The sequence below is a fragment of the Streptococcus mitis SK564 genome (assembly GCF_000148525.1).
In the GTDB taxonomy this organism is placed as follows: domain Bacteria; phylum Bacillota; class Bacilli; order Lactobacillales; family Streptococcaceae; genus Streptococcus; species Streptococcus mitis_H.
Genome location: NZ_AEDU01000008.1, coordinates 57,672 through 173,014, shown reverse-complemented (window position 1 = coordinate 173,014; position 115,343 = coordinate 57,672). Strand labels below are relative to the sequence as shown.

The following is a 115,343-nucleotide window of genomic DNA, read 5'->3' as shown; positions in this document are numbered from 1 at the left end:
CATCAAGGAACAAGATGTCATCTTTATCGATGCTGGAACAACAACTGCTTTTTTGATTCATGAATTGGTCAATAAGAATGTTACAGTCGTGACCAACTCGATTCACCATGCCGCTCAGTTGGTTGAAAAGCAGATTCCAACTGTCATGGTTGGAGGAAGTGTCAAGATGGCGACAGATGCTAGCATCGGGGGCGTTGCTCTTAACCAGATTAACCAATTGCACTTTGACCGTGCCTTTATCGGGATGAATGGTGTGGACGATGGCTATTATACGACTCCTGATATGGAGGAGGGAGCTGTTAAGCGAGCTATTTTAGAGAATGCCAAACAGACCTATGTTTTGGTGGATTCGTCTAAAATTGGACAAACTTGCTTTGCCAAGGTAGCACCACTCAAACGAGCTATTGTTATTACAAGTCAAGGGCATGAGCTCTTGCAGGCTATTAAGGAGAAAACGGAGGTAATAGAAGTATGATTTATACAGTCACACTCAATCCATCCATTGACTATATCGTGCGCTTGGACCAAGTTCAAGTCGGTAGTGTCAATCGTATGGACAGTGATGATAAGTTTGCTGGTGGGAAAGGAATCAATGTCAGTCGTGTCTTGAAACGCTTGGATATTCCAAATACAGCGACTGGATTTATCGGTGGCTTTACTGGTAAATTTATTACAGATACTTTGGCAGAGGAAGAAATCGAGACACGTTTTGTCCAAGTGGCAGAAGATACTCGTATCAATGTTAAGATTAAAGCGGACCAAGAAACAGAAATCAACGGAACGGGTCCAACTGTTGAACCGGCTCAGTTAGAAGAATTGAAAGCTATTTTGTCTAGTTTAACTGCAGATGATACAGTTGTCTTTGCGGGTTCAAGTGCTAAAAATCTAGGCAATGTCATCTATAAGGATTTGATTGCCTTGACACGCAAGACTGGTGCGCAAGTTGTTTGTGACTTTGAAGGACAGACCTTGATTGATAGTTTGGACTATCAGCCACTTTTGGTCAAACCAAACAATCATGAACTTGGAGCGATTTTTGGGGTTAAACTCGAAAGTTTAGATGAAATTGAGAAATACGCTCGTGAGTTACTGGCTAAAGGCGCTCAAAACGTCATTATCTCTATGGCTGGCGACGGTGCCCTTCTTGTCACATCTGAGGGAGCTTACTTTGCTAAACCAATCAAGGGAACTGTGAAAAATTCAGTTGGAGCTGGTGATTCTATGGTAGCTGGATTCACAGGTGAATTTGTCAAATCCAAAGACGCGGTAGAAGCCTTCAAATGGGGAGTGGCTTGTGGAACGGCAACCACCTTCTCAGATGACTTGGCAACAGCGGACTTTATTAAAGAAACATATGAAAAAGTTGAGGTAGAAAAAGATGAAAATTCAAGACCTATTGAGAAAAGATGTCATGTTGCTGGATTTGCAGGCGACTGAAAAAACAGCTGTCATTGAAGAAATGATTAAAAGCCTAACAGAACATGGTTATGTGACAGATTTTGAAACCTTTAAAGAAGGAATTTTGGCGCGTGAAGCTCTGACTTCTACAGGTTTGGGTGACGGAATCGCTATGCCTCACAGCAAAAACGCTGCTGTAAAAGAAGCGACAGTTCTCTTTGCCAAGTCAAATAAGGGTGTTGATTATGAGAGCTTGGATGGACAAGCAACTGACCTCTTCTTCATGATTGCGGCTCCAGAAGGTGCCAATGACACTCACTTGGCAGCCTTGGCAGAATTGTCTCAATACTTGATGAAAGACGGTTTTGCTGACAAACTTCGTCAAGTAACATCAGCTGACCAAGTCATTGAACTTTTTGACAAAGCTTCCGAAAAAACTGAAGAGCCTGTTCAAGCACCTGCTAATGACTCTGGTGACTTTATCGTGGCTGTTACAGCTTGTACGACAGGTATTGCCCACACTTACATGGCCCAAGAAGCTCTTCAAAAAGTGGCTTCTGAAATGGGTGTTGGAATTAAGGTCGAAACCAACGGTGCTAGCGGTGTTGGTAACCAATTGACAGCAGAAGATATCCGTAAAGCTAAAGCTGTTATCATCGCAGCAGACAAGGCAGTTGAAATGGATCGTTTCGATGGCAAACCATTGATCAATCGTCCAGTTGCTGACGGGATCCGTAAAACAGAAGAGTTGATTAACTTGGCTCTTTCAGGAGAAGCGGAAGTCTACCGTGCCGCTAATGGTGCAAAAGCTGCAACAGCAAGCAACGAAAAACAAAGCCTTGGTGGTGCCTTCTACAAACACTTGATGAGTGGTGTATCTCAAATGTTGCCATTCGTTATCGGTGGTGGTATCATGATTGCCCTTGCCTTCTTGATTGACGGTGCTTTGGGTGTTCCAAATGAAAATCTTGGCAATCTTGGTTCTTACCATGAGTTAGCCTCTATGTTCATGAAAATTGGTGGTGCAGCCTTTGGTTTGATGCTTCCAGTTTTTGCAGGTTATGTTGCCTACTCTATCGCTGAAAAACCAGGTTTGGTAGCAGGTTTCGTGGCTGGTGCTATTGCCAAAGAAGGGTTTGCCTTTGGTAAGATCCCTTATGCAGCAGGTGGTGAAGCAACTTCAACTCTTGCAGGTGTCTCATCTGGTTTCCTAGGTGCCCTTGTGGGTGGATTTATCGCAGGTGCTTTAGTTCTTGCTATCAAGAAATATGTCAAAGTTCCACGTTCACTTGAAGGTACTAAATCAATCCTTCTCTTGCCACTTCTTGGAACAATCTTGACTGGATTTGTCATGCTAGCTGTTAACATCCCAATGGCAGCAATCAACACTGCTATGAATGACTTCCTAGGCGGTCTTGGAGGAGGTTCAGCTGTCCTTCTTGGTATCGTCCTTGGTGGAATGATGGCTGTTGACATGGGTGGACCAGTTAACAAAGCGGCTTATGTCTTTGGTACAGGTACGCTTGCAGCTACTGTTTCTTCAGGTGGTTCTGTAGCCATGGCAGCAGTTATGGCTGGAGGAATGGTGCCACCACTTGCTATCTTTGTCGCAACTCTTCTTTTCAAAGATAAATTTACTAAGGAAGAACGCAACTCTGGTTTAACAAACATCATCATGGGCTTGTCATTTATCACTGAGGGAGCAATTCCATTTGGTGCCGCTGACCCAGCTCGTGCGATCCCAAGTTTCATCCTTGGTTCAGCAGTAGCAGGTGGCCTCGTTGGTCTTACTGGTATCAAACTCATGGCGCCACACGGAGGAATCTTCGTAATTGCCCTTACTTCAAATGCTCTCCTTTACCTCGTTTCTGTCTTAGTAGGAGCAATCGTAAGTGGTGTGGTCTATGGTTACCTACGCAAACCACAAGCATAAAACTTAGATAGAAAATGAAAAGATTGGACCGTTTGGTGCAGTCTTTTTCTCTTTCCGAAATGCCTGTGAAATATGGTATAATAGAAGAATGGCAAACAAGAATACAAGTAAAACAAGACGGAGACCGTCTAAAGCAGAACTCGAAAGAAAAGAAGCGATTCAACGAATGTTGATTTCCTTGGGAATCGCGCTTTTATTGATTTTCGCAGCCTTTAAATTAGGGGCTGCAGGTATCACTCTTTACAATTTAATTCGCTTGCTGGTGGGTAGCCTAGCCTATCTGGCAATATTTGGCATCCTGCTCTATCTCTTCTTTTTCAAGTGGATACGAAAACAGGAAGGACTCCTATCTGGATTTTTCACCATATTTACAGGTTTGCTCTTGATTTTTGAGGCCTACTTAGTTTGGAAATATGGCTTGGACAAGTCTGTTCTAAAGGGAACCATGGCTCAGGTTGTGACGGATTTGACTGGTTTTCGAACGACCAGTTTTGCTGGAGGGGGCTTGATTGGGGTCGCTCTTTATATGCCAACCGCCTTTCTTTTTTCAAATATCGGTACTTACTTTATTGGTTCTATCTTGATTTTAGCAGGCGCTCTCCTAATCAGTCCTTGGTCTGTTTATGATATTGCTGAATTCTTCAGTAGAGGATTTGCCAAATGGAGAGAAGGGCATGAGCATCGAAAAGAGGAACGCTTTGTCAAACAAGAAGAAAAAGCTCGCCAAAAGGCTGAGGAAGAGGCTAGATTAGAACAAGAAAAGACTGAAAAAGCCTTACTCGATTTGCCTCCTGTTGATATGGAAACGGGTGAAATTCTGACTGATGATGTTGTGATTGACGTTCCACCTATTCCAGAAGAAGAGTGTGTGGAACCAGAAATCATCCTACCTCAAACTGAACTGGAATTCCCTGAACAGGAAGACGGTTCTGATGATGAAGATGTTCAGGTCGATTTTTCAGCCAAGGAGGCTCTTGAATACAAACTTCCAAGCTTACAACTCTTTGCCCCTGATAAACCCAAAGACCAGTCTAAAGAGAAGAAAATCGTTCGTGAAAATATCAAAATCCTTGAAGAAACCTTTGCTAGTTTTGGTACCAAGGTAACGGTTGAACGGGCCGAAATTGGGCCATCAGTGACCAAGTATGAAGTCAAGCCAGCAGTAGGTGTAAGGGTCAACCGCATTTCCAATCTAGCAGATGACCTCGCTCTAGCCTTGGCAGCCAAGGATGTTCGAATTGAAGCACCAATTCCTGGGAAATCCTTAGTTGGAATCGAAGTACCCAACTCTGAGATTGCGACTGTATCCTTCCGAGAACTATGGGAACAATCTCAAACAAAAGCAGAAAATCTCTTGGAAATTCCTCTAGGAAAGGCGGTTAATGGCACTGCAAGAGCTTTTGACCTTTCCAAAATGCCCCACTTGCTCGTCGCAGGTTCAACGGGTTCAGGGAAGTCAGTAGCCGTTAACGGCATTATCGCTAGCATCCTCATGAAGGCGAGACCAGACCAGGTCAAGTTTATGATGGTGGACCCTAAGATGGTTGAGTTGTCTGTTTACAATGACATTCCTCATCTCTTGATTCCAGTTGTGACCAATCCACGCAAAGCCAGCAAGGCTCTGCAAAAGGTTGTGGATGAGATGGAAAATCGTTATGAACTCTTTGCCAAGGTGGGAGTTCGTAATATTGCAGGCTTTAATGCCAAGGTAGAAGAGTTTAATGCTCAGTCTGAGTACAAGCAGATTCCACTCCCCCTCATTGTCGTGATTGTGGATGAGTTGGCTGATCTCATGATGGTGGCCAGCAAGGAAGTGGAAGATGCCATCATCCGTCTTGGACAGAAGGCGCGTGCTGCAGGTATCCACATGATTCTTGCAACTCAGCGTCCATCCGTTGATGTCATTTCTGGTCTGATCAAGGCCAATGTCCCATCTCGAGTGGCTTTTGCGGTATCATCAGGTACAGACTCGCGCACCATCTTGGATGAAAATGGAGCTGAAAAACTGCTTGGTCGAGGCGACATGCTCTTTAAACCAATCGATGAAAATCATCCAGTTCGTCTCCAAGGTTCCTTTATCTCGGATGATGATGTTGAACGCATCGTAAACTTCATCAAGGATCAGGCTGATGCGGACTACGATGAGAGTTTTGATCCAGGTGAGGTTTCTGAAAATGAAGGAGAATTTTCAGATGGTGAATCTGGTGGTGATCCGCTCTTTGAAGAAGCCAAGGCTTTGGTAATCGAAACTCAGAAAGCCAGCGCATCTATGATTCAGCGTCGTTTGTCAGTTGGATTTAACCGTGCGACACGTCTCATGGAAGAGCTTGAGATGGCAGGTGTCATTGGTCCAGCTGAAGGTACCAAACCAAGAAAAGTTTTACAACAATAAATTTCTCTCTTATACGGAAATGTGAACCTGACGTGATTTGAAGAGATTTTTGAAGCGGATTATCTATGATGTATAATTAATTGAATCTAAAATAGTATGAAACGACTTTTAAAGTATGAAATTGATTTGAATTCCCTAATAAATTTGTTCACATTTTATTCAAATACTATATCAAGCTGAAACAGGTTTAGAATTTCTTTTAGGTATATGAAGACTCCCCTTATAGTTTCTAGTGAATATTTGTTTTTCACTAGAAACTATAAGGGGAGCTTTTGTACTCATGTATGAGATAGATTTCTCTTTTTTGTTTTATTAAAACTCAATGAAAATCAAAGAGCAAACTAGGAAGCTAGCCGCAGGCTGTACTTGAGTACGGTAAGGTGACGCTGACGTGGTTTGAATTTGATTTTCGAAGAGTATAAAACTGCATAGCTTACTTTTCAGCAGGAATCAGCTATTGTACTCGCTAGATGTTAGCTGACATCAATTCACTACTGTTTAAAATTTTGAGAGTTTTGCAGTTGTTGAGTTCAGTTTCTGTTTATTCACCAAAGAAAAATGGAGGGGCGAACCGTTTCAGATCTTCAAAGCAATGTTGGGCTGCCTCTACATCTTCACAGATGACAAGGCAGACATCATCACCACAGAGGGTAGCGATAGCATCAGGGAAACTCAAAGCATCAATGATAGAACCAAATGATTGAGCCAGTCCAGGAAGGGTTTTTAGTAGGACTTGGTGTTGAACTGGGCGCATCAAGACAAGGGCATCTTCCATGTAGAGTTCGAGGCGTTTTTCCCATTTTGAGATAGAGCCTGTATTTAGCACATAGTAAGAGTTATCTTCTTCTCGTACTTTTGAGAGGTTCATACTTTTAATATCTCTCGAAAGTGTCGCTTGTGTAACTTGAATATCATTATCGGCAAGAAGAGATTGTAACTCAGCTTGTGTGTGAATCTTATTTTTCGTTACAAGAGCTCGTATGAGTTGGTGTCGGTGTTCAGATTTATTCATAATAATTTAACTCCTTTTTTAGTGAGGTAGGATAAGTGTAGACTGTTCAAGATCAACAGTCAACTGGTAAGCGGTATTGTCACGTATGGTGATTTCAAAGTCAGTCGTATAGAGGACTAAACGAAGAGTATCTCCTTCTTTTAACTTGTAAATAGTTGGTTGCAGTTCAAATTGTACATCCATCCATTCATCTGCCTTAATATCCTCTACTAACAGTAAATCATTTCTATTCTGTAAATTGAGGTAACCTTTTGTCACGACTCGTTGTGCCTCTGGTCTAAATGGTAATTCACAGAGATTTTCCAACATGTGGTAGCGTCCATTATCAATGGTTCTAGCACTTAAAACAGCTGGATAAGGTTGTAGGTATTTCTTTTGTCCAAGTTCCAGTAGTTGAGCAGATAAGAGCCCCTTGTTTGTGCTGGATTTGATACGAAGATTGAGCTGAGCGCGACCGTTCAAGTGAAGGTCTTTGGTCACAGGAAGGTCAATAGTAATCTGATTGACTTTCCCTTGATAGAGTTCTGTATTGAAGGTTTGGTATGTCTTACCATAACGCTCAAAATCCTTATCTGGGTACTGGTTTTGAATAACTTGCTCTTCTTGACCAAGTGAGAAGGTTTCAAAGTTTTCTTGCCCACCGAAGTTATTAAGTGATAACCAAGTCTGAGGGGCTGTATTGTCCTGCCAGATAACAGTAGGAAGTTTGAAATCTGTATCTTGTCCCAGTAATTTCTTTGTCAACAAAGCATTCATGGACTCACGGAAGTCAATGGACTGCCAGTTGTTCATGTAAACATGGGCACCATTATGGAAAAAGAGATGCTTATTTATATGAGTAGGTAGAGCATGGAACATCTGGTAAACATGAAGTGGTTTGACATTCCAATCCTGAGAACCATGAGTAAAAACAACCTCAGCCTTTACTTTATGGGCATTGAGCAGATAATTGCGGTCATGCCAAAACTGATTGTAGTCGCCGGTCTTGCGATCCAGTTGTTCTTTTACCTTTTCTAAGTCAGCTTGGTGAGCTTCATTGCCACGGATATAGTCGCCAGCCAAGAGATTACGAGAATAGGTTAACTCAGCAAGGGAGTCAAAGTCCTCACCTGGATAGCCACCTGGGCTAGTTACCAGACCGTTTTCACGGTAGTAGTTGTACCATGAAGAAATGCCAGCCTCAGCAATGATAACCTCTAAACCATCGACTCCTGTAGTCGCAAGGCCGTTTGACATGGTACCTAGATAGGAAAGTCCTGTTGTAGCTACTTTTCCGTTTGACCAGTCAGCCTTGACTTGACGCTGGCGCGTGTGGTCAGTAAAGGCACGACAATGACCATTAAGCCAATCGATAACATTTTTATAAGCCTCGATTTGTTGGTAGTCCCCGTTAGTCATGAAACCTGTCGAGTCTTTGGTACCAACACCTGACACATAGAGATTAGCAAATCCTCGTGGAAGGAAGTAGTCGTTGAGATTATAGCTTGCGTTGATGTGCGTTAGCTTTTCCTCAGCTTCTGACACAAGCTCTGCTTGACCTTGAGCTTGGACGAGATTTAGTTGAGGTTCCTCTAGCTCAATCTTGTGAGCAGGCTTCACTTCAAGCTCGCCCTCCATCTTGTAGAGAGCCTTGTCGCTGGCTTTATCATTTGTTCCCTGATGATAAGGACTCGCTGTCATGATAGCAGGGATTTGCCCGTCATAACGAGGACGAATAATGCTGACCTTGACTAAGTTTGGTAGACCTTTTTGGTCAGTATCGACACGAGACTCAACGTAAACGACTTCTCGAATGACATCATGGCTAGAAAAAGTAGCCAAACTCTTGCCGTTAAAGTAGTGATAGTCATTATCCTCAGGAATAAGACCGTCACTGACAAGTTGGTCGATAAGAGTGTTCCCCTTTTTGGTGCGAGTATTGAGTAACTGATAGAGATTTTCAATCAAGTCACCATATACAATAGGAAATCCAGTCTCTTTACGAAAATCTTCACTATCTTCGAAGTCAACCAAATAAGAAAAGCCTAAAAGTTGAAAAGCAACAGTATAAAAAATATCTGCTGTCAGTTCATCTTCTGATTGAAAAAATGTTAGCAGGTCTGTTTTTTTATCAGCTGCTAGGATGGAAAGTGGATAGTTGGTGTCTTGATAAGTGAAAAAGAAACGACTTAGAAAAGACTCCAAGATCTTTTTATTTGTTGAATCAGATGGAAAATCAAATCCATACTTTTTTAATTCATATAAAATAGTATCTCTTGGAAGTGATAAATAGCTGAATTGATTAAAGCGCATAAAACCTCCTTGTAAAATAATAATTAAGGTTATTATATCAAAAAAATAGGAGAAAGGGAATTATTAAGTGAGAAAGAAATTAATTAAAGAATAATGAATATTATTTATATGAAAAACAGGTACAACTCTATAGTCTAAAACAAGTTATAATAATAAATAGATTAACTTGATGTGTCTTTCTATTTTAAAAGATATATTCACTTCTTGGGATAAAAAAGTAAAAAAATTACCGGATCATTTGATTCTTTAAATGTATTTTTGCTTTTTTCATTCAAAAAATTTTACTTTAAGGATAAAATAGAGATAGGAGTCATTGCTTTTGTATTTCTCTTTTTGAAAATGGTATAATATAGTGAGAAGGATAGAGGAGAAGTGTAAATTGATCGCACAACTAGATACAAAAACAGTCTATAGTTTTATGGAGAGCGTCATTTCGATCGAAAAGTATGTGAGAGTAGCTAAAGAATACGGCTACACTCATCTGGCTATGATGGATATTGATAATCTTTATGGTGCTTTTGACTTTCTAGAGGTTACAAAAAAATATGGCATTCATCCTTTATTAGGGCTTGAAATGAATGTGCTTGTGGATGCTCAGGAAGTGAATCTGCGCTTTTTAGCTCTATCTAGTGTGGGCTATCAGCAGTTGATGAAGCTTTCAACAGCCAAGATGCAGGGGGAGAAAAGTTGGTCAGTTTTATCTCAGTATCTGGAGGATATTGCGGTAATTGTGCCTTATTTTGATGGACTGGAGTTGTTAAATCTAGGCTGTGATTACTATATAGGGGTTTATCCAGAAACACTGGCCAGCGAATTTCATCATCCAATCTTGCCCCTTTATCGGGTCAATGCTTTTGAAAGCAGGGATAGAGAAGTTCTACAAGTATTAACAGCGATTAAAGAAAATCTATCACTCAGAGAAGTTCCTTTGCGTTCGAGACAAGATGTTTTTATATCAGCAAGTTCTTTAGAGAAATTATTCCAAGAACGTTTTCCGCAAGCCTTGGACAATTTAGAAAAGCTGATTTCAGGCATTTCTTATGATTTGGACACTAGTCTGAAACTGCCTCGTTTTAATCCGGCTAGACCAGCAGTAGAAGAGTTGAGAGAACGCGCTGAGCTTGGGCTTGCTCAGAAGGGGTTGACTAGTAAAGAATATCAAGACCGTCTAGACCAAGAATTGGCTGTTATTCATGATATGGGCTTTGATGATTATTTCTTGGTTGTCTGGGATTTGCTGCGTTTTGGACGTTCGAATGGCTATTATATGGGAATGGGGCGAGGTTCCGCAGTTGGTAGCTTGGTTTCCTATGCCTTGGACATCACAGGGATTGACCCAGTAGAGAAAAATCTGATTTTTGAACGTTTCCTCAATCGTGAACGCTATACCATGCCCGATATTGATATCGATATTCCTGATATTTATCGTCCAGATTTTATCAGGTATGTTGGCAATAAATATGGCAGTAAACATGCTGCTCAAATTGTTACTTTTTCAACCTTTGGAGCCAAGCAAGCTCTACGAGATGTATTGAAACGCTTTGGGGTGCCCGAGTATGAATTATCTGCAATTACCAAGAAAATCAGTTTTCGTGACAATCTCAAGTCGGCTTATGAGGGTAACCTCCAGTTTCGTCAGCAAATTAATAGTAAGTTAGAATACCAAAAAGCCTTTGAGATTGCTTGCAAGATAGAGGGCTATCCAAGACAAACCTCTGTCCATGCAGCTGGTGTTGTAATCAGTGACCAAGATTTGACCAACTACATCCCTCTGAAGCATGGTGATGAAATTCCACTGACTCAGTATGATGCTCATGGAGTCGAAGCAAGTGGACTTTTGAAGATGGACTTTCTGGGACTGCGAAATTTGACCTTTGTCCAGAAGATGCAAGAATTGCTTGCTAAAACAGAAGGTATTCACCTTAAAGTCGAAGAAATAGATTTGGAAGACAAAGAAACGTTGGCTTTATTTGCTTCTGGTAATACAAAAGGTATCTTTCAATTTGAGCAACCTGGTGCCATTCGCTTGCTCAAACGTGTTCAACCAGTCTGTTTTGAAGATGTCGTAGCGACTACTTCCCTAAATAGGCCAGGTGCTAGTGACTACATCAATAATTTTGTGGCAAGAAAACATGGGCAGGAAGAAGTGACTGTTCTGGATCCAGTACTGGAGGATATTTTGGCTCCAACTTATGGCATTATGCTCTATCAGGAGCAGGTTATGCAGGTTGCCCAGCGATTTGCTGGATTTAGTCTTGGGAAAGCCGATATTTTGCGCCGAGCTATGGGGAAAAAGGATGCCTCTGCTATGCATGAGATGAGGGCTTCCTTTATTCAAGGTTCATTAGAAGCTGGTCATACTGTGGAAAAAGCAGAGCAGGTCTTTGATGTCATGGAGAAGTTTGCAGGTTATGGTTTTAACAGGTCACACGCCTATGCCTACTCAGCCTTGGCCTTCCAGTTGGCCTATTTCAAAACGCATTATCCAGCCATTTTTTATCAGGTCATGTTGAATTCCGCCAACAGTGATTACTTAACAGATGCCTTAGAAGCAGGCTTTGAAGTAGCGCCTCTGTCCATCAACACCATTCCCTATCACGATAAAATTGCCAACAAGTCCATCTATCTAGGATTGAAATCGATTAAGGGAGTCAGTAATGATTTAGCTCTCTGGATTATTGAAAATAGACCCTATTCTAACATTGAAGATTTTATAGCTAAATTACCTGAGAATTTTCTGAAACTTCCTCTGCTAGAACCTTTGGTAAAAGTTGGTCTTTTCGATTCATTTGAAAAAAATCGTCAAAAAGTATTCAATAATTTAGTTAATCTATTTGAATTTGTAAAAGAGTTAGGAAGTTTGTTTGGAGATACTATTTATAGTTGGCAGGAATCGGAAGATTGGACGGAACAAGAAAAATTCTATATGGAACAAGAGCTTTTAGGGATAGGTGTCAGCAAACATCCCCTACAAGCTATTGCGAGTAAGGCTATTTATTCGATTACACCAATCGGAAATTTATCAGAAAATAGCTACGCTATTATTTTGGTTGAAGTTCAGAAAATAAAAGTAATTCGTACCAAAAAGGGTGAAAATATGGCTTTCTTACAGGTGGATGATAGTAAGAAAAAATTGGATGTCACTCTCTTTTCAGACTTATATCGTCAGGTTGGGCAGGAAATAAAAGAGGGAGCCTTCTACTATATAAAAGGAAAAATCCAGTCACGTGATGGCCGTCTGCAAATGATTGCACAAGAAATAAGAGAAGCAGTTGCTGAACGCTTTTGGATACAGGTAAAAAATCATGAATCGGATCAAGAAATTTCACGTATTTTAGAACAATTTAAAGGTCCAATCCCAGTCATCGTCAGGTATGAAGAGGAACAGAAAACAATCGTTTCCCCTCATCATTTTGTAGCTAAATCCAATGAATTAGAAGCGAAGTTGAATGAAATCGTTATGAAAACGATTTATCGCTAAAAATACGGAAAATAGAAGAATTTTAAAATCAAATGTGGTATAATCAATAAGAATGTTAAAAGAAAAAGGAGCATAACCAATATGAAACGTATTGCTGTTTTGACTAGTGGTGGAGACGCCCCTGGTATGAACGCTGCTATCCGCGCAGTTGTTCGTCAAGCAATTTCAGAAGGAATGGAAGTGTTTGGTATCTATGACGGATATGCTGGTATGGTTGCCGGTGAAATTCATCCCCTAGATGCAGCTTCAGTAGGAGACATCATTTCTCGTGGTGGTACTTTCCTTCACTCAGCTCGTTACCCAGAGTTCGCTCAACTTGAAGGGCAACTTAAAGGGATTGAGCAATTGAAAAAACACGGAATTGAAGGTGTAGTTGTTATCGGTGGTGACGGATCTTACCACGGCGCTATGCGTTTGACTGAACATGGCTTCCCAGCTATCGGTCTTCCAGGTACAATCGATAACGATATCGTTGGTACTGACTTTACAATCGGTTTTGACACAGCGGTTACAACTGCTATGGATGCTATCGATAAGATTCGTGATACATCATCAAGTCACCGTCGTACTTTTGTTATTGAAGTTATGGGACGTAACGCTGGTGATATCGCTCTTTGGGCTGGTATTGCAACTGGTGCTGATGAAATCATCATTCCTGAAGAAGGATTCAAGATTGAAGATATCGTAGAAAGCATTAAATGTGGTTATGAGTGTGGTAAAAAACACAATATCATCGTCTTGGCAGAAGGTGTGATGTCAGCAGCTGAATTTGGTAAAAAACTAAAAGAAGCTGGGGATACAAGCGACCTTCGTGTGACAGAACTTGGACATATTCAACGTGGTGGTTCTCCAACTGCGCGTGACCGTGTATTGGCGTCACGTATGGGTGCGCATGCTGTTAAACTTCTTAAAGAAGGTATCGGTGGTGTTGCGGTTGGTATCCGTAACGAAAAAATGGTTGAAAACCCAATTCTTGGTACTGCAGAAGAAGGAGCATTGTTTAGCCTTACTGCAGAAGGTAAGATTGTAGTTAACAACCCACACAAAGCCGACATTGAGCTATCTAGCTTGAATAAGAGCTTGTCATAATTTACAATTTAGTTAATAAGACCAAAAAGGTCATATATATAAAGGAGTCACAAAAATCATGAACAAACGTGTAAAAATCGTTGCAACTTTGGGTCCTGCGGTAGAAATCCGTGGTGGTAAAAAATTCGGTGAGGACGGATACTGGGGTGAAAAACTTGATGTTGAAGCTTCAGCTAAAAACATTGCTAAATTGATTGAAGCTGGTGCTAACACATTCCGTTTCAACTTCTCACACGGTGACCATCAAGAACAAGGTGAGCGTATGGCAACTGTTAAACTTGCTGAAAAACTTGCAGGTAAAAAAGTTGGTTTCCTTCTTGATACAAAAGGACCAGAAATCCGTACAGAATTGTTCGAAGGTGAAGCTAAAGAGTATTCATATAAAACTGGTGAGAAAATCCGTGTTGCAACTAAACAAGGAATCAAATCAACTCGTGAAGTGATTGCATTGAACGTTGCTGGTGCTCTTGATATCTATGATGATGTTGAAGTTGGTCGTCAAGTTTTGGTTGACGATGGTAAACTTGGTCTTCGTGTGGTTGCTAAAGATGATGCAACTCGTGAATTTGAAGTTGAAGTTGAAAACGATGGTATCATCGCTAAACAAAAAGGTGTGAACATTCCTAACACTAAAATTCCTTTCCCAGCTCTTGCTGAACGCGATAACGACGATATCCGTTTCGGTCTTGAACAAGGTATCAACTTCATCGCGATTTCATTCGTACGTACTGCAAAAGATGTGAACGAAGTTCGTGCAATCTGTGAAGAAACTGGAAACGGACATGTTCAATTGTTCGCTAAAATCGAAAACCAACAAGGTATCGATAACTTGGATGAAATCATCGAAGCTGCTGATGGTATCATGATCGCTCGTGGTGACATGGGTATCGAAGTACCATTCGAAATGGTTCCAGTTTACCAAAAAATGATCATCACTAAAGTCAATGCTGCAGGTAAAGTTGTTATCACTGCAACAAACATGCTTGAAACAATGACTGAAAAACCACGTGCAACTCGTTCAGAAGTATCAGACGTATTTAACGCTGTTATTGACGGAACTGACGCAACAATGCTTTCAGGTGAGTCTGCAAATGGTAAATACCCACTTGAGTCAGTAACTACAATGGCTACAATCGATAAGAACGCTCAAACTCTTCTTAACGAATACGGACGTTTGAACTCAGATTCATTCGAACGTAACTCTAAGACAGAAGTAATGGCTTCAGCTGTTAAAGATGCTACTAACTCAATGGACATTAAATTGGTTGTAACTCTTACTAAGACAGGTCACACTGCACGTTTGATCTCTAAATACCGTCCAAATGCTGACATCTTGGCATTGACATTCGACGAATTGACAGAACGTGGATTGATGTTGAACTGGGGTGTTATCCCAATGTTGACAGATGCTCCATCTTCAACTGACGATATGTTCGAAATTGCTGAACGTAAAGCAGTTGAAGCAGGTCTAGTAGAATCTGGTGACGATATCGTTATTGTTGCTGGTGTACCAGTTGGAGAAGCTGTTCGTACAAACACAATGCGTATCCGTACAGTACGTTAATTAATAGAAAAATAGCCTATCGTATCAAGCTGTCTAGCCTGTATGATGGGCTTTTTTGTATATGGGAAAAGTTTTCTACTTTTGATTTAATGTAACTGTAGCTAGAGAGTAAATCGTTGCTTGTTCCATACTTTTTGTGATGTGAGTATAAATCCGATTGGTAGTCTTTTTATCTTCATGCCCAAGCCATGATATGATAACTTTTAAAGGGATGTTGTTTTTTGAACGAAAATTTCATAAAATGTTTAGTTCTTATAGTGGATTGCAGCTAGAATAGTACGCCGTGGCTACTAAAACATTTCTAGAAATTAATTTGTTCATATCTTATTTCAATCTACTATAATACAGAAAAAAACAACTCCTTGATGATTCAAGGAGTTGTCTATAGTTAAATTAGTTTTTAGAAGCTTCTTGGAATTCTGGATTTTTCCATGCTTCGTCAATGATAGCTTGCAATTCTTTAGCAGATGCTTGCATTTTTTGAGTTTCTGCGTCGTTCAATGGGATATTTACTGGACGAACGATACCATGTGCACCAACAACAGCTGGTTGACCGATAAAGACGTTCTCAACTCCGTATTGACCTTCTTGGAATACTGAAAGTGGAAGTACTGCATTTTCGTCGTCAAGGATTGCTTTAGTGATACGAGCAAGGGCTACTGCGATACCGTAGTATGTTGCACCTTTTTTGTTGATGATTGTGTAGGCTGCATCACGAACACCTTCGAACAATTCAATCAATTCAGCTTCTTGAACATTTTGAGTGTCTTTAAGGAATTCTTCAAGGTTTACACCAGCGATGTTTGCGTGTGACCAAACAGCGAATTCAGAATCACCGTGTTCACCCATGATGTAAGCGTGAACTGAACGAGCATCTACATCCAATTTTTCAGCAAGTGCTTGACGGAAACGAGCTGAGTCAAGCGAAGTACCTGAACCGATAACGCGTTCTTTAGGGAAACCAGAGAATTTCCAAGTTGAGTAAGTCAAAACGTCAACTGGGTTAGCAGCAACAAGGAAGATACCTTTGAAACCGGATTCAACAACTTGAGTTACGATTGATTTGTTGATAGCAAGGTTTTTACCTACAAGGTCAAGACGAGTTTCACCTGGTTTTTGAGGCGCACCTGCAGTGATCACAACAAGGTCAGCGTCTGCACAGTCAGAGTATTGAGCTGCATAGATTTTTTTAGGTGAAGTGAAGGCAAGGGCGTGACTAAGGTCAAGCGCGTCACCAACAGCTTTTTCATGCAATTGTGGAATTTCGATAATTCCAAGCTCTTGTGCAATTCCTTGGTTAACAAGTGCAAAAGCGTAAGATGAACCTACAGCACCATCTCCGACAAGGATAACTTTTTTGTGTTGTTTAGTTGAAGTCATTGTTCTAAACATCTCCTTAATTTTATTCAGGGATTTCCCCAGTTATTTTAATTCTATCACTTTTAAAAAGCTTTGTCACGAATATGCCTTGGAGTTCTTGATGTAAACGTTTTAGCTAATTTGGATACCTGAAATATGGCGGACATTATGGTATAATATTATTAATTACTAATAGTGAAATGAGGCATTTATTAATGCAGGATAGAAATTTAGTGAATGTCAATCTGACAAAGGAGATGAAGACGAGCTTTATCGATTACGCCATGAGTGTTATCGTAGCGCGGGCTCTTCCTGATGTTCGAGATGGCTTGAAACCTGTTCACCGTCGGATTCTCTATGGAATGAATGAATTGGGTGTGACTCCAGACAAACCCCATAAAAAATCTGCTCGTATTACAGGGGACGTCATGGGTAAATACCACCCACACGGGGATTCCTCTATCTATGAAGCAATGGTCCGCATGGCTCAATGGTGGAGTTACCGTTACATGCTTGTAGATGGGCATGGAAACTTTGGTTCCATGGATGGAGATGGTGCTGCCGCCCAGCGTTATACTGAGGCACGCATGAGCAAGATTGCTCTGGAGATGCTTCGTGATATTAACAAAAATACGGTTGATTTCGTTGATAACTATGATGCTAATGAACGCGAACCCTTGGTCTTGCCAGCTCGTTTTCCAAATCTTTTAGTTAATGGAGCAACTGGTATTGCTGTTGGGATGGCTACCAACATTCCTCCTCATAACTTGGGTGAAACCATTGATGCAGTGAAGTTGGTCATGGACAATCCTGAAGTGACTACCAAGGACTTGATGGAAGTCTTGCCTGGTCCAGATTTTCCAACAGGTGCCCTTGTCATGGGGAAATCAGGCATTCATAAGGCTTATGAAACAGGTAAAGGTTCTATTGTCCTTCGTTCTCGTACTGAAATTGAAGAAACTAAGACTGGCCGTGAGCGCATCGTTGTAACGGAATTTCCATACATGGTCAATAAAACCAAGGTACATGAGCATATTGTTCGTTTGGTTCAGGAAAAACGTATTGAGGGCATCACAGCAGTTCGTGATGAATCAAACCGTGAAGGTGTTCGATTTGTTATCGAAGTTAAGCGCGATGCCTCAGCCAATGTTATCCTCAATAACCTCTTCAAGATGACCCAGATGCAAACCAACTTTGGTTTCAATATGCTTGCTATCCAAAATGGTGTACCGAAGATTTTGTCCCTTCGTCAGATTTTGGATGCTTATATCGAACACCAAAAAGAAGTGGTTGTTCGTCGGACACGTTTTGATAAGGAAAAAGCGGAAGCGCGTGCGCATATCTTAGAAGGTCTCTTGATTGCGCTAGACCATATCGACGAAGTGATTCGTATCATCCGTGCTAGTGAAACAGATGCAGAAGCACAAGCTGAGTTGATGAGTAAGTTTAAGCTTTCTGAACGTCAAAGTCAGGCTATTTTAGATATGCGTCTTCGTCGTTTGACAGGTTTGGAACGCGATAAGATTCAGTCAGAGTATGATGACCTCTTGGCTCTGATTGCGGATTTAGCAGATATTCTTGCTAAACCAGAACGTGTTTCTCAAATCATCAAAGAAGAATTGGATGAAGTTAAGCGTAAGTTTGGCGACCAACGTCGTACAGAGTTGATGGTCGGTGAAGTATTGAGTCTTGAAGATGAGGATTTGATTGAAGAATCGGATGTTTTAATTACGCTTTCTAATAAGGGATACATCAAACGTTTGGACCAAGCTGAATTTACTGCTCAAAAACGTGGTGGCCGCGGTGTTCAAGGGACAGGCGTTAAGGATGACGATTTTGTTCGTGAGTTAGTGTCAACTAGCACCCATGATCACCTGCTCTTCTTTACAAATAAAGGACGTGTCTATCGCCTGAAAGGTTATGAAATTCCTGAGTATGGTCGGACGGCCAAAGGTCTACCAGTAGTTAATCTCTTGAAATTGGATGAAGGTGAAAGTATTCAGACGATTATCAATGTTGAGTCTGAACGCAGTGATGATGCTTACCTCTTCTTCACAACCCGTCATGGTATTGTGAAGAGAACCAGCGTCAAGGAATTTGCTAACATTCGTCAAAATGGTCTCAAAGCACTGAATCTAAAGGATGAAGATGAGCTAATTAATGTCTTGTTGACGGAAGAAGATACGGATATTATTATTGGTACCAAGTTTGGTTATGCAGTTCGCTTTAATCAATCAGCCGTTCGCGGCATGAGTCGTATCGCCACAGGTGTGAAAGGTGTGAATCTCCGTGAGGGAGACACAGTGGTTGGTGCTAGTGTGATTACAGATCAAGACGAGGTTCTTATCATCACAGAAAAAGGATATGGTAAGCGTACAGTCGCGACTGAATATCCAACAAAAGGTCGTGGTGGTAAAGGGATGAAGACGGCTAATGTGGCTGAAAAAAATGGTCCTCTATCAGGTCTCTTGACTGTGAAAGGTGATGAAGACTTGATGATTATCACTGATACAGGTGTCATGATTCGAACCAATGTTGCCAATATTTCACAAACAGGACGCTCAACTATGGGAGTTAAAGTAATGCGTCTGGATCAAGATGCTAAAATTGTGACCTTTACAACGGTTGCAGCGGCAGAAAAAGAAGAAGTTGGGACAGAAAACAAAACAGAAGGTGAAGCATAATGTCTCAAAAAAATAATAAAAAGAAAAACAAACGAAAAAATCTACTGACAAATATCCTAGCAGGATTTCTGATACTACTATCAATTGCTTTGATTTTTAATGCTAAAATTCGTGATATTTTCATAGTTTGGAATACCAATAAGTACCAAGTTAGTCAGGTATCAAAAGAAAAAATAGAAGAAAATCAGGATACAGAAGGAAATTTTGATTTTGATTCTGTCAATGCGATCTCTTCTGAAGCGGTTCTAGCTTCTCAATGGGATGCTCAAAAATTACCAGTTATCGGCGGAATTGCAGTTCCTGAATTAGAAATGAATCTGCCAATTTTTAAAGGGCTTGATAATGTCAATCTCTTCTATGGTGCTGGTACCATGAAACGCGATCAAGTGATGGGGAAAGGAAATTATAGTCTAGCTAGTCATCATATTTTTGGTGTCAATAATGCTAATAAAATGTTATTTTCTCCTTTGGATAACGCTAAAAATGGTATGAAGATTTATCTAACCGATAAAAATAAAGTTTATACTTATGAAATACGTGAAGTCAAACGTGTTACACCGGATCGTGTTGATGAAGTTGATGATAGAGATGGGGTAAATGAGATTACATTAGTAACCTGTGAAGACCTTGCTGCTACAGAACGTATTATTGTAAAAGGCGATTTGAAAGAAACAAAAGAATATTCACAAACATCTGATGAAATCCTAACAGCTTTCAATCAACCATATAAACAATTTTATTAATACAAATCAGTGAAATCCTGGATTTCACTGATTTTTTAAGATTTTCATAAAAATAAACTTTTATGAAATACAGAAAACGCTTCCTTGATTTTAAAGTTTGTGATATAATTATCAGGTAAAAAATTTTTAGGAGTTTATTATGGTTTCTTCAGAATTTATCTCAAAGATTGAATTTGCTTGCAAGAAGAAAGAAAGTCTTTATAGTCAAAGCAAATTTAAGTATGCGATTCGTTCTATGTTCGCAGGTGCATTCTTAACTTTCAGTACAGCTGCAGGTGCAGTTGGGGCTGACTTGATTAATAAAATTGCACCAGGTAGTGGACGCTTCCTCTTCCCCTTTGTCTTTGCTTGGGGTTTGGCCTACATTGTTTTCTTGAATGCCGAGTTGGTAACATCAAACATGATGTTCTTGACTGCTGGTAGTTTCTTGAAAAAAATCTCTTGGAGAAAAACAGCTGAGATTTTACTTTACTGTACCTTGTTCAACCTTATCGGGGCCTTGATAGCAGGTTGGGGCTTTGCCCACTCAGCAGCTTATGCAAATCTGACTCACGATAGTTTCATCTCTGGGGTTGTAGAGATGAAGTTAGGCCGTTCAAATGAATTAATCTTGCTTGAGGCGATTTTGGCAAATATTTTCGTAAATATTGCGATTCTTTCATTTGTTTTGGTCAAAGATGGTGGTGCCAAACTTTGGCTTGTGTTATCAGCAATTTACATGTTTGTATTCTTAACAAACGAGCACATTGCGGCGAACTTTGCTTCTTTCGCTATTGTGAAATTCAGTGTTGCTGCTGACTCAATTGCCAACTTCGGTGTTGGAAATATGCTTCGCCACTGGGGTGTAACCTTCATTGGAAACTTGATTGGCGGTGGTCTCTTGATGGGGCTTCCATATGCCTTCCTCAATAAAAACGAAGATACTTATGTAGATTAAGAAACTGAGCACGATTGAATCGTGCCTTTTTCGTTTTTAAAATAAGGTAATAGTTAGTTCTTATATCAAAATATAGAAAACTAATATTGGTAAACTATACCTTAAGGTGCTACAATATCCTTAATCAAACTATTTGGAGGTCGTTTTATGACTCGTGATTTTAAATTTGAAACTTTGCAACTACATGCTGGTCAAGTTGTGGATCCAGCTACCAAGTCTCGTGCAGTGCCGATTTATCAAACAACATCCTTCGTTTTTGATGATACGCAGGAAGGTGCGGATCTTTTTGCCTTGAGAAAACCAGGCAACATCTATACTCGTATTACCAACCCTACAACGGCTGCTTTTGAAGAAAGAATTGCTGCCCTTGAAGGTGGTGTTGGAGCTCTTGCAACAGCATCAGGTATGGCTGCAGTGACTTATACAATTTTGGCTCTTGCCCATGCTGGTGACCATGTTGTAGCAGCATCAACTATTTACGGTGGAACCTTCAATCTCTTGAAAGAAACCCTTCCTCGTTATGGTATTACAACAACCTTTGTGGATGTGGATAATTTGGAAGAAGTAGAAGCAGCTATCAATGACAATACCAAGCTTGTTCTGATTGAAACCTTGGGGAATCCCTTGATTAACATTCCTGACTTGGAAAAATTGGCTGAGATTGCGCATAAACATCAGATTCCACTCGTTTCGGATAATACCTTTGCCACGCCTTACTTGATTAATGTCTTTTCTCACGGTGTAGATATTTCTATTCACTCTGCGACTAAATTTATCGGGGGTCATGGTACAACTATTGGTGGAGTGATTGTCGATAGCGGGCGTTTTGACTGGGCGGCTTCAGGAAAATTCCCTCAATTTGTTGAGGAAGACCCAAGCTACCACAATTTGAGCTATACTCGTGATGTGGGTGCAGCAGCCTTTATTATCGCTGTCCGTGTCCAATTGCTTCGTGATACAGGTGCAGCCTTGTCACCATTTAATGCCTTTCTCTTGCTCCAAGGACTTGAAACCCTCTCACTTCGTGTGGAACGTCATGTACAAAATGCAGAGAAAATTGTTGATTTCCTTGTCAACCATCCTAAGGTAGAAAAGGTCAACTATCCAAAATTGGCTGATAGTCCTTATCATGCCTTGGCTGAGAAATACTTGCCTAAAGGTGTGGGTTCAATCTTTACCTTCCATGTCAAAGGTGGGGAGGCAGAAGCACGCAAGGTCATTGATCATTTAGAAATCTTCTCTGACCTTGCAAATGTGGCAGATGCTAAATCGCTTGTTGTCCATCCAGCTACAACCACTCACGGTCAATTGTCAGAAAAAGACCTTGAAGCAGCAGGTGTCACACCAAACCAAATTCGTTTGTCAATCGGACTTGAAAATGTAGATGATTTAATCGAAGACTTGCGCTTGGCCTTGGAAAAAATTTAAAGAAAAAGAAGATAAACAGTGGGTTTCGACTCGCTGTTTTTGATTTTCCTTCAGGCATGATATAATGGTTAAAGAAGTCTAGAAAGAGGAAAGTTATGAACGAAATCAAATGCCCCAACTGTGGGGAAGTCTTTACAGTAAATGAGAGCCAGTATGCTGAACTTTTATCCCAAGTGAGAACGGCAGAGTTTGATAAGGAACTACACAATAGGATGAGGCAGGAACTGGCCTTGGTTGAGCAAAAGGCTATGAATGAGCAACAGTCTAAACTAGCTCAAAAAGACCAAGAAATCGCGCAATTGCAGAGTCAAATCCAAAACTTTGATACAGAGAAGGAATTGGCCAAGAAGGAGGTTGAACAGACAAGCCATCAGGCTCTCTTGGCTAAGGACAAGGAAGTACAGGCCTTGGAAAACCAATTGGCCACCTTGCGTTTGGAACATGAAAATCAACTGCAAAAGACCCTTTCTGACCTTGAAAAAGAACGAGATCAGGTCAAAAATCAACTCCTCTTGCAAGAAAAAGAAAATGAATTATCTTTAGCTTCTGTTAAGCAAAACTATGAAGCCCAACTTAAAGCAGCCAGTGAACAAGTCGAATTTTACAAGAACTTTAAGGCTCAACAATCTACAAAAGCTATCGGTGAAAGTCTGGAACAGTATGCAGAGAGTGAGTTTAACAAGGTCCGTAGTTTTGCCTTTCCAAATGCCTACTTTGAAAAGGATAACAAGGTTTCTGCGCGTGGTTCTAAGGGGGACTTTATTTTCCGTGAGAGTGATGAAAATGGAGTGGAAATCATTTCCATCATGTTTGAGATGAAAAATGAAGCAGATGGAACAGAGAAGAAGCACAAGAATGCAGATTTTTACAAGGAATTGGACAAGGACCGCCGGGAGAAGAACTGTGAGTATGCCGTTTTGGTGACCATGCTTGAAGCTGATAACGACTACTTTAATACAGGGATTGTAGACGTCAGCCACGAGTATGAAAAGATGTATGTGGCCCGTCCTCAGTTCTTTATTCAGTTGATTGGGCTTTTGCGAAATGCGGCTCTTAATTCCCTTAAATACAAGCAGGAGTTGGCCTTGGTTCGCGAGCAAAATATTGACATCACTCATTTTGAGGAAGATTTGGATGCCTTTAAACTAGCCTTTGCCAAGAACTACAACTCAGCTTCGACCAACTTTGGAAAAGCTATTGATGAAATCGACAAGGCCATCAAACGCATGGAAGAGGTCAAGAAGTTCCTAACCACATCTGAAAACCAACTTCGCCTTGCAAACAACAAATTGGAAGATGTTTCAGTAAAAAAACTAACTCGAAAAAATCCAACCATGAAAGCGAAGTTTGAAGCATTGAAGGGGGAGTGAGAAAACAAGATATGAACGGTATTATCAACTTAAAAAAAGAAGCAGGGATGACCTCGCATGATGCGGTTTTTAAACTGCGTAAGATTTTGGGCACTAAGAAGATTGGTCATGGTGGGACCTTGGATCCGGATGTGGTGGGTGTTTTGCCCATTGCGGTTGGTAAGGCGACACGCATGGTCGAGTTTATGCAGGACGAGGGTAAGGTCTATGAGGGGGAAATCACTCTGGGCTATTCCACGACGACTGAGGATGCCAGTGGGGAAGTGGTCGCAGAGACACCCGTTCTGTCGCCCTTGGATGAAAAGCTTGTGGATGAAGCGATTACGAATCTGACTGGGCCTATTACTCAGATTCCACCTATGTACTCAGCGGTTAAGGTCAATGGTCGTAAGCTCTATGAGTATGCGCGTGCTGGTCAGGAAGTGGAGCGTCCAGAACGTCAGGTGACCATTTATCAATTTGAGCGGACAAGTCCGATTTCTTATGATGGCCAACTTGCACGCTTTACTTTTCGTGTGAAATGTAGCAAGGGAACCTATATTCGTACCTTATCGGTTGACTTGGGAGAAAAATTGGGTTATGCAGCCCATATGTCTCAGTTAACTCGTACTAGTGCAGCAGGTTTACAACTAGAAGACGCTCTTACCTTGGAAGAAATTGCTGAAAAAGTGGAGGCTGGTCAACTGGACTTTCTCCATCCTCTAGAGATTGGGACAGGGGACCTTGTCAAAGTTTTCCTAACTCAAGAAGAGGCTACAGAAGTACGCTTTGGTCGTTTTATCGAACTAGAACAGTCGGATAAGGAATTAGCTGCCTTTGAGGGAGAAAAATTACTAGCCATTCTTGAAAAACGGAACAATCTCTACAAGCCAAGGAAGGTTTTTAGCTAGTCTAACTGGAGTGTGGGGTTGGAATTGTTTCCCCTAGACTATTCAAACCAGACTATAAATTTTGCAAAAAATGTGATAGAATAGACGACGGATAAAAAAACGGAGGATAGCATGCAAAATAGACCAATCATTATCGGAGTGACAGGTGGTTCTGGTGGTGGTAAGACCAGTGTTTCAAGAGCCATTTTATCTCATTTTCCTGATGAAAAGATTTCCATGATTGAGCATGATTCATATTACAAGGATCAGTCTCACTTGACCTTTGAAGAGCGTGTCAAAACCAACTATGATCATCCTTTCGCCTTTGATACAGACTTGATGATTGAGCAGATTAAGGAATTGTTGGCAGGGCGTCCGGTGGACATCCCGACTTACGACTATACAGAGCATACACGGAGTAGCAAGACCTATCGTCAAGAACCTCAAGATGTCTTTATCGTTGAAGGGATTTTGGTCTTGGAGGACAAGCGTCTGCGTGATTTGATGGATATCAAGATTTTTGTGGATACGGATGACGATGTGCGCATTATTCGTCGTATCAAGCGCGATATGGAAGAGCGTGGCCGTAGTCTTGATAGCGTTATTGACCAGTATTTAGGTGTGGTTAAACCTATGTACCATCAGTTTATCGAACCAACAAAGCGTTATGCTGATATCGTCATTCCTGAGGGAGTCAGCAATACAGTGGCTATCGATCTTTTGACAACCAAGATTGCTAAGATTTTGGAAGAAGCTCGAAACAGTAAATAAACAGATGTGGAGGCCTTGCCTCCTTTTTCTATTTTTCCCTCATATTGGTACATAAATGGAGATTTTTAGGCATATTTTTGGTATAATAATACCCATGGAAAAGCAAGAAAATGAATAGTAGGTGGAGATGGAAAAGTATTTATCGGTAACAACTTTGACCAAGTATCTGAAAATGAAATTCGATAAAGACCCATACTTGGAACGGGTCTATTTAACTGGTCAAGTTTCCAACTTTCGTAAACGACCTACTCACCAATATTTCTCCCTAAAAGATGACCACGCAGTTATTCAAGCGACCATCTGGTCAGGGATTTATCAGAAATTAGGTTTCGACCTAGAAGAAGGAATGAAAATCAATGTGATTGGGCGTGTGCAGGTCTATGAACCAAGCGGTAGCTACTCCATCATCATTGAAAAGGCAGAGCCTGATGGAGTTGGTGCGCTTGCGATTCAGTTTGAACAACTCAAGAAAAAATTGACAGAAGAAGGCCTGTTTCAAGAACGCTTTAAGCAAGCTCTGCCCCAATTTTCTAAGAGAATTGGTGTAGTAACCAGCCGCAGTGGAGCCGTTATTCGAGATATTATCACGACTGTCAGCAGACGATTTCCAGGTGTAGACATTCTTCTCTATCCGACCAAGGTTCAAGGTGAAGGTTCTGCTGAGGAAATTGCTTGTAATATTGCGCGTGCTAATCAACGGGACGATTTGGACTTGCTGATTATTGGTCGTGGTGGCGGTTCCATCGAGGATCTCTGGGCCTTTAACGAAGAAATTGTGGTACGAGCTATTTTTGAATCTCGTTTGCCAATTATTTCTAGTGTGGGGCATGAAACGGATGTGACCTTGGCAGATTTTGTTGCAGATCGACGAGCTGCAACGCCAACAGCAGCTGCTGAACTGGCAACACCTGTGACCAAGTTGGATTTATTAGCTCATTTGCAAAATCAGAAAAAACGGATGGCAACAGCAGTCCGAAATGTCCTATCGAAGAAACAAGAAGCTTTGAAAAAATGCAGTCAGTCTGTTATTTTTAGACAACCAGAGCGCTTGTATGATGGTTATTTGCAACGCTTGGATCAACTGCAACTGCGCTTAAAACAAAGTTTGCGAACACGGATTTCTGATAACAAACAAGTCGTCCAAGAAAGGACGCATCAACTGGTCCAATTATCACCTGTTACCAAAATCCAACGCTATCAAGACCGCCTAGGTCAGTTGGATAAGCTCCTACGTAGCCAAATGGTGCTGGTTTATGATGCCAAGGTTGCTGAGGTGAAAAGACTTTCAGAAGCCTTGTTGATGTTGGATACCAGTCGAATCGTAGCGCGTGGTTATGCAATTGTCAAAAAAGATGAGTCAGTTATCGATTCGGTTGAGAATTTAAAGAAAACAGACCAAGTGACGCTTTTGATGCGAGATGGTCAAGTAGAATTAGAGGTTAAAGATGTCAAAACAAAAGAAATTTGAGGAAAATCTAGCAGAACTGGAGACCATTGTCCAAAGTTTGGAAAATGGTGAAATTGCTCTGGAAGATGCGATTGCTGCCTTTCAAAAGGGCATGCTCTTGTCAAAAGAGCTCCAAGCGACGCTGGACAAGGCTGAAAAGACCTTGGTTAAGGTCATGCAAGAAGACGGAACAGAAAGTGATTTTGAATGAAGAAGCAAGAAAAATTAGCTCTTGTCGAGTCGGCTTTGGAAGATTTTTATGGAGACCAGCAGTTTGCTTCTAGTTTGCGAGAGTCTGTTCTCTATTCCATTCATGCTGGTGGCAAGCGTATTCGACCTTTTCTTTTGTTAGAAGTTTTGGAAGCCTTGCACGTCGCAATCCAACCAGCACACGCGCAGGTGGCTGCTGCCTTGGAAATGATCCATACAGGGAGCTTGATTCATGATGATCTTCCAGCTATGGATGATGATGATTACCGTCGAGGGCGGTTGACCAATCATAAGAAATTTGGAGAAGCAATGGCAATTTTGGCAGGAGATGCTTTATTCCTAGATCCCTATGTCATGATAGCGCAGGCAGATTTACCAAGTCAAATCAAGGTGGACTTGATTGCTAACTTATCCTTTGCTTCAGGTAGTCTGGGAATGGTTGCAGGGCAAGTTTTAGATATGGAAGGCGAACACCAGCATTTGTCTTTGGAAGAACTCCAGACCATTCATGCTAATAAGACTGGAAAACTATTAGCTTATCCCTTCCAAGCAGCTGCTATTATAGCCGAATTGGCACCTGAGGTGCAGGCAAAACTGAAAACTGTAGGTGAATTGATTGGGCTTGCTTTTCAAGTTAGAGATGATGTGCTAGATGTGACAGCTAGTTTTGAGGAAATTGGCAAGACACCTCAAAAGGACCTACAGGCTGAAAAGTCAACCTACCCAGCCTTATTGGGCTTGGAAGAGGCTATTGCCTTTTGTAACCAAACCTTGGATCAAGCTAATGCCAAATTAGAAGAAATTGCCCAGCAGATTCCCTTTGAAACAGAATCGATTGTAAAAGTAGTAGAAAGTTTGAGAATCAATGGCTAAGGAAAGAGTGGATGTACTAGCTTATAAACAGGGCTTGTTTGAAACGCGAGAGCAGGCCAAGCGCGGTGTCATGGCTGGCCTAGTCGTAGCAGTCCTTAATGGAGAACGGTTTGACAAGCCAGGAGAGAAAATTCCAGATGACACCGAGCTGAAACTCAAGGGTGAAAAACTCAAGTATGTCAGCCGTGGTGGCTTGAAATTGGAAAAGGCCTTGCAGGTCTTTGATTTGTCAGTGGAAGGGGCAACAACGATTGATATCGGTGCTTCTACTGGAGGATTTACTGATGTCATGTTGCAGAATGGTGCTGAGTTGGTCTTTGCAGTTGATGTTGGTACCAATCAGTTAGCTTGGAAATTACGTCAAGACCCACGAGTAGTCAGCATGGAGCAGTTCAATTTCCGCTATGCTGAAAAGACTGATTTCGAGCAGGAACCGAGCTTTGCCAGCATTGACGTGAGTTTCATTTCCCTCAGCCTTATTTTACCGGCCTTACACCGTGTGTTATCTGATCAAGGTCAGGTTGTGGCTTTGGTTAAGCCGCAGTTTGAGGCAGGCCGTGAGCAGATTGGGAAAAATGGAATTATTCGCGATGCCAAGGTCCATCAGAATGTCCTTGAATCTGTCACAGCTATGGCAGTAGAGGAAGGATTTTCAGTTCTTGGTTTGGACTTTTCTCCCATCCAAGGTGGTCATGGTAATATTGAATTTTTAGCGTATTTGAAAAAAGAAGAGTCAGCAAGTAATCAGGTTCTTGCTGAAATTGAAGAAGTAGTAGAGAGGGCGCATAGTCAATTTAAAAATGAATAAAAAAGAGAGACTTGAAAAAATTAGACGATTTGTGACAGATTATCAAATCGGCACGCAAGAAGAAATTGTAGAGTATTTGAAAGAAGCAGGAATCACTGCCACTCAGGCAACGGTATCCCGAGATATCAAAGAGCTAGGTATTGTCAAAATTCCTTTGAGAGACAACACCTATGTCTATGAATTACCAAAATCAATCGTAAAAAGTTTGCAACTGGCTGAAGACAATATTGAGTCAGCTGAATTGATGGACAAGATGATTAATCTCCAAGTTATCCCAGGAAATACAGCTTTTGTAAAAGCTCAGTTAATTGAGACTTTTGCTGATAAGATTTTTAGCTGTTTGGCTGATGATAGCTCGATTTTAGTCATTGCCAGAAGTGAAAGTCTAGCTAAGAAAATCTTTGAACAAGTAAAAAATTGGTAGGTCTATATGTTACTTGAAATTTCGATAAAAAACTTTGCCATTATTGAGGCTATTTCCCTCAATTTTGAAAAGGGAATGACTGTCCTGACTGGTGAAACGGGTGCAGGGAAGTCGATTATCATTGATGCCATGAATATGATGTTGGGAGCTCGTGCTACGACAGATGTTATTCGTCACGGTGCGCCAAAGGCAGAGATTGAGGGGCTTTTCTCAGTTGAGAATAGTCGCCTTTTGCAGGAAATTTTTGATGAGCAAGGTTTGGAAATGGGTGATGAAATCATTATCCGTCGAGAAATTCTGCAAAATGGTCGTAGTATTAGTCGTGTCAATGGCCAGATGGTTAATCTGTCTGTTTTGCGTGCTATCGGGCAACATCTTGTGGACATTCATGGTCAGCATGACCAAGAGGAGTTAATGCGTCCCCAACTGCATATCCAGATGTTGGATGAATTTGGCGATGCAGCCTTTTGGGACTTAAAAGAAACCTATCAAACGAGTTTTGATGCCTATCGAAAAATGCGCAAGCAGGTTCTGGAAGTCAAGAAAAACCAACAGGAACACAAGGCACGTATCGAAATGTTGGAATTTCAAATGGCAGAGATTGAGGCAGCCAACTTGCAAGCAGGTGAAGACTTGGCTCTTAACCAAGAGCGAGAGAAACTCCTCAACCATAAAAATATTGCGGATACACTGACCAATGCCTACAGTATGTTGGACAATGCAGACTTTTCAAGTCTGGCCAATGTTCGTTCAGCCATGAATGACATGGAAAGTGTCGAAGAGTACGACCCTGAATACCGTGAAATTTCAAGCTCTCTGTCTGAGACCTACTATGTTTTAGAAGACATTAGCAAACGTTTGGAAGCTATCATTGAGGACCTTGATTTTGACGGCAATCGTCTCATGCAGGTTGAGAATCGTTTGGATCTCCTTCATACTATTACCCGTAAGTATGGTGGGACTGTAGACGATGTCTTGCTTTATTTTGCCAAGATTACGGAAGAATACAATCTTTTGACAGGCAATAATCTTTCTTCTGAGGACATGGAAACCGAGCTCAAGAAATTGGAAGTCAATCTTGTTGATTTGGCAGGCCAGCTTGCATCTGCTCGTCATGACTTGGCTCAGCAGCTAGAAGCAGAGATTAAACAAGAGCTGCAAGACCTCTATATGGAAAAAGCCCAGTTTCAGGTTCGTTTTAGCAAGGGCAAATTCAGTCGTGAGGGAAATGAAATGGTCGAGTTTTATATTTCAACCAACCCTGGTGAAGACTTTAAACCCTTGGTTAAGGTTGCATCTGGCGGAGAATTGTCTCGCCTCATGCTAGCCATTAAGTCTGCCTTTTCACGTAAAGAAGGAAAGACCAGCATAGTCTTTGATGAGGTGGATACAGGAGTTTCAGGCCGTGTAGCTCAGGCTATTGCACAGAAAATTCACAAGATTGGCCAGCATGGTCAGGTACTGGCTATTTCCCATTTGCCACAAGTGATTGCGATTGCGGATTATCAATTCTTTATTGAGAAGATTAGCAATGACCATTCAACAGTTTCGACTGTTCGTCTCTTGACGGTTGAAGAGCGAGTGGAGGAAGTTGCCAAGATGTTGGCAGGTGATGATGTGACAGAAGCTGCCCTGACGCAAGCCAGAGAATTGTTGAGAAATAGGGAGAAATAAGATGACAGACTATTATGTAATTGGAGATGTTCATGGAAAAGCAGGGATGCTAGAAGACCTTCTTAAAACATGGGATGGTCAGACCCAGTTGCTCTTTCTAGGGGACTTGATTGACCGCGGTGAAGATAGTCGCCGTGTTCTAGAGATGGTTAAGGACTTGGTCGATAATCAAGGGGCAATCTGTTTGTCAGGAAATCACGAGTATATGTTTTTGACTTGGCTCGATAACCCAGAAGAAAGCTATGACCACTATCGTCGCAATGGTGGAGATACAACCATTAACTCTATCCTAGGTCGTCCCTTGGATGCACCGGTTGATGGAGTAGAAGATGCCAAGCGTGTTGCCACCGAAGTGGCAGACTTGGTCGAATTTATTCGTCAAATGCCTTTTGTGGTAGAGACAGATAAGTATATCTTTGTGCACGCAGGTATTGATTTGACCTTGGACGACTGGCATGAAACAACAGATTATAAAAAAGTCTGGCTTAGAAAACCATTCCACGAAGCTGAAAATCATACTGGAAAAATCATTGTCTTCGGTCATACACCGGTCTATGGTTTGTTAAAGCAAGAACGCGGTACAGCTGAACTTTGGATGACGGAAGATGGCAAGATTGGAATGGACGGAGGAGCTGTCTATGGTGGTGTCCTTCATGGGATTGTCTTTACAGACCAAGGAATGACAGAACGCTACTTTATCGAAAATGACGGCTTTGTTGCTGAAGATTAGTACTCCTAGCAGGGTATGGTCTTGTCAAAATGTCAAAAACAATTTATAATAAATAGATACCCTGAAAGGAAGAGAATCATGAACTTAGAAGAATTGAAAAAACGACAGGAGAAGATCCGTAACTTCTCTATTATCGCTCATATTGACCACGGGAAATCAACTCTAGCAGACCGCATTTTAGAAAAGACAGAGACAGTTTCCAGTCGTGAAATGCAGGCCCAGCTTTTGGATAGCATGGATTTAGAGCGAGAACGTGGGATTACCATTAAGTTGAATGCCATTGAGCTCAATTATACTGCAAAAGATGGAGAGACCTATATTTTCCACTTGATTGACACACCAGGACACGTAGACTTTACCTATGAAGTTTCACGTTCGCTAGCTGCCTGTGAGGGAGCGATTTTAGTGGTTGATGCTGCCCAAGGAATTGAGGCTCAAACCCTTGCCAACGTTTATTTGGCCTTGGACAATGATTTGGAAATCATGCCAGTCATTAACAAAATTGACCTGCCAGCAGCGGATCCAGAGCGCGTGCGTACAGAAATTGAAGATGTCATTGGTTTGGATGCCAGTGAAGCAGTCTTAGCATCTGCCAAGGCTGGTATCGGTATCGAAGAAATTCTTGAGCAAATCGTAGAAAAAGTGCCAGCACCAACGGGTGATGTGACGGCGCCACTTAAGGCCTTGATTTTCGACTCAGTTTATGATGCTTACCGCGGGGTTATTCTCCAAGTGCGTGTTATGGACGGGGTGGTTAAACCTGGCGATAAGATTCAACTTATGAGTAATGGCAAGACTTTTGATGTGACAGAAGTTGGTATTTTTACTCCGAAAGCAGTTGGTCGTGATTTCCTTGCGACTGGTGATGTTGGTTATATTGCAGCTTCTATCAAGACGGTTCAGGACACTCGTGTGGGTGATACCGTTACCTTGGCAACCAATCCTGCGGCAGAGCCATTACATGGCTACAAGCAGATGAATCCTATGGTCTTTGCGGGTCTCTATCCAATTGAATCAAACAAGTACAATGACCTACGTGAAGCCCTTGAAAAATTGCAACTGAATGATGCTAGTCTTCAGTTTGAACCAGAAACATCTCAGGCCCTTGGATTTGGTTTCCGTTGTGGTTTCCTTGGACTCCTCCATATGGATGTTATCCAAGAACGTTTGGAACGTGAGTTTAACATCGACCTCATCATGACAGCTCCGTCTGTTATCTATAAGGTTAATTTGACTGACGGTGAGTCTATGGATGTGTCTAACCCATCTGAGTTCCCAGATCCTACTAAGATTGCAACCATTGAAGAGCCTTATGTTAAGGCGCAAATCATGGTACCACAGGAGTTCGTGGGAGCAGTAATGGAGCTAGCTCAGCGCAAGCGTGGGGACTTTGTGACTATGGACTATATTGATGACAATCGTGTTAATGTCATCTATCAAATTCCACTTGCTGAGATCGTTTTTGATTTCTTTGATAAGCTCAAATCTTCAACACGTGGTTATGCAAGCTTTGACTACGAATTGTCAGAGTACCGCCCATCTAAGCTAGTCAAAATGGACATCCTTCTCAATGGAGACAAGGTAGATGCCCTCAGCTTTATCGTTCATAAGGATTTTGCCTACGAACGTGGGAAACTCATCGTTGATAAGCTCAAGAAAATCATTCCTCGTCAACAATTTGAGGTGCCAATTCAAGCAGCAATTGGACACAAGATTGTGGCTCGTACAGATATCAAGGCCCTTCGTAAGAACGTACTTGCTAAATGTTATGGTGGTGACGTTTCTCGTAAACGTAAACTCCTTGAAAAACAAAAAGCTGGTAAGAAGCGCATGAAAGCTATCGGATCAGTAGAAGTTCCACAAGAAGCCTTCCTTAGCGTCTTGAGTATGGATGAAGAGTAGTTGTCATAATTGTTTTTCCTTGTTCACAGGAAATTTATATCAGAATCAATAGTAAAGCAGGCTTTAATGGTCTGTTTTTTTAGTTTCTAAAACAAAAAATGTTTATGTGTTTGTTTATGTGTTTGTTTTTATAAGTCGAACTACAAAAACAACAAAAATATAAAAAAAGAGACAAAAAAGAACAGAAAATTATTGACAACGATTTCATATAGTGTTATACTTATAGCATAAAGTTAATGGAAAGAAGGGAAAACCTTATGGGATTAGATCATTTCTTTGACAAAAACCTTGTGTTTTGCTTAGAAGCGGATAATCAAGAACATCTCTTTGATCAGGTTTCGACTTTATTGGAAGAACGAGAAATCGTGACTCCAACCTATCGTGAAGCCTTGATCACGCGTGAAAAGTCATTTCCAACTGGCTTAGATATGGAATTTTTGGGTAAGGATTTGCCGAATGTGGCTATTCCTCATACAGATATTGTTCATAATCTAGCTGAAAAAGTAGTGGTCGTTCGATTAGATAAACCTGTGACCTTCCACAACATGATTGCACCAGATAAGGAAGTAGAAGTATCTTTACTCTTCTTTATTATTAATAACTCAAGTTCAAGTCAAACGAACATTCTTGCTCAGTTGATGGACTTCTTTACTGGAAATGGTCATCTTGAAGACCTATCAAAAATTTCTGAACCAGAAGCCCTCTATGCTTATATTGCTGAAGCAATTGCTTAATCTTGTCTATTAAAAATATTAAATCGGAGGAAATCCATATGATTAAAATTCTTGCCGCCTGCGGTGCAGGTGTTAACTCAAGCCACCAAATTAAAAGTGCTCTTGAAGAAGAACTTTCAAACCGTGGTTTTGATGTTCACTGTGATGCAGTTATGGTAAAAGACGTTAACGAAGATCTTATCAAAGGTTATGACATCTTCACACCAATTGCTGCGACAGACCTTGGTTTTGACCCAGGTATTCCAGTTATCGAAGCTGGACCAATCTTATTCCGTATCCCAGCTATGAGTGCTCCAGTATTTGACAATATTGAAGCAGCTATTAAAGAACACGGATTAAGCTAATTCTAATTTGTTAACATTCATATAACACAAAAAGGGAGGAACTGTTATGGATGCAATCTTTGGTCTAATCAAAGAATTTTTCACACCTATCTTAGATATGGGTGGACCTGTCATCATGTTAATCATTTTGACAGTATTGGCTTTACTTTTTGGAGTGAAATTCTCCAAAGCGCTTGAAGGTGGTATTAAACTTGCCATCGCTCTTACTGGTATCGGAGCTATCATCGGTATGCTAAATGGTGCTTTCTCAGCATCACTTGCAAAATTCGTTGAAAACACTGGTATCCAATTGAGTATCACTGACGTTGGTTGGGCACCACTTGCTACAATCACTTGGGGATCTGCTTGGACACTTTACTTCTTGCTCATCATGTTGATTGTCAACGTAGTGATGCTTGCTATGAAGAAAACTGATACACTTGACGTTGATATCTTTGATATCTGGCACTTGTCTATCACAGGTCTTTTGATTAAATGGTATGCAGACAACAACGGTGTGAGCCAAGGAGTTTCACTCTTGATTGCTACAGCAGCAATCGTCCTTGTTGGTGTGTTGAAAATTATCAACTCTGACTTGATGAAACCTACATTTGATGACCTTCTTAACGCTCCAAGTTCATCACCAATGACATCAACTCACATGAACTATATGATGAACCCAGTTATCATGGTTTTGGATAAGATTTTTGAAAAATTCTTCCCAGGTCTTGATAAATATGACTTTGACGCTGCAAAATTGAACAAGAAAATCGGTTTCTGGGGTTCTAAATTCTTTATCGGTTTCATTCTTGGTATTGTTATCGGTATTATGGGAACTCCACATCCAATTGAAGGTGTTGCAGATGCAGATAAATGGCGTCTTGTTATCAAAGGATGGTTGTCTCTCGGTTTGACAGCTGGTGTATCTTTGGAACTCTTCTCACTTATCGGTTCATGGTTCATCGCTGCCGTAGAACCACTTTCACAAGGTATTACAAACGTTGCTACTAAACGTCTTCAAGGACGTAAATTTAACATCGGTCTTGACTGGCCATTCATCGCTGGTCGTGCTGAAATCTGGGCTTGTGCTAACGTGCTTGCACCAATCATGTTGGTTGAAGCAGTGCTTCTTTCAAAAGTCGGAAATGGTATCTTGCCACTTGCAGGTATCATCGCTATGGGTGTTACTCCAGCTCTCTTGGTTGTAACTCGTGGTAAATTGCTCCGTATGATTATCTTCGGAACACTCTTGTTGCCACTCTTCCTTCTTTCAGGTACACTTATCGCACCATTTGCAACAGAACTTGCTAAAGGTGTAGGTGCCTTCCCAGCAGGTGTGAGCCAAACTCAATTGATTACTCACTCAACTCTTGAAGGACCAATCGAAAAACTTCTTGGTTGGACAATTGGTAACACTACAACAGGTGATATCAAAGCAATCCTTGGTGCTGTAGTCTTCCTTGTATTCTATATCGGTATCTTTGCTTGGTACAGAAAACAAATGATCAAACGTAACGAAGAGTACGCAGCAAAAGCAAAATAATGCGCTCCTATAAAATGTAAGCTCAATGAAAATCAAAGAGCAAACTAGGAAGCTAGCCGCAGGCTGTACTAAAGTACGGCAAGGCGACGCTGACGAAGTTTGAATTGGATTTTCGCAGAGTGTAAATTGTTGAAACTAGGTTGTCATACCTTCTAGGAGTGACAGCCTAGTTTTTTATAAACTATCAAGAAATCGGAGAAAATAATGGTAATTGAATTAAAATCAGAACAATTAAGAGTTCAATTTAACAGTTTTGGTGGGGCTCTTTCTTCTATAAAAGATGCTGAGGGATTTGAGTATTTGTGGCAAGGGGATGCTACTTATTGGAGTGGACAAGCTCCTGTTCTCTTCCCCATTTGTGGTTCTTTGAGAGAGGATACAGCCGTTTATATAGATGAGAAGGGGCAAGAAAGCAAAGGAAAGATTCCTCGTCATGGTTTGGTTCGTAAGAAAGAATTTGAATTAGTCGAACAGACAGACAAGAGTGTAACTTTTGCAATTGAGGACGATGAGAATAGCTATCAAAACTATCCTTATCATTTCCGACTAGAAATCACTTATATCCTTACAGGAAAGACAGTACGGACTCAATACAAAATTTTCAATAAAGAAACTAGTAAGGTCATGCCTTACTTTATTGGTGGACATCCAGGATTTAATTGTCCCTTAGTGGATGATGAAGTCTACGAAGATTACTATTTAGAGTTTGAGAAAGAAGAGACTTGCTCTGTTCCACGTCCTTTCCCAGAAACAGGCATGTTGGATTTCCAAGATAGAAGTCCATGGCTAGAGGGGCAAAAGGAATTAGATCTTAGTTATGATCTTTTCAGTACAGACGCAGTTACCTTAGATGAATTGCAATCTAGAACAATTGCCCTTCGTTCTCGTAAACATGATAAGGGATTGAAAGTGCACTTTGCAGAGTTTCCAAATCTCATTATCTGGTCAACTTTGAATAAAGGTTCTTTCATTGCTTTTGAACCATGGTCTGGCTTGTCAACATCCCTTGAAGAAGGAGATCATCTAGAAGATAAGAAGAATGTTCGTCTCTTAGAGCCAGGACAAGTGGATCAGATTGGTTTTGATATCGAAATCTTTTAGATAAAAAACCACAAAAACAAACATTAACTGTTGACTTTTTCGACAAATAGGAGTATATTATGTTTGTAAGCAACAAATGATGTTTGTAACAAACAAACAATCACTTGTTATATTCTCTTTGAAAGAGAGATTATTTCTAGGAACTTGATTTCCTAAACTTGAATAAGGTGTCATTCATCTCATTCAAGCCAATTTGTCAATAAACTGCTAGAAAGCTTTTTGTAGGTAAACTAATAACTATAAGAGATTTTACTAGCCTAGAAAAATAAAAAGGAGTATACAATATGTCTATTGTTATCGGTGCAGATGCTGCAGGTTTGAGATTGAAAGAAGTTGTGAAAGACTTCTTGGAAAAAGAAAACTTCCACGTTGTGGATGTTACAGCTGAAGGTCAAGACTTTGTTGATGTGACTCTTGCTGTTGCTGCAGAAGTAAACAAAGAAGAACAAAACCTTGGTATCGTGATTGATGCTTATGGAGCTGGTCCATTTATGGTCGCAACTAAGATCAAAGGAATGGTTGCTGCAGAAGTATCTGACGAACGTTCAGCTTATATGACTCGTGGCCACAACAACTCACGTATGATCACTATGGGTGCACAACTTGTCGGTGATGAATTGGCTAAAAACATCGCTAAAGGATTTGTTAACGGTAAATACGATGGTGGACGTCACCAAATTCGGGTCGATATGTTGAACAAAATGTGCTAATTAGATTACAGTAAGAAAGGTAAGTTAAAAATGAGAATTGCAATTGGATGTGACCACATCGTAACAGATGAAAAAATGGCGGTTTCAGAATTTTTGAAATCAAAAGGATATGAAGTCATTGACTTTGGTACATATGACCATACACGTACTCACTACCCAATCTTTGGTAAAAAAGTAGGGGAAGCTGTAACTAGCGGTCAAGCTGATCTTGGAGTATGTATCTGTGGTACTGGTGTTGGTATCAACAACGCTGTAAATAAAGTTCCAGGTGTCCGTTCTGCCTTGGTTCGTGATATGACAACAGCCCTTTATGCTAAAGAACAATTGAACGCTAACGTTATCGGTTTTGGTGGTAAGATTACTGGTGAATTGCTCATGTGCGATATCATTGAAGCTTTTATCCATGCTGAATATAAACCATCTGAAGAAAACAAAAAATTGATTGCGAAAATTGAACACGTTGAAAGTCACAATGCTCAACAAACAGACGCAAACTTCTTCACTGAATTCCTTGAAAAATGGGATCGCGGAGAATACCACGATTAAGAGGTGACTTATGATTTTAACAGTCACAATGAACCCATCCATTGATATTTCCTATCCCTTGGATGAGTTGAAGATTGATACTGTCAATCGTGTGGTGGATGTAACCAAAACTGCCGGTGGTAAGGGACTCAATGTTACCCGAGTACTTTCAGAATTTGGAGACTCTGTGCTTGCTACTGGTTTAGTGGGTGGCAAACTTGGTGAGTTTTTGGTTGAAAATATTGATGATAATGTTAAGAAAGATTTCTTTTCTATTCAGGGAGAAACTCGTAACTGTATCGCTATTCTTCACGGAGACAACCAAACAGAAGTTCTTGAAAAAGGTCCTGAAGTATTGGAACAGGAAGGTCAAGACTTTTTGGAACATTTTAAAAATCTCCTAGAGTTAGTTGAAGTAGTAGCTATCTCAGGTAGTCTGCCGGCTGGCCTTCCAGTTGATTACTATGCGAGCTTGGTAGAACTTGCTAATCAAGCTGGCAAGCCTGTAGTCTTGGACTGCTCTGGTGCGGCTCTTCAGGCGGTTCTTGAATCACCACATAAACCAACAGTCATCAAACCAAATAATGAGGAATTGTCTCAACTTCTAGGAAGAGAAGTTTCTGAGGATTTGGATGAATTAAAAGAAGTACTTCAAGAACCTTTGTTTGCAGGTATTGAATGGATTATCGTTTCGCTTGGTGCCAATGGTGCTTTTGCCAAACATGGGGACACTTTCTACAAGGTAGATATTCCTAGAATCCAGGTAGTCAACCCTGTCGGATCTGGAGATTCTACTGTGGCAGGGATTTCTTCAGGACTACTTCATAAAGAATCGGATGCAGAATTACTCATCAAGGCAAATGTCCTTGGTATGCTCAATGCTCAAGAAAAAATGACTGGTCATGTCAACATGGCTAACTATCAAGCTCTATATGATCAATTAATAGTAAAAGAGGTATAAAATGGCTTTAACAGAACAAAAACGTGCACGCTTAGAAAAACTTTCTGATGAAAATGGTATCATCTCAGCTCTTGCATTTGACCAACGTGGTGCTTTGAAACGCCTCATGGCTCAACACCAAACAGAAGAACCAACTGTTGCTCAAATGGAAGAACTTAAAGTCTTGGTTGCAGATGAATTGACTAAATACGCTTCATCAATGCTTCTTGACCCTGAGTATGGACTTCCAGCAACAAAAGCTCTTGATGAAAAAGCTGGTCTTCTCCTTGCTTATGAAAAAACAGGTTATGACACAACAAGCACAAAACGCTTGCCAGACTGCTTGGATGTTTGGTCTGCAAAACGTATTAAAGAAGAAGGTGCAGATGCAGTTAAATTCTTGCTTTACTATGATGTAGATAGCTCAGATGAACTCAACCAAGAAAAACAAGCTTACATCGAACGTATCGGTTCTGAATGTGTGGCTGAAGATATCCCATTCTTCCTTGAAATCCTTGCTTACGATGAAAAAATTTCAGACGCAGGTTCTGTAGAATACGCGAAAGTAAAACCACACAAAGTTATCGGTGCTATGAAAGTCTTTTCAGACCCACGCTTTAACATTGATGTCTTGAAAGTAGAAGTTCCTGTTAACATTAAATATGTTGAAGGATTCGCTGAAGGTGAAGTGGTTTACACACGCGAAGAAGCAGCAGCCTTCTTCAAAGCACAAGATGAAGCAACTAACTTGCCATATATCTACTTGAGTGCTGGTGTATCAGCTAAACTTTTCCAAGATACTCTTGTATTTGCCCATGAATCAGGTGCAAACTTCAATGGAGTTCTTTGTGGACGTGCTACATGGGCTGGATCAGTTGAAGCTTACATCAAAGATGGTGAAGCAGCAGCTCGCGAATGGCTTCGCACAACTGGATTTGAAAACATTGACGAACTCAATAAAGTTCTTCAAACAACAGCAACTTCATGGAAAGAACGCGTATAAGAAAGTCCTCCTAGGTTAGGAACATGAATCTAAAAATTTAAAAAAAAGTTTTATGTAAAGGTTTACAAAACAACTTACTTGTGCTATACTTAAATCACAAGTTAATACAAGGTGAGTGTTACTAAGTAATATTAGGCATGATCACAGGTGAATTAGAAATCGGCTGATTTTCTAGTTCATTTGTGGTCATTTTTTATACTCATATACCTTTAAAATATAAAAGGAGGTTGACATGTATCGAATTCTAAATCCAATGAATCACAATGTTTCACTTGTCAGAAATGATAAAGGAGAAGAGGTGATTGTAATTGGTAAGGGGATTGCATTCGGAAAGAAGAAGGGGGATTTGATTGCTGAACATCAGGTTGAGAAAATCTTTCGGATGAAGACCGAAGAGTCCAGAGAAAACTTTATGGCTCTCCTCAAAGATGTTCCGCTTGATTTTATCACAGTGACCTATGAGATTATTGATAAGCTTTCCAAGAAATATCACTATCCGATTCAAGAGTATCTCTATGTAACCTTGACAGATCATATTTACTGTTCTTACCAAGCTCTAACACAAGGAAGGTACAAGGATAGTAATCTGCCAGATATTTCTACCAAGTATCCTGTCGCTTTTCGAATTGCAAGTGAGGCTTTTGAAATTTATCGTCAGAAGCTAGCAGATCATTTTCCTGAGGACGAAATTATTCGGATTGCTTATCATTTCATTAATGCTGAAGGTGAAAATGAAGTGAAACTTGTGGAGTCGATTGATAAGAGAAAAGAAATTCTCAGGAATGTTGAGAAAGTTCTACAGGAATATGCAATTCAACGAACCAATGAGAATAACCATTTCTATGATCGCTTTATGATCCATTTGAATTATTTCTTGGATTATTTAGACAGATCTAGAGACGATAACCAATCACTTCTGGATATGGAAGACCATATCAAACAATCTTATCCAAAAGCGTTCGAGATTGGTTCCAAAATCTATGATGTGATTACGCAACATACGGGTCTTGATTTGTATAAAAGTGAACGAGTTTATCTAGTTCTACATATCCAACGTTTATTGTCATAAAAATTTAATTAAAACTACATAAGGAGAATTCTATCATGAATAGAGAAGAAGTAACATTGTTAGGTTTTGAAATCGTAGCCTATGCTGGCGATGCTCGTTCAAAACTATTGGAAGCCTTGAAGGCTGCTGAAGCTGGTGATTTTGCGAAAGCAGATAGCTTAGTCGAGGAAGCTGGTTCTTGCATTGCAGAGGCTCACCACGCCCAAACAAGCTTGTTAACAAAGGAAGCTGCAGGTGAAGATTTAGCCTATAGCGTGACCATGATGCATGGTCAAGATCACCTGATGACAACAATCTTGCTAAAAGATTTGATGCATCATTTAATCGAACTCTACAAGAGAGGAGTTAAATAATGAATAAACTAATTGCATTTATTGAGAAAGGAAAGCCTTTCTTTGAGAAACTATCTCGTAATATCTATCTTCGTGCTATTCGTGATGGATTTATCGCAGGAATGCCAGTCATTCTATTCTCAAGTATCTTTATCTTGATTGCCTTTGTACCAAACTCATGGGGCTTTAAATGGTCTGATGATGTTGTTAATCTCCTCATGAAACCTTACAGCTATTCAATGGGTATCTTGGCTTTGTTGGTAGCTGGTACAACAGCTAAGTCATTGACCGACTCAGTAAACCGTAGCATGGAGAAAACCAATCAAATCAACTATATGTCAACATTGTTGGCAGCAATTGTTGGTTTGTTGATGTTGGCAGCTGACCCTATCGAAAATGGTCTAGCTACTGGATTCTTGGGGACAAAAGGTTTGCTTTCAGCCTTCCTTGCTGCCTTTGTTACTGTAGCCATCTATAAGGTTTGTGTTAAGAACAACGTCACTATTCGTATGCCTGACGAAGTTCCACCAAATATCTCACAAGTCTTTAAAGATGTGATTCCATTCACTCTCTCAGTTGTTTCACTTTATGCTCTTGATTTACTAGCTCGTCATTTTGTGGGTGCAAGCGTAGCTGAATCAATCGGTAAATTCTTTGCACCGTTATTCTCTGCAGCTGATGGCTATCTTGGTATTACCATTATCTTTGGTGCTTTTGCCTTCTTCTGGTTTGTTGGGATTCATGGTCCATCTATCGTTGAACCAGCTATCGCAGCTATTACCTATGCCAATGCCGAAGTCAACTTGAACCTTCTCCAACAAGGGATGCACGCTGACAAGATTCTTACTTCTGGTACACAAATGTTTATCGTTACCATGGGTGGTACCGGTGCGACGCTGGTTGTTCCATTCATGTTCATGTGGTTAACGAAATCAAAACGTAACCGTGCAATCGGACGTGCTTCAGTAGTTCCTACCTTCTTCGGTGTAAATGAACCAATCTTGTTTGGTGCACCACTTGTATTGAACCCAATCTTCTTCATTCCATTTATCTTTGCTCCAATCGTAAACGTATGGATCTTTAAATTCTTTATTGAAACACTTGGAATGAACTCATTCACTGCTAATCTACCATGGACAACTCCAGCTCCACTAGGTCTAGTTCTTGGAACTAACTTCCAAGTTCTATCATTCATTCTTGCTGCCCTTCTAATCGTGGTTGACGTAATCATTTACTATCCATTCCTTAAAGTATATGATGAACAAATTCTCGAAGAAGAGCGTTCAGGTAAGTCTAATGATGAATTGAAAGACAAAGTTGCTGCCAACTTCAACACTGCAAAAGCAGATGCTATTCTTGAAAAAGCTGGTGTAGAAGCAACACAAAATACCATCACTGAAGAAACAAATGTCCTCGTTCTCTGTGCAGGTGGAGGTACAAGTGGACTTCTTGCAAATGCTTTGAACAAGGCAGCTGCAGAATACAATGTCCCTGTGAAAGCAGCAGCAGGTGGCTATGGTGCTCACCGTGAAATGTTACCAGAGTTTGATCTAGTTATCCTTGCCCCTCAAGTTGCTTCAAACTTTGAAGACATGAAAGCAGAAACAGATAAGCTCGGTATTAAACTTGCGAAAACAGAAGGCGCTCAATACATCAAATTAACTCGTGATGGAAAAGGTGCTCTAGCATTTGTACAAGCGCAATTTGATTAACGATAGGGACTCTGAAATAGTCTCCTCTCGTTACGGAAATCGCTATGTTGAATTTCCTAATCGCCTTATTAATTCGTCGGTAAAAAGACATCGTTTTTACTTCCTCATGTCACAATTCGATTAAGGCTAGGGACTCTGAAATAGTCTCCTCTCGTTACGGAAATCGCTATGGCGAATTTCCTAATCGCCTTGTTAATTCGTTGGTAAAAAGATAACGTTTTACCTCCTCATGTCACAATTCGGTGACTTGGTACAAAAAGTGAGATGGAGAAGGATGGCTCACTGACTCCTCTCCTCTCACTTTTACTTTATTTAAATCAAGAAATAGGTGAAAAAAATGACAAAAACATTACCAAAAGACTTTATTTTTGGTGGCGCAACAGCTGCCTATCAAGCAGAAGGTGCTACACATACTGATGGTAAAGGACCAGTAGCGTGGGATAAATATCTTGAAGATAACTACTGGTACACTGCAGAACCAGCCAGTGACTTTTACAATCGATATCCAGTTGACCTCAAGCTAGCAGAAGAGTATGGTGTCAATGGTATTCGAATTTCTATTGCCTGGTCACGTATTTTCCCGACTGGTTATGGTCAAGTAAATGCTAAAGGTGTTGAGTTTTATCATAATTTATTTGCAGAGTGTCACAAACGTCATGTTGAGCCCTTTGTAACTCTTCATCACTTTGACACGCCAGAAGCTCTCCACTCAAATGGAGACTTCTTAAACCGTGAAAATATTGAACACTTTGTAGAATACGCGGCTTTCTGTTTTGAAGAATTCCCAGAAGTTAACTATTGGACAACCTTTAATGAAATTGGACCAATCGGTGATGGTCAATACTTGGTTGGTAAATTCCCTCCAGGAATTCAGTACGACCTTGCCAAAGTCTTCCAATCGCACCACAATATGATGGTTTCTCATGCGCGTGCAGTCAAGCTATATAAAGATAAAGGTTATAAAGGTGAAATTGGTGTTGTTCACGCACTGCCTACTAAATATCCTCTAGATCCTGAAAATCCAGCAGATGTTCGCGCTGCTGAGTTGGAAGATATTATTCACAATAAATTTATCTTAGATGCAACTTATCTAGGTCGCTATTCAGATGAAACAATGGAAGGTGTCAACCATATCTTATCAGTCAATGGTGGTAGCTTAGATCTTCGTGAAGAAGATTTCACAGCATTAGAAGCAGCAAAAGATTTGAACGACTTCCTTGGAATCAATTACTATATGAGTGACTGGATGGAAGCCTTTGATGGAGAAACTGAAATTATCCATAATGGTAAGGGTGAGAAAGGAAGCTCTAAATACCAAATCAAAGGTGTTGGTCGTCGTGTAGCTCCTGACTATGTACCACGTACAGACTGGGATTGGATTATATATCCTCAAGGTTTGTATGATCAAATCATGCGAGTGAAGAAAGATTATCCTAACTACAAGAAGATTTACATCACTGAAAATGGACTTGGTTATAAAGATGAGTTCGTTGATAACACTGTTTACGATGATGGTCGTATTGATTATGTGAAACAACACTTGGAAGTATTATCTGATGCTATTGCAGATGGAGCTAATGTAAAAGGTTACTTCATTTGGTCATTGATGGACGTCTTTTCATGGTCAAACGGTTATGAAAAACGCTACGGTCTCTTTTATGTAGACTTTGAAACTCAAGAACGTTATCCTAAGAAATCAGCTCATTGGTACAAGAAAGTAGCAGAAAGTCAGATTATAGACTAGTAGAATTAGTCATTAGATATAGAATTTTAGTGAGGCCAAAAGATGTTCAAAGATTTTATCCAATCTATTTATGAAAAAGTTTATATTATCAATTTTGATAAATGTTCTCAAATACCTTGTTTGACTAATGAGGAGCTGAAAAATCTTGGGAAATGGTATGTCTCTACCGGTAAAGAATGGATTTGCCATTCAGACTATGAGCTGGAAGAATTTAAAAATTTGTTTTTAAATTTTATCAATCCTGAAGAACGGGATAATATCTCCTTTGATTCAGATTTTATGCCGTTTCAACAATCATAAATAATCTAGGAAACTCCTAGTAAAAATCTTCATCAAAAAATGCGTCATATCAAGATTCTTATTTTCTTGATATGACGCATTTTATATTTTATCAATCCTCAGTTTTATGGTTTAGAAAGAATAATTTTTGTTTGTTTTGAAAGTTGTTCAAACGTTTCTTTGCTCAGTTTAGAATCTGAAACGATGGTATCAATATCAGAGATATTGTAGAAGGTATAAAAATCAAATTTATTGAACTTACTATTGTCAGCTAGTAAGTATTTTTTATTGGAATTATTGAGGGCGATGCGTTGAGATTCACCTTCCTCTTCACTAAAGGTCGCAATCGCATTGTCTTTAATACCATTACAGCTAACGAAAGCTTTAGAAAATTGAAGATTGGCTAAGTTTTGCAAGGTTAGTGTTCCCACAAAGGCTCCAGTGATAGAGCGATAGTTTCCACCGATTAAAATCAAATCTGTTAGTTTTCGTTCGTTTAAGATGAGAAAGACTGGTAAACTATTTGTTACAACACGAATATTATCAATTGGAAGTTCACGAGCAAAAGATTCTAAGGTTGTACCTGGGCCGATAAAAATAGTTTCCCCCTCATCAATTAAATGGCCTGCAAAACGGCTGATTTCTTGTTTTTCTGCAATCTGTAAGCTTTGTTTTTCAATATTGGAACGTTCATTGTTTAAAATAGAACCTGTGCGAATTTTTTCAGCTCCCCCGTGCACCCGAACAAGTAAATCCTTGTCTGCTAACTCTTGCAAGTAGCGTCTAGCAGTCATATCTGACACATCCAAGCGAGTCATAATTTCTTTTACAGTAATAGTTCCCTTTGTATTTACCGTTTCTAGAATATTATCTAGTTTTTCCTGCTTTAACATCCTTTTCACCTCGATTTCTACTATTATTATCTTACCATAAAACGCTCAATCAATCAAATAGAAAAAAACAAAAGAAAACAAAAACAAAAATATCATGGTTGTTTTAAACAAGCCATGATATTTGTTATCAGTTCTGGGATAATTGAATTAGTCCAAACCGTAGTTGTAGTCATCGTCTTGCATGGCTTCAACTTCACCAAGGAGGTAACCATTTCCGACTTGAGAGAAGAAGTCGTGGTTGGAAGTTCCTGTTGAAATACCGTTCATGACGATTGGGTTGACATCATCTGCTGAATCTGGGAAGAGTGGATCTTGTCCCAGGTTCATGAGTGCCTTGTTGGCATTGTAGCGAAGGAAGGTTTTGACTTCTTCCGTCCAACCAACACCGTCATAGAGGCTCTCTGTATAACCTTCTTCGTTTTCGTAGAGAGTGTAGAGCAGATCGTACATCCATTCTTTGAGTTTTTCTTGCTCTTCTTCAGGTAATTCATTAAAACCAAGTTGGAATTTATACCCAATGTAGGTTCCGTGAACAGACTCATCACGAATAATCAATTTGATGATTTCCGCAACGTTGGCTAGTTTGTTGTTACCAAGATAGTAGAGGGGGGTGAAGAAACCAGAGTAGAAGAGGAAGGTTTCAAGGAAGACGCTGGCAACTTTCTTTTCAAGTGGGCTACCGTTTAGGTAGATTTCGTTGACAATCTCAGCCTTCTTTTGTAGGTAAGGATTGGTATTGGTCCATTCGAAAATTTCTTCAATCTCAGCTTTGGTATTCAAGGTAGAAAAGATTGATGAATAAGATTTAGCGTGAACAGATTCCATAAATTGGATGTTATTGAAAACAGCTTCCTCATGTGGTGTACGGATGTCAGCGCGAAGGGCTTGAACCCCAGTTTCAGATTGCATAGTGTCGAGAAGGGTTAAACCACCAAAGACTTTTCCTACCAAGTCTTTTTCTACATTTGATAGCTTTCTCCAGTCATCCAAGTCATTTGACAAGGGAATACGTGTATCAAGCCAGAATTGCTCCGTCAGTTTTTCCCAAGTTGATTTGTCGATGACATCTTCGATGGCATTCCAGTTAATGGCTTTGTAGTAAGTTTCCATTTTGAAATCTCTTTCTGTGTTTAGTATTGCGAACTCACAATTACTTCTATTTTATCATAATTCTAGAGGAGTATCGCACAAAAAGTCGGAAGCCCGACTTTTTGTTATTTCATAGTATAGATGCTTATTCTAGTTTAGCAGGGTGAATGAATCACTTATCTGAGAAAAAGTAGTTTCCTCAAGCAAAGATTAAATCACACAGCTTTCACATTGGTTGGCACCGACTTCTCCACCATCATCTGTAAAGGTACGGACGTAGTAGATAGACTTGATACCCTTGTTAAAGGCATAGTTACGAAGGATAGACAAGTCACGTGTCGTTTGTTTGTTTTCTTTCTTCCATTCGTAAAGACCTTTTGGAATGTCACTACGCATGAAGAGTGTGAGTGAAAGTCCTTGGTCCACGTGCTCAGTTGCAGCAGCGTAGACATCAATCACCTTACGCATATCCATGTCGTAAGCAGAAGTGTAGTAAGGAATGGTTTCTGTTGACAATCCAGCAGCAGGGTAGTAGATTTTACCGATTTTCTTTTCTTGACGTTCCTCGATACGTTGCGTAATCGGGTGGATAGAAGCAGAAACGTCGTTGATATAGCTGATAGAACCATTTGGAGCTACAGCAAGGCGGTTTTGGTGGTAAAGACCATCTACTTGAACCTTGTCGCGAAGTTCAGCCCAGTCAGCAGCACTTGGGATAAAGACATCTTTGAAAAGTTCTTTAACACGGTCTGATTTTGGAACAAACTCGCCAGTTACATACTTGTCAAAGTAGCTTCCGTTAGCATAGTCTGATTTTTCAAAGTTGTGGAAGGTGATGCCACGTTCACGCGCGATATTGTTTGATTCAACCAATGTCCAGTAGTTCATAAGCATAAAGTAGATGCTTGTAAATTCAACAGACTCAGGCGATCCATATTCAATCAGTTGTTGGGCAAGGTAGCTGTGAAGTCCCATGGCACCAAGACCAAAGGTATGAGCTTGGCTATTTCCGTGGTCGATGGTAGGAACAGCTACGATGTGTGAACTATCTGTAACGAAAGTAAGAGCACGAACCATAGCACGGATAGAACGACCAAAGTCAGGTGAAGTCATCATGTTGACCACGTTGGTTGAACCAAGGTTACATGAAACATCGGTTCCCATTTGAAGGAATTCTTGAGCATCGTTGATCAAGCTTGGTTCTTGGACTTGAAGAATCTCAGAACACAAGTTGCTCATGATAATCTTACCATCAACAGGATTTGCACGGTTAGCCGTGTCGATGTTGACTACATAAGGGTAGCCGGACTCTTGTTGCAATTTAGAGATTTCAGTTTCCAAATCACGCGCCTTGATTTTTGTCTTACGGATATTTGGATTTGCGACTAGTTCATCGTATTTTTCAGTGATGTCGATGTAGTTGAACGGCACACCGTATTCAAGTTCTACAGAGTATGGGCTGAAGAGGTACATTTCTTCATTTTTACGTGCTAATTCGTAGAATTTATCGGGTACTACAACACCAAGTGAAAGGGTCTTAACACGAACTTTTTCATCGGCGTTTTCTTTCTTAGTTGAAAGGAAGGCGATAATATCTGGGTGGAAGACGTTGAGGTAGACAACACCAGCACCTTGACGTTGACCCAATTGGTTTGAGTAAGAGAAGCTATCTTCGAAAAGTTTCATAACTGGAACGACCCCAGAAGCAGCTCCTTCATAGCCTTTGATAGGTGCACCAGCTTCACGAAGGTTGCTGAGGGAAATTCCCACACCACCACCGATACGTGAAAGTTGAAGAGCTGAGTTGATAGAACGTCCAATAGAGTTCATATCATCTGTGACCTGAATCAAGAAACAGGATACCAACTCCCCACGACGAGCACGTCCAGCATTCAAGAAGGAAGGAGTAGCAGGTTGGTAGCGTTGGTGGATGATTTCATTGGCAATATCGATGGCAATAGCTTCATTCCCATCAGCAAAATAAAGGGCGTTAAAGAAGACACGGTCTTCCATGCTTTCAAGATAATATTCACCGTCGTTAGTTTTCAAAGCATACTGATTGTAAAATTTATAGGCTGCCATGAAAGACTTGAATTGGAAGTTTTGGTCTTTGATAAATTGAGACAATTCTTCCAAAAATTCTGGACGGTATTTCTTGATAAAGGCTGTTTCGATGTAGTTTTGTTCAATGAGGTAGTTGATTTTATCTTTGATTGAATCAAAAACCATAGTATTTGGAACTACATTTTCTTTAAAGAAGGCATCTAAGGCTTCCTTATCTTTATGAAGCATGATTTGTCCATTAACAGGACGGTTGATTTCGTTATTGAGACGGAAGTAGGTCACGTCCTCAAGATGTTTTAATCCCATAAAATTTCCCTTATCTAATTACAAAAGAAAGGCTTCTAAGTTAGCCCTAGAAGCAGTTTCTTCTGGATGATGTACTAAGATTATGCTAATTGTTTCAATTTTCCTGGTTGGAAACCTGAAAAGACTTCAGTTGGTGTTTGGATAACAGGAGCTGCGCTGAAACCGAGCTCTTTAACTTGATCGATGTATTCAGGCTGCTCATCGAGATTGATTTCTTTATATTCAACGTTATTGCTGTCCAAGAAACGTTTGGTCATCTTGCATTGGACACAGTTATTTTTAGAATAAACGGTTACCATTGTGTAACTCCTCTTTCAAAATAGATTACTTTCTTAGTATATCAGAAATTAAAATTTTGTCAACGATTTAAAACTAAATATAGTGGTCTGTTTTTCTACACAGCTAAACAAAACACAATATGTAGTGTTTGCTTTGCGAAATAGTGATAATTATCCTATAAGTTGTTTTTTGGAAAACTATATCCTGTGTTTTGTTATCTAGAATAGAAGATTTTCAGGAAGTTATCTGAAAGGAAATCGAATAAATCCCATAAAATGCTTGAAAAAAATCCTAGAAGATGATATAATACCAAATTGTAAGGGTTATCACATATAACTCAAAAAAGAAAGAACAAAAGGAGAGTCAAACTATGGCTTCTAAAGATTTCCACGTAGTGGCAGAAACAGGTATTCACGCACGTCCAGCAACATTGTTGGTACAAACTGCTAGCAAATTTGCTTCAGATATCACTCTTGAGTACAAAGGTAAATCAGTTAACCTTAAATCAATCATGGGTGTTATGAGTCTTGGTGTTGGCCAAGGTGCTGACGTAACTATCTCAGCTGAAGGTGCAGATGCAGATGACGCTATCGCTGCAATCTCAGAAACAATGGAAAAAGAAGGATTGGCATAAGGAAAATGACAGAAATGCTTAAAGGAATCGCGGCATCTGACGGTGTTGCAGTTGCAAAAGCATATCTACTCGTTCAACCGGATTTGTCATTCGAGACTGTTTCAGTCGAAGATACAAACGCAGAAGAGGCTCGTTTGGATGTAGCTCTTGAAGCTTCTCAAAACGAGCTTTCTCTTATCCGTGAGAAAGCTGTAGGTACGCTTGGTGAAGAAGCGGCTCAAGTTTTTGACGCTCATTTGATGGTTCTTTCTGACCCAGAATTGATTGGTCAGATTAAAGAAACAATCCGTGCTAAGAAAGTCAACGCAGAAGCAGGTCTTAAAGAAGTGACTGACATGTTCATCACTATCTTTGAAGGTATGGAAGACAACCCATACATGCAAGAACGTGCAGCGGATATCCGCGACGTGACAAAACGTGTATTGGCAAACCTTCTTGGTAAGAAATTGCCAAACCCAGCTTCTATCAATGAAGAAGTAATCGTGATTGCGCATGACTTGACACCATCTGATACAGCTCAATTGGACAAAAACTTTGTAAAAGCTTTTGTAACAAATATCGGTGGACGTACAAGCCACTCAGCTATCATGGCACGTACACTTGAAATTGCAGCTGTATTGGGAACAAATAACATCACTGAAGTAGTGAAAGACGGTGATATCCTTGCCGTTAACGGAATTACTGGTGAAGTGATTATCAACCCAACAGATGAACAAGCGGCAGAATTTAAAGCAGCTGGTGAAGCTTATGCTAAACAAAAAGCTGAATGGGCACTTTTGAAAGATGCTCAAACAGTGACTGCTGACGGTAAACACTTCGAGTTGGCTGCTAACATCGGTACTCCAAAAGACGTTGAAGGTGTTAACAACAACGGTGCAGAAGCTGTTGGACTTTACCGTACAGAATTCTTGTACATGGATTCTCAAGACTTCCCAACTGAAGATGAGCAGTATGAAGCATATAAGGCTGTACTTGAGGGAATGAATGGCAAACCAGTGGTTGTTCGTACAATGGATATCGGTGGAGATAAGGAACTTCCTTACTTCGATATGCCACATGAAATGAACCCATTCCTTGGATTCCGTGCCCTTCGTATCTCTATTTCTGAAACTGGAGATGCAATGTTCCGTACACAAATCCGTGCCCTTCTTCGTGCTTCTGTTCATGGTCAATTGCGTATCATGTTCCCAATGGTTGCACTTTTGAAAGAATTCCGTGCAGCTAAAGCAGTTTATGAAGAAGAAAAAGCAAACCTTCTTGCTGAAGGTGTTGCAGTTGCGGATGATATCCAAGTTGGTATCATGATTGAAATCCCTGCAGCAGCGATGCTTGCAGACCAATTTGCAAAAGAAGTAGACTTCATGTCAATTGGTACAAACGACTTGATCCAATACTCAATGGCAGCAGACCGTATGAACGAACAAGTTTCATATCTTTACCAACCATATAACCCATCAATCCTTCGCTTGATCAACAACGTTATCAAGGCAGCTCACGCTGAAGGTAAATGGGCTGGTATGTGTGGTGAGATGGCTGGTGACCAAAAAGCTGTTCCACTTCTTGTCGGAATGGGCTTGGATGAGTTCTCTATGTCAGCAACATCTGTACTTCGTACACGTAGCTTGATGAAGAAATTGGATACTGCTAAGATGGAAGAGTACGCTAACCGTGCCCTTACAGAGTGTTCAACAATGGAAGAAGTCCTTGAACTTCAAAAAGAATACGTTAACTTCGATTAATGTCATTAACCTTGTAACCTAGTTGCAAGGTTTTTTGACGCATTTTGGAAAAGTATAGTCCTATAAAGTCCACTTTTCAATGGTTCAGAGGCATGGTATAATAGGGGAAAGTAATTAGAATAAGAGAGAAACCATGTCTAAAGAAATTGATATTGAGTACTACCACCAGCTAGCCTTGCAAAAGCAGAAGGAACACCGTAAAATTTTAGCCAATTTAAAGAAAAAGCCACCAAAAAATCTAGATAAGATAGCCCAGCAGATTCACCAAGAAGTCTTTGAGGAGATTGATTGTACTGCCTGTGCCAACTGTTGCAAGACATTGGGACCGGACTTTAAAGAAGCGGATATTACACGAATCGCCAAGTATTTTAAGATGAAATTACCAGCTTTTGAAGCAGAGTTTTTGCAGGTAGATGAAGATGGGGACAAGGTTTTCAAATCTATGCCCTGTCCCTTTTTAGGAGGAGATAATCTCTGTTCCATCTATGACGTTCGTCCAAAGGCCTGTCGTGAATTTCCCCATACAGACCGTAAAAAGATCCATCAAATCAACCATTTGACGATTAAGAATACTTTGACCTGTCCAGCAGCCTATCTCTTTGTTGAGAAATTAAAGGATAAGTTATAGAGATTTAAAGGATAAGTTATAGAGATTTAAAGGATAAAAAATTTCTAATAATAACTAGAGATATGAAGGGAGTACTCCTGTGCCTAGACCGAAAACAAAAGAGGAGCTAGTGCTGGCCTCTAAGGAAAACTATGAAAAGCTCAATCGATTCATCTCCCAACTAAGTGAAGATGAGCTACAGACTCCATTTGATTTTTCAAGAGACCCAAAGAAAAAAGAAGCTCTCTGGAAAAGGGATAAAAATATACGGGATGTTTTGATCCATCTCTATGAATGGCAGCAGTTACTTTTGACTTGGATTTATTCTAATCAAGAAGGTCACGAAAGACCTTTTCTTCCTGAACCTTATAATTGGAAAACTTATGGAGAAATGAATGTCGTTTTTTGGAAGAAGCACCAGAAAACGTCCTTAGAAGAAGCGACTAGACTCCTAGAACAATCACATAGAGAGGTTTTAGAGTTGATAGAAGTTTTTAGCAATGACGAACTCTTTACCAAAGGTGTCTATAAGTGGATCGGTGGAACAAGTCTAGGTTCCTACTTTGTTACTAGCACGTCAAGCCACTATGATTGGGCTCTGAAAAAACTCAAAGCTCATCGGAAGAATTGTAAGGGATAGATGGCCTATTTGAAATAGAAAGAATGAGTTCTTTTAAACGTAATACTCTTCGAAAATCAAATTCAAACTGCGTCAACGTCGCCTTGCCGTACTCAAGTACAGCCTGCGGCTAGTTTCCTAGTTTGCTTTTTGATTTTCATTGAGTATAAGATAAAAGCAAAGGGCTATCAAGTGATGTAGCCCTTTTGAGTTATACAAGCAAATTACCATGCAAAAGCTGTCGTTGGAGCATTGAGTGCTTCTAACCACTGTTTATTTTTTACGGGGCAAAGAGTTACGGATATACCTGCCATATCTAGACTGGTCATAAATGTTCCTGATTTTATAAAGGTAATAGTGACTCCTTCAATTTCTAAGAGTTGAAGGAGATCATTGATAAATATGCCCATTTCTAAGTTGCTGGTAGTGCCTAGATTATTTACAAGCAATATAAATTGATCACCCTTTTTCCAATGATAGTGCAATCTTAATTTACTTATAATCTCATTTGCCAGGATTTCCGATGATTGGAATGGGACGATACGATAGCCTTCTTCGCCATGTATCCCAATACCATAAGAAATATCTCCTTCTTCCAAGTTAAATAGTGGAAGGGTGGCTTGGGGGAGACTAGCCGATTTCGTTGCAAAGCCAATTGTTGCGATTTCGGGAGCAAGTTCATGACCTAAATTAGTTAGTTGCTCTATTTTGGCACCATTTTGAGCTGCATATCCTAGAACTTTATGAAGTAAAATAGTCCCTGCGAGCCCTCTTCCTCTAATTTGAAATCTATTGCGAGGTTCAATAGAAATATCGTCGTGTGCTAGACTATAGCCGACTTTAATTCCTTCTTTTCTAGCAGTATTAATGGCCCAGCTAAATTCTTTGATGTCTGCTTCGAAATTTTTTACAATGATGAAGACACCGTGACCATTGTTTAAAAAACGAATGGACTCTAAGATTTCAGTTCTTGTAGGAGGAGTAAATAATTGGCCATAGATAGCAGCAGTAAGCATTCCTTCTCCCACATATCCAATATGCGCAGGTTCGTGACCGGAACCTCCACCCGACAATATTGGAACCTGATGAGGATTGCGATTTTTTTGATAGACTAGTGGTAAAGTAGGGTGTTTTTCTAATTCAGGATGACTGCTGACAGTTGCTGAAATGTAACTTGAAATAATTTTCTGTTTATGATTTGAAATAAATGTCATTGTGGTCTCTTTCCAATAATTGTCATGATTAGAAAGTCTGGTTGTGGAACTGGACTTTTTTTATTGACGTAAGCCTTCACGATCTCTGCTAGAGCATGTGAATGATAGTCTAACAAAAAACAAGTATAAGCAGATGAATCGATATCAATCTGACCGTATTCTTTTAAAATTTTTGATACAAGCAAGCGACAGTAGCTGATAAAGTGGTCATAGAAGTTATTTTGTCCTTGAATATCAAAAAGTTGAATATAAAAGTCACGCTCTTGTTCGAAATAAAAAAATAATTCTTGTAATAGTTTTTGGCCCGAAATGAAGTCCAAGTTATTGGTGATATACTCGGTTAAGTCATTTTCAAATATCCAGTCTAGCAGTTCATATTTGTCAAGAAAGTGATTATAAAAGGTCTGTCTACGAATGCCAGCTGATTCCATGATATCCACAATGGAGATTTTGTCAAATTCTCTAGTAGCTAATAGGTCTCTAAATGCCTTGGCAATCCGTTTTTTTGTAATAAGTGATGATGCCATAGGAAGCCTTTCTGTTACTTACTTCATTTTACCAAAAAATTTTTTTAAACGGGTTTAAAAGGGGACAAATAATAGAATCTGTCCCTTATCATCCAGCGATAAAAAATATATAATGAAAGCGAAAACAAAGGTAAATACCGAAAGGAGTTTCTCATGAAAAAAATTATAAATGAACCGACACAAGTTGTTGATGAAATGTTGCAGGGCTTGTCATTTATGCATGATGACTTGGTTCAACGCTTAGATGGTTTTGATGTCATCGTTAGAAAGGCAGAAAAGACAGGAAAAGTTGGTCTCATTTCAGGTGGAGGTTCAGGACATGAACCAAGTCATGCTGGATTTGTAGGAGATGGAATGTTGTCTGCTGCCATTTGTGGAGCAGTCTTCACTTCACCTACTCCGGACCAAATTTTAGAAGCCATTAAGGCGGCTGATGAAGGTGCTGGAGTTTTCATGGTCATCAAGAACTATTCTGGTGACATTATGAACTTTGAAATTGCACAAGAACTTGCTGAAATGGAAGGTATTGATGTAGCAAGTGTTGTGGTTGATGATGATATCGCTGTTGAAAATAGTCTCTATACCCAAGGGCGTCGAGGTGTTGCAGGTACTATATTAGTCCATAAAATTTTGGGTGATGCGGCTCGTTCCGGTAAATCATTATCTGAAATGAAGGACTTGGCCGACAAACTTGTCTTAGAAATTAAAACAATTGGGCTGGCCTTGTCTGGAGCAACCGTTCCTGAAGTTGGGAAACCAGGTTTTGTTCTAGAAGATGATGAATTTGAATACGGAGTTGGTATTCATGGTGAGCCAGGATATAAGAAAGAGAAAATGCAACCTTCAGCACAATTGGCCTCAGAATTGGTTGAAAAATTATCTGAAGGTTTCCAACTTAAAGCTGGTGAACGCTATGGCCTTCTCATCAATGGTTTAGGAAGCACTCCTCTTATGGAACAATACGTATTTGCAAATGATGTGGCTAAATTGCTCCATGAAAAAGGTGTTCAGTTGGCATTTAAGAAAATTGGAAACTACATGACTTCAATCGATATGGCTGGTTTGTCATTAACGTTGATTCGATTGGCAGATGATGAATGGTTGGATGCTCTAAATGCACCTGTTACTACACCAGCTTGGTAAAACTCAAGGAGGAAATGTCGAATGAATGCTGAACAAGCTCTTGAATGGATGAAGCTTTTTAATGAAAAGATTCAAGAACAGAAAAATTATCTTAGTGAACTAGACACTCCTATAGGAGATGGAGACCACGGTGGGAATATGGCGCGTGGCATGGCTGCAGTTATGGAAAACTTAGAAGGCAAGAAATTTGAGACAAGTAGTGATGTTTTTAAACTTGTTTCAATGCAATTACTGAGTAAGGTAGGCGGTGCTTCTGGTCCCTTGTATGGCTCTGCTTTTATGGGCATGGCCAAGGCTGATTCAAATTCGAAATTAGAAGAAATCTTACAAAGTGGTTTGGATATGATTGTCAAACGCGGGAAAGCAGAAGTTGGAGAAAAGACAATGGTTGACGTTTGGACTCCTGTTATTGCTGCTTTGTCTGCTGGTCAATTGACTCAAGAGGTCATTGATAAGCTAGTGAATGCTACCAAAGATTTACTTGCAACTAAAGGAAGGGCATCTTATGTAGGAGAACGTTCTCTTGGACATATTGATCCTGGATCATTCTCATCAGGATTACTCTTTACTGCTCTTTTAGAAACTGGGGTGGTTTAATGGGAAGTATTGGTCTTGTTATCGTTTCACATTCCAAACACATTGCAGAAGGTGTTGTTGAACTGATTAGTGAAGTAGCTAAAGATGTCCCGATTACTTATTTAGGAGGAACAGAAGATGGAGGAATTGGAACAAGTTTTGATCAAGTAGATAGGATTGTTTCTGAAAATCCAGTAGATACTTTATTAGCCTTTTTTGACCTAGGTTCTGCTAAAATGAACTTAGAAATGGTGGCTGATTTTAGTGATAAAAGTATCATCATTAACAGGGTTCCAATTGTAGAAGGTGCCTATACTGCAGCTGCTCTTCTTCAGGCTGGTGCAGAACTGTCAGTTATTCAAACACAGTTGTCGGAGCTTGAAATTAATAAATAAGGAATTTTACTATAACTCTTTTTATAGGTGGGCTATTGATTATCTCAACTATCAAATTTTAAGTAAATAATTTCAAAATCAGAAAGGGATTGCTTTGGGCAGTTCCTTTTTATTTTAACAGGAGTAAAGCTATAGTGTTTCTAAATTGTGAATCAATCAAAACTGATTGTGATGGGACTATTCTAGCTTTAGAATTCTTTAAAAATTAAAATTTAAGGCAATCAATGACTTAGAATAGTGCGAAAACATTTAGTTTATAGGAATTCTAGGTCTAGAATTACATAGATATTTATGAGGTTAGGGTATTCGATAGTTAGGATTGTTCTATTCTGAAAGATTTGAGCTGTCAATTGTATAGAATAGTATTTCCATGAGTGGATGTTTTTTATCCAAATAACACTATTTTTGAACGGAAACGTGACTCTTTTACAGATAAAGAGAAAAATCTGATATAATGGAGTGGAAAAGAGCAATTAAAAGGAGACATCATGGATAAAGAAAGACAATTAAGATTTTCTTTTCGTAAATTAGCTATCGGATTGATATCTTGTGGTATTGGTTTGTTTTGGACGGGCGAGGTTTCGGCTTATGAGCAGAAGGCAAACATAACTTATCAGTATGTAACCATTAATGAATTATCTGAACAAGAAAAAGAACAAATCGTTTTATCCCTACCTGATAAGGTGACAGAGAATGCTACATATTATTTGGTTTATAAACCTGTAAAGCAGACTAATGAACAAAGTCTGCCAAAAACGGGTAATGATAACTCTAATCTAGTCAGTTTATTGGGACTTGGTCTTATTGTAGTAGCGGTAAGTGTAGGTCGTCGTAATAAAAAGACAGTATCATCAATACTTATTTTAGGGACAACCCTAACCGCTACTTCTGTATCAGCTATTACAGTTCACACTTTAGAAAACTATGGTAAGACAGTAACTCTTTCAGTTGGATCCGAACTTCCAAAAGCACAACTTTCTATAGCAGGGTATGAATTTGTCGGCTATATTAAAGGGGAGGCATCGCCTGTTCTGGCACCAGTCATATCAACATCTGAAACAAGTACAAGTGTTTCTCCACTGCAAACTGCAAACAAATCTGAATTAAGCTTTATTGATAAAACTACTGTTTCAAATTCTGTTCAGCAGGAAAAAATAGAAACAGTGGTTAAGGAGAGAAAAGAATCTCTACCGTTTTCAAAAGAATTAATCTATGATGATACATTAGAGGTTGGGAAGGAAGAACTAGTACGAGAGGGAACCGAGGGCATTCAAATAGTGAATGTAACGAGTGTGTTAAAAGATGGAGTTATTATATCTTCTTCAGAAGAAATAATCTCAACAGTTGCCCCTATAAATGAGCTAGTTAGGGTTGGAACAAAACAAGTCATTTCTTCCGATAATGAAGATAAGCCTCAATCAAATACAGAAGCAAATGATCTTCCTGCAAAAGAAAATGTAGAGGAAGGAAAAACTCCAGAAGTTATACCTGAGCAACCAAAACCTGATTCAAAACCTTCGGCAGTTGAGGAAACGGTTATTTCAGAAACAAAAGAGGAGCAACGCGTCAGAGAAGTTAGACGTGATGTCACCAATTTTGAAACTCTTTATCAAGATGATGATACTCTAGCAGAAGGAACAGAAATCGAAGTTACTGCCGGAAAAGTAGGCTATACTGTCGTTGCTGTAACAGAAACCGTTCGTGATGGGCAGGTCGTTTCATCAAAAGAAGATGTGAAAGAAATCGTACAACCTGTAAATCGTGTAGTAACAAGAGGAACAAGAAAACAATCCCAACCTAGAACAATTACAAATCCTACAAAAGTTGTAAATGTCAATGAAGACGGAGTAGATATGGGGGCAAATCCGAGCAATGATATTTATTATCTCAAGACTACTCAAAACTCGGAAGAAAAATCCGTTTTAGAAAATGGTGATACAGTGATAACTCCTGTGGTTACTAATATATACTCAAAGATTCAAACCCAAGAAAAAGTCATAACTATTGACGAAGAGGGACATCCTATTGAGAATACAGAGGGATATACATTCCTACGGGAAAGTATTGATAAGAAGCGTGAAGTAGCTGCTGATGGCGTTGTCACAATTACTCAGATTAAAACAAGAACTTACAAACAAAAAGAAATTAAACCAACTGAGAAGCCTGAAGCAGATGGTGATGGAAGTTATATCAAGTCTCTTGAAGCCAACCATATCGCAAAAGATTCGGAAACGGGTATTGAATTTGTAGATAATCAAATCATCCTTTCAACACGAGATGGCATCTCTAAGGAAGAAGTAGAACGCTTAGCGTCTGAGTACAAAATGAGCATTGTAGGTCACTTGATAGAAGCTAATTACTACCAGCTGGAACTCAGTCAAGTAAAATCTTACTTAGAGCTGAAAAAGTTGATGGAAGATTTGCATCAAAATCCAATGGTAAGAACTGTTGAGCTCAACAATGTGCAGGTGTATGATACAAAAAGTGATAAAACGGATGAGGCAGTATCTACAAAACAGGAAGTAGGACACACTCACGTAGTAGAGGATTCTACTAAATCAGATTTAGAAAAACCAAACGACCCATTTGATAATAACTTAGATGGTTGGGATGAGGAAAATCCTTCTGGGGATAACTGGGGATTGGAAGTTATCAGAGCAAGACATGCGTGGAAATTGCTGAAAGAGGCGAATAACGGCGAGATTGTTGATAAGGATTTAAAAGTTGGGGTATATGACTCAGGCGGCTTTATTCATGCTGATTTAAATACATTTGCGATTGTTGGTTCTAGGGGGACTGCTTCTGAAAAAGAAGAAGAACTTAGAAAAGGTGATGAGCACGCTAATCATGTAGCAGGTATTATTGGTGCAAAAATGAATAACAATTATGGTATTGTAGGTGTTGCTCCTGATGTTAAATTGATAGGTTTTTCAGATAAACGAGATAATAAGACAGACGGAGATTATATTTCTAGGGACAGTAGAAAGTTTTCTAAGATAAGTTTATACTATGGCTACTATGAATTAATAACTAGAGGAAGTAAGATAATTAATTTTAGCATAGGATTTGCAGATTCAGCAGGGATATATGCAGCTACCAAAGGAAACGAAAAAGCATTAAACGATATAAAAGAATTAGCTAATGGTTATGCCGGTTTCTTAGATAATCTAAGAACAGGAAAATTAAATGGAAAAAACTATGATTTTATAATTGTTGCTGCAGCCGGAAATGAAAATTATAATTATTTTGAAAAAGTGAATGAAAGCAAAGAACATCCTTATGGTTATAAACAAGAAATGATAAAAGAAAGGTACAAGCTGTTAAGTGATGTAGAGGGCAAAAAGAATCATTCGGCTTGGATTGATGCACGTTATGCCAGTTGGGCTAATGCTGTTGGCTATGATTATATGGATATTTATAATCGTATAGTCGTTGTTGGAAGCATTGACAATGACAATCAAAAAACAAAAAATTTAGAAAATTCTCATAAGTATCCTTTATCTAAATTTAGTAATACTGGGAATAGAGTAGATGTAGTTGCTCCAGGTGGAACGATTAAATCTGGGAAATTGTTTGATTTTGGAAAAAAAGTCGGAATTTATAGTTTGTCTGTGGATAATGGCTTCTCGAGAAAGTTGGGCACTTCCATGGCTACTCCTTATGTATCAGGAATTGCAGCTTTGGTTTGGTCAGCTAATCCGAAATTAACGGGAGAACAAGTAAAAAACATTATTATTCAGTCCGCCAGTGGTAGATATTCTGAAGTTCATGATAATCTTAAATATCCGATTGCAAACGCGGAGGAAGCTGTTAGGCTGGCTTTAGATATGAGGGAGTCTGACTCTATCGGCACAATTGGAAACTACGATCCAACTGACAAATGGAAAGTAGTTCAAACCATTGATGGTGTTGATTTTCACCCTGATAAATCTAACAACGCAGAAGTCTTTCTGAATTTGCCTAAATTACTAGCTTACGAAGGAAAAGGGGAACAAAAAATTAAGCTTAAATGGAATACGAAATGGGGAAGAGACACTTCAGAGCAGAACTCCACTGATCCTTTCTTCGTAGAAGTTGTCCCAAGAAAATATTTAAATTGGAATGATGCCGTTCGCTATCCTACTTTGACTGATAAAAATGTCATAACGATAGATGATTTTCCTAATGGATACACGTGGGATTCTGCAAAAGCATTTAATTTACCCGAAGGTATCACTTTTGTTAGTGAGTTATTTGACATCAACAATGGATTTAGAACAGGATTTGGTAAATTTTCATTTATTCCTAAAAAGCAGGGAGATTATTTAGTCTATCTGGTCAGAAAATTTAATACAAACCCTGGTTTCCATGGAATAAGAATATATCCTATTAGCATTTCTTTCCATGATACCGTTGCTCCAGATTTAAAAATCAATATAATATCTCATTCTCAAGGATCTATATCATTACAATTGTCGTTAGATTCTCACGAAACAACTAACTTGACACTCACAAACTCCAAAGGACAAGTATTGAAACGACGTGTCATTACTTCTGAGATATGGGATTTGGGAATGGACAAAAACTTCATCTGGGCTAATGAAAAAATAAAGGTCGAGGCTGAAGATTTAGCTGGTAATAGAATGAAACCGTACTATATTCAACTTGATGCTAATGGAAATTATACACGTAAATAGAGGGTATAAGTTCAATGGTTTAGCCATTGTTTCCAGTACTTTGTGACGACTTCTCGTTTTTGGTATAATAAGTTCACCCTCTCAATTCAACGAAGGGAAGTGTGGTTACTCCAGTTGTAGTTGGTATGTTGATGAATAAAACTAAGAAAAAGAAGAAATAAACTAATCTATTAAGTACTTAGAAAGGAAAACTCTCAAATTGTCCTACAAATTTCTACTCTTCGACCTTGACCACACTCTTCTTGATTTTGATGCTGCTGAGGATGTGGCTTTGACGCAACTTCTAAAAGAAGAAGGGATTGCAGATATTCAGGCTTATAAAGACTATTATGTTCCTATGAATAAGGCTCTCTGGAAGGACTTAGAGCAAAAGAAAATCAGTAAACAAGAGCTGGTTAACACGCGCTTTTCTCGTTTATTTGCTCACTTTGGACAGGAAAAAGACGGTAGTTTTCTAGCCCAGCGTTATCAATTTTACCTCGCTCAGCAGGGGCAAACGATTTCGGGTGCTCATGAACTTTTGGACAGCCTCATCGAGCGTGATTATGAGCTATATGCTGCGACAAATGGCATTACTGCCATTCAGACAGGGCGTTTGGCTCAATCTGGTCTAGCACCTTATTTCAATCAAGTCTTTATCTCTGAACAGTTGCAAACACAAAAGCCAGATGCTTTTTTCTATGAAAAAATCGGTCAGCAGATTGCTGGATTTGATAAAGAAAAAGCCCTGATGATTGGAGATTCTCTAACCGCCGACATTCAAGGCGGCAATAATGCGGGGATTGACACGATTTGGTACAATCCTCATCACCTCGAAAATCCCACACAAGCCCAGCCAACCTACGAAGTCCATTCCTACCAAGACTTGCTGGATTGTTTAGATAAACTGTAAAAAGTGGTTTCCATAGCCACTTTTTGCTATAATAGAGGCAGTAAAAACGAAGGAGTTGGCTATGAAACACTCGTCTTGGCATGATTTGATTAAGGCGCAATTACCTGAGGGTTATTTTGGGAAAATCAATCAGTTTATGGAGCAGGTCTATGCTCAGGGGACTGTTTATCCGCCCAAGGAAAAGGTTTTTCAGGCTCTCTTGACAACACCGCTAGAAGAGGTTAAGGTGGTAATTCTAGGGCAAGACCCCTATCACGGGCCAGGTCAAGCGCAAGGCTTGAGTTTTTCGGTTCCAGATGCTATTCCATCTCCGCCATCCTTGCAAAATATCTTGAAAGAATTGTCAGATGATATTGGGGTTAAGAAATCTCATGATTTGACAGCTTGGGCTGAGCAAGGAGTCTTGCTTCTTAATGCTTGTTTGACGGCTCCTGCTGGACGGGCCAATGGTCATGCTGGTCAGATATGGGAGCCCTTTACTGATGCTGTGATTCAGGTGGTCAATCATCTAGATAGACCAGTCGTTTTTGTACTCTGGGGAGCCTATGCTCGTAAGAAGAAGGCCTTAGTTACCAATCCTCATCACTTGATTATCGAATCAGCCCATCCCAGTCCTTTGTCGGTTTATAGAGGATTTTGGGGTTCCAAGCCTTTTTCCAAGGCCAATGCATTCTTAAAAGAGACAGGACAAGAGCCAATCGATTGGCTTAGATAAGGAGAAAATATGCCTCAGTTAGCGACGATTTGCTACATTGATAACGGGAAAGAATTGCTTATGCTCCATCGTAATAAGAAACCCAATGATGTCCATGAAGGGAAATGGATTGGTGTGGGTGGTAAGCTAGAGCGAGGAGAGACACCTCAGGAATGCGCTGCGCGTGAAATCCTCGAAGAGACAGGACTCAAAGCCAAGCCAGTTCTAAAAGGTGTCATCACTTTCCCTGAATTTACACCAGATTTAGACTGGTACACTTATGTTTTTAAGGTGACGGAGTTTGAGGGGGATTTGATTGACTGTAATGAGGGAACGCTAGAATGGGTTCCCTATGACGAGGTTTTGAGCAAGCCGACTTGGGAAGGTGACCATACCTTTGTTGAGTGGCTTTTAGAGGATAAACCCTTCTTTTCAGCCAAGTTTGTTTATGATGGGGATAAATTGTTGGATACCCAAGTTGATTTCTATGAATAAAGGAGAAAGCAGATGCTACTAATCAAAAATGGTCGTGTAATGGATCCCAAGTCTGGTTTGGATCAAGTGTGTGATGTCTTAGTTCAAGATGGGAAAATTATAAAAATTGCGCCTGAGATCACGGAAGAAGGAGCAGAAATCTTAGATGCTAGTGGTCTTGTAGTTGCTCCTGGCTTGGTCGATATTCATGTTCATTTCCGTGAACCGGGTCAAACACATAAAGAAGATATTCATACTGGTGCCCTAGCAGCCGCTGCAGGTGGTTTTACAACTGTTGTCATGATGGCTAATACTAGTCCAACCATTTCGGATGTGGAAACTTTGCAAGAAGTTCTCCAGTCAGCTGCCAAAGAGAAGATTCATGTCAAGACGGTTGCGACCATTACTAAAAACTTTAATGGCCAAGATTTGACAGACTTCAAGGCACTCTTAGAAGCTGGTGCGGTTGGTTTTTCTGATGACGGCATTCCGCTTGAAAGCAGTAAAGTTGTAAAGGAAGCCATGGAGGAAGCTAAAAAGCTTAATACCTTTATTAGTCTTCATGAGGAAGATCCAGGTTTGAACGGTGTTCTTGGCTTTAACGAAAATATTGCTAAAGAACATTTCCATATCTGCGGTGCGACTGGAGTAGCTGAGTATGCTATGATGGCGCGTGATGTCATGATTGCCTATGCAACCAAGGCCCATGTTCATATTCAGCATTTGTCTAAGGAAGAAAGTGTTAAAGTAGTTGAGTTTGCTCAGGGATTGGGTGCGAAAGTCACAGCAGAAGTAGCGCCACAGCATTTCTCTAAGACAGAAGCACTTCTTTTGACACAAGGTAGCAATGCTAAGATGAATCCGCCACTTCGTTTGGAATCAGACCGTCGTGCCGTGATTGAAGGTCTCAAGTCAGGTGTCATAACAGTTATCGCGACTGACCACGCGCCTCATCATGCAGATGAAAAAAATGTTGAGGATATTACCAAAGCGCCATCTGGTATGACAGGTTTGGAAACATCTCTTTCTCTCGGCTTGACCTATTTGGTAGAAGCTGGTGAGTTAAGCTTGATGGAATTACTTGAAAAAATGACCTACAACCCAGCTAAGCTTTATAACTTTGAAGCAGGTTACTTGGCTGAGAATGGTCCAGCGGACATCACTATTTTTGATGCTAAGGCTGACCGCCTTGTGGACTCCCATTTTGCTTCCAAAGCAGCCAATTCACCATTTATCGGTGAAACTTTAAAAGGGCAGGTTAAATATACCATCTGTAAGGGACAAATCGTCTATCAAAACTAGGTGGGAGTCTGCTCTGTAAACAAAAAGAATAGAGAGCCTATATGTATCAAACCCATCATTTTAAAGACAAGTTTTTCTTATTTTTAAAGATATTTTTCCCTATCCTGATTTATCAATTTGCCAATTATTCTGCCTCCTTTGTTGATACGACTATGACAGGTCAATACAATACCATGGAATTGGCTGGAGTGTCTATGGCAACCAGCATCTGGAATCCTTTCTTTACCTTCCTAACAGGAATTGTATCAGCCTTGGTGCCTATCATTGGTCACCATCTTGGTAGAGGGAAAAAGGAAGAGGTTGCGTCAGATTTTTACCAGTTCATCTATCTGGCCTTGGGTCTATCTGTGGTCTTGCTGGGACTAGTACTTTTCCTGGCACCTCCTGTCTTGAACCATATCGGACTAGAAGCACCAGTGGCAGCAGTAGCGGTTCGCTATCTTTGGTTTTTATCTATCGGGATTATCCCCTTGTTGCTCTTTAGTGTCATTCGTTCCTTGCTGGATGCACTGGGATTGACCAAACTGTCCATGTACCTCATGCTTTTGTTACTTCCTCTCAATAGTGGATTTAACTATCTCTTGATTTACGGGGCCTTTGGTGTTCCAGAACTGGGAGGTGCTGGTGCTGGTTTAGGAACATCCTTGGCCTACTGGGTCTTGCTGGGGATTTCTGTTCTGGTTTTATTTAAACAGGAGAAGCTCAAAGCCTTGCATTTTGAGAAACGCATTTCGCTTAATATGGATAAAATCAAGGAAGGAGTTCGCTTAGGTCTGCCTATTGGGGGAACTGTCTTTGCGGAAGTGGCCATCTTTTCTGTGGTTGGCTTGATTATGGCTAAGTTTTCGTCCTTGATTATCGCTAGTCATCAGTCAGCTATGAACTTTTCAACTCTTATGTACGCCTTTCCTATGAGTATCTCATCGGCTATGGCTATTGTCGTTTCCTATGAAGTGGGAGCCAAGCGATTTGATGATGCTAAAACCTATATTGGTTTAGGAAGAGGGACCGCCCTCATTTTTGCGGCCTTCACCTTATCTTTCCTTTACATTTTTAGAGGAAATGTGGCCAGTCTTTATGGTAACGACCCAGAATTTATCGATTTGACAGCGCGTTTTTTGACTTACAGCCTCTTCTTCCAGTTAGCAGATACCTTTGCGGCACCGCTTCAGGGAATTTTACGGGGTTATAAGGATACAGTTATTCCTTTTTACCTTGGTTTGGTTGGTTATTGGGGCGTAGCAATCCCAGTGGCTATGGTATTTGATTCCCTAACAGATTTTGGCGCTTATTCATATTGGATTGGTTTGATTATTAGTCTAATCGTGAGTGGGGCGCTCTACCGTTGGCGTTTGACTGTGATTATGAAGAGATTTGAATCTTTAGTAAAATCTAAACGCTAAAAAGTTTGTGAAAAAATATTCTTGATAAGGAAATCCCTTATTCCTATGGGGTTTTCTTTTTTATTTTGTGAAATTTCTTTTAGAAAAACTTTGACAGTGCTTTCTAAAAACGGTAAAATAGTAAGGTAAGAAGAAAGTTAGAAAGGCAAGAAGATGTCGACTTTAGATAAAAATCTTTTGCTAGAAATGTTCCGTAAGATGGAAGAAATCCGTCGTATGGACTTAAAAATTGCGCAATTAGTAAAGAAAGGGAAAGTGCCAGGAATGACGCACTTTTCTGTTGGAGAAGAGGCAGCTAACGTGGGTGCTATGTTAGCTCTCAATCCAGATGATCTGATCACCTCAAACCACCGTGGTCACGGGCAAGCTATTGCTAAAGGGATTGACCTCAATGGAATGATGGCTGAAATCCTTGGTAAATACACTGGAACCTGTAAAGGAAAAGGTGGATCTATGCATATTGCTGACCTTGATGCTGGTAACCTTGGTGCCAATGGTATCGTAGGTGGTGGTATGGGAATCGCTGTTGGTGCAGCCCTCAGTCAGCAAATGCAAAATACCGGTAAAATCGTTGTCTGCTTCTTTGGAGATGGTGCGACCAATGAAGGTGTTTTCCACGAAGCAGTGAACATGGCTTCTATCTGGAACCTGCCAGTCATTTTCTATTGCATTAACAACGGTTACGGTATCTCTGCGGATATCAAGAAAATGACTAATGTAGAACATATCCATCAACGTAGCGCCGCTTATGGAATTCCTGGAATGTTCATCGAAGATGGAAACAATGTCATTGACGTCTATGAAGGATTTAAGAAAGCCGTAGACCATGTTCGTGGTGGCAATGGGCCTGTATTGATTGAAAGTATTACTTATCGCTGGCTTGGTCACTCATCATCTGACCCTGGTAAATATCGTACGCGTGAAGAAGTGGAATTGTGGAAACAAAAAGACCCGATCGAAAACCTCCGCAATTACCTCATTGAAAACACTATTGCAAGTGCAGAAGAATTGGAAGAAATCCAAGCGCTAGTCAAGGAAGCAGTAGAAACTTCTGTTAAATTTGCAGAGGAAAGTCCATTCCCACCGCTTGAATCAGCATTTGAAGATATTTACGCAGACTAAGGAGAAAGAGATAAAATGGAAACAAAAACAATGTCCTTCCGTGACACTATTATCCTTGCTATGTCTGAGGAAATGCGTCGCGATGAAAATGTGTTCTTGATGGGAGAAGATGTCGGTGTCTTTGGAGGAGACTTCGGTACTTCTGTTGGAATGCTTGAAGAATTTGGTCCAGAACGTGTTCGTGACTGTCCGATTTCTGAAGCTGCCATTTCAGGAGCAGCAGCAGGAGCAGCCATGACAGGACTTCGTCCAATTGTCGATATGACCTTTATGGACTTCTCGGTCATTGCCATGGACAATATCGTCAACCAAGCCGCTAAAACACGTTACATGTTTGGTGGTAAGGGACAGGTTCCAATGACTGTACGTTGTGCAGCTGGTAATGGAGTTGGTTCTGCAGCCCAGCACTCGCAATCACTAGAGTCTTGGTTTACTCATATTCCTGGTCTTAAGGTTGTGGCACCAGGTACACCTTCGGACATGAAAGGATTGCTTAAGTCTTCTATCCGTGATAATAACCCTGTTATCATTCTTGAGTACAAGTCAGAATTTAACCAAAAAGGGGAAGTGCCAGTTGATCCAGACTACACAATCCCACTTGGTGTTGGGGAAATCAAACGCGAAGGAACGGATGTAACAGTTGTTACTTACGGAAAAATGCTGCGTCGTGTGGTTCAAGCTGCTGAAGAATTAGCAGAAGAAGGAATTTCAGTTGAAATTGTTGACCCACGTACCCTTGTTCCGCTTGATAAGGATATTATCATCAACTCAGTGAAGAAGACTGGTAAGGTTGTTCTGGTCAACGATGCCCACAAAACAAGTGGCTATATCGGTGAGATTTCAGCTATCATTTCAGAATCAGAAGCATTTGACTATCTAGATGCACCGATCCGTCGTTGTGCAGGAGAAGATGTGCCGATGCCTTATGCACAAAACCTAGAAAATGCAATGATTCCAACAGTTGAAAGCATCAAAGATGCCATCCGTAAAACATATAATAAAGAATAGAATTACATAAGATAAGTTATGTAAAATAACGGCTGTTTTTAACTTTAGTAACTTGAGATATGTATTCTACCCAAGTTATTTGCAAATTTGCGACAGGAGGGAGTCGAATCGATGTTAATCGACGAACGACTTAGTAAGTCTACTAGGTTGACCGCGTAATAGCGGCAACCGTAGCAACTTGAGATATGTATTGTACCCAAGTGATTTAAAGAGTTGCGACAGGAGAGAATCGAATCGATAATATTCGACGAATGAATTAGTAAGTCTACTAGGTTGATCGCCTAATAGCGGCAACCGTAGCAACTTGAGATATGTGTTGTATCCAAGTGATTTAAAGAGTTGCGACAGGAGAGAGTCGAATCGATGTTATTCGACGAACGACTTAGTAAGTCTACTAGGTTGACCGCCTAATAGTGGCAACCGTAGCAACTTGAGATACGTGTTGTATCCAAGTTGCTTGTAGAGTTGAGCACGGGCTGAAAGCTCGGAAAAAAGATAAATCTCCTTGACTTCATCGAAGCCATCGTCGATTTCCTATTTTTCAGTCGCTTTTGACGCCCTTTGTATCATATAATTGAACACGGGCTAAAGTCTGTGTGAAAAAGATAAACTTTCCTAGAAACTAAAGTTTCTTCGTCTAGTTTCCTATTTTCACTTTGACATTTGACGCCCTTTGTATCATTTAATTGAATTCGGACGGAGGTCTGCGAAAAAAAGATAGATTTCCTTGTGTTCATCGAACACATCGTCAATCTCCTATTTTTTCATTGCCCTCTTCGTCCTTAATATCTTAGTATAGAATTGGAGAGGTCATGGCTGATGACAAGCTAAGAGCGACTCCTGCGGCTAGAAAGTTAGCGGATGATCTAGGGATCAACCTCTACGACGTTTCTGGCTCAGGTGCAAACGGTCGTGTCCACAAAGAAGACGTGGAAACTTATAAAGACACAAACGTGGTTCGCATTTCGCCACTTGCAAAACGAATTGCCCTCGAACATAATATTGCTTGGCAGGAAATCCAAGGAACTGGTCATCGTGGTAAAATCATGAAGAAGGATGTTTTGGCCTTGCTTCCTGAAAATATCGAAAACGATACCATCAAGTCTCCTGCTCAGATTGAAAAAGTGGAAGAAGTTCCTGATAATGTAACACCATACGGTGAAATTGAACGTATTCCAATGACACCAATGCGTAAGGTTATTGCCCAACGTATGGTTGAATCTTACCTAACTGCGCCAACCTTCACGCTCAACTATGAAGTTGATATGACTGAAATGTTGGCTCTTCGTAAGAAGGTTCTTGAGCCAATCATGGAAGCAACTGGGAAGAAGACTACTGTAACAGACCTTCTTTCACTTGCAGTTGTTAAGACTCTTATGAAACACCCATACATCAACGCTTCATTGACAGAAGATGGCAAGACCATTATCACTCACAACTATGTCAACCTTGCCATGGCAGTTGGGATGGATAATGGATTGATGACACCTGTTGTTTACAATGCTGAAAAATTAAGCTTGTCAGAGTTGGTTGTTGCATTCAAAGATGTCATTGGTCGTACCTTGGATGGTAAATTAGCTCCAAGCGAACTGCAAAACTCAACATTTACTATCAGTAACTTGGGAATGTTTGGCGTTCAGTCCTTTGGTCCTATCATCAACCAACCAAACTCAGCTATCCTTGGTGTGAGTTCGACAATCGAGAAGCCAGTTGTCGTTAATGGTGAAATTGTGATTCGCCCAATCATGAGTCTTGGTTTAACAATTGACCACCGTGTAGTAGATGGTATGGCTGGTGCTAAGTTTATGAAGGACTTGAAAGAATTGATTGAAAATCCAATCTCAATGTTGATTTAAGAACAAGAGTATTCATTTTAAAGATATAGATAAAGGAAGGAAGACATGGCCTTAGAAGTAATTATGCCAAAAGCCGGCGTGGATATGACAGAAGGACAAATCGTCCAATGGAATAAAAAAGTCGGAGAATTTGTAAAAGAAGGAGAAATCCTTTTGGAAATCATGACTGACAAAGTCAGCATGGAATTGGAAGCTGAAGAAGATGGGTACTTGATTGCTATCCTTAAAGGGGACGGTGAAACAGTCCCCGTAACGGAAGTTATCGGTTACCTTGGTGAAGAAGGGGAAAATATCCCAACAGCTGGAGCAGCAGTGCCAGAAGCTAGTCCAGCACCTGCAGCAAGTGCTTCAAACGATGATGGTAAGAGCGATGATGCCTTTGATATCGTTGTGATTGGTGGAGGTCCTGCTGGTTATGTTGCAGCCATTAAAGCTGCCCAACTTGGTGGTAAGGTTGCTCTTGTTGAGAAATCTGAACTTGGCGGAACGTGTTTGAACCGTGGTTGTATTCCAACCAAGACCTACCTTCATAACGCTGAAATTATCGAAAACATTGGTCATGCTGCAAACCGTGGTATCGTAATCGAAAATCCAAACTTCACTGTTGATATGGACAAACTCCTTGAAACTAAGTCTAAGGTTGTCAATACCTTGGTGGGTGGAGTTGCAGGTCTTCTTCGTAGCTACGGAGTTACTGTTCATAAGGGTATCGGTACTATTACTAAAGACAAGAATGTCTTGGTAAATGGTTCTGAATTGCTTGAAACCAAGAAAATCATCCTTGCTGGTGGTTCAAAAGTCAGCAAAATCAACGTTCCTGGTATGGAATCTCCACTTGTCATGACTAGTGACGACATTCTTGAAATGAACGAAGTTCCAGAAAGTCTTGTTATCATCGGTGGTGGAGTTGTCGGTATCGAACTCGGTCAAGCCTTCATGACATTTGGTTCAAAAGTGACTGTTATCGAAATGATGGACCGTATCGTGCCAGCTATGGATGCGGAAGTTTCTAAGAACCTTCGCTTGATCCTTGAGCGTAAAGGAATGACCATCTTGACTGGTACTAAACTGCAAGAAATCATCGAGGAAAATGGTCAACTTCGTATCAAGGTTGAAGGAAAAGACGATATCATCGCAAATAAAGCTCTTCTTTCAATCGGTCGTGTTCCAGATCTAGAAGGTATTGGTGATGTTGAGTTTGAATTGGACCGTGGACGCATCAAGGTCAACGAATACATGGAAACTTCAGTTCCAGGTATCTACGCACCAGGTGATATTAATGGTACTAAGATGTTGGCTCACGCAGCCTTCCGTATGGGGGAAGTTGCCGCTGAAAATGCCCTTAAAGGAAATCATGCTGTTGCCAAATTGAATCTGACTCCTGCAGCCATCTACACTCTCCCTGAAGTAGCAGCAGTAGGTCTCACAGAAGAACAAGCTCGTGAGAAGTACGATGTTGCCATCGGTAAATTCAACTTTGCTGCTAACGGTCGTGCCATTGCCTCAGATGCTGCTCAAGGTTTCGTAAAAGTTATCGCTGATAAGAAATACGGAGAAATCCTTGGTGTTCACATCATTGGTCCTGCAGCCGCAGAATTGATTAACGAAGCGTCAAGCATTATCGAAATGGAAATCACTGTTGAAGAAATGCTGAAGACTATTCACGGACACCCAACCTACTCTGAAGTGATGTACGAAGCATTTGCGGATGTTTTAGGAATGGCTATCCATTCACCTAAGAAAAAATAAAAGAAAGATAGAATAGACTGGAAAATATCTTTCCAGTCTCTATCGTATAAAGGGATATCATGAAATACATTATAAATCATTCAAACGACACTGCCTTTAATATTGCCTTGGAAGAATACGCCTTTAAACATCTTTTGGATGAGGATCAAATCTTCCTACTTTGGATTAACAAGCCATCTATCATTGTTGGTCGTCACCAGAATACCATCGAAGAAATCAACCGTGATTATGTTCGAGAAAATGGTATTGAGGTGGTCCGCCGTATCAGCGGTGGTGGAGCTGTTTACCACGATTTAAATAACCTCAACTACACGATCATCTCAAAAGAAGATGAAAACAAGGCTTTTGACTTTAAGAGCTTCTCAACTCCAGTTATCAATACACTAGCTCAACTTGGTGTTAAGGCTGAATTTACAGGTCGTAATGACCTTGAGATTGATGGAAAGAAGTTCTGTGGCAATGCCCAAGCCTATATCAACGGCCGCATCATGCACCACGGTTGCTTGCTCTTTGACGTTGATTTGTCAGTCTTAGCCAATGCCCTTAAGGTTTCAAAGGATAAATTTGAATCAAAAGGTGTGAAATCTGTTCGTGCTCGTGTAACCAATATTGTCAATGAATTGCCAGAAAAAATCACGGTTGAAGAATTTCGTGATTTGCTATTGGAATACATGAAAAAAGAGTATCCAGAGATGACAGAATACGTTTTTTCTGAGGAAGAATTGGCTGAAATCAATCGCATCAAGGATACTAAGTTTGGTACTTGGGACTGGAACTACGGTAAATCACCTGAATTTAACGTCCGTCGTGGAACAAAATTCACTAGTGGTAAGGTTGAAGTTTTTGCTAATGTCGTCGAATCAAAAATCCAAGACATCAAGATTTATGGTGACTTCTTTGGTATTGAAGACGTAGCTGCAGTAGAAGATGTTCTTCGTGGAGTGAAATACGAACGCGAAGATGTCCTTAAAGCTCTAGAAACCATTGATATCACACGCTACTTCGCTGGTATTAGCCGTGAAGAAATCGCTGAAGCGGTAGTAGAGTAAAGCAAAGCTATTTGTTAGTCATTGTGGGTTGCAGAAAAGATATTATCTGGATAGGATAAATCTTAAAACCTGCTGAACGAGAATCAAAAAGAACTCACTTCCAATACTTAATAAAAAAACTCGGAAGTTTGTTCTGAGTCAACTAAATACGACTATTTGCAATTGAATATAGAGATGAGAAGGTCAGTAATAGATTATCTGTAAGGTGACACAGACATAAGTTGTTTTTGATTTCTTCTTGCTATAAATATCCTAAAAGACTATTATCTCTTATAGTTGAACTATACCTCAAAAGTTAGACATAGAAAATCTAATTTTTGGGGTATTTTATAATTCTTAATTTAGGCTTTTTTAGTATCAAAAGATGTTTCATAAAATATGGACTCAACCTTTCAACTTAATCTGATTTATTGATCACTATCTAATAAAATTGAAAAGGATGGAAAAAAGGATAAATTTATGATATACTTTATTTTAAAGACCTTATTAGAAATCTTGAAAGAGTATTAAAAACTTAGAATGAGAAAAATTGTTATCAATGGTGGATTACCACTACAAGGTGAAATCACTATTAGTGGTGCTAAAAATAGCGTTGTGGCCTTAATTCCAGCTATTATATTGGCTGATGATGTGGTGACTTTGGATTGCGTTCCAGATATTTCGGATGTAGCCAGTCTTGTCGAAATTATGGAATTGATGGGAGCTACTGTTAAGCGTTATGATGATGTCTTGGAGATTGATCCAAGAGGTGTTCAAAATATTCCAATGCCTTATGGTAAAATTAACAGTCTTCGTGCATCTTACTATTTTTATGGGAGTCTCTTAGGCCGTTTTGGTGAAGCGACAGTTGGTTTACCGGGAGGATGTGATCTTGGTCCTCGTCCGATTGACCTACACCTTAAGGCTTTTGAAGCTATGGGTGCCACTGTTAGCTACGAGGGAGATAACATGAAGTTATCTGCTAAAGATACAGGACTTCATGGTGCAAGTATTTACATGGATACGGTTAGTGTTGGTGCGACGATTAATACGATGATTGCTGCAGTTAAAGCAAATGGTCGTACCATTATTGAAAATGCAGCCCGTGAGCCTGAGATTATTGATGTAGCTACTCTCTTGAATAATATGGGAGCCCATATCCGCGGTGCAGGAACTAATATCATCATTATTGATGGTGTTGAAAGATTACATGGAACCCGTCATCAGGTGATTCCAGACCGTATCGAAGCTGGAACATATATTTCTTTAGCTGCTGCAGTCGGCAAGGGGATTCGTATAAATAATGTTCTTTACGAACACCTAGAAGGATTTATTGCTAAGCTGGAAGAAATGGGAGTGAGAATGACTGTATCTGAAGACAGCATTTTTGTCGAAGAACAGTCTAATTTGAAAGCAATCAATATTAAGACGGCTCCTTACCCAGGTTTTGCTACTGACTTGCAACAACCGATTACTCCACTTTTACTAAGAGCGAATGGTCGTGGTACAATTGTCGATACGATTTACGAAAAACGTGTAAATCATGTTTTTGAACTAGCAAAGATGGATGCGGACATTTCGACAACAAATGGTCATATTTTGTACACAGGTGGACGTGATTTACATGGGGCAAGTGTTAAAGCAACTGACCTGAGAGCTGGGGCTGCACTAGTCATTGCTGGGCTTATGGCTGAAGGTAAAACTGAAATTACAAATATCGAGTTTATCTTACGTGGTTATTCTGATATTATTGAAAAATTACGTAATCTAGGAGCGGATATTACACTTGTTGAGGATTAAACCGTAGAGGTGTTTATGAATATTTGGACCAAATTAGCAATGTTTTCTTTTTTTGAAACGGATCGCTTGTATTTGCGTCCTTTCTTTTTTAGTGATAGTCAGGACTTCCATGAGATAGCCTCAAATCCTGAAAATTTACAATTTATTTTCCCAACTCAGGCAAGTCTGGAAGAAAGTCAATATGCATTAGCAAATTACTTTATGAAGTCCCCTTTGGGAGTGTGGGCAATTTGTGACCAGAAAAATCAACAAATGATTGGTTCTATTAAATTTGAGAAGTTAGATGAAATCAAAAAAGAAGCTGAGCTTGGCTATTTTTTGAGGAAAGATGCTTGGTCGCAAGGATTTATGACAGAGGTTGTTAGAAAAATTTGTCAGCTTTCTTTTGAGGAATTTGGCTTAAAACAATTATCTATCATTACCCACCTTGAAAATGAAGCTAGCCAAAGAGTTGCTCTTAAGTCTGGATTTAGTTTGTTCCGTCAGTTTAAGGGAAGTGATCGCTACACAAGAAAAATGCGGGATTATCTTGAATTTCGGTATGTAAAAGGAGAATTCAATGAGTAAGCATCAGGAAATTCTAAGCTATTTGGAGGAATTACCAGTAGGTAAAAGGGTGAGTGTTCGTAGTATTTCCAACCATCTGGGAGTCAGTGATGGAACGGCCTATCGCGCTATCAAGGAAGCTGAAAACCGTGGAATTGTGGAGACCCGTCCTAGAAGTGGTACTATCCGTGTTAAATCCCAGAAAGTTGCGATTGAAAGATTAACTTTTGCTGAAATTGCAGAAGTGACTTCTTCTGAGGTTCTGGCTGGGCAAGAAGGTTTAGAGAGAGAATTCAGTAAGTTTTCAATTGGTGCCATGACTGAACAAAATATCTTGTCTTACCTTCACGATGGGGGGCTTTTGATTGTCGGAGACCGAACCCGTATTCAGTTGCTAGCCTTGGAAAATGAAAATGCAGTTCTGGTTACAGGGGGATTTCAGGTTCATGATGATGTACTTAAACTGGCCAATCAAAAAGGGATTCCGGTTCTGAGAAGCAAACATGACACATTCACCGTCGCGACCATGATCAATAAAGCCTTGTCAAATGTCCAAATCAAGACTGATATTCTGACAGTTGAGAAACTTTATCGTCCGAGTCATGAGTATGGTTTTCTGAGAGAGACCGACACTGTTAAAGATTATTTGGACTTGGTACGTAAGAATCGTAGCAGTCGTTTCCCTGTTATCAATCAACATCAGGTCGTTGTTGGGGTTGTTACTATGAGAGATGCGGGTGATAAGTCACCAAGTACCACAATTGATAAGGTCATGTCTCGTAGTCTATTTTTAGTTGGATTATCAACAAATATTGCTAATGTGAGTCAACGGATGATCGCAGAAGACTTTGAAATGGTACCGGTTGTTCGGAATAATCAAACCTTGCTTGGAGTTGTGACAAGACGAGATGTCATGGAGAAGATGAGTCGTTCTCAAGTTTCGGCTCTACCAACTTTTTCTGAGCAGATTGGTCAAAAACTCGCTTATCACCATGATGAAGTCGTCATTACAGTGGAACCCTTTATGCTTGAGAAAAACGGTGTTTTAGCTAACGGTGTATTGGCAGAGATACTGACTCATATGACCCAAGATTTAGTTGTGAATAGTGGTCGCAATCTCATCATCGAGCAAATGCTGATCTACTTTTTGCAGGCTGTTCAGATTGATGATATATTGCGCATTCAAGCACGCATTATCCACCATACTAGACGGTCAGCTATTATTGATTACGATATTTATCATGGTCATCAGATTGTTTCAAAAGCAAATGTAACCGTTAAAATTAATTAGAAACTAGGAGAAAAAATGATAACATTAAAATCAGCTCGTGAAATTGAAGCTATGGATAAGGCCGGTGATTTTCTAGCAAGTATCCATATTGGCTTGCGTGATTTGATTAAGCCTGGCGTAGATATGTGGGAAGTTGAAGAATACGTTCGCCGTCGTTGTAAGGAAGAAAATTTCCTTCCGCTTCAGATTGGGGTTGACGGTGCCATGATGGACTATCCTTATGCTACCTGTTGCTCTCTTAACGATGAAGTAGCTCATGCCTTCCCTCGTCACTATATTTTGAAAGATGGTGATTTGCTCAAAGTTGATATGGTTTTGGGAGGTCCTATTGCTAAGTCTGATCTGAATGTCTCAAAATTAAACTTCAACAATGTTGAGCAAATGAAGAAATACACTCAGAGCTATTCTGGTGGTCTAGCAGACTCTTGTTGGGCTTATGCTGTTGGTACACCGTCCGAAGAAGTGAAAAACTTGATGGATGTAACCAAAGAAGCTATGTACAAGGGGATTGAGCAAGCTGTTGTTGGAAATCGTATCGGTGATATTGGTGCAGCCATTCAAGAATACGCTGAAAGTCGTGGTTACGGTGTAGTGCGTGATTTGGTTGGTCATGGTGTTGGCCCAACCATGCACGAAGAACCAATGGTTCCCAACTATGGTATTGCTGGTCGTGGACTTCGTCTTCGTGAAGGAATGGTCTTGACTATTGAACCAATGATCAATACAGGTGACTGGGAAATCGATACAGATATGAAAACTGGTTGGGCGCATAAGACCATTGACGGTGGACTGTCATGCCAATATGAACACCAATTCGTGATTACGAAAGATGGACCTGTTATCTTGACTAGCCAAGGTGAAGAAGGAACTTATTAAATAAGTAAAAGTAGATTGAAGAAAAAGTCGACTTGGACAAATTTCTTCAATCTTTTTCTTTTATCTATGGCGAAATGAAAAAACCGAACAACTTGATTGAGAAATTCAAATCAATTTCTAACAATGTTTTAGAAAACATAGTGTACTATTAAAGAGTTTGTTTCACAAAATATAATGACAAAAACAGTTAACCGTAGCAAACTTGATACAAATTTTAACATTTATAGTACAATAGGTTTAAATTCTTAAGAAAGTTGGTTCTTTATTGGAAACGCTAGTATTTTCAATCTCCGTTTTTTTAGCAGGGGTATTGTCCTTCTTTTCTCCCTGTATTTTTCCTCTGTTACCAGTTTACACTGGAATTTTGCTGGATGATCAGGAAAGTGCAAAAAGCTTCTCCTTATTTGGAAGAAAAGTTGCCTGGTCAGGTTTGATTCGAACACTTTGCTTTATCGCAGGTATTTCACTCATTTTCTTTATTCTAGGATTTGGTGCTGGTTACTTTGGTAATATTCTCTATGCCAATTGGTTTCGCTATACCATGGGTACGATTATTATTATTTTGGGCCTTCACCAGATGGAAATTTTTCATTTTAAGAAATTAGAGGTTCAAAAAAGCTTTACTTTTAAGAAATCAGAAGCCAATCGTTATTGGTCGGCCTTTTTACTCGGTATTACCTTTAGCTTCGGTTGGACGCCTTGTATTGGTCCAGTTTTGAGTTCTGTTTTAGCGCTTGCGGCTTCTGGGGGCAATGGCGCTTGGCAAGGTGCTATCTATACCTTGATTTACACTCTAGGGATGGCTATTCCTTTCTTGGTCTTGGCCTTAGCTTCAGGAGCAGTGATGCCTTATTTTAGTAAAATTAAACGTCATATGATGCTACTGAAGAAAATTGGTGGTTTGCTCATTATTTTAATGGGAATTTTGTTACTATTAGGACAAGTAAATGTTCTAGCTGGAATTTTTGAATAAAGGAGAAAAAGATGAAAAAAGTAATGTTTGCTGGCTTAAGCCTCTTGTCATTAGTTGTATTGATGGCCTGTGGTGAGGAAGAGACTAAAAAGACTCAAGCTCCACAACAATCCCCAAAACAACAGCAACAAACGCCTGTACAACAAATTGCTGTTGGAAAAGATGCTCCAGATTTTACCTTGCAATCTATGGACGGTAAAGAAGTTAAGTTATCTGATTATAAGGGTAAAAAAGTCTATTTGAAGTTTTGGGCTTCATGGTGTGGTCCATGTAAGAAAAGTATGCCTGAGTTGATGGAACTAGCGGCGAAACCAGATCGTGATTTCGAAATTCTTAGTGTCATTGCACCAGGAATTCAAGGTGAAAAAACCGTTGAGCAATTCCCACAATGGTTCCAAGATCAAGGTTATAAGGATATCCCAGTTCTTTATGACACAAAAGCAACCACCTTCCAAGCTTATCAAATCCGAAGCATTCCTACAGAATACCTGATTGACAGTCAAGGAAAGATTGGAAAGATACAATTTGGTGTTATCAGCAACGCGGATGCAGAAGCAGCCTTTAAAGAAATGAACTAGCATAGATAAAGAGAATCTGATTACAAATTTCATGGTATAATAGATGGTAACCGTAACGTTGCCATCTTTTTTGTCGGCTAATAGAAAGAGAAGAGAATGTTAAAGAAAAATGATATTGTAGAAGTTGAAATTGTTGACTTGACCCATGAAGGCGCAGGAGTTGCCAAGGTGGATGGTTTGGTCTTTTTTGTAGAGAATGCTTTACCGAGTGAAAAAATCCTCATGCGTGTCCTCAAGGTTAATAAAAAGATTGGTTTTGGGAAGGTTGAAGAATACCTTGTCCAGTCACCACACCGTAATCAAGATCTAGATTTGGCTTACCTACGTTCAGGAATCGCGGATTTAGGTCATCTTGCCTATCCAGAACAGCTCAAATTTAAAACCAAGCAAGTTAAGGATAGTCTATACAAGATTGCTGGAATTGCAGATGTAGGGGTTGCTGAAACGCTTGGCATGGAAAATCCAGTCAAGTATCGCAACAAGGCACAGGTGCCTGTTCGTCGAGTAAATGGTGTCTTGGAAACTGGGTTTTTCCGTAAGAATTCCCACGATCTCATGCCACTGGAAGATTTCTTTATCCAAGATCCTGTGATTGATGAGGTAGTAGTAGGCCTACGTGACTTGCTCCGCCGTTATGATTTGAAACCTTATGATGAAAAGGAGCAGTCTGGCTTGATTCGAAATCTTGTGGTGCGTCGTGGGCACTATTCAGGGCAAATCATGGTCATTTTGGTGACAACTCGTCCCAAAGTTTTTCGTGTTGACCAATTGATTGAACAACTAATCAAGCAGTTTCCAGAGATTGTGTCTGTTATGCAAAATATCAATGACCAGAACACTAATGCTATTTTTGGTAAGGAATGGAGCACACTTTATGGACAAGACTTTATCACTGACCAGATGTTGGGAAATGACTACCAAATCGCTGGCCCCGCTTTTTACCAAGTCAATACTGAAATGGCAGAGAAGCTTTATCAAACAGCCATTGACTTTGCTGAATTAAAAGAAGATGATGTGGTCATTGATGCCTATTCTGGTATCGGAACGATTGGCCTCTCTGTTGCGAAACACGTCAAGGAAGTTTATGGTGTTGAAGTCATTCCAGAAGCGGTTGAGAATAGCAAGAAAAATGCCCAACTGAACCATATTTCAAACGCCCACTATGTCTGTGATACAGCCGAAAATGCCATGAAGAATTGGCTCAAGGAAGGAATTCAACCAAGTCTTATCCTAGTGGACCCACCAAGAAAAGGACTCATCGAGAGCTTTATCAAAGCTAGTACCCAAACAGGAGCAGACCGCATCGCCTATATCTCCTGCAATGTCGCAACCATGGCGCGTGATATCAAACTCTACCAAGAATTGGGATATGAATTGAAGAAAGTCCAGCCGGTTGACTTATTCCCTCAAACTCATCATGTTGAGGCGGTATCACTGCTCTTCCGATCTGAGACAGTCGAAAAGTAGAAGGGGATGGTATTGGTATCAATCAATGAGTAACAAAGTAACAGCATGATTCGAAACATTTGCTTGTAATTTGCGGAGGAACATCAATATGGATGAAATAACAAATGATTCTATAAAAACGGCTAAACTAATGAAACAATTATGGCCCCAATTGACCGATAAAGAAGCTATTGATGAAGTAAAAAAATATACGAATGGCAAAAATACTGCAATCTTTACTGAAGTTGAAGGTGACACAATTGTAGGTCTAGCACTATGTTCACTCAGATTTGATTATGTTGAAGGTTGTGAATATAGTCCTGTTGGATTCTTAGAAGGGATTATTGTCGACGAGGAATATCGTTTAAAGGATATTGCTAAAAATCTCTGTACAAAATGTGAGGAATGGGCGAAAAATAAAGGATGTAAGGAATTTGCAAGTGACTGTACTTTAACGAATACCGATTCTATAGGATTTCATATCAATATTGGATTTCAGGAGGCAAATAGAATTATTCATTTTAAGAAAAAATTATAATTTCAGAAAGTGGCCAACATTTATGTATCTTTAGAAAGTGTGAAAGATTGGACGAACAAATTTTTTTGATGGGTGGGAATCCCCCAATAATGAAATATAGCATTGTTGATAAAATTGTATTATCAAGCAAGATTAAAAGAATTATTATTTTTACAGTTTTTCGAGAAAATTGGGAACCGTACATGAAAAAGTACACGGAAGTTTTTCAAAGTCATTTTCCTAATTTAAACGTTGATTACTTGCTTCTGGACACTGAGCAGATTGATTTTGATAGCTATCTAGATGCTGATCTAATTATCATCGGTGGTGGAAATACGGAAAAATATATAGCTACTTATGTCAATCAGGAGTTCAAAAATTATATCGAGCTTATGCTGAAAAAAGGGGCGAAAGTTATAGGATTTTCTGCAGGAGCCTTATTATTAGGAGAGAAAGTCTATATCTCATCTAATGATAATTCAGATCATCAGATAAAGATAAAAAATGGATTAGGACTATTTAGTCAGTTTTTAATTAGTGTCCATTATGATTCATGGAATGATAAAGCTAATAAAGATAGCGCTGAAAAACTTGTTAATGTTCCCATAATTCCACTAAATGACCATTCCTGTCTTGTCTTGGATAAATCTGGGAACATTATTGATAAAATTGACTAGTTTTAATCATACGAATCTGAATCTACGAAACTAAAGTATTGATGAAATGAATAACGAAAAGCCTTGATTGTAAGGCTTTTTGTATTGAGGTGGGGAAGTATTATAGTGAGAGTTCAAGTTGAGTGTATTGATGTGACAGCTTGATAGGCTGTCATTCTATTTTCATAAACCCTAGGGAGTACGTGTTTGTTTTCATTGAAAAGGAGTTTTAGAGGAAGAAACATAGTTAACAGACATGAATAAATTATTGAAATGCTTCTATTACTACCAATATTTTCTGTTCCGAATGTGGTTCAGCATAAGGAACTGAGGTAGATTTATAAGAAACTATGACTGGGAAGTTGCAGTCTTTTTAGGAGTTTAATGGTATAATGAGATTATAAATGTGGATATTGTTTAAATTCTCTGGAGGACGCATAATGTTGAATTTAGTAAAAGGTCACCAAGTTAGCTTGGTAGAAAACCTGTTTGAATCATTTACAAAGTTAACTGAACATCATTTGATGGCGAATGTACACGCAGAAAAAATATTAGAGGTTTTTCAACACTTTATTGCGATTCATGATGAGCCCTTGTTTTTTATTTTGGAATTGCCTGTCAGTATTGATAGAGAAAAAGTGATAGAAAAGAATATTATCAAGGAATCTCATAAGGATGTTTATTATATTGATGGTTGTTCAAGAGAGGAATGCCTAGCACTGTTGATTAGATACGGTGATTTACTTGTTAATGATGGACTAAGTAAGTTTGGATTTGGTGGGCATAAAAGTCATGATGAGATCATGCTTGATAGCTATAATGTTGTGACAATTTATAGTAAAGAACTATCGAAATTTAATGACTTTTTTGAACCTCATAATATTCAATTTGTAGAAGAACTAGTGACAGCTTGGGGAACTTTTTCTAAGACTTCACCAGGAATCTCTGAAATCTATGAAAGTAATGGAAAAACTGTTTATGATTTGCCTGTAGAATTAGCTGAATGGGGAATATACTTAGTTGAAACTCGAACCGAATAGGCATAACTATAGGTTAGAAATAGGATATTTCAGTTCCTCTAATACTCCAAATTTAACTTTAGTCAATTTGTAGAAGGAAAAGCAAGATGTAAGCACATATCGAGGTTTTGGGACTACTGGAGAAAAAGATATAGTCTACCGTTTCAGGGTTTACAAAAGGCTTGATATTAAGCCTTTTTTGAATTTTGAGTGAAGTATAAATCTAACAGTCTGAGTTGAGATAGTATTATTGATAGCAGTAATGTCTGAAATTTATTTCCACATACTCAGTGGAGGTTCAAAATGTTCCTGCATGTGAGGTGTCTGTGGGAATAGTTTTGGCCCCCCTTTTTTATTTTCAGATATCACTATGATGGTTTGTGGAACTATTTTTCTTATATGGTAGGATAGGTATCAGAGTGAGTAGAATACCCTATAGGTATGTGTTTGTTTCCATAGACTAGGAGGTAATGGGAATAAACATACCCACCTAGCTATGGGGATTTCTCATAGCTTTTTTACTTTCTTCCTTGACAATTGAGCAACTGTTCAACTATAATGGTAATAGTTGAACAGTTGCTCAACTATTATCGATTATTGAGGTATAAGATGTCATTTTTTTCATCTCTATCACCAGTAATGCAAGCTTTATTAGCTGGCTTATTCACCTGTTTTGTACCATTATCGGTGCTAGTTTGGTCTTTTTTGTCAAAACCATTCATCAAAAATTCATGGATATGATGATGGGCTTGGCAGCGGGTATTATGACGGCAGCTGCAGTCTGGTCTTTGCTTGTCCTTTCATTTGGCTATAGCCAGTCAATGGCTGCAAACAGATTTTACTGGTTGCCGACGGCTGTTGGTTTTTATTGTCGGGGGCTTAATTATCCGCTTTATTGATTATTTGGTTCCCCACCTGCATTTGAATCAACAGATGAGTGATAAGGAAGGGATTTTGAATCCCCAAAGACCCTTATCAAAGACCATGCTGCTTTATCTGGCGGTAGTGATTCATAATATACCAGAGGGCTTAGCAGTTGGTGTGGCAAATGCCACAACTGGACTTTCCTTTACGTGGATGAGTGCCCTTGGATTAGCCTTGTGAATTGGTATCCAAAATATTCCAGAAGGCTCTGCCTTGTCCTTGCCGCTACGGGCAGAAGGGCGAAGTAGGAAATCAGCTTTCTACTATGGCGCCATGTCAGCGATTGTTGAGCCGATTGCAGTTGTTTTAGGGGCCTATGCTGTTATGTCTATGCCCCAGCTACTATCTTATGCTCTCTCATTTGCGGCAGGAGCCATGATTTATGTTGTAGTGGAAAAACTTGTGCCAGGTGCTCAAGAACACAAGAATACCGATATTGCAACAGGTGAGTTTATGGACGGATTTCTAATTATGATGTTACTTGATACAACTTTAGGATAGGAGGAATACAAAATATGTCACAGTGTTTAACAGCTTGTAATCCAGATTTAATTCAAGGGGTCCATGAGACGGAGTTTGATACCGTTACATTGCTAAATATGTCCAATTTTTTTAAGGCGATTTCTGATCCAACTCGTTTGCGGATTTTACAAGCAGTACGGCAAAAAACAATTTGTGTCGGAGACTTAGCGATTGCGTTACAGATGACCAAATCTGCTATTTCTCACCAACTACGCTATCTGCGGGACTGCCAATTGGTCAAGGGGGAGAAAAAAGGAAAGATGACCTATTATGAACTTGCGGATAATCATGTCGCATCAGTCTTGTCTTTGACACTGAAGCATTTGAAGGAGGAAAAACATGAAGAAAGAGTATGTACTTCGGGGAATTGACTGTGGCAATTGTGCTGCTAAGATTGAACGTGCTGTCAATCAATTGGAGCAGGTAGAATCTGCCACTGTCAATCTGATAGCTCAAAAGCTGACTTTGGAAACAAAAAGCGAAGATGGGATAGATAAGGAAATTATTGACTTAGTAGATGCTATTGAACCTGGAATCGAAGTGATCAGTGAGAAAAAGGAAGAGGCACTTCCAGAAAAACGAGATTGGGCGAAAGAGCTGCTACTTGCTGTTACGATTCTATTTGCCTTCGGCTTTTTCCTGCCAGAGGAGTATTTCTGGATTCGTCTGGTCTATTATCTGACCCTATATATCATTATCGGTCATAAGGTTCTTATCAAGATGGTTCAAAATATTCAACGTGGCAATATTTTTGATGAAAACTTTTTGATGAGTATCGCGACCTTAGGAGCCTTTCTCTTGGGAGAATTTCCAGAGGCAGTAGCCGTCATGCTTTTTTATCAGATTGGGGAGTATTTCCAAGACAAGGCCACCTCTCAATCTCGTCAGTCCATTGCACAATTGATGGATATTCGGTCGGTTAAGGCTTGGAGACTAGAGGGGGGAGAAGCCGTTCAAGTAGACCCTGAAACAGTAAGGGTTGCGGACCATATTTTAGTTAAGCCTGGGGAGAAGGTGCCCCTAGATGGTCTGGTCAGAAAAGGTCGTTCTATTCTGGATACGTCAGCCTTGACAGGAGAATCACTGCCTAGGGAAATTGGCGTTGGTGAGGACATTACAAGTGGTGTGATCAATTTGACTAGTCCATTGGTAATTGAAGTGAGAAAGACTTTTTCGCAATCAACGGTCAACAAAATTTTGGAATTAGTTGAAAATGCAAGCAATAAAAAAGCGGAGACGGAACGGATGATCACACGTTTTTCGCGTGTGTATACACCAGTGGTTGTCGGAATCGCTTTTCTGCTTGCAAGCCTGCCTCCCTTGCTTGGTTTAGGGGAGTGGTCGACTTGGCTTTATCGGGCACTTACCTTTTTAGTCATTTCTTGCCCTTGTGCTCTTGCGGTTTCGGTACCAATGAGTTTCTTTGGCGGGCTAGGGGGAGCATCTAAATTAGGTGTCTTAGTGAAAGGTGGAAATTATTTAGAGGCTCTTGCCAAGTTGGATACGGTCGTATTTGATAAGACGGGGACAATTACAAAAGGTATCTTTGCGGTAGATACCGTTGTCAACGCAGAAGGTATCGAGGATAATATTCTGTACCTCGCTGCCCATTTGGAAAGCTATTCCAATCATCCAATCGCAAACTCGATTCGAACAGCCTATGGACAGGAAGTGGACGAGAATAGGGTGAGTCAGATTACCGAGCTACCAGGGCAGGGCATGTCCGGTAGGATAGATGGCAGACAGCTCTATCTTGGGAATGCTAGATTAATGGAAGTTCAAGGGATTGCTTATCCAGCTATTGACAGCACAGGAACAGTTCTCTATTTGGCAGAGGACAGTCACTTTTTAGGCTATTTCCTTATCACAGACCAAGTGAAGGAGACGAGCATCGAGGCCTTGAAGGATTTACAGGCGGTCGGAATTAAAAAAACGGTTCTCCTTTCAGGTGATCGTCAGGCAGTGGTTGATGAATTTGCACAGCAATTTGCCTTCAATGATGCATTTGGAGATTGCTTGCCTCAGGATAAGGTGAGTACATTTGAGGAAATTCTGACTCAGTCTCAGCAGGCTGTTGCCTTTGTTGGAGATGGAGTGAATGATGCACCGGTTCTTGCTAGGGCAGATGTTGGTATTGCTATGGGAGGGCTAGGTTCGGACGCAGCCATTGAATCAGCAGATGTTGTACTGATGGATGATGACCTTGGAAAACTTCCTCAAGTCATTCGACTGGCTAAAAAGACAGTCAGAATAGCTCGGCAAAACATGACCTTGGCTATTGTAGTTAAACTAATTTTCTTGGTTCTAAGTGGATTGGGAATTTCTAATATGTGGGAGGCAATCTTTGCAGATGTTGGTGTAACGCTACTGGCAGTATGGAATGCATTGAGGACCTTGAGGATAGATACCTCCACTTTGTCAAAGTAAGTGAACAAACAGAGCGATATACAAGTTTTTGTATAATCGCTTTTTTAAACTATGATATGGGCTTTAACGATTTTAACCTAAATCTAGTAACCGTTGAACGTGCATCAATAGAACACACTATGACCATCAACAAGAACTACGTTACTTTCATTAAGGGTATTTTCTGGTAAATTTCAAAAATAAAACCTTGATTTTGCGCCATTTCTTTTTTTCCTTCCCGAAGGCGCGGGAGTACACCCCTTTTGTTAAGGATTTATCCCTTTTTAAATAAAAATAATACAAGTAGGACACTTCTAAAAGTGATCTACTTTTTTTAAATATTTTCATTCTAAAGTTTAATTTTAAACAACAACTCTATCACTTTCGTTATATAATATAGATGTTGACTAACTCCACATGTTGAGGCGGTAAGTTTGCTAGTCAAGGAGTAAAACGACGAAGATTAGCATTTACTTCCGCCCATGCGATAGCTGTCCGTGATTGACAAGTGCTAGCACGCAGACAGAACGGAGATAGCGAACCGCTGAGTGTGTCGCTCTGCTCGTAAAAGCTTAGAAACCTTTGAACGAAAGGGATAATGAAAGCCTTGATTGCAAGGCTTTTTGCTTTATGGTGGGTAAGTATCAGAGTGAGAAAATTTTTGGAATGAGTAGAAGTGATAGCTAGAAATTATCAGTTTCTATTTCCATTTACCCTGTGGGTACGTGTTTGTTTCCATTGACAAGGAGTTTGTGGGAATAGAAATGTACCCACCTTGTTTGAATCAAGTGAAGTGTAGTTGAAGGAAATCTGTTGAAAGCAATACTTCATTTTACCGAATAAGTAATAATTTAGGCAACTTCAAATCGATTAAAAAAAACTATTTTAAAGGTTAAGAGTAGACAAAAATTGTCCACTCTTTTTTGCAAACTCAATTTATCAATAAATGAAATGAGGGAATGTAAAATGAAATATTTTGAGGTTGAGTTAGAAAATCCTGATGAATTTTTAAAACTACAAACAGAAGATTTTGTGAAAGCTAATCGCTTGCTACTAAGGAAGATAATCCAGAGCGTTACAGTCTATGAAGAAAACTTCGTCATATCCTTTAAATCTGGCATCGAATTGGAAGTATGAGTCTCATTCCATAACTTTTATATTGAACATATCATCTTGTTGTGTTATACTATAAATTGATATAAACAAAGATGTAGGAGGAACCGAAACTATGACAGCCTCAATGCGGTTACACCACTTTTAGTACCAGAAGAACAGCTAACGAAATGCGCAGGCTATAGTCAGTCTTTGCAGTCTATAAGCTATATTGTTAGTCCGGCAGTTGCAGCACTCTTATACTCCGTTTGGGATTTAAATGCTATTATTGCCATCGACGTATTGGGTGCTGTGATTGCATCTATTACGGTAGCAATTGTACGTATACCTAAGCTGGGTAATCAAGTGCAAAGTTTAGAACCAAATTTCATAAGGGAGATGAAAGAAGGAGTTGTGGTTCTGAGACAAAACAAAGGATTGTTTGCCTTATTACTCTTAGGAACACTATATACTTTTGTTTATATGCCAATCAATGCACTATTTCCTTTAATAAGCATGGAACACTTTAATGGAACGCCTGTGCATATTTCTATTACGGAAATTTCCTTTGCATTTGGGATGCTAGCAGGAGGCTTATTATTAGGAAGATTAGGGGGCTTCGAAAAGCATGTATTACTAATAACAAGTTCATTTTTTATAATGGGGACCAGTTTAGCCGTTTCGGGAATACTTCCTCCAAATGGATTTGTAATATTCGTAGTTTGCTGTGCAATAATGGGGCTTTCGGTGCCATTTTATAGCGGTGTGCAAACAGCTCTTTTTCAGGAGAAAATTAAGCCTGAATATTTAGGACGTGTATTTTCTTTGATCGGAAGTATCATGTCACTTGTTATGCCAATTGGGTTAATTCTTTCTGGATTCTTTGCTGATAAAATCGGTGTAAATCATTGGTTTTTACTATCAGGTATTTTAATTATTGGCATTGCTATAGTTTGCCAAATGATAACTGAGGTTAGAAAATTAGATTTAAAATAAACAATATTGGAGGAATATTTATGTATCTTATTTTCATGTAACTCTTCCTGCTAAAATCGCAGGGTTTTCCCTGCATACAAGCAAATGAAAGCATGCGATTATAGACAGGAGGAAATGTTATGGAATTAATATTAAAAGCAAAAGACATTCGTGTGGAATTCAAAGGACGCGATGTTTTAGATATAAATGAATTAGAAGTATATGATTATGACCGTATTGGTTTAGTAGGAGCAAATGGTGCTGGAAAAAGCACTTTACTCAGGGTACTTTTAGGAGAATTAACTCCCCCAGGATGTAAAATGAATCGTCTGGGTGAACTTGCCTATATTCCCCAGTTGGACGAAGTAACTCTGCAGGAGGAAAAAGATTTTGCACTTGTAGGCAAGCTAGGTGTTGAGCAATTAAATATACAGACTATGAGCGGTGGTGAAGAAACAAGGCTTAAAATAGCACAGGCCTTATCGGCACAGGTTCATGGTATTTTAGCGGATGAACCTACGAGCCATTTAGACCGTGAAGGAATTGATTTTCTAATAGGACAGCTAAAATATTTTACAGGTGCACTGTTAGTTATTAGCCATGACCGCTATTTTCTTGATGAAATAGTAGATAAAATATGGGAACTGAAAGATGGCAAAATCACTGAGTATTGGGGAAACTATTCTGATTATCTTCGTCAGAAAGAGGAAGAACGTAAGAGCCAAGCTGCAGAATACGAACAATTTATTGCGGAACGTGCCCGATTGGAAAGGGCTGCGGAGGAAAAGCGAAAACAGGCTCGTAAAATAGAACAGAAGGCAAAAGGTTCTTCAAAGAAAAAAAGTACTGAAGACGGAGGGCGTTTAGCTCATCAAAAATCAATAGGAAGTAAGGAAAAAAAGATGTATAATGCTGCTAAAACCCTAGAGCACAGGATTGCGGCCTTAGGAAAAGTAGAAGCTCCGGAAGGCATTCGCAGAATTCGTTTCAGGCAAAGTAAAGCATTGGAGCTCCATAATCCATACCCTATAGTCGGTGCAGAAATTAATAAAGTATTTGGGGATAAGGCTCTGTTTGAAAATGCATCTTTTCAAATTCCGTTAGGAGCAAAAGTGGCGTTAACTGGTGGTAATGGAATCGGAAAAACAACTTTAATCCAAATGATCTTAAACCATGAAGAAGGAATTTCTATTTCGCCTAAGGCAAAAATAGGTTACTTTGCACAGAATGGTTACAAGTACAACAGTAATCAGAATGTTATGGAGTTTATGCAGAAGGATTGTGACTACAATATATCAGAAATTCGTTCAGTGCTAGCATCTATGGGGTTCAAACAGAACGATATTGGAAAAAGTTTATCTGTTTTAAGCGGTGGAGAAATTATAAAATTGTTGCTTGCTAAAATGCTCATGGGTAGATATAACATCCTAATAATGGATGAACCCAGTAACTTCCTTGACATACCAAGTTTAGAGGCTTTGGAAATACTAATGAAGGAGTACACCGGAACTATCGTGTTTATCACCCACGATAAACGATTACTCGAAAATGTAGCAGATGTAGTTTATGAAATTAGAGATAAGAAAATAAATCTGAAACATTAAATTTAAGGTAGTCGCTGGTCAGTATAGTCTGTTCTGGTTGGCGACTCCATTGTTAAAGAGTATAAAGACTTTAGATTTTATGAATATTAAAAATAGGAACAGTCAATTGAACTGCTCCTATTTTTCTGCTAAATATATTGTAGTTTTCTTATATGTATAATGATAGATTAGCGGATTCTCATCTACGGTACTTACTTCAAATATGAAGAAGTGATCGCGGTTATCTCTGGACTTTTCCTTATTGAGGACAAAGTAATTCTTACGTGAAGTCGCCATTGTTTTTAGGATATCATCAGTTAGGAAGGTCAATGGAATATTCATGTTAGAGTAGCGGTAGAAGTCACGTTCAAAATCTTGGTAGCTCTCGCTATAATAGTCCATTTGTAGGTGATTACGCTGAAACTCAAGCTGATTCATAGAGCACCTCCTCGACAAGTTCAATACTAATAATGTCTTTTAATTTCAAATTGATGTGACCTGTTGTAGTTTTTATCAAAATGAAATCTTTGGTCAGACTTGGTATTGTTCCAGTGTAGGAAACACGCTTGTTTTTTTCAATCACTTGAATGCGTGTGCGTAGCTGCCCGGCGTATACTTGACTGAGGAGTAATAATTTCTTCTCTAGTGATAAGTCAGACATGTACGTTACTTTGTTTGTATCATCAGAGAGTGCTGATGCATGTTCAGATAGGAAAAAGCCCATCCATTTTTGCATCTTTGTATCCTGGTACTCTCTTGCTGATTGAAATGGTAAATATGAACGGTCAATCATATCAAATCCTTTCTATGCAGAGGCAAGGGTATTTTTATCAAATTGAATCGTAAAACCTTGAATTCCCCCACCTGTGTAACATTCTTTAAAGCGATTGATTACCTCAGTATAGATTATCACAGATGAGCTTGTTGGCTTAATGCTAAATGTAAATTCCAATGGTAATCGGTTTTCAGATTTAGCATGTACTAGTCGTATCGATATTTCAGTTGTTTTGAGTTTTCTCTGACGAAGTTTTGAAGTTGCTGTTTCAACGATTCCATGTAAAAATCTTTCAAGCATTTCAATATCATTACATCCTTTGCTACGGATTTCTGAAAATTGTACTGTATTTTTTTCTTGTTTCATTTTAATCCCTCCAATCCACCCGTGGAATGACCACCGATAAGTTTACTGCGTTCAATATTTCTGGAACCTTCAGTTAGGACGGTTCCTTTTTGTATGGCTAAAAAACCAAACTGTTCTCTGACAACATCAATAGCTGTCTGAAGTCTATTATCTTTTTCAATTTGTTCTACATCATCAAAGAGTGATAGTAGAGTATAGCTTTCATCTACGAAGCCACTATAAGATACACCAATTTGTCTCACTGCACCAGAGGTGTATTTTTTCGGAATAATACAAGTACATGACTCACCATTGTTTTGGGGAGATTTGCGGGTTCAATTTTATTCTGAGCATTTATAGATTTTTTCATCTCAGTCCTAGAATAGCCAATATGAATAGAAACGACAGTAGTCAATACTAGGGCTACTGTTCCGTTCCACAGTATCATTTAAAAATCATTTTCACACCCTTTCGTCTATTAGTATAGAAGAAAGCTCTCAGCACACGTTGAGGCGGTATCACTGCTTGTACGAGCTGAGGCATCAGCGTAGTAGAAGGAGATGTTCCGCCCATGCGATAGATGTCGTAGAGTAAGGAGTTTACGACGAAACGATACGGCAACAGCGAACCGCCGAGTGTGTTGCTCTGCTCGTAAAAGCCTAGAAAGCTTGGTATGAATTAATAATGAAAAGCCTTGATTGTAAGGCTTTTTTTGTGTTTTTGTGATAGAATATAGGTAGTTATAATCGACAGCAACTAAGAAGCAGTAAAAAAATATTATTCATAGAATAATCAGGATTAGGAAGATAAAATGACAGAAATTGACAAAAAGAATTTAAAAAATTATCTTTATTGTACATTTGGAATTACTTATATAGCTTGGGGGATTCTTGCCATCTTTACGCAATCTCATATCTTTGGATTAGAAACAATTATAGGAAGAACATTACATATAGTAGGTGCACTTGGACCAGCTATTGCTAGTGGCTTTTATTTGAAAAGGAATAATATAAAATTTAAACATTTTGTATTTAATAAAAGAAAAAATAGTAGTATTTATTTCATTATTCATTTGTTAGCAATTTTGATACTATTTTCTGTATCTTCCTTAGAATTAAATGGAGTATCCATTTATCTAATGCCACTATTCTTTATTCAATTAATTTTTTTTGGTGGTGGACATGAAGAATTAGGATGGAGAGGAATATTACAACCATTACTTGATAAAAAATATACATATTGGCAATCTAATTTGATTGTAGGATCAATTTGGGGGATTTGGCATCTACCTTTATGGTTTATAGTTGGAGAAAGTCATCAAGGATTTCCTTTTATTTTATTTTTTATATATACATTATTTTTAAGTTTTGTTTTAGGGCTTCTTTACCGTCAAACGAAATCTGTGGGATACTGTATATTATTTCATGCGTTCGCAAATTTGTTAAATCTCTATTTTGTGTTAAAAATTAATGTTATTTTTATTATCATTTTTATTGCTTATTTAATTTATACAATATTGGCTAGTAATAGAATTAGTAAGGAAACAACATTTTAAAATTTAGATCAGGATATCCTTTATTGAAAGTAACGAGTGGTCTATCTAGATAATCAATGTTAGAGATTTTCTGTTTGATGAGGCATCACTGCTTGTACGAGCTGATTGAACAAGTATTTATCTAGTAATAGTTCTACAGTAAGGAGTTTTAATATGAAATTCCATGAATTTGGTGATAATAATTTGCCTTCTATCTTGCTGATACATGGCGGTGGCAGTTCTTGGTGGAATTATCTTCGCCAAGCACGGATCTTATCAGAAGAATACCGTGTTATTTTACCTACTTTGAATGGTCACGGAGAGGAATATAAACTTGATTATGTTTCTACGGAAGATTCTGCTTTGGAGATCCTAGACTATATCAAAGAACACTGTGGCGGGAAGTTGTTTGCGATTGGTGGTGTTTCACTTGGTGGTCAAATTGCTATGGAGCTTTTGTCCTTAGATAGCGAAATTGCTGAGAAGACCATCATAGACGGAAGTCTCTGTATTCCTCAACCAAGCTTAGCTAAAGTCAGCATTTTTCTGATACGTCTATTTGGCAAACTGATGTTTAGTAAATTCTCTTGTAAACTTCAGTTAAGCATGATGAACAAACTCTATCCTAAACTGGCTTATCCAGAGGAAATAAAAGCTTATTATTTGGAGGATCTGCCAAGGACGCCTATCAAAACATTGGTTACCATTTACAAAACCTATATGGGGCATTACAAGCTAAAGGATACGATTTCTGCTAATAAGGCACAGGTTCTTTATATTTATGGTGAAAAAGAATTGAACTGTGTGAAAGCATCAGCGAAATTATTTCAACAACTACATCCAAACACGATCTTGTATGAAGCTAAGGGCTATAACCACGGCTATTTATCAGCTTATCTACCTCAAGAGTGGATTGATTTGGTGGTACCATTTTTAAAGTGTGATTCATTGGAAATGTGTAATAAATCTGATATATCATAAGGAGGAATCTGATGCTAGGAGCAATAGTTGGAGACATTGTAGGTTCGGTTTATGAATGGGACAACATTAAAACGAAAGACTTTCCATTATTTCGTGATGATTGTTTTTTCACAGATGATACGGTTATGACCTGTGCCGTTGCAGAGGCGATTATGAATGGGGGACAAAAAGACGACTTCATTGATGCTATGAAGAAATATGGTAGAATGTATCCTGATGCTGATTATGGTGCTCGGTTTAATGCATGGCTAAAGAGCGATAACCGTGATCCTTATAATAGCTTTGGGAATGGATCAGCTATGCGTGTTTCTCCATGTGCTTGGGTCATGGACTGTGATGTCTATGAGAGAACCGGTACGTGGCCATCGTCTAGAGGACTTGCGAGTCTTTCTGCAGAGGTAACTCATAATCATCCAGAAGGTGTCAAAGGCGCTATGGCTACAGCTGATGCTATCTTTCTGAGTCGTTTTTACTTTGGTGGTTATTGTAGAGAATACGAGCAACCAATTAACGACAATCCTACAGAGTGTAAAAGACGGATTAAGGATTATATAGAGAAGACATACGGCTACAATCTATCTCAAACTTTAGATGAAATCCGCCCTAACTATCGTTTTAACGAAACATGTCAAGAAACTGTCCCTCAAGCCATTATTGCCTTTCTTGAGAGTAGAGACTTCGAAGATGCGATAAGAAATGCCATCTCACTTGGTGGCGATAGTGATACACTTGCTGCAATAACTGGCAGCATAGCAGAGGCAGCTTACGGTATCCCTGGTTGGATAAAGGATAAAGCATTTTCTTACTTGGATGAACCCTTAAAGGCTGTAGTTATGCGATGGGAAAATAGAATAAAATCATATTAATTTCCAGTACGTCATATTTCTCTTTTCTATATTTTCATTGTATAATGAGGGTATAGTTAGATGCGTATGATGAAATATAACCATTTCTATCGAATATTAAGGAGAAATTAATGAAAAAAGCAATGGTAATTATCAACCCTACTTCTGGTGGGGAAAAGGCTTTGGATTATAAAGAAAAACTGGAGAATAAAGCCAAAGAATACTTTGAGCACGTGGAAACCAAAATTACTGAAAAAGCGCTTGATGCAACACATTTTGCTGAAGAAGCGTCTCGTGAGAAGTACGATGCAGTGGTTGTGTTTGGTGGTGATGGGACTGTAAATGAAGTCATTTCCGGTATTGCTGAAAGAGACTACATTCCTAAGTTAGGGATTATCCCTGGTGGGACGGGTAACCTCATTACAAAACTGTTGGAAATTAATCAAGACATCGATGGCGCGATTGATGAACTCGATTTTAATCTAACCAATAAGATTGATATCGGAAAAGCGAATAACAATTATTTTGGTTATATCTTTAGTATCGGTTCTCTTCCTGAAGCGATTCACAATGTTGAAATCGAGGACAAGACAAAATTCGGTATTTTAGCCTATGCTGTAAATACCATGAAGTCTGTCATGACGGATCAGGTCTTTAACATTAAGGTTGAGACAGAAAATGGAAATTATGTTGGTGAAGCTAGCCATGTTTTGGTTCTCTTGACAAATTACTTCGCTGATAAGAAAATCTTTGAAGAAAACAAAGACGGCTATGCCAATATTTTGATTTTAAAAGATGCGTCTCTATTCTCCAAATTATCAGTCATTCCTGATTTATTGAAAGGGGATGTTGTCGCAAATGATAATATTGAGTATATAAGAGCGCGTAATATTAAGATTTCTTCAGATAGTGAATTGGAGTCAGATGTTGACGGCGATAAATCGGATAACCTACCTGTAGAAATCAAAGTCCTAGCTCAGCGAGTAGAAGTATTTTCAAAACCGAAAGAGTAGAAGGTAAAAATTAGTTTATTATTCACAACGAAATTAAGTTCTATATCAACGATTGGAGGAGGAATGAATTCTCTATTTGATGAATTTCAAACAATTTGTTCTCATTTAAACCAAGTCGGAATCACTCCGACGCTCATGGGGTCTTTGGGGTTTGAATACCGATCAAATGAAGAATGGGGGCCGTCTGACATTGACATTCATGTGCCTGGTGACCCTAGAGGTTGGGAAGCACCTGATCATCTCAGAATTTATGAGTGGGACAAGATAATGAAAGTGATGAAACACTTAGATTATGCCTTAATAGATATTCATGAGCATGAATTCCAAAAAGATGGTCTGAGTGTTGAATTCGGAAGTATCAATTCTTTACCTGATTTTGCAGGAGTTTCGGAATCGGATATAGAATTGATTCATCTCGAAAACATCACTTTTCGCATTCCAAATCTAGAACAGTTTTTAAGTATTTACAAGGCTTCTTCCCAAGATTCTTATCGAAATGAGCACAATAACAATAAGGATTTTAAAAAAATTGAGTGGCTGGAAAGACATTTGTAAATCATCATTTGGAAAGTAGCAAGTTGTAAGACTGGCTGCTTTTTTATTTATAGAATCAAACCATTCGAAACTATGGACAAACCTTGCAAATAAAATACGAAAGTAGTATACTAGAATCACAATTATGAAAACGTTTGCGTAAAATTTGAATTAGAACTTAAGGAGACAAATTGATGGAATTAAGCGCTATTTACCATAGGCCTGAGTCGGAGTATGCCTATCTTTACAGAGATAAGAAACTCCATATTCGGATTCGAACTAAGAAAAGGGACATTGAAAGCATTAACTTGCATTACGGGGACCCTTTTATCTTTATGGAGGAGTTTTATCAGGATACAAAGCAAATGGCCAAGATAACTTCTGATGCCTTATTTGACTATTGGCAGGTTGAAGTGTCCGTCGACTTTGCACGTATCCAGTATCTCTTTGAACTCAAGGATACAAAAGGTCAAAGTATTTTGTATGGTGATAAAGGGTGTGTGGACAATTCTCTAGAAAATATTCATGCTATTGGAAATGGATTTAAGTTGCCCTATCTTCATGAGATTGATGCATGCCAGGTTCCTGACTGGGTTTCAAATACGGTATGGTATCAGATATTTCCTGAGAGATTTGCTAATGGAAATGCTCGATTAAACCCAGATGGGACTTTAGACTGGGATTCCTCTATCACACCCCAGAGTGATGATTTCTTTGGTGGTGATTTACAGGGGATTATTGACCATCTGGATTACTTGCAAGACTTGGGAATTACTGGGCTTTATCTTTGTCCTATCTTTGAATCTACGAGCAATCATAAATACAATACGGCGGATTACTTTGAAATTGACCGTCATTTTGGAGACAAGGAGACCTTTCGGGAACTGGTGAAGCAAGCGCATCAGCGTGGCATGAAAATCATGCTGGATGCTGTATTTAATCATATTGGTTCGCAATCTCCTCAATGGCAAGATGTTGTCAAAAATGGTGAGGAGTCTGCTTATAAGGATTGGTTCCATATCCAACAATTCCCAGTGACGACTGAAAAACTAGCCAATAAGAGGGATTTACCCTATCATGCTTTTTGTTTCGAGGATTATATGCCTAAGCTAAATACGGCCAATTCAGAGGTTAAGGACTATCTTTTAAAGGTTGCGACTTATTGGATTGAAGAGTTTGATATTGATGCTTGGCGTTTGGATGTGGCTAATGAGATTGACCATCAGTTTTGGAAGGATTTTCGCAAGGCAGTTTTAGCTAAAAAGCCTGATCTTTATATTTTAGGAGAAGTCTGGCATACGGCTCAGCCATGGCTAAATGGAGATGAGTTCCATGCTGTCATGAACTATCCGTTATCTGATAGTATCAAGGAGTATTTTTTACGAGGAATTAAGAAGACAGACCAATTCATCGATGAAATCAATAGCCAGTCTATGTATTACAAGCAGCAGATTTCAGAAGTGATGTTTAATCTTCTAGATTCGCATGATACAGAACGTATTTTATGGACGGCAAATGAAGACGTTCAACTTGTCAAATCAGCCCTAGCCTTTCTCTTTTTACAAAAAGGAACACCCTGCATTTATTACGGAACAGAGCTAGCCTTGACCGGAGGACCAGACCCAGATTGTCGACGTTGTATGCCTTGGGAACGCGTATCAAGTGACAATGATATGCTGAATTTCATGAAGAGGCTGATTAAGATTCGCAAATACGCGTCAGCAATCATTTCGCATGGCAAGTATAGCCTTCAAGAAATCAAACCTGATCTAGTAGCTCTGGAATGGATATACGAAGGACGGGTCCTTAAAGCAATCTTTAACCAATCAACAGAAGATTGTATTGTAGAGAAAGAAGCAGTAGCACTAGCAAGCAATTGCCAAGAATTGGAGAATCAGCTTGTCATCTCTTCAAATGGATTTGTGATTTTTCATTAAAGAGCAATTAAGAGTGACAGGAAAATTGTAGTATAGAGAACATTTTACAAACAGACTATTTGTCGTCTTGCTACAATTGGTATATAATTTAAGGTAAAGAAAATAGGAGGATTTATCGAATGGAATTAAAAGATTTTACAGAAAAAGAACAGGAAATGATTAAGAAGGGGCTGACTACGTCTAAGATTAGTGACAAGGAAACTGCTGAGAAGATTCTTGCGCTAGTACCACAAGACTTGATTAAGCGAATCCCGTTTTTTGTCAGAAAACATGCTACGACACGTACGATTAAACGCATTTCAATTGAACACCCTGAACTCTACGCTGCAGCTCAAACAAGTGATGAAATACCAGAAAAAGAACGAGAAGAATTGCGTCAGATTATCACGACTATCTTTGAACAAAAGATGAATAAGCATAGCATTAAGTAATTGGATGAGGACATTTTTTATTGGCGGTCTGGGAAGTAATATCTATCATAGCAAGGATTTTCTTCAAGAACTAGATTCGCAGGTCTGTTTTCTGAATCCATATGAAAAGCATCTTCGAGATGAAACAGAATTGAAATCATGGTTTAAAAAATCGATAGAAGAGGAAGAATCTATCTGTCTGATAGGCCATTCTCTTGGAGGAGATTTGGCTCGTTATCTCGCATCGGAATTTCAAGAAGTGAAGAAATTGATTCTTTTGGATGGGGGCTATCTAGATTTAGATAAGATTTTACCTTTAGATACAGAGTTAGAGGAAACTAAAAATTATATTGAATCTCAAGTCGTCTCGGACTTAAATCTTCTTATTTCCAAAGAAAAATCCGAATCAAAACATTGGTCAGAAAATATGGAGGAAGCTGTAAGACAGTCCTATGACTGGAATGTTGAGTATAATAGATATGGGTTGGCTATAAATTATGAAAATATAGAAGCGATCCTCCGCCTACGGAGGAAAATACAAGCTTTTAAGAGAGAAGTGGGAGATACCTTGTTTATTAGTCCTCGCTATCCTAATGAAGCTACATGGATAGAGGAAGCCCTAAAAGAATTGCCAGACTATTTTGATACTATTCTTCTAGAGAACTTTGGTCATGAGCTTTATACTGAAGCACCTAAAGAAATCGCTAGTCTAATTAATGAGTGGTTCTCTTATTCTCACTAGGATATTGAATAAATCATCATAATTAATATATAGTTGGTTGGAATAAGATATGAACAAATTGATTAGGAATATCAAATTAATTTGGGCTCTTTGTCAACTGTAGTAGGTTGAAGTCAGCTAAAATCTAGAAAGGACACATTTCGTCCTTTCTTTTTTGATATTTGATTCTTTAATGTCGAGTAGTTTTATGATAAAAAGTAATGTTTCCATATGATTTTTTCTATGGAACTTTTTCTACAACAAAATAGGCTTCATAATATCTATAGGGGATTTACCCACTACAAATATTATAGAATCGCTTTTTCTATTCAGGGAGCTTGAAGGGCTATCATCGGACAAAATAGAGAAGGCATGATATAATATAAAGTAGATTTCTATATAATTAAATAAGAACTGTTTGAACACCATTCATTTGAAAACTCTCTATGTTCAAACGATACTAAAATAAAATAGGGGATCTAAACCCTTGCTACGAAAGGAAAAAAACTCAATGGCTACTATTCAATGGTTTCCTGGTCACATGTCTAAAGCGCGTCGACAGGTGCAGGAAAATTTAAAATTTGTTGATTTTGTAACGATTTTGGTGGATGCACGCTTACCTCTATCTAGTCAAAATCCTATGTTGACCAAAATTGTCGGTGACAAACCAAAACTCTTGATTTTAAACAAGGCAGACTTGGCTGACCCAGCAATGACCAAGGAATGGCGTCAGTATTTTGAATCACAAGGAATCCAGACGCTAGCTATCAACTCCAAAGAGCAAGTGACTGTAAAAGTTGTAACCGATGCTGCTAAAAAGCTCATGGCGAATAAGATTGCTCGTCAGAAAGAACGTGGTATCAAGATTGAAACCTTGCGTACCATGATTATTGGAATTCCAAATGCTGGTAAATCCACTCTCATGAACCGTTTAGCTGGTAAGAAAATTGCCGTTGTCGGCAATAAACCAGGGGTTACCAAGGGGCAACAATGGCTCAAAACAAATAAAGACCTTGAAATCTTGGATACACCGGGGATTCTTTGGCCTAAGTTTGAGGATGAAACTGTAGCTCTTAAGTTGGCCTTGACTGGAGCTATCAAAGACCAGTTGCTTCCTATGGATGAGGTAACTATTTTTGGCCTCAATTATTTCAAAGAACATTATCCAGAAAAGCTGGCCGAACGCTTCAAACAAATGAAAATTGAAGAAGAAGCGCCTGTTATTATTATGGACATGACCCGTGCCCTCGGTTTCCGTGATGACTATGACCGTTTTTACAGTCTCTTCGTGAAGGAAGTCCGCGACGGCAAACTCGGTAACTATACCTTAGATACATTGGAAGACCTCGATGGCGACGATTAAAGAAATCAAAGAACTCCTTGAAACGGTCAAGGACCTTGATAGCCCTATTTTTCTAGATCTTGAAAAGGATAATCGCTCTGGAGTTCAAAAGGAAATCAGCAAGCGTAAAAAAGCCATTCAGGCAGAATTGGATGAGGATCTTCGTTTGGAATCCATGCTTTCCTACGAAAAGGAACTTTATAAGCAAGGATTGACCTTAATTGCTGGTGTTGATGAGGTTGGCCGAGGTCCTCTGGCTGGGCCTGTAGTCGCTGCAGCCGTTATCTTACCTAAAAATTGTAAGATTAAAGGTCTCAACGACAGCAAGAAAATTCCTAAAAAGAAACATCTGGAGATTTTCCAAGCCGTTCAGGACCAAGCTTTGTCAATCGGGATTGGTATCATGGATAATCATATCATCGACCAAGTCAATATCTATGAAGCAACCAAACTGGCCATGAAGGAAGCTATCTCCCAGCTCCGTCCGCAACCTGAGCACCTTTTGATAGATGCCATGAAGCTGGAATTGCCAATTTCACAAACCTCCATCATCAAGGGTGATGCTAATTCTCTCTCGATCGCAGCAGCTTCTATAGTAGCCAAGGTGACACGTGATGAATTGATGAAGGAATACGATCAGCAATTTCCTGGCTATGATTTCGCTGCTAATGCAGGATATGGAACAGCTAAACACTTAGAAGGACTGAAAAAACTAGGAGTTACCCCAATTCACAGAACCAGTTTTGAACCTGTTAAATCGCTGGTTTCAGGAAAAAAAGAAAGTTAAGTTAGAAGGAATGATTATGGAGGAACAGTCAGAAACACTCAGTTCCAAGAAAGAATTTGCCTTTGCCTCAAGCACCATATTATCCCAAGTTGGACGAGGAATCATCGTCGGTCTCGTTGTTGGAATTATCGTTGGATCTTTTCGGTTCTTAATCGAAAAAGGCTTCCACCTGATACAAGGACTTTATCAAGATCAAGCGCACCTAGTGCGCAATCTTTTTATCATTGGTCTATTTTATTTAATAGTTTGTTGGCTCAGTGCGAAATTAACTCGGTCAGAAAAAGACATCAAAGGTTCAGGAATTCCTCAAGTCGAAGCTGAATTAAAGGGACTGATGACCCTCAACTGGTGGGGAGTTCTTTGGAAAAAATATATTCTAGGAATTCTTGCTATTGCTAGCGGTCTTATGCTGGGGCGTGAGGGACCCAGTATTCAACTTGGAGCGGTCGGTGGTAAAGGAATTGCCAAATGGCTCAAATCCAGTCCAGTAGAGGAACGTTCCTTGATTGCTAGTGGAGCTGCCGCTGGTTTAGCTGCAGCCTTTAATGCACCGATTGCAGGACTTCTCTTTGTGGTAGAAGAAGTTTATCACCATTTTTCACGATTTTTCTGGGTCTCAACTCTCGCAGCTAGTCTCGTAGCAAACTTTGTCTCTTTGCTCATATTTGGCCTAACACCCGTACTGGATATGCCAGATAATATCCCACTTATGACTCTAGACCAGTATTGGATTTACCTCCTCATGGGAATTTTTCTGGGACTTTCCGGTTTTCTCTATGAGAAAGCTGTACTCAATGTTGGTCGAGTTTATGATTGGCTTGGTCAAAAAATCCGTTTGGATAGAGCATATTATCCAATTCTGGCTTTCATTCTCATCATACCAGTCGGGATCTTCTTACCACAAATCCTTGGTGGTGGAAATCAGCTGGTTCTTTCCCTAACTGAGCAAGATTTTAGTTTCCAAGTTCTATTAGCTTACTTTTTGATTCGCTTTGTTTGGAGCATGATTAGTTATGGAAGTGGCCTTCCAGGTGGAATTTTCCTACCAATTCTGGCGCTTGGTTCATTGCTTGGAGCCCTAGTTGGTGTCATTTGTGTCAATCTTGGACTTGTCAGTCAAGAGCAATTCCCTATATTTGTCATTCTGGGAATGAGTGGCTATTTTGGAGCAATATCTAAGGCACCCTTAACTGCTATGATACTCGTAACTGAGATGGTAGGAGATATTCGCAACCTCATGCCACTTGGCTTAGTGACCTTAGTTGCCTACATCGTCATGGATTTGCTCAAGGGTGCTCCAGTCTATGAGGCCATGCTTGAAAAAATGCTACCAGAAGAAGCAACAGACGAAGGAGAAGTCACCCTCATTGAAATTCCTGTATCAGACAAAATTGCTGGAAAACAAGTACACGAACTCAACTTACCACATAATATCCTCATCACAACTCAAGTCCATAATGGCAAGAGCCAAACCGTTAACGGTTCAACCAGAATGTATCTCGGTGATATGATTCACCTAGTTATTCCAAAAAGTGAAATTGGGGAAGTCAAGGATTTGTTATTGTAGGATTTTTTACATAATTTATATTATGTAAAAATAAGCTTCTTAATTAAATATATTAGAAAACCGATTCTCAGCAATGGAATCGGTTATTTTTTAAGACTCTTTTTTAATATACTATTTCCTCCAAAATCATTGAAATTATAGCTTGAATTTGATATGATGGTCTTATGGATAAAAGTAGAGCAAAGCGTGAGAATCACGATAAGATAAGAATGAGTCTAATAGCCCTAGTAGCTATCTTTTCAGTAAGTATTTGTGTCCTTGGTTCAATAATTGGATACAAAATATACACAAAACAAAGTTTTGAACAAAAGATTGAATCGCTCAAAAAAGAGAAAGATGATCAATTGAGTGAGGGAAATCAGAAGGATCATTTTCGTAAGGGACAAGCAGAAGTAATTGCCTATTATCCTCTCCAAGGGGAGCAAGTGATTTCATCTGTAAAAGAAATCATGACACAGGATATTAAGGAAAATCTGGAAGACAAAGAAAATCTGGTTTTTTATTATACGGAGAAACAGGATGCGACTTTAAAAGGGATTGTCAACCGAAGTGTGATGAAACAAGTCTATGATTTAACTTCGTCAAAAGTTGAAGAGACTGAAAAAACTAGTCTAGCGAAAGTGCATTTGACAGAAGACGGTAAACCTTTTACCCTTGATCAACTATTTTCAGATGCTAGTAAGGCTAAAGAGAAGTTGTTAAAAGAACTGACTTCTTTCTTACAGGATAAGAAATTAGAACAAGAAAAGATTGATCAGATTGTTAAAGGATTCTCTGACCAAGACTTGTCTGCATGGAATTTTGATTATAAGGATAGTCAGATTATTCTTTATCCAAGTCAGTCAGTTGAAAATCTAGACGAGATTGCCTTGCCAGTATCTAGTTTTTTTGAACTTATTCAGTCCTCTTATTTATTAGATAAGGATGCAGAGCTATATAAGGCTTATTATGAAAAGAAAAATCGTAAAGTAGTGGCCTTGACTTTTGATGATGGACCAAATCCTGCGACGACAAATCAAGCATTAGATACTCTTTCTAAGTATGGTATCAAGGCAACTTTCTTTGTTTTAGGTAAGAATGTTTCTGGCAATGAAGAGATTTTGAAACGCATGAAAGCAGATGGTCATGTCATTGGAAACCATAGTTGGAGCCATCCAGTTCTCTCAAAACTTTCGCTTGATGAAGCCAAAAAACAAATTACTGATACGGAGGATGCGCTAACTAAGGTGCTGGGTTCTAGTTCAAAACTCATGCGTCCGCCTTATGGAGCCATTACAGATGACATTCGCAATAGCTTAGATTTGAGCTTTATTATGTGGGATGTAGATAGTCTGGACTGGAAGAGTAAAAATGAAGCATCTATTTTGACAGAAATTCAGCGTGAAGTCAAGAATGGTTCTATTATTCTCATGCATGATATCCATGCTGAGACGGTAAATGCTCTACCGAAGGTTATTGACTACTTGAAAGGGCAAGGTTATGACTTTGTAACAATTCCAGATTTGTTAGATACTCGTCTTAAAGCTCACCAGCTTTATTATGACCGTGATCAATAATACACAAAATCTAAAGAGATAAGTTTTCTTTGAGAATTTGTTTCTTTGGATTTTCTTCACATAGAAAGGAAAAATAATGAAATCTTATACTTTAAATAATAGCGTTCCAATTCCAGTTCTAGGATTTGGAACATGGAAATCTGAAAATGGAGAGATTGCCTATCAAGCTGTCCTAGAGGCTTTAAAGGCAGGTTATCGCCATATCGATACGGCAGCTATCTATAAAAATGAAGAAAGCGTTGGTCGTGCTATTCAAGATAGTGGAGTACCGCGTGAGGAAATTTTTGTAACCAGTAAATTGTGGAATACAAATCACAACTATGAGCAAGCTCGTCAGGCTTTTGAAGAGTCTTTAGAGAAGCTGGGTTTGGAATATTTGGATTTGTATTTGATTCATTGGCCAAATCCAAAACCACTCAGAGAAAGTAACCACTGGAAAATCCGAAATTCAGAAGTTTGGAGAGCGATGGAGGATCTTTACCTAGAAGGCAAAATCCGTGCTATCGGTGTTAGTAATTTTCTTCCTCATCATTTGAATGCCTTGCTTGAAACAGCAAAAATTCTTCCAGCGGTCAATCAAGTTCGTTTGGCTCCAGGTGTGTATCAAGAGGAAGTCGTAGATTACTGTCGAGAAAAAGGAATCTTATTGGAAGCTTGGGGCCCTTTTGGTCAGGGAGAACTGTTTGATAGCAAGCAAGTGCAAGAAATCGCGGTAAATCACGGAAAATCGGTTGCTCAGATAGCCTTGGCCTGGAGCTTGGCAGAAGGATTTTTACCGCTTCCGAAATCTGTCACAGCGTCTCGTATTCAGGCTAATCTTGATTGCTTTGGAATTGAATTGAGTCGTGAGGAGAGAGAGACTTTAAAAACAATTGCTGTTCAGTCTGGTGCTCCACGAGTTGATGATATGGATTTCTAGAAAATCATAAAAAGAATTGTACATTGTTCTAATTTTTGATATAATAGTCAGCAGGAAAGAAAGTCTTATGGCGTTCTTCAAGCGAGCTTGGAATAGTGGGAGCCAAGTAGGGCAAAATAAAGAACTGGCGCTTTCTGTAGTATTTTCAAAAACAATGAAGTAATAAATTAGGGTGGAACCGCGTTTCTGACGCCCCTAGTCGCAAGGCTTGGGTGTTGACATTCGGTTCTTTTTGAATTCGTCTAATGCCTAAGTAGAAAGGAGCGTAATGCTTAAAGGATCTTGTTTATGTAAAGCAGTCACCTACACTCTAGATGAAGAATTGTCGGAAATAGTTTTTTGTCATTGCTCATTTTGTCGGAAAGCAACTGCGTCTGCCTATACAGTTAATGCTAAAGTTAGCAGTGAAAATCTAGTATTGCATGGAAAAGAAAAGCTTGTTTCCTATAGTTCTTCTCCAGGAAAACAGCGTTATTACTGCCAGAACTGTCATAGTCAAATTTTCACTGTTCAAGAAAATATACCAGAAGTCTGTGCTTTGAAATTAGGTACAATAGATGAATGCGATCAGAATTTACAAACTGTTCCTAAACGTCATATTTTTCAGGACCCAGCCTTTTCTTGGTTGCTTGAAAAATAAATCTAAGAAGATAATATAAATTAAAGGAGTAAACAATGTCTAAGAAATTAACATTTTACTGCGTCAGTGGCAGAGACCTCCTTACAGTCGGGCTACCCCACACTCAGCACTAGAGTGCCTGAGCTAGACGCAGTACTAACTCGTCTTGCCTCGTATGATCGACGAGGCAGACTCGTATCGCAAGTAATTTATATAAAAAGGAGTAAATAATGTCTAAAAAATTGACTTTCCAGGAAATCATCCTTACTTTGCAACAATTTTGGAATGACCAAGGTTGTATGCTTATGCAGGCTTATGATAATGAAAAAGGTGCGGGGACAATGAGTCCTTACACTTTCCTTCGTGCTATCGGACCTGAGCCATGGAATGCGGCTTACGTAGAGCCATCACGTCGTCCTGCTGACGGTCGTTACGGAGAAAACCCTAACCGCCTTTATCAACACCACCAATTTCAAGTGGTGATGAAGCCTTCTCCATCAAATATTCAAGAACTGTACCTTGAGTCTTTGGAAAAATTGGGAATCAATCCTTTGGAACACGATATTCGTTTCGTTGAGGATAACTGGGAAAATCCATCAACTGGTTCAGCTGGTCTTGGTTGGGAAGTTTGGCTTGATGGGATGGAAATCACTCAGTTCACTTATTTCCAACAAGTAGGTGGACTGGCAACTGGTCCTGTGACTGCGGAAGTTACCTATGGTTTGGAGCGTTTGGCTTCTTACATTCAAGAAGTAGACTCTGTCTATGATATCGAGTGGGCTGATGGTGTAAAATACGGAGAAATCTTTATTCAGCCTGAGTACGAGCACTCAAAATATTCATTTGAAATTTCAGATCAAGAAATGTTGCTGGAAAACTTTGATAAGTTTGAAAAAGAAGCTGGTCGTGCCTTGGAAGAAGGATTGGTGCACCCTGCCTATGACTATGTTCTCAAATGTTCACATACCTTTAACCTGCTTGATGCGCGTGGTGCCGTATCTGTAACAGAGCGCGCAGGTTATATCGCTCGTATCCGTAACTTGGCCCGTGTCGTAGCCAAAACCTTTGTCGCAGAACGCAAACGCCTAGGCTACCCACTTTTAGATGAAGCAACACGAGCTAAACTCTTAGCAGAAGACACAGAATAAAGAAAGTGACAAATTACGAAAATGGGCTAACAGTGTGAGCCCTGAACCAGTTGCCGCAGTGCTGAAGGTATCCTTAGTGAAGCTAAGGATATTAGGCAAAATTGGAGACTTTTGGCTCCAATTTTAGCAATGAAACAACGAAGTTGGTTGCTTGCGTGCCAATCACATAAGGCAAACTGGAAAATAAAAAGATATTTTTCGGAGAAAAAACATGACAAAAAACTTATTAGTAGAACTTGGTCTTGAAGAATTACCAGCCTATGTTGTCACACCAAGTGAAAAACAACTAGGTGAAAAAATGGCAGCCTTCCTCAAGGAGAACCGCCTGTCTTTTGAAGCTATTCAAACCTTCTCAACACCACGTCGTTTGGCTGTTCGTGTAACTGGTCTTGCAGACAAACAGTCTGATTTGACAGAAGATTTTAAGGGGCCAGCAAAGAAAATTGCCTTGGATAGTGATGGAAACTTCACAAAAGCAGCTCAAGGATTTGTTCGTGGAAAAGGATTGACTGTTGAAGATATCGAATTTCGTGAAATTAAGGGTGAAGAATATGTCTATGTCACTAAGGAAGAAATTGGTCAAGCAGTTGAAGCCATTGTTCCTGGTGTTGTAGATGTTTTGAAGTCACTGACTTTCCCTGTTAGCATGCACTGGGCTGGAAATAGCTTTGAATACATTCGTCCTGTTCACACTTTGACTGTTCTTTTAGATGAAGAAGAGTTTGATTTGGATTTCCTTGATATCAAGGGCGGTCGTGTGAGCCGTGGCCATCGTTTCTTGGGAAAAGAAACTAAGATTCAGTCAGCCTTGAGCTATGAAGAAGACCTTCGTCGTCAGTTTGTAATTGCAGATCCACGTGAACGTGAGCAAATGATTGTTGACCAAATCAAGGAAATTGAGGCAAAACATGGTGTAAGTATCGAAATTGATGCTGATTTGCTTAATGAAGTCTTGAACTTGGTTGAATACCCAACTGCCTTTATGGGAAGTTTTGATGCCAAATACCTTGACGTTCCAGAAGAAGTCTTGGTAACTTCGATGAAAGAACACCAACGTTACTTTGTTGTTCGTGATCAAGATGGCAAGCTCTTGCCAAACTTCATTTCTGTTCGTAACGGAAATGCAGAGTATTTGGAAAATGTCATCAAAGGAAATGAAAAAGTCTTGGTAGCCCGCTTGGAAGACGGTGAATTCTTCTGGCGTGAAGACCAAAAATTGGTGATTTCTGACCTTGTTGAAAAATTAAACAATGTGACTTTCCATGAGAAAATCGGTTCCCTTCGTGAACACATGATTCGTACTGGTCAGATTGCTATTCTATTGGCAGAAAAAGCAGGCTTGTCAGCGGATGAAACGATTGACCTAGCCCGTGCAGCAGCCATTTACAAGTTTGACTTGTTGACAGGTATGGTTGGTGAATTTGATGAACTCCAAGGAATTATGGGTGAGAAATATGCCCTTCTTGCTGGGGAAACTCCAGCGGTGGCAGCTGCTATTCGTGAACACTACATGCCTACTTCAGCTGAAGGAGAACTTCCAGAGAGCAAGGTCGGCGCAGTGCTTGCCATTGCAGACAAATTGGATACGATTTTGAGTTTCTTCTCAGTAGGCTTGATTCCATCAGGTTCTAATGACCCTTATGCCCTTCGTCGTGCGACTCAAGGTGTGGTTCGTATCTTGGATACCTTTGGTTGGCACATTGCTATGGATGAGTTGATTGATAGCCTTTATGCTTTGAAATTTGACAGCTTGACTTATGAAAATAAGTCAGAGGTTATGGACTTTATCAAGGCTCGTGTTGATAAGATGATGGGATCTACTCCAAAAGATATCAAGGAAGCCGTTCTTGCAGGTTCAAACTTTGTTGTGGCGGATATGTTGGAAGCAGCAAGTGCTCTCGTAGAAGCAAGCAAGAAAGAAGACTTTAAACCATCTGTTGAATCACTTTCTCGTGCCTTTAACTTGGCTGAGAAGGCAGAAGGAGTTGCTACAGTTGATTCGGCTCTCTTTGAGAATGAAGAAGAGAAAACCTTGGCAGAAGCAGTAGAATCACTCGTTTTGTCAGGGACTGCCAGTCAGCAATTGAAACAACTCTTTGCTCTTAGCCCAGTCATTGATGCATTCTTTGAGAATACCATGGTTATGGCTGAAAATGAAGCAGTCCGTCAAAATCGTTTGGCAATCTTGTCTCATTTAACTCAAAAAGCAGCAAAGCTTGCTCGTTTTAACCAAATTAACACTAAATAAAATTTGATAAACGGGACTTTATCTTATCAAAAAGGAGAAGAAATGGATCCGAAAAAAATTGCTCGTATCAACGAGCTAGCTAAAAAGAAAAAAGCAGAAGGCTTGACACCGGAAGAAAAAGTAGAACAAGCCAAACTACGTGAGGAGTACATCGAAGGTTATCGTCGCACTGTTCGTCACCATATTGAAGGGATCAAAATTGTGGACGAAGAAGGGAACGATGTTACACCAGAAAAACTACGTAAAGTCCAACGTGAAAAAGGATTACATGGCCGTAGTCTTGATGACCCAAATTCATAATATGTATTATTTCTTTTAACAAAGATAGATGAAATAATACCAAAAGACTATCATACATAAATGAGCCGCACCTCAAAAGTTAGAGCTAGAAAATCTAACTTTTGAGGTGTTTTTATTTGAAAAAAGACAGTAAAAAAGCGCAAAAAATCACTTCCTGTGCTATACTGTAATTGAAATTTTTTTAGTTTTGGCGTTAGAACTGTTTCCTCAGTCCTAGCGCCTTTTCTTTTTGATAAGTCTGCTTGGTGGAGAGTAGTTTGTAAATGATTCTGAGAATCTTATGAGTACAAGCAATGACGGCTTTCATCTTGCTTCCTCTTTGGGAAATTCGATTGTAAAAAGAAGAAAAAGCTGGATCCTTAGAATGTGCTGCAATTAATCCCGATATGGTCAAAGCCTGTTTGATATAGCGATTTCCTTGCGTGATGTGTGAGGATTTTTTAATGCCAGCACTATAGGCTAAACATCTTTTTCTGTCATGAGTTAGCAGGCTCTGTCTGCTTAGAGTTTTACATATGCTCCTATTTTCGTTATAGCTAACTTAAATTCTCATTTATTAAGTATACCTAAGTTTTATGTTTAAATTTTGTATAGAATAGTTGTATCACTTAACAAATCTATGTTTACGCTTTCAATCAAGCCTCATTTATGATACTATTATGGTAATAGAAAAAAATTCTTAGTTCGCTGAAGACCTTTATTCGAGATCCAGAGGAAATAGAAATTTTATCCATAAAAAATACGTTTCATAAGTTACTTACTTAATATTAATAGAATTCCAATATTGTATAATTAAATCAAAGATGACACTGGAATCAGGAGGATTTATTATGGTTAATAATGTAGCTGTTAAAGTCTCAAACCTTTCAAAAGAATTTTTGTTAGGACAAGACAAAACTGTCTCTATTTTGAAAGATGTTTCTTTATCTGTCAATTATGGGGAATTTGTATCAATACTTGGTGTCAGTGGTTCTGGAAAGTCTACTTTGCTAAGTTGCTTATCAAGTTTGTCTGAACCAACAAGTGGCGAAGTTGTTATCAATGGTGTAAATCCATATACTTTAAAAGAAGGGAATCTTGCTAAATTTAGAAGGCAAGATATTGCAATAATTTTTCAAAACTATAATCTGGTACCCGCTCTACCTGTACTAGAAAATGTTACACTTCCTCTGAGACTCTCAGGAAAGAGTGTTGATAGCAATAAAGTAAAAAAAATGTTGGATAGTTTGAATTTTAAAGCAGAACTATCATCATTAGTTGCTACCTTATCAGGTGGAGAACAGCAAAAAGTGGCTATTACTCGTGCAATAATAGCTGATAGTAAAATTATTTTTGCTGATGAGCCAACAGGAGCTCTGGACAGCGTCTCAAGAAAACTTATTTTTGAAACACTTCGTAATTTAGCGAGTCAAGGAAAATGTGTTTTTATGGTCACTCATGATATTGAGTTGGCTTCAAAAACTGACAGAGCACTCATTTTAAAAGACGGAAAAATATCTCGACAAATTATTAAACCTTCAGCTGATGAGCTCTACCAAGCACTTGAAAGTAGTAAAGATTAATTTGAGGAGGATTTATTATGCTAAAATTAATCATTTACCAATTTCAGTACTCAAAAAGACAATGGTTAGGAACAATACCATTACTATTTGTATCTAGCCTGATTGTTGGAACATCTTTATTTGGTATTGCTAGTTCAATAAAGACTGCTAATATTAACGCTTCACAACTTTTTCAAATGCTAATAATTTTTGGCGGGACTACTCTATTTTTCCTTATTTCAAATAATATAAGACTGCTAATAGATATCTTTACAAAGGATTACCAATTATGGGCTATCTTAGGCGCAAGCAGAACTCAGCTATCTTTATTAGTATCTGGACAGTTTTATTTAATGGCAGTGATTGTTAGTAGTATTGGTACAATACTTTCATTTATCATGGCAGATAGTTACTACAAATTTTTACAAAATTTATTAGGAAGAGATGAGTTACCTGATTTAGTTATTACAGCCAACATTCAATCAATTTTATTGAGTGTTTTCATAGTCCCAACAATTGTCGGGATAGGGGCTTACTTTTATTCAAGTCGAATACTTAAAATATCATCAATATTAAAACCGAAAAAGAAAAAAAGAAAAGTTACAGTAGCTGGATTTGTTAACATCTCTGTTCGTTTATTCCTATGGTTACTATGTATAGGTTCTATTGTTTCAGCAGGTTTTATCAGAAACAAAGAAATAATTGAAAAACAGTCAAGCATAGTATTATTTTTATTAATTATTCACATCCTTATTATTCAATCACTATCTCCATCAATTCAAATGTTTCTAATAAAATTTTTAATGAGGATATTTCCAACTGAAAATTATGTAGTTAATACAGGCTTTTGGAATCTACTATCCAATCCTAGCTATTTGAAAAGTATACAAACTTCAATGAGCATGGGAGTAACTCTCATTTCTGGGTTTATTCTTTACACCCAAAATATGTATTCATTCATGAATACAGCAAACGGAGTAAACGAAGCAAGAGCTTCCTTTATTGCTTATATGTCTGCTCCAATTATTCTGATTATTACTAGTTCTATTTCTCTTACAATTTTATCTTCTAATAAAGATATTGAAGACATTAAACAGTTAAAGACACTGGGATTGTCAAGATTACAACTTTTTAAAATACGTATAGGCGAGGCAATAATACATTCGGTATTAATTTTATTAGTATCAGTAGTTTTCAATTTAATTATTTTAATTTTAGTTAGCTTTATTGGCCAACTTTTAGGCCAAAGTGTAGTAGATATATCGGGTTTTTGGCAACCGAGTCTTATAGTTATTTCTTTGTTAGTTATTTTTTATAGTATTACAAAGGGATTTTATTTATTTCAAGATAGATAAATTGGAATAGTTACTGATTCAAAAGAATACAAACACGTTTCAATCATAACTTCCATTATAAAAACCTCCTGTTAACTATTTGAACAATAGAACAAGAGGCTACTAGTAAGATATTTTCATGCTCAAGGCATATTAGAGTTATTTCACGACTCTTGTTCATGCAGTTTTTTGTAGAGGCTAGGAAAAGCCCTATTAAGCACCATGGATTGGTATTGTTCATCTTCATTATAAGATAAACTTCTTTTTCTGTCATGAGTTAGCAGGCTCTGCCTGCTTAGAGTTTTTTATGAACTTGGTTTGCTTTTTAAAACACGCGATATACATAAGGATTCTCTGGTTTATCGACTTTGGTAAAGCTGTCGATTTCCAAGGTTGGGAGGTTTTGTTTGAGTTCTTTATGATAGTGATTGACCAGTTTTCCTTTGGCTGTTATCCAGGTGTTGTTCTCATACTGTCGGGTATTTCCCTTGGTCAGCAATCCATAGACACCGGAATCCGCGATACAGTGAATAATGCCGAAGCGGAACAGAAATTGGCTATTGGCATGACTGGGGTCATTATAGACAAAGCCTGTGAACTGGACTGTCTTGCCCTCGAATTCATCTGGATAGTCGTAGATAGCTTCCATGACTTCCATATAGTTTTCGTTGGTGATCTGAATACTATCTTGGGACAAGTATTTATCCGCTGCAGTTCGCATTTCCTTTTCATAGGCTATTTTTGAAAAATAAGAACTGGTATCTGGTTTCAAATATTGGCTTGTCGTCCCTTCAATTGTCTGAATGGCTTGATCCGTTCCTTCCGATAAGGGGAAATGATAGCCTTTTGCTGAAACGGTCTGAGAATCCAAGCTAACAGTTGGAAAAGTTAAACCGACTACAATTGGAATGGCCAAAAGAGCAATACTCGTCATCTTTGCCAATCGGCTGTTCAAATGACTGTGGATTTTGACTTGCTTCATCCAGATATACAATTGAACAATGGCTAAGATAAAGGAAAGCACCATGGAAATATAGGCCAGATAGGAATAGTGCATGTTGATGTACTGGTTTAATTTGCCCGACAAATGGAGATAAATGGTCAATTCAAAATAGCCAGCTAAAACTAAAAATCGAATCATAGGATGACTCCAATCAAGAGAGAATAGACTAAGACGACAAGAGTCACAATCGTTATGAAGTGACTGATAAATCGTGCTTTCAAGTAATTTTTCATCATGAGAATATTTTTAATATCCAGCATTGGGCCAATCACCAGAAAGGCCAGAACTGGTGCCAAGCCGAAACTTGAGAGAAGAGAAGCCCCGATAAAGGCATCCGCCTCACTACAGAGCGACAGAAGAAAGGCCAAAAGCATCAAAAGCAGGATGGCAAAAAGAGGGGTTGCGCTGATAGAAGTCAGAATACGAGTCGGAACATAGACCTGTATAACAGAAGCAAAGAGGCAGCCAAATACTAAATAACGTCCTGTATCAAAAAATTCATCAATGGCCTGCACAAAGACCTGAAAAACTTTTTTTGCAGGGCTCAAGCGAGAAAAATCATGTTCATGACAAGCCAGACGATTTTCTTTCTGAATCGGTTCTTGCCAGAAAAATCCTAGAAAAATCCCAAGTATCACAGCTACAAGAATGGAACCCAGAGCTCGTAACAGGGCGATATGGAAGGAGTTGCCAAAGGCAGAATAGGTCGCAAAGAGAACAATGGGATTGATAACAGGTGCTGTTACAAGAAAGGGAACAGCCGTGTAACTGGGGACCTTCTTTTCCAGAAAACGATTGATGATGGGGACGATTCCACATTCGCAAGAGGGAAAAAGAATCCCGACAAAGGTCCCAAAAAAGATTCTCCCCCAACGATTTCGAGGGAGAAAATGATAAACCTTGTCAGGTGTGATATAGACCTCAATCAGCCCTGAGAGAATACTTCCTATCAGAACGAAAGGTAGGGCTTCAATGATAATGGAGAG

General features: G+C 39.3%; 101 protein-coding genes and 2 pseudogenes (2 of these 103 cut by a window edge). 88 read left to right on the top strand and 15 right to left on the bottom strand.

The features are described 5' to 3' along the window. The 4 genes from SMSK564_RS06290 to SMSK564_RS06275 all read left to right on the top strand — a co-directional run. Window positions 1-475, top strand: the 3' portion of a protein-coding gene (locus tag SMSK564_RS06290; protein ID WP_000920654.1) for a DeoR/GlpR family DNA-binding transcription regulator. 266 nt of this gene lie to the left of the window's left edge; only the last 475 of its 741 coding nucleotides appear in the window; the start codon falls outside the window, past its left edge; the stop codon is at window positions 473-475. Beyond that, on the top strand, window positions 472-1,437 hold the full coding sequence (gene pfkB / locus SMSK564_RS06285; protein ID WP_000640803.1) for a 1-phosphofructokinase: 966 nt from the start codon (window positions 472-474) through the stop codon (window positions 1,435-1,437). The genes SMSK564_RS06290 and pfkB overlap by 4 nt, the downstream gene beginning before the upstream one ends. Then, on the top strand, window positions 1,379-3,331 hold the full coding sequence (locus tag SMSK564_RS06280; RefSeq protein WP_000701461.1) for a fructose-specific PTS transporter subunit EIIC: 1,953 nt from the start codon (window positions 1,379-1,381) through the stop codon (window positions 3,329-3,331). Before pfkB ends, SMSK564_RS06280 begins: the two co-directional genes overlap by 59 nt. Window positions 3,332-3,419: 88 nt before the next feature. Beyond that, window positions 3,420-5,723 (top strand): DNA translocase FtsK, encoded by a 2,304-nt coding sequence (locus SMSK564_RS06275; RefSeq protein WP_080554121.1) that lies wholly within the window; start codon window positions 3,420-3,422, stop codon window positions 5,721-5,723. Window positions 5,724-6,264: 541 nt separating this feature from the next. On the opposite strand, the gene SMSK564_RS06270 is transcribed toward SMSK564_RS06275, so the two are convergent. Continuing rightward, the gene (locus SMSK564_RS06270; RefSeq protein WP_001043031.1) at window positions 6,265-6,735 is read right to left on the bottom strand and encodes an arginine repressor; all 471 of its coding nucleotides are present in this window, start codon (window positions 6,733-6,735) and stop codon (window positions 6,265-6,267) included. An 18-nt stretch (window positions 6,736-6,753) separates the two neighbouring features. Further along, window positions 6,754-9,027 (bottom strand): Xaa-Pro dipeptidyl-peptidase, encoded by a 2,274-nt coding sequence (locus SMSK564_RS06265; RefSeq protein WP_001212008.1) that lies wholly within the window; start codon window positions 9,025-9,027, stop codon window positions 6,754-6,756. 379 nt (window positions 9,028-9,406) lie between these two features. On the opposite strand from SMSK564_RS06265, the gene SMSK564_RS06260 reads away from it, so the two are divergent. From SMSK564_RS06260 to pyk, 3 genes are all read left to right on the top strand, one after another. After that, on the top strand, window positions 9,407-12,508 hold the full coding sequence (locus tag SMSK564_RS06260) for a DNA polymerase III subunit alpha (protein ID WP_000561550.1): 3,102 nt from the start codon (window positions 9,407-9,409) through the stop codon (window positions 12,506-12,508). A gap of 81 nt (window positions 12,509-12,589) precedes the next feature. Continuing rightward, entirely contained in the window at window positions 12,590-13,597 is a 1,008-nt protein-coding gene (gene pfkA, locus SMSK564_RS06255; protein WP_000820862.1) for a 6-phosphofructokinase, read from the top strand. Between the two features lie 58 nt (window positions 13,598-13,655). Continuing rightward, window positions 13,656-15,161, top strand: a complete 1,506-nt coding sequence (gene pyk, locus SMSK564_RS06250; protein WP_001042818.1) for a pyruvate kinase — start codon at window positions 13,656-13,658, stop codon at window positions 15,159-15,161. A gap of 393 nt (window positions 15,162-15,554) precedes the next feature. On the opposite strand, the gene SMSK564_RS06245 is transcribed toward pyk, so the two are convergent. Then, window positions 15,555-16,541, bottom strand: coding sequence for an L-lactate dehydrogenase (locus tag SMSK564_RS06245; RefSeq protein WP_000204727.1), 987 nt, complete (start codon window positions 16,539-16,541; stop codon window positions 15,555-15,557). A gap of 194 nt (window positions 16,542-16,735) precedes the next feature. On the opposite strand from SMSK564_RS06245, the gene gyrA reads away from it, so the two are divergent. The 28 genes from gyrA (at window position 16,736) to SMSK564_RS0102165 (ending at window position 45,426) form a co-directional block, all read left to right on the top strand. Next, window positions 16,736-19,204, top strand: a complete 2,469-nt coding sequence (gene gyrA / locus SMSK564_RS06240; RefSeq protein ID WP_001154040.1) for a DNA gyrase subunit A — start codon at window positions 16,736-16,738, stop codon at window positions 19,202-19,204. Continuing rightward, on the top strand, window positions 19,204-19,947 hold the full coding sequence (gene srtA / locus SMSK564_RS0102185; protein WP_000078842.1) for a sortase SrtA: 744 nt from the start codon (window positions 19,204-19,206) through the stop codon (window positions 19,945-19,947). Before gyrA ends, srtA begins: the two co-directional genes overlap by 1 nt. A gap of 139 nt (window positions 19,948-20,086) precedes the next feature. After that, window positions 20,087-20,884 (top strand): formate/nitrite transporter family protein, encoded by a 798-nt coding sequence (locus tag SMSK564_RS06235; RefSeq protein ID WP_000254782.1) that lies wholly within the window; start codon window positions 20,087-20,089, stop codon window positions 20,882-20,884. Between the two features lie 147 nt (window positions 20,885-21,031). Then, window positions 21,032-22,312, top strand: a complete 1,281-nt coding sequence (locus SMSK564_RS06230) for an O-acetylhomoserine aminocarboxypropyltransferase/cysteine synthase family protein (RefSeq protein ID WP_000196322.1) — start codon at window positions 21,032-21,034, stop codon at window positions 22,310-22,312. A 95-nt stretch (window positions 22,313-22,407) separates the two neighbouring features. Further along, a complete protein-coding gene (locus SMSK564_RS06225) occupies window positions 22,408-23,682 on the top strand; it encodes a DUF2130 domain-containing protein (protein ID WP_001002645.1) in 1,275 nt (424 codons plus the stop codon). A gap of 11 nt (window positions 23,683-23,693) precedes the next feature. Further along, window positions 23,694-24,572 (top strand): tRNA pseudouridine(55) synthase TruB, encoded by an 879-nt coding sequence (gene truB, locus SMSK564_RS06220; RefSeq protein WP_001013274.1) that lies wholly within the window; start codon window positions 23,694-23,696, stop codon window positions 24,570-24,572. 111 nt (window positions 24,573-24,683) lie between these two features. Next, window positions 24,684-25,322 (top strand): uridine kinase, encoded by a 639-nt coding sequence (gene udk, locus SMSK564_RS06215; RefSeq protein WP_001181376.1) that lies wholly within the window; start codon window positions 24,684-24,686, stop codon window positions 25,320-25,322. 127 nt (window positions 25,323-25,449) lie between these two features. Continuing rightward, the gene (gene xseA / locus SMSK564_RS06210; protein ID WP_000417471.1) at window positions 25,450-26,790 is read left to right on the top strand and encodes an exodeoxyribonuclease VII large subunit; all 1,341 of its coding nucleotides are present in this window, start codon (window positions 25,450-25,452) and stop codon (window positions 26,788-26,790) included. Then, entirely contained in the window at window positions 26,768-26,980 is a 213-nt protein-coding gene (locus SMSK564_RS0102180; protein ID WP_000043225.1) for an exodeoxyribonuclease VII small subunit, read from the top strand. The genes xseA and SMSK564_RS0102180 overlap by 23 nt, the downstream gene beginning before the upstream one ends. Beyond that, window positions 26,977-27,852: a polyprenyl synthetase family protein gene (locus SMSK564_RS06205; RefSeq protein WP_000743796.1), complete on the top strand. Its 876-nt coding sequence runs from the start codon at window positions 26,977-26,979 to the stop codon at window positions 27,850-27,852. Before SMSK564_RS0102180 ends, SMSK564_RS06205 begins: the two co-directional genes overlap by 4 nt. Continuing rightward, on the top strand, window positions 27,845-28,660 hold the full coding sequence (locus SMSK564_RS0102175) for a TlyA family RNA methyltransferase (protein ID WP_001041084.1): 816 nt from the start codon (window positions 27,845-27,847) through the stop codon (window positions 28,658-28,660). The genes SMSK564_RS06205 and SMSK564_RS0102175 overlap by 8 nt, the downstream gene beginning before the upstream one ends. Continuing rightward, complete coding sequence (locus tag SMSK564_RS06200) at window positions 28,653-29,084, top strand: arginine repressor (protein ID WP_001034407.1); 432 nt, start codon at window positions 28,653-28,655, stop codon at window positions 29,082-29,084. Before SMSK564_RS0102175 ends, SMSK564_RS06200 begins: the two co-directional genes overlap by 8 nt. 6 nt (window positions 29,085-29,090) lie before the next feature. Then, complete coding sequence (recN, locus tag SMSK564_RS06195; RefSeq protein ID WP_000923600.1) at window positions 29,091-30,758, top strand: DNA repair protein RecN; 1,668 nt, start codon at window positions 29,091-29,093, stop codon at window positions 30,756-30,758. Window position 30,759: 1 nt separating this feature from the next. Then, the gene (locus SMSK564_RS06190; protein ID WP_000133356.1) at window positions 30,760-31,488 is read left to right on the top strand and encodes a metallophosphoesterase family protein; all 729 of its coding nucleotides are present in this window, start codon (window positions 30,760-30,762) and stop codon (window positions 31,486-31,488) included. A 78-nt stretch (window positions 31,489-31,566) separates the two neighbouring features. Further along, a complete protein-coding gene (gene lepA, locus SMSK564_RS06185; RefSeq protein ID WP_001047207.1) occupies window positions 31,567-33,390 on the top strand; it encodes a translation elongation factor 4 in 1,824 nt (607 codons plus the stop codon). A 257-nt stretch (window positions 33,391-33,647) separates the two neighbouring features. Continuing rightward, complete coding sequence (locus tag SMSK564_RS06180) at window positions 33,648-34,124, top strand: PTS sugar transporter subunit IIA (RefSeq protein WP_000521977.1); 477 nt, start codon at window positions 33,648-33,650, stop codon at window positions 34,122-34,124. A 38-nt stretch (window positions 34,125-34,162) separates the two neighbouring features. Continuing rightward, window positions 34,163-34,468 carry a PTS sugar transporter subunit IIB gene (locus SMSK564_RS06175; protein ID WP_000590547.1) on the top strand — a complete coding sequence of 102 codons (306 nt, stop codon included), beginning with the start codon at window positions 34,163-34,165 and terminating at the stop codon, window positions 34,466-34,468. Between the two features lie 46 nt (window positions 34,469-34,514). After that, window positions 34,515-35,990, top strand: a complete 1,476-nt coding sequence (locus SMSK564_RS06170) for a PTS galactitol transporter subunit IIC (protein WP_000338738.1) — start codon at window positions 34,515-34,517, stop codon at window positions 35,988-35,990. A 204-nt stretch (window positions 35,991-36,194) separates the two neighbouring features. Next, a complete protein-coding gene (locus tag SMSK564_RS12640) occupies window positions 36,195-37,091 on the top strand; it encodes an aldose 1-epimerase family protein (RefSeq protein ID WP_000234200.1) in 897 nt (298 codons plus the stop codon). A 284-nt stretch (window positions 37,092-37,375) separates the two neighbouring features. Next, entirely contained in the window at window positions 37,376-37,801 is a 426-nt protein-coding gene (lacA, locus tag SMSK564_RS06160) for a galactose-6-phosphate isomerase subunit LacA (protein WP_000029277.1), read from the top strand. Between the two features lie 30 nt (window positions 37,802-37,831). After that, window positions 37,832-38,347 carry a galactose-6-phosphate isomerase subunit LacB gene (lacB, locus tag SMSK564_RS06155; RefSeq protein ID WP_001216913.1) on the top strand — a complete coding sequence of 172 codons (516 nt, stop codon included), beginning with the start codon at window positions 37,832-37,834 and terminating at the stop codon, window positions 38,345-38,347. A 10-nt stretch (window positions 38,348-38,357) separates the two neighbouring features. Then, on the top strand, window positions 38,358-39,287 hold the full coding sequence (locus tag SMSK564_RS06150) for a tagatose-6-phosphate kinase (RefSeq protein ID WP_000604286.1): 930 nt from the start codon (window positions 38,358-38,360) through the stop codon (window positions 39,285-39,287). Between the two features lies 1 nt (window position 39,288). Next, window positions 39,289-40,269: a tagatose-bisphosphate aldolase gene (gene lacD / locus SMSK564_RS06145; protein WP_001229118.1), complete on the top strand. Its 981-nt coding sequence runs from the start codon at window positions 39,289-39,291 to the stop codon at window positions 40,267-40,269. 232 nt (window positions 40,270-40,501) lie between these two features. Then, window positions 40,502-41,338, top strand: a complete 837-nt coding sequence (locus SMSK564_RS06140) for a PRD domain-containing protein (RefSeq protein WP_000285715.1) — start codon at window positions 40,502-40,504, stop codon at window positions 41,336-41,338. A gap of 35 nt (window positions 41,339-41,373) precedes the next feature. After that, a complete protein-coding gene (locus SMSK564_RS06135; RefSeq protein ID WP_001078323.1) occupies window positions 41,374-41,691 on the top strand; it encodes a PTS lactose/cellobiose transporter subunit IIA in 318 nt (105 codons plus the stop codon). Next, window positions 41,691-43,382 carry a lactose-specific PTS transporter subunit EIIC gene (locus tag SMSK564_RS06130; protein WP_001037313.1) on the top strand — a complete coding sequence of 564 codons (1,692 nt, stop codon included), beginning with the start codon at window positions 41,691-41,693 and terminating at the stop codon, window positions 43,380-43,382. The genes SMSK564_RS06135 and SMSK564_RS06130 overlap by 1 nt, the downstream gene beginning before the upstream one ends. A gap of 337 nt (window positions 43,383-43,719) precedes the next feature. Then, window positions 43,720-45,126, top strand: coding sequence for a 6-phospho-beta-galactosidase (gene lacG / locus SMSK564_RS06125; RefSeq protein WP_000169279.1), 1,407 nt, complete (start codon window positions 43,720-43,722; stop codon window positions 45,124-45,126). A 42-nt stretch (window positions 45,127-45,168) separates the two neighbouring features. Next, entirely contained in the window at window positions 45,169-45,426 is a 258-nt protein-coding gene (locus SMSK564_RS0102165; RefSeq protein ID WP_000471580.1) for a DUF3884 family protein, read from the top strand. Window positions 45,427-45,530: 104 nt separating this feature from the next. Here SMSK564_RS0102165 and SMSK564_RS06120 read toward each other — a convergent pair whose 3' ends face one another. The 4 genes from SMSK564_RS06120 to nrdH all read right to left on the bottom strand — a co-directional run bounded on the left by SMSK564_RS06120 (window position 45,531) and on the right by nrdH (window position 50,056). After that, complete coding sequence (locus SMSK564_RS06120; RefSeq protein ID WP_000917573.1) at window positions 45,531-46,298, bottom strand: DeoR/GlpR family DNA-binding transcription regulator; 768 nt, start codon at window positions 46,296-46,298, stop codon at window positions 45,531-45,533. Window positions 46,299-46,445: 147 nt separating this feature from the next. Beyond that, window positions 46,446-47,408 carry a class 1b ribonucleoside-diphosphate reductase subunit beta gene (nrdF, locus tag SMSK564_RS06115; RefSeq protein WP_000451386.1) on the bottom strand — a complete coding sequence of 321 codons (963 nt, stop codon included), beginning with the start codon at window positions 47,406-47,408 and terminating at the stop codon, window positions 46,446-46,448. 189 nt (window positions 47,409-47,597) lie between these two features. Beyond that, window positions 47,598-49,757 carry a class 1b ribonucleoside-diphosphate reductase subunit alpha gene (nrdE, locus tag SMSK564_RS06110; protein WP_000523261.1) on the bottom strand — a complete coding sequence of 720 codons (2,160 nt, stop codon included), beginning with the start codon at window positions 49,755-49,757 and terminating at the stop codon, window positions 47,598-47,600. An 80-nt stretch (window positions 49,758-49,837) separates the two neighbouring features. Continuing rightward, the gene (nrdH, locus tag SMSK564_RS06105; RefSeq protein ID WP_000259243.1) at window positions 49,838-50,056 is read right to left on the bottom strand and encodes a glutaredoxin-like protein NrdH; all 219 of its coding nucleotides are present in this window, start codon (window positions 50,054-50,056) and stop codon (window positions 49,838-49,840) included. Between the two features lie 350 nt (window positions 50,057-50,406). On the opposite strand from nrdH, the gene SMSK564_RS06100 reads away from it, so the two are divergent. The 4 genes from SMSK564_RS06100 (at window position 50,407) to SMSK564_RS06085 (ending at window position 53,656) form a co-directional block, all read left to right on the top strand. After that, complete coding sequence (locus SMSK564_RS06100; protein WP_000146947.1) at window positions 50,407-50,670, top strand: phosphocarrier protein HPr; 264 nt, start codon at window positions 50,407-50,409, stop codon at window positions 50,668-50,670. A gap of 5 nt (window positions 50,671-50,675) precedes the next feature. Continuing rightward, window positions 50,676-52,409: a phosphoenolpyruvate--protein phosphotransferase gene (gene ptsP, locus SMSK564_RS06095; protein WP_020902391.1), complete on the top strand. Its 1,734-nt coding sequence runs from the start codon at window positions 50,676-50,678 to the stop codon at window positions 52,407-52,409. Window positions 52,410-52,542: 133 nt separating this feature from the next. Then, window positions 52,543-53,037 (top strand): YkgJ family cysteine cluster protein, encoded by a 495-nt coding sequence (locus SMSK564_RS06090; protein ID WP_000031466.1) that lies wholly within the window; start codon window positions 52,543-52,545, stop codon window positions 53,035-53,037. A 79-nt stretch (window positions 53,038-53,116) separates the two neighbouring features. Next, the gene (locus SMSK564_RS06085; protein ID WP_004236360.1) at window positions 53,117-53,656 is read left to right on the top strand and encodes a ClbS/DfsB family four-helix bundle protein; all 540 of its coding nucleotides are present in this window, start codon (window positions 53,117-53,119) and stop codon (window positions 53,654-53,656) included. 203 nt (window positions 53,657-53,859) lie between these two features. Here the strand turns inward: SMSK564_RS06085 and dhaQ are convergent, their stop codons facing one another. Next, window positions 53,860-54,849, bottom strand: coding sequence for a DhaKLM operon coactivator DhaQ (gene dhaQ, locus SMSK564_RS06080; RefSeq protein ID WP_000142827.1), 990 nt, complete (start codon window positions 54,847-54,849; stop codon window positions 53,860-53,862). Then, a complete protein-coding gene (dhaS, locus tag SMSK564_RS06075) occupies window positions 54,846-55,376 on the bottom strand; it encodes a dihydroxyacetone kinase transcriptional activator DhaS (RefSeq protein ID WP_000168605.1) in 531 nt (176 codons plus the stop codon). The genes dhaQ and dhaS overlap by 4 nt, the downstream gene beginning before the upstream one ends. A 153-nt stretch (window positions 55,377-55,529) precedes the next feature. Between dhaS and dhaK the strand changes: the two genes are divergently transcribed. The 30 genes and pseudogenes from dhaK (at window position 55,530) to msr(D) (ending at window position 90,919) form a co-directional block, all read left to right on the top strand. Continuing rightward, window positions 55,530-56,519 (top strand): dihydroxyacetone kinase subunit DhaK, encoded by a 990-nt coding sequence (gene dhaK, locus SMSK564_RS06070; RefSeq protein WP_000720687.1) that lies wholly within the window; start codon window positions 55,530-55,532, stop codon window positions 56,517-56,519. A 21-nt stretch (window positions 56,520-56,540) separates the two neighbouring features. Continuing rightward, entirely contained in the window at window positions 56,541-57,116 is a 576-nt protein-coding gene (gene dhaL / locus SMSK564_RS06065; RefSeq protein ID WP_000990809.1) for a dihydroxyacetone kinase subunit DhaL, read from the top strand. Then, window positions 57,116-57,490: a dihydroxyacetone kinase phosphoryl donor subunit DhaM gene (dhaM, locus tag SMSK564_RS0102160; protein WP_000534736.1), complete on the top strand. Its 375-nt coding sequence runs from the start codon at window positions 57,116-57,118 to the stop codon at window positions 57,488-57,490. The genes dhaL and dhaM overlap by 1 nt, the downstream gene beginning before the upstream one ends. A gap of 488 nt (window positions 57,491-57,978) precedes the next feature. Then, window positions 57,979-62,166, top strand: a complete 4,188-nt coding sequence (locus SMSK564_RS06060; RefSeq protein ID WP_000356959.1) for a S8 family serine peptidase — start codon at window positions 57,979-57,981, stop codon at window positions 62,164-62,166. Between the two features lie 199 nt (window positions 62,167-62,365). Further along, entirely contained in the window at window positions 62,366-63,058 is a 693-nt protein-coding gene (gene pynA, locus SMSK564_RS0102155; protein ID WP_000120610.1) for a pyrimidine 5'-nucleotidase PynA, read from the top strand. Window positions 63,059-63,119: 61 nt separating this feature from the next. Further along, window positions 63,120-63,773 (top strand): uracil-DNA glycosylase, encoded by a 654-nt coding sequence (locus SMSK564_RS06055; RefSeq protein ID WP_000682952.1) that lies wholly within the window; start codon window positions 63,120-63,122, stop codon window positions 63,771-63,773. Between the two features lie 9 nt (window positions 63,774-63,782). Next, the gene (locus SMSK564_RS06050; protein WP_001135768.1) at window positions 63,783-64,247 is read left to right on the top strand and encodes an NUDIX hydrolase; all 465 of its coding nucleotides are present in this window, start codon (window positions 63,783-63,785) and stop codon (window positions 64,245-64,247) included. A 12-nt stretch (window positions 64,248-64,259) separates the two neighbouring features. Then, entirely contained in the window at window positions 64,260-65,528 is a 1,269-nt protein-coding gene (locus SMSK564_RS06045) for a dihydroorotase (RefSeq protein WP_000924478.1), read from the top strand. A 41-nt stretch (window positions 65,529-65,569) separates the two neighbouring features. Then, window positions 65,570-66,931, top strand: a complete 1,362-nt coding sequence (gene pdrM, locus SMSK564_RS06040; protein WP_000284941.1) for a sodium-coupled multidrug efflux MATE transporter PdrM — start codon at window positions 65,570-65,572, stop codon at window positions 66,929-66,931. A gap of 153 nt (window positions 66,932-67,084) precedes the next feature. Beyond that, window positions 67,085-68,053 carry a thiamine pyrophosphate-dependent dehydrogenase E1 component subunit alpha gene (locus tag SMSK564_RS06035; RefSeq protein ID WP_000105366.1) on the top strand — a complete coding sequence of 323 codons (969 nt, stop codon included), beginning with the start codon at window positions 67,085-67,087 and terminating at the stop codon, window positions 68,051-68,053. A gap of 15 nt (window positions 68,054-68,068) precedes the next feature. Further along, entirely contained in the window at window positions 68,069-69,061 is a 993-nt protein-coding gene (locus SMSK564_RS06030) for an alpha-ketoacid dehydrogenase subunit beta (RefSeq protein ID WP_000448730.1), read from the top strand. A gap of 812 nt (window positions 69,062-69,873) precedes the next feature. Continuing rightward, window positions 69,874-70,917 (top strand): dihydrolipoamide acetyltransferase, encoded by a 1,044-nt coding sequence (locus SMSK564_RS06025; protein ID WP_000752715.1) that lies wholly within the window; start codon window positions 69,874-69,876, stop codon window positions 70,915-70,917. 45 nt (window positions 70,918-70,962) lie between these two features. Beyond that, on the top strand, window positions 70,963-72,666 hold the full coding sequence (lpdA, locus tag SMSK564_RS06020; protein ID WP_001162894.1) for a dihydrolipoyl dehydrogenase: 1,704 nt from the start codon (window positions 70,963-70,965) through the stop codon (window positions 72,664-72,666). Between the two features lie 59 nt (window positions 72,667-72,725). Beyond that, on the top strand, window positions 72,726-73,715 hold the full coding sequence (locus tag SMSK564_RS06015) for a lipoate--protein ligase (protein WP_000873998.1): 990 nt from the start codon (window positions 72,726-72,728) through the stop codon (window positions 73,713-73,715). Between the two features lie 519 nt (window positions 73,716-74,234). Further along, complete coding sequence (locus SMSK564_RS06010) at window positions 74,235-75,494, top strand: UDP-N-acetylglucosamine 1-carboxyvinyltransferase (RefSeq protein ID WP_001227090.1); 1,260 nt, start codon at window positions 74,235-74,237, stop codon at window positions 75,492-75,494. Window positions 75,495-75,509: 15 nt separating this feature from the next. Then, window positions 75,510-76,061: a GNAT family N-acetyltransferase gene (locus SMSK564_RS06005; protein ID WP_001028727.1), complete on the top strand. Its 552-nt coding sequence runs from the start codon at window positions 75,510-75,512 to the stop codon at window positions 76,059-76,061. Next, entirely contained in the window at window positions 76,054-77,331 is a 1,278-nt protein-coding gene (gene spxR / locus SMSK564_RS06000) for a CBS-HotDog domain-containing transcription factor SpxR (protein ID WP_000033825.1), read from the top strand. Before SMSK564_RS06005 ends, spxR begins: the two co-directional genes overlap by 8 nt. A 15-nt stretch (window positions 77,332-77,346) precedes the next feature. Next, window positions 77,347-78,207, top strand: coding sequence for a methionyl aminopeptidase (locus tag SMSK564_RS05995; RefSeq protein ID WP_000631543.1), 861 nt, complete (start codon window positions 77,347-77,349; stop codon window positions 78,205-78,207). Window positions 78,208-78,472: 265 nt separating this feature from the next. Continuing rightward, window positions 78,473-79,180 (top strand): thiol-disulfide oxidoreductase-associated membrane protein CcdA2, encoded by a 708-nt coding sequence (gene ccdA2 / locus SMSK564_RS05990; RefSeq protein ID WP_025170896.1) that lies wholly within the window; start codon window positions 78,473-78,475, stop codon window positions 79,178-79,180. Between the two features lie 11 nt (window positions 79,181-79,191). Next, window positions 79,192-79,758 carry a thiol-disulfide oxidoreductase-associated lipoprotein SdbB gene (sdbB, locus tag SMSK564_RS05985; protein WP_000757382.1) on the top strand — a complete coding sequence of 189 codons (567 nt, stop codon included), beginning with the start codon at window positions 79,192-79,194 and terminating at the stop codon, window positions 79,756-79,758. Window positions 79,759-79,854: 96 nt separating this feature from the next. Continuing rightward, the gene (rlmD, locus tag SMSK564_RS05980) at window positions 79,855-81,225 is read left to right on the top strand and encodes a 23S rRNA (uracil(1939)-C(5))-methyltransferase RlmD (RefSeq protein WP_000914555.1); all 1,371 of its coding nucleotides are present in this window, start codon (window positions 79,855-79,857) and stop codon (window positions 81,223-81,225) included. Between the two features lie 88 nt (window positions 81,226-81,313). Next, on the top strand, window positions 81,314-81,742 hold the full coding sequence (gene aac(6') / locus SMSK564_RS05975) for an aminoglycoside 6'-N-acetyltransferase (RefSeq protein ID WP_000343536.1): 429 nt from the start codon (window positions 81,314-81,316) through the stop codon (window positions 81,740-81,742). A 47-nt stretch (window positions 81,743-81,789) separates the two neighbouring features. Then, entirely contained in the window at window positions 81,790-82,398 is a 609-nt protein-coding gene (locus tag SMSK564_RS05970) for a Type 1 glutamine amidotransferase-like domain-containing protein (RefSeq protein ID WP_000344265.1), read from the top strand. Between the two features lie 419 nt (window positions 82,399-82,817). Beyond that, window positions 82,818-83,417 carry a hypothetical protein gene (locus SMSK564_RS05965; protein ID WP_000933555.1) on the top strand — a complete coding sequence of 200 codons (600 nt, stop codon included), beginning with the start codon at window positions 82,818-82,820 and terminating at the stop codon, window positions 83,415-83,417. A gap of 588 nt (window positions 83,418-84,005) precedes the next feature. Then, window positions 84,006-84,821, top strand: a pseudogene (locus SMSK564_RS13610) (ZIP family metal transporter). Between the two features lie 14 nt (window positions 84,822-84,835). Further along, window positions 84,836-85,213 (top strand): ArsR/SmtB family transcription factor, encoded by a 378-nt coding sequence (locus SMSK564_RS05950; protein WP_000076060.1) that lies wholly within the window; start codon window positions 84,836-84,838, stop codon window positions 85,211-85,213. Further along, a complete protein-coding gene (locus SMSK564_RS05945) occupies window positions 85,182-87,269 on the top strand; it encodes a heavy metal translocating P-type ATPase (RefSeq protein ID WP_000712649.1) in 2,088 nt (695 codons plus the stop codon). The genes SMSK564_RS05950 and SMSK564_RS05945 overlap by 32 nt, the downstream gene beginning before the upstream one ends. A gap of 945 nt (window positions 87,270-88,214) precedes the next feature. Further along, window positions 88,215-88,385, top strand: coding sequence for a hypothetical protein (locus tag SMSK564_RS05940; protein ID WP_000873143.1), 171 nt, complete (start codon window positions 88,215-88,217; stop codon window positions 88,383-88,385). A 96-nt stretch (window positions 88,386-88,481) separates the two neighbouring features. Continuing rightward, a pseudogene (locus SMSK564_RS05935) lies at window positions 88,482-89,336 on the top strand (MFS transporter); the annotation flags it as partial. A gap of 119 nt (window positions 89,337-89,455) precedes the next feature. Beyond that, a complete protein-coding gene (msr(D), locus tag SMSK564_RS05930; protein ID WP_000420313.1) occupies window positions 89,456-90,919 on the top strand; it encodes an ABC-F type ribosomal protection protein Msr(D) in 1,464 nt (487 codons plus the stop codon). Between the two features lie 117 nt (window positions 90,920-91,036). On the opposite strand, the gene SMSK564_RS05925 is transcribed toward msr(D), so the two are convergent. From SMSK564_RS05925 to SMSK564_RS05910, 4 genes are read right to left on the bottom strand one after another with little or no spacing between them, the layout of a single operon-like run. Continuing rightward, a complete protein-coding gene (locus tag SMSK564_RS05925; RefSeq protein WP_001072467.1) occupies window positions 91,037-91,336 on the bottom strand; it encodes a DUF5960 family protein in 300 nt (99 codons plus the stop codon). Then, on the bottom strand, window positions 91,323-91,691 hold the full coding sequence (locus tag SMSK564_RS05920; protein WP_000567222.1) for a hypothetical protein: 369 nt from the start codon (window positions 91,689-91,691) through the stop codon (window positions 91,323-91,325). Before SMSK564_RS05920 ends, SMSK564_RS05925 begins: the two co-directional genes overlap by 14 nt. A gap of 12 nt (window positions 91,692-91,703) precedes the next feature. Beyond that, window positions 91,704-92,039, bottom strand: coding sequence for a DinB/UmuC family translesion DNA polymerase (locus tag SMSK564_RS05915; protein WP_000806926.1), 336 nt, complete (start codon window positions 92,037-92,039; stop codon window positions 91,704-91,706). Continuing rightward, the gene (locus SMSK564_RS05910; RefSeq protein WP_004236330.1) at window positions 92,036-92,281 is read right to left on the bottom strand and encodes a hypothetical protein; all 246 of its coding nucleotides are present in this window, start codon (window positions 92,279-92,281) and stop codon (window positions 92,036-92,038) included. The genes SMSK564_RS05915 and SMSK564_RS05910 overlap by 4 nt, the downstream gene beginning before the upstream one ends. A 548-nt stretch (window positions 92,282-92,829) precedes the next feature. On the opposite strand from SMSK564_RS05910, the gene SMSK564_RS05905 reads away from it, so the two are divergent. The 19 genes from SMSK564_RS05905 (at window position 92,830) to SMSK564_RS05820 (ending at window position 113,375) form a co-directional block, all read left to right on the top strand. Further along, entirely contained in the window at window positions 92,830-93,573 is a 744-nt protein-coding gene (locus tag SMSK564_RS05905) for a CPBP family intramembrane glutamic endopeptidase (RefSeq protein WP_000134969.1), read from the top strand. A 153-nt stretch (window positions 93,574-93,726) separates the two neighbouring features. After that, window positions 93,727-94,533 (top strand): alpha/beta fold hydrolase, encoded by an 807-nt coding sequence (locus SMSK564_RS05900; RefSeq protein ID WP_000668473.1) that lies wholly within the window; start codon window positions 93,727-93,729, stop codon window positions 94,531-94,533. An 11-nt stretch (window positions 94,534-94,544) separates the two neighbouring features. Then, on the top strand, window positions 94,545-95,399 hold the full coding sequence (locus tag SMSK564_RS05895) for an ADP-ribosylglycohydrolase family protein (protein WP_000900066.1): 855 nt from the start codon (window positions 94,545-94,547) through the stop codon (window positions 95,397-95,399). A 110-nt stretch (window positions 95,400-95,509) separates the two neighbouring features. Beyond that, a complete protein-coding gene (locus tag SMSK564_RS05890; protein ID WP_000710104.1) occupies window positions 95,510-96,391 on the top strand; it encodes a diacylglycerol/lipid kinase family protein in 882 nt (293 codons plus the stop codon). Between the two features lie 63 nt (window positions 96,392-96,454). Then, window positions 96,455-96,946 (top strand): hypothetical protein, encoded by a 492-nt coding sequence (locus SMSK564_RS05885; RefSeq protein ID WP_001086567.1) that lies wholly within the window; start codon window positions 96,455-96,457, stop codon window positions 96,944-96,946. Window positions 96,947-97,119: 173 nt separating this feature from the next. Then, complete coding sequence (locus tag SMSK564_RS05880) at window positions 97,120-98,862, top strand: glycoside hydrolase family 13 protein (protein WP_000423475.1); 1,743 nt, start codon at window positions 97,120-97,122, stop codon at window positions 98,860-98,862. Window positions 98,863-98,981: 119 nt separating this feature from the next. Continuing rightward, window positions 98,982-99,293: a hypothetical protein gene (locus SMSK564_RS05875; protein WP_000420555.1), complete on the top strand. Its 312-nt coding sequence runs from the start codon at window positions 98,982-98,984 to the stop codon at window positions 99,291-99,293. Between the two features lie 4 nt (window positions 99,294-99,297). Next, window positions 99,298-100,014 (top strand): alpha/beta hydrolase family protein, encoded by a 717-nt coding sequence (locus SMSK564_RS05870; RefSeq protein WP_001258705.1) that lies wholly within the window; start codon window positions 99,298-99,300, stop codon window positions 100,012-100,014. Window positions 100,015-100,504: 490 nt separating this feature from the next. Then, window positions 100,505-101,356, top strand: coding sequence for a ribosome biogenesis GTPase YlqF (gene ylqF / locus SMSK564_RS05865; protein ID WP_000201326.1), 852 nt, complete (start codon window positions 100,505-100,507; stop codon window positions 101,354-101,356). After that, the gene (locus SMSK564_RS0102135) at window positions 101,343-102,122 is read left to right on the top strand and encodes a ribonuclease HII (protein WP_000201113.1); all 780 of its coding nucleotides are present in this window, start codon (window positions 101,343-101,345) and stop codon (window positions 102,120-102,122) included. Before ylqF ends, SMSK564_RS0102135 begins: the two co-directional genes overlap by 14 nt. Before the next feature lie 16 nt (window positions 102,123-102,138). Then, a complete protein-coding gene (locus tag SMSK564_RS05860; protein ID WP_000392571.1) occupies window positions 102,139-103,689 on the top strand; it encodes a ClC family H(+)/Cl(-) exchange transporter in 1,551 nt (516 codons plus the stop codon). 164 nt (window positions 103,690-103,853) lie between these two features. Then, window positions 103,854-105,245 carry a peptidoglycan-N-acetylglucosamine deacetylase PgdA gene (gene pgdA / locus SMSK564_RS05855; RefSeq protein WP_050540730.1) on the top strand — a complete coding sequence of 464 codons (1,392 nt, stop codon included), beginning with the start codon at window positions 103,854-103,856 and terminating at the stop codon, window positions 105,243-105,245. Window positions 105,246-105,321: 76 nt separating this feature from the next. Further along, on the top strand, window positions 105,322-106,164 hold the full coding sequence (locus SMSK564_RS05850; protein WP_000844585.1) for an aldo/keto reductase: 843 nt from the start codon (window positions 105,322-105,324) through the stop codon (window positions 106,162-106,164). A gap of 268 nt (window positions 106,165-106,432) precedes the next feature. Continuing rightward, window positions 106,433-106,804, top strand: a complete 372-nt coding sequence (locus SMSK564_RS0102125; RefSeq protein WP_000912010.1) for a GFA family protein — start codon at window positions 106,433-106,435, stop codon at window positions 106,802-106,804. Window positions 106,805-107,013: 209 nt separating this feature from the next. Beyond that, window positions 107,014-107,931, top strand: a complete 918-nt coding sequence (gene glyQ, locus SMSK564_RS05845) for a glycine--tRNA ligase subunit alpha (protein WP_000038734.1) — start codon at window positions 107,014-107,016, stop codon at window positions 107,929-107,931. Between the two features lie 211 nt (window positions 107,932-108,142). Then, window positions 108,143-110,179, top strand: coding sequence for a glycine--tRNA ligase subunit beta (glyS, locus tag SMSK564_RS05840; RefSeq protein ID WP_000164739.1), 2,037 nt, complete (start codon window positions 108,143-108,145; stop codon window positions 110,177-110,179). A 42-nt stretch (window positions 110,180-110,221) separates the two neighbouring features. Continuing rightward, window positions 110,222-110,479 (top strand): DUF896 family protein, encoded by a 258-nt coding sequence (locus SMSK564_RS05835; protein WP_000371281.1) that lies wholly within the window; start codon window positions 110,222-110,224, stop codon window positions 110,477-110,479. A gap of 830 nt (window positions 110,480-111,309) precedes the next feature. Then, on the top strand, window positions 111,310-112,041 hold the full coding sequence (locus SMSK564_RS05825; RefSeq protein WP_000247941.1) for an ABC transporter ATP-binding protein: 732 nt from the start codon (window positions 111,310-111,312) through the stop codon (window positions 112,039-112,041). A 17-nt stretch (window positions 112,042-112,058) separates the two neighbouring features. Further along, entirely contained in the window at window positions 112,059-113,375 is a 1,317-nt protein-coding gene (locus tag SMSK564_RS05820; protein ID WP_000915993.1) for a hypothetical protein, read from the top strand. A 304-nt stretch (window positions 113,376-113,679) separates the two neighbouring features. Here SMSK564_RS05820 and SMSK564_RS05815 read toward each other — a convergent pair whose 3' ends face one another. Next, window positions 113,680-114,495: a TIGR03943 family putative permease subunit gene (locus tag SMSK564_RS05815; RefSeq protein WP_000617833.1), complete on the bottom strand. Its 816-nt coding sequence runs from the start codon at window positions 114,493-114,495 to the stop codon at window positions 113,680-113,682. Then, window positions 114,492-115,343, bottom strand: partial view of a permease gene (locus tag SMSK564_RS05810; protein WP_000123605.1) — the 3' portion only. The gene runs 54 nt beyond the window's last position; the window shows 852 of its 906 coding nt (coding positions 55-906); its start codon lies beyond the right edge, outside the window; the stop codon is at window positions 114,492-114,494. Before SMSK564_RS05810 ends, SMSK564_RS05815 begins: the two co-directional genes overlap by 4 nt.

What these genes read in the sequence shown, in the direction of transcription:
- SMSK564_RS06005 (WP_001028727.1), top strand. Translation starts at nt 75,510, where the DNA reads ATGAATATTTGGACCAAATTAGCAATGTTTTCTTTTTTTGAAACGGAT.
- dhaK (WP_000720687.1), top strand. Translation starts at nt 55,530, where the DNA reads ATGAAAAAAATTATAAATGAACCGACACAAGTTGTTGATGAAATGTTG.
- SMSK564_RS06015 (WP_000873998.1), top strand. Translation starts at nt 72,726, where the DNA reads ATGAAATACATTATAAATCATTCAAACGACACTGCCTTTAATATTGCC.
- xseA (WP_000417471.1), top strand. Translation starts at nt 25,450, where the DNA reads ATGGAAAAGTATTTATCGGTAACAACTTTGACCAAGTATCTGAAAATG.
- SMSK564_RS06060 (WP_000356959.1), top strand. Translation starts at nt 57,979, where the DNA reads ATGGATAAAGAAAGACAATTAAGATTTTCTTTTCGTAAATTAGCTATC.
- lacB (WP_001216913.1), top strand. Translation starts at nt 37,832, where the DNA reads ATGAGAATTGCAATTGGATGTGACCACATCGTAACAGATGAAAAAATG.
- pdrM (WP_000284941.1), top strand. Translation starts at nt 65,570, where the DNA reads ATGTATCAAACCCATCATTTTAAAGACAAGTTTTTCTTATTTTTAAAG.
- SMSK564_RS05940 (WP_000873143.1), top strand. Translation starts at nt 88,215, where the DNA reads ATGAAATATTTTGAGGTTGAGTTAGAAAATCCTGATGAATTTTTAAAA.
- ptsP (WP_020902391.1), top strand. Translation starts at nt 50,676, where the DNA reads ATGACAGAAATGCTTAAAGGAATCGCGGCATCTGACGGTGTTGCAGTT.
- SMSK564_RS06025 (WP_000752715.1), top strand. Translation starts at nt 69,874, where the DNA reads ATGGCTGATGACAAGCTAAGAGCGACTCCTGCGGCTAGAAAGTTAGCG.
- SMSK564_RS06175 (WP_000590547.1), top strand. Translation starts at nt 34,163, where the DNA reads ATGATTAAAATTCTTGCCGCCTGCGGTGCAGGTGTTAACTCAAGCCAC.
- SMSK564_RS05875 (WP_000420555.1), top strand. Translation starts at nt 98,982, where the DNA reads ATGGAATTAAAAGATTTTACAGAAAAAGAACAGGAAATGATTAAGAAG.
- SMSK564_RS05995 (WP_000631543.1), top strand. Translation starts at nt 77,347, where the DNA reads ATGATAACATTAAAATCAGCTCGTGAAATTGAAGCTATGGATAAGGCC.
- dhaQ (WP_000142827.1), bottom strand. Translation starts at nt 54,849, where the DNA reads ATGACATTTATTTCAAATCATAAACAGAAAATTATTTCAAGTTACATT.
- SMSK564_RS06190 (WP_000133356.1), top strand. Translation starts at nt 30,760, where the DNA reads ATGACAGACTATTATGTAATTGGAGATGTTCATGGAAAAGCAGGGATG.
- SMSK564_RS05880 (WP_000423475.1), top strand. Translation starts at nt 97,120, where the DNA reads ATGGAATTAAGCGCTATTTACCATAGGCCTGAGTCGGAGTATGCCTAT.
- lacD (WP_001229118.1), top strand. Translation starts at nt 39,289, where the DNA reads ATGGCTTTAACAGAACAAAAACGTGCACGCTTAGAAAAACTTTCTGAT.
- SMSK564_RS05860 (WP_000392571.1), top strand. Translation starts at nt 102,139, where the DNA reads ATGGAGGAACAGTCAGAAACACTCAGTTCCAAGAAAGAATTTGCCTTT.
- SMSK564_RS06135 (WP_001078323.1), top strand. Translation starts at nt 41,374, where the DNA reads ATGAATAGAGAAGAAGTAACATTGTTAGGTTTTGAAATCGTAGCCTAT.
- glyS (WP_000164739.1), top strand. Translation starts at nt 108,143, where the DNA reads ATGACAAAAAACTTATTAGTAGAACTTGGTCTTGAAGAATTACCAGCC.
- SMSK564_RS05925 (WP_001072467.1), bottom strand. Translation starts at nt 91,336, where the DNA reads ATGAATCAGCTTGAGTTTCAGCGTAATCACCTACAAATGGACTATTAT.
- SMSK564_RS05950 (WP_000076060.1), top strand. Translation starts at nt 84,836, where the DNA reads ATGTCACAGTGTTTAACAGCTTGTAATCCAGATTTAATTCAAGGGGTC.
- pfkA (WP_000820862.1), top strand. Translation starts at nt 12,590, where the DNA reads ATGAAACGTATTGCTGTTTTGACTAGTGGTGGAGACGCCCCTGGTATG.
- SMSK564_RS06090 (WP_000031466.1), top strand. Translation starts at nt 52,543, where the DNA reads ATGTCTAAAGAAATTGATATTGAGTACTACCACCAGCTAGCCTTGCAA.
- SMSK564_RS05850 (WP_000844585.1), top strand. Translation starts at nt 105,322, where the DNA reads ATGAAATCTTATACTTTAAATAATAGCGTTCCAATTCCAGTTCTAGGA.
- SMSK564_RS05900 (WP_000668473.1), top strand. Translation starts at nt 93,727, where the DNA reads ATGAAATTCCATGAATTTGGTGATAATAATTTGCCTTCTATCTTGCTG.
- dhaL (WP_000990809.1), top strand. Translation starts at nt 56,541, where the DNA reads ATGAATGCTGAACAAGCTCTTGAATGGATGAAGCTTTTTAATGAAAAG.
- SMSK564_RS06230 (WP_000196322.1), top strand. Translation starts at nt 21,032, where the DNA reads ATGACTCGTGATTTTAAATTTGAAACTTTGCAACTACATGCTGGTCAA.
- SMSK564_RS06280 (WP_000701461.1), top strand. Translation starts at nt 1,379, where the DNA reads ATGAAAATTCAAGACCTATTGAGAAAAGATGTCATGTTGCTGGATTTG.
- SMSK564_RS06150 (WP_000604286.1), top strand. Translation starts at nt 38,358, where the DNA reads ATGATTTTAACAGTCACAATGAACCCATCCATTGATATTTCCTATCCC.
- SMSK564_RS06180 (WP_000521977.1), top strand. Translation starts at nt 33,648, where the DNA reads ATGGGATTAGATCATTTCTTTGACAAAAACCTTGTGTTTTGCTTAGAA.
- lpdA (WP_001162894.1), top strand. Translation starts at nt 70,963, where the DNA reads ATGGCCTTAGAAGTAATTATGCCAAAAGCCGGCGTGGATATGACAGAA.
- SMSK564_RS06030 (WP_000448730.1), top strand. Translation starts at nt 68,069, where the DNA reads ATGGAAACAAAAACAATGTCCTTCCGTGACACTATTATCCTTGCTATG.
- SMSK564_RS05945 (WP_000712649.1), top strand. Translation starts at nt 85,182, where the DNA reads ATGAAGAAAGAGTATGTACTTCGGGGAATTGACTGTGGCAATTGTGCT.
- SMSK564_RS05890 (WP_000710104.1), top strand. Translation starts at nt 95,510, where the DNA reads ATGAAAAAAGCAATGGTAATTATCAACCCTACTTCTGGTGGGGAAAAG.
- SMSK564_RS06045 (WP_000924478.1), top strand. Translation starts at nt 64,260, where the DNA reads ATGCTACTAATCAAAAATGGTCGTGTAATGGATCCCAAGTCTGGTTTG.
- SMSK564_RS0102125 (WP_000912010.1), top strand. Translation starts at nt 106,433, where the DNA reads ATGCTTAAAGGATCTTGTTTATGTAAAGCAGTCACCTACACTCTAGAT.
- pfkB (WP_000640803.1), top strand. Translation starts at nt 472, where the DNA reads ATGATTTATACAGTCACACTCAATCCATCCATTGACTATATCGTGCGC.
- udk (WP_001181376.1), top strand. Translation starts at nt 24,684, where the DNA reads ATGCAAAATAGACCAATCATTATCGGAGTGACAGGTGGTTCTGGTGGT.
- SMSK564_RS05870 (WP_001258705.1), top strand. Translation starts at nt 99,298, where the DNA reads ATGAGGACATTTTTTATTGGCGGTCTGGGAAGTAATATCTATCATAGC.
- truB (WP_001013274.1), top strand. Translation starts at nt 23,694, where the DNA reads ATGAACGGTATTATCAACTTAAAAAAAGAAGCAGGGATGACCTCGCAT.
- nrdE (WP_000523261.1), bottom strand. Translation starts at nt 49,757, where the DNA reads ATGGGATTAAAACATCTTGAGGACGTGACCTACTTCCGTCTCAATAAC.
- sdbB (WP_000757382.1), top strand. Translation starts at nt 79,192, where the DNA reads ATGAAAAAAGTAATGTTTGCTGGCTTAAGCCTCTTGTCATTAGTTGTA.
- SMSK564_RS0102135 (WP_000201113.1), top strand. Translation starts at nt 101,343, where the DNA reads ATGGCGACGATTAAAGAAATCAAAGAACTCCTTGAAACGGTCAAGGAC.
- SMSK564_RS0102180 (WP_000043225.1), top strand. Translation starts at nt 26,768, where the DNA reads ATGTCAAAACAAAAGAAATTTGAGGAAAATCTAGCAGAACTGGAGACC.
- lacA (WP_000029277.1), top strand. Translation starts at nt 37,376, where the DNA reads ATGTCTATTGTTATCGGTGCAGATGCTGCAGGTTTGAGATTGAAAGAA.
- SMSK564_RS05835 (WP_000371281.1), top strand. Translation starts at nt 110,222, where the DNA reads ATGGATCCGAAAAAAATTGCTCGTATCAACGAGCTAGCTAAAAAGAAA.
- pyk (WP_001042818.1), top strand. Translation starts at nt 13,656, where the DNA reads ATGAACAAACGTGTAAAAATCGTTGCAACTTTGGGTCCTGCGGTAGAA.
- SMSK564_RS05965 (WP_000933555.1), top strand. Translation starts at nt 82,818, where the DNA reads ATGTTGAATTTAGTAAAAGGTCACCAAGTTAGCTTGGTAGAAAACCTG.
- SMSK564_RS06140 (WP_000285715.1), top strand. Translation starts at nt 40,502, where the DNA reads ATGTATCGAATTCTAAATCCAATGAATCACAATGTTTCACTTGTCAGA.
- SMSK564_RS06245 (WP_000204727.1), bottom strand. Translation starts at nt 16,541, where the DNA reads ATGACTTCAACTAAACAACACAAAAAAGTTATCCTTGTCGGAGATGGT.
- spxR (WP_000033825.1), top strand. Translation starts at nt 76,054, where the DNA reads ATGAGTAAGCATCAGGAAATTCTAAGCTATTTGGAGGAATTACCAGTA.
- lepA (WP_001047207.1), top strand. Translation starts at nt 31,567, where the DNA reads ATGAACTTAGAAGAATTGAAAAAACGACAGGAGAAGATCCGTAACTTC.
- SMSK564_RS06275 (WP_080554121.1), top strand. Translation starts at nt 3,420, where the DNA reads ATGGCAAACAAGAATACAAGTAAAACAAGACGGAGACCGTCTAAAGCA.
- SMSK564_RS06225 (WP_001002645.1), top strand. Translation starts at nt 22,408, where the DNA reads ATGAACGAAATCAAATGCCCCAACTGTGGGGAAGTCTTTACAGTAAAT.
- SMSK564_RS06100 (WP_000146947.1), top strand. Translation starts at nt 50,407, where the DNA reads ATGGCTTCTAAAGATTTCCACGTAGTGGCAGAAACAGGTATTCACGCA.
- SMSK564_RS05915 (WP_000806926.1), bottom strand. Translation starts at nt 92,039, where the DNA reads ATGAAACAAGAAAAAAATACAGTACAATTTTCAGAAATCCGTAGCAAA.
- SMSK564_RS06055 (WP_000682952.1), top strand. Translation starts at nt 63,120, where the DNA reads ATGAAACACTCGTCTTGGCATGATTTGATTAAGGCGCAATTACCTGAG.
- SMSK564_RS06235 (WP_000254782.1), top strand. Translation starts at nt 20,087, where the DNA reads ATGGTTTCTTCAGAATTTATCTCAAAGATTGAATTTGCTTGCAAGAAG.
- pgdA (WP_050540730.1), top strand. Translation starts at nt 103,854, where the DNA reads ATGGATAAAAGTAGAGCAAAGCGTGAGAATCACGATAAGATAAGAATG.
- SMSK564_RS06120 (WP_000917573.1), bottom strand. Translation starts at nt 46,298, where the DNA reads ATGTTAAAGCAGGAAAAACTAGATAATATTCTAGAAACGGTAAATACA.
- dhaS (WP_000168605.1), bottom strand. Translation starts at nt 55,376, where the DNA reads ATGGCATCATCACTTATTACAAAAAAACGGATTGCCAAGGCATTTAGA.
- dhaM (WP_000534736.1), top strand. Translation starts at nt 57,116, where the DNA reads ATGGGAAGTATTGGTCTTGTTATCGTTTCACATTCCAAACACATTGCA.
- lacG (WP_000169279.1), top strand. Translation starts at nt 43,720, where the DNA reads ATGACAAAAACATTACCAAAAGACTTTATTTTTGGTGGCGCAACAGCT.
- nrdH (WP_000259243.1), bottom strand. Translation starts at nt 50,056, where the DNA reads ATGGTAACCGTTTATTCTAAAAATAACTGTGTCCAATGCAAGATGACC.
- glyQ (WP_000038734.1), top strand. Translation starts at nt 107,014, where the DNA reads ATGTCTAAAAAATTGACTTTCCAGGAAATCATCCTTACTTTGCAACAA.
- SMSK564_RS06200 (WP_001034407.1), top strand. Translation starts at nt 28,653, where the DNA reads ATGAATAAAAAAGAGAGACTTGAAAAAATTAGACGATTTGTGACAGAT.
- SMSK564_RS06270 (WP_001043031.1), bottom strand. Translation starts at nt 6,735, where the DNA reads ATGAATAAATCTGAACACCGACACCAACTCATACGAGCTCTTGTAACG.
- SMSK564_RS05815 (WP_000617833.1), bottom strand. Translation starts at nt 114,495, where the DNA reads ATGATTCGATTTTTAGTTTTAGCTGGCTATTTTGAATTGACCATTTAT.
- nrdF (WP_000451386.1), bottom strand. Translation starts at nt 47,408, where the DNA reads ATGGAAACTTACTACAAAGCCATTAACTGGAATGCCATCGAAGATGTC.
- SMSK564_RS0102175 (WP_001041084.1), top strand. Translation starts at nt 27,845, where the DNA reads ATGGCTAAGGAAAGAGTGGATGTACTAGCTTATAAACAGGGCTTGTTT.
- SMSK564_RS06265 (WP_001212008.1), bottom strand. Translation starts at nt 9,027, where the DNA reads ATGCGCTTTAATCAATTCAGCTATTTATCACTTCCAAGAGATACTATT.
- SMSK564_RS06170 (WP_000338738.1), top strand. Translation starts at nt 34,515, where the DNA reads ATGGATGCAATCTTTGGTCTAATCAAAGAATTTTTCACACCTATCTTA.
- SMSK564_RS12640 (WP_000234200.1), top strand. Translation starts at nt 36,195, where the DNA reads ATGGTAATTGAATTAAAATCAGAACAATTAAGAGTTCAATTTAACAGT.
- SMSK564_RS05905 (WP_000134969.1), top strand. Translation starts at nt 92,830, where the DNA reads ATGACAGAAATTGACAAAAAGAATTTAAAAAATTATCTTTATTGTACA.
- srtA (WP_000078842.1), top strand. Translation starts at nt 19,204, where the DNA reads ATGTCTCAAAAAAATAATAAAAAGAAAAACAAACGAAAAAATCTACTG.
- SMSK564_RS06035 (WP_000105366.1), top strand. Translation starts at nt 67,085, where the DNA reads ATGTCGACTTTAGATAAAAATCTTTTGCTAGAAATGTTCCGTAAGATG.
- SMSK564_RS05920 (WP_000567222.1), bottom strand. Translation starts at nt 91,691, where the DNA reads ATGATTGACCGTTCATATTTACCATTTCAATCAGCAAGAGAGTACCAG.
- recN (WP_000923600.1), top strand. Translation starts at nt 29,091, where the DNA reads ATGTTACTTGAAATTTCGATAAAAAACTTTGCCATTATTGAGGCTATT.
- SMSK564_RS06010 (WP_001227090.1), top strand. Translation starts at nt 74,235, where the DNA reads ATGAGAAAAATTGTTATCAATGGTGGATTACCACTACAAGGTGAAATC.
- SMSK564_RS06130 (WP_001037313.1), top strand. Translation starts at nt 41,691, where the DNA reads ATGAATAAACTAATTGCATTTATTGAGAAAGGAAAGCCTTTCTTTGAG.
- SMSK564_RS05895 (WP_000900066.1), top strand. Translation starts at nt 94,545, where the DNA reads ATGCTAGGAGCAATAGTTGGAGACATTGTAGGTTCGGTTTATGAATGG.
- SMSK564_RS0102165 (WP_000471580.1), top strand. Translation starts at nt 45,169, where the DNA reads ATGTTCAAAGATTTTATCCAATCTATTTATGAAAAAGTTTATATTATC.
- SMSK564_RS05825 (WP_000247941.1), top strand. Translation starts at nt 111,310, where the DNA reads ATGGTTAATAATGTAGCTGTTAAAGTCTCAAACCTTTCAAAAGAATTT.
- SMSK564_RS05820 (WP_000915993.1), top strand. Translation starts at nt 112,059, where the DNA reads ATGCTAAAATTAATCATTTACCAATTTCAGTACTCAAAAAGACAATGG.
- SMSK564_RS06050 (WP_001135768.1), top strand. Translation starts at nt 63,783, where the DNA reads ATGCCTCAGTTAGCGACGATTTGCTACATTGATAACGGGAAAGAATTG.
- ylqF (WP_000201326.1), top strand. Translation starts at nt 100,505, where the DNA reads ATGGCTACTATTCAATGGTTTCCTGGTCACATGTCTAAAGCGCGTCGA.
- gyrA (WP_001154040.1), top strand. Translation starts at nt 16,736, where the DNA reads ATGCAGGATAGAAATTTAGTGAATGTCAATCTGACAAAGGAGATGAAG.
- SMSK564_RS06205 (WP_000743796.1), top strand. Translation starts at nt 26,977, where the DNA reads ATGAAGAAGCAAGAAAAATTAGCTCTTGTCGAGTCGGCTTTGGAAGAT.
- SMSK564_RS05885 (WP_001086567.1), top strand. Translation starts at nt 96,455, where the DNA reads ATGAATTCTCTATTTGATGAATTTCAAACAATTTGTTCTCATTTAAAC.
- rlmD (WP_000914555.1), top strand. Translation starts at nt 79,855, where the DNA reads ATGTTAAAGAAAAATGATATTGTAGAAGTTGAAATTGTTGACTTGACC.